Origin of the sequence: Schaalia sp. 19OD2882 (genome assembly GCF_018986735.1) — a bacterium.
In the GTDB taxonomy this organism is placed as follows: Bacteria; Actinomycetota; Actinomycetes; order Actinomycetales; family Actinomycetaceae; genus Pauljensenia.
The window spans coordinates 1,147,970-1,263,312 of the sequence record NZ_CP065521.1 but is presented as its reverse complement, the minus strand read 5'-3'; the positions used below and the strand labels follow the sequence as shown (position 1 = coordinate 1,263,312).

Here is a 115,343-nt window from a genome sequence, read left to right as displayed (position 1 = left end):
GCGCGAACCCCGCGGGAACGGTCGGCCTGGTCCTGCCCGGCAACAGGCTGCGCATCTCGCGCGACGGAGAAATCCTCGTCAAAGGCGTCTCCGTCATGCAGGGCTACTGGAACCTTCCCTCGGAGACCGCCCAGGCCATCGAGGACGGGTGGTTCCACACCGGCGACCTCGGCTCCATCTCCCGCAAGGGCCAGTTGACGATCACCGGCCGCAAGAAGGAACTCATCGTCACCGCCGGAGGCAAGAACGTCTCACCGGAAATCCTCGAAGACTCCCTTGCCACACATCCGCTCATCGCCAATGTCATCGTCGTCGGTGAAGCACGCCCCTACATCGGAGCCCTCATCACCCTGGACCAGGAGATGTTGCCGACCTGGCTGCGCAACCACGGGCTCGCCCCGGTCGACGCAGCCCACGCGGCCGACCTGCCGGCCGTGCGCGAATCACTGGACAAGGCGATCGCGCGCGCCAACAGCGCGGTCTCACGAGCAGAGTCGATCCGCCGCTTCCGCATCGTCGACGCGGTCTTCACCGTCGAGAACGGGTACATGACCCCGTCCTTGAAACTCCGCAGATCCGCGGTGCTCAAGGACTACGCCCACGAAGTCGACGCCCTCTACGCCGAAGGCGCCCGCGAAGGAGATCGATGATGCCCCTGCTCCGCCAGCTCGACGAGACCACCTGGGAGATCCCTCCTTTCCGCAAGGCCGACCCCTCGTGGAACCTGCCCACCATGATGCGCAAGCGGGCCAAGGAACACCCCGGGCGGGTGGCGATCGAAAAGCGCAGCGGCGTCGGAGGATGGCGTGAGGTCACCATCGACGAATTCGTCCGCCACGTCGAAGACATCGCCAGGGGTCTCGCCGGCTCCGGTCTGCGCCCCGGCGACCACTTGGCGATCCTCGCCCCGACCTCGTACGAATGGGCACTGATCGATCTGGCGGCCCTGTCCTGCGGCGCCGTGACCGTCCCCATCTACGAGACGGACTCGGCGGCGCAGATCGAACACATCCTCGTCGACGCGGACGTCAGCATCGTCGTCACCGCCACCTCGCAGCAGGCCGACCTTGTCCGCTCCGTGGCCACCGAACGCGTGCGCATGATCCTGTCCTTCGACACAGGCGCCGAGAGGACCTTGGCAACCGCGGCCCGTGAGGTCTCCCCTGAGGAGATCGACAGGCGGGTGGAGGCCCAGTGCCTTGCCGACCCGGCCACCATCATCTACACCTCGGGCACGACGGGTCAGCCGAAGGGCATCGTCCTGACCCATGGGAACTTCATCGAGTCCTTCATCCAGGCCTTCGACTTCCTTCCGGAGCTCGTCGACTCCACGAAGGCCCGGACCCTGTTGTTCCTGCCCGTGGCGCACTCCCTGGCGCGCTTCGTCATGTACGCGATGCTCGCTGGCAAGGGCCGTGTGGCCTTCGTGCCGGACACCTCTAACCTGCTCTCCGACATCGCGACCTTCAAGCCGACCATGCTCCTGGTGGTCCCGCGTGTCCTGGAAAAGGTCTTCAACTCCGCCACCGCCAAGGCGGGAGGGGGCTTCAAGGGCCGGGTCTTCTCGTGGGCGGCGCGCCAGGCCCGGCAGATGTCCCACGCCACCGCCTACGCGGGTGCGAAGGAGATCGAAAGGGTCGGCACCACCGGGTCGACCTCGTCGGACACCACCCGTGTCCAGGACCCCGCGCTGCAGGCCTCCCCCGGCCCGAATTTCGCTCTTCGCGTGCGCATGCGTGCCGCCGACGCCGTCGCCTTGGGCAAGGTGAAGGCCGCACTGGGGCCGAATCTGCACACGATCATCTGCGGCGGTGCGCCCCTGGCGGCCGACCTCGCCCACTTCTACAGGGGCCTTGGCCTCACCCTGCTTCAGGGCTACGGCCTGTCGGAGACCACCGGCCCCATCACCGTCGAGTGGCCCGACGACTTCCCTCCGGACTCCGTCGGTTTCCCATGGCCCGGCAACCAGATCCGCATCGCCGAGGACGGGGAGATCCTCATGAAGGGCGTGTGCGTGACCCGCGGCTACCACAACCTGCCCGAAGAGACCGAAGCGGCCTTCGTCGACGGCTGGTTCCGCTCCGGCGACCTGGGGGCCTTCGACGACTCGGGCCACCTGCGCATCACCGGTCGCAAGAAGGAACTCATCGTCACCGCCGGCGGAAAGAACGTCTCACCTGAGGTGCTGGAGGACTCCCTGCAGACCCATCCGCTGATCTCCCACGTCATCGCGGTCGGTGACCAACGGCCCTACATCGGAGCCCTCATCACCTTGGACCCGGAGATGTTGCCCTTGTGGCTCAAGGCGAAGGGGATCGAGGGCGCGGAGGGCCTGGATCCGGAGCGCGCCGCCGACCTGCCGATCGTACGCGAGTCCCTGGAAAAGGCCATCGCCAAGGCGAATCGGAAGGTGTCACGGGCCGAGTCGATCCGTCGCTACCGGATCATCAATGCGGCGTTCACGGTCGAGAACGGCTATCTGACTCCCTCGCTCAAGCTCAAGCGTAGTCTGGTCCTGTGGGACTTCGAAGACGAGGTCGACGCCCTCTACGCCGACGGCGCCGCCGAACAGGGGCGGTGAGGTGGCTGAGGTGACCACATCTGCTCGCGGGGCGCCGCCCGTGGCTCTCGTCACCGGCGCCACTCGAGGGCTGAGGCTGGCGATCGCCCGGGAACTCGGCCGGGACCATCACGTCCTCGTCGGCGGGCGTGAGCTGTCGGCAGTGGCGCGGGTCGTTGCGGAGTTGCCCAGTGCATCCCCTTTCGTTGCGGACCTCGCCGACGAGGAGGCCCTCGCCAGAGCTTTTGCCGAAGCGGCGGCCCGGGTCGGCAGGATGGACGTCCTCGTCCACAACGCAGGGGTGGCCACGCATGCCGACATCGAGGCCTCCGACCGGTCCCTGTGGCGTTCCACCTTCGAGGTCAATGTCGTTGCGGTCGCCGACCTCACGCGACTGGCCCTGCCCGTGCTGCGGGCGTCCGCGGGCACGTTGATCCTGGTCAACTCGGGGGCCGGAGTGCGGATCTACCCGGGCCAGGTCGCCTACACGGCGTCGAAGTGGGCACTGCGCGCCCTCACCGAATGCGTCAGGGAACAGGAACGAGGCCGCATCCGCGTCACCGCCGTCCACCCGGGCCGCATCGACACCGACATGCAAGTCGCCCTGCAGACCCAAGCAGGTCGAGGCTACGACCCTGCGGACCACATGTCGCCGCTGGACGTGGCACGCGCGGTGCGTGCTGCCGTCGACATGCCTGCGGGTGCGAGCATCGACGAGATCCACATGAGGACCACGGAAGCCAAGTCCTGACCCACGCGTGACACCCGGGCAGGACTCGTCCTCACGTCTCAGGACGCCGCGTCGCGGGCTGCATCGCGCGCAAAGGTGTGCGCCAAGTACTGGCCGGTGAAGGAACCTTCCACGGCGGCCACCTGCTCGGGAGTCCCTTCGGCCACCACCCGGCCGCCGCCGGAACCGCCCTCGGGCCCCATGTCGACGATCCAGTCCGCGCACTTGATGACATCCAGGTTGTGTTCGATGACGATCACCGTGTTGCCCTTGCCCACCAGGGACTGCAGGACCAGCAGCAACTTCCTGATGTCCTCCGAGTGCAAGCCGGTGGTCGGCTCGTCCAGGACGTAGACGCTGCGCCCGTTCGAACGGCGCTGCAACTCGGAGGCGAGTTTGACGCGCTGAGCCTCGCCACCGGACAAGGTGGTGGCCGACTGGCCCAGACGCACGTAACCCAGACCCACTTCGACCAGTGTGTTCAGGTGGCGGGCAATGCGCTGCACGGGGGCGAAGAACTCGGCCGCCTCGGCGATCGGCATGTCGAGGACGTCAGCCACGGACTTGCCCTTGTAGAGGATCTCCAGCGTTTCCCGGTTGTAGCGGGCGCCGTGGCACACCTCGCAGGGCACGTAGACGTCCGGCAGGAAGTTCATCTCGATGCGCAAGGTGCCATCGCCCTTGCAGGATTCGCAGCGCCCGCCCTTGACGTTGAAGCTGAAGCGCCCGGGACCGTAGCCACGTACCTTCGCCTCGGGGACCTCGGCGAAAAGAGTACGGATCTGGTCCCACACCCCCGTGTAGGTGGCGGGGTTGGAGCGCGGCGTACGCCCGATCGGCGACTGGTCGACGTGGACGACCTTGTCCAGTTCCTCGGCACCCGTCACCGTGCGGTGACGGCCCGGGACCACTCGGGCACCGTTGAGCCTGGCGGCCAGGGAACGGTAGAGGATGTGGTTGACCAGTGTCGATTTCCCTGAGCCGGAGACGCCTGTGACCGCAGTGAAACAGGACAGGGGGAAGGACACGGTGACGTCGTCCAGGTTGTGCTCCCTGGCCCCCTTGACGGTGAGTTTGCGCCGGGGATCGACCGGCCGGCGCGAAGCCGGTGCCACGATGCGACGACGCCCGGACAGGTAGTCGCCGGTGACCGAGCGGTGGTTCTCCTTGAGTTCGGCCAGCGTTCCCGAGTGCACGACCCAGCCGCCGTGTTCGCCGGCTCCCGGTCCGATGTCGACGATCCAGTCGGCCGCCTCCATGGTCTCCTCGTCGTGTTCGACCACGATGAGGGTGTTGCCCAAGTCCCTCAACCGCTGCAGGGTCTTGATGAGCCGCGCGTTGTCCCTCTGATGCAAGCCGATGGAGGGCTCGTCCAGGACGTAGAGGACCCCCACCAGGCCCGACCCGATCTGGGTGGCCAAGCGGATGCGTTGGGCCTCGCCTCCCGACAGGGTCCCCGCCGAACGCGACAGGGTGAGGTAGGCCAAGCCCACGTCGAGGAGGAAGTCCAGGCGCGCGTGGATCTCCTGCAGGATGGGACGGGCGATCGCCGCCGCCCTCGCGTCCAGGTCCAGGTCCTCCAGGTGCGCACGCGCATCGGCAATCGACAGGTCGGAGAGCTGGGCGATGGACAGGCCCGCGATGTGCACGGCCAGGACCTCTGGGCGCAGACGCGCCCCCTTGCACGAGGGGCAGGGCACTTCACGCATGTATGCGTCCAACTTGCCCAAGGTCCACGCGGACTCGGTCTCGGTGCGCTTGCGTTCGATGTAGGTGACGGCGCCCTCGAATCCCGTGGTGTAGGAACGTTCCCTGCCCCAACGGTTGCGGAACTTGACCTTGACCTCGTAGTCGCGGCCGAAGAGGATCGCGTCGCGCACCTCCTGGGACAGGTCCTTCCACGGGGTGTGCACGTCGAAGCCCATCTCCTTGCCCAAGGCTTCGAGCAACTTCACGTGGTACTTGAGATTCGAGGACCAGGGGGTCACCGCCCCATCGGCCAGCGTGAGTTCCTCGTCAGGGACGACCAGGTCGGCGTCGACCTCGGTGCGGATTCCCAGACCCGTGCACTCGGGGCAGGCACCGTAGGGGGCGTTGAAGGAGAAGGTCCGCGGTTCGATCTCCTCCAGGGCAAGCGGGTGGTCGTTCGGACAGGAGCGCTTCTCGGAGTAACGGCGTGAACGCTCCGGATCATCCTGCGGAAGGTCCACGCAGTCGATGGTCACCAGCCCGTCGGACAGACGCAGTGCGGTTTCCACCGAGTCCGCAAGGCGCTGACGCATTCCCGGGCGCACGACCAGACGGTCGACGACCACGTCTATGTCGTGCTTGAGCTTCTTCTCCAATGTGGGCGCTTGGTCCAGGCGTACCGCCTGTCCGTCGACGACGGCCCGAGAAAATCCCTGTTGGCGCAGTTCCTCGAAGAGGTCCTGGTACTCGCCCTTTCGGCCACGCACCACCGGGGAGAGCACCTGGAATCGGGTGCCTTCGTCCATGGATCGCACTCGGTCCACGATCTGCTGGGCGGTCTGGGCCTGGATGCGTGCCCCGCAGGTCGGGCAGTGGGCGATGCCGGCACGCGCATAGAGCAGACGCAGGTAGTCGTGGATCTCGGTGATGGTGCCCACGGTGGATCGAGGGTTCTTCGAGGTCGACTTCTGGTCGATGGAGACCGCGGGTGACAGCCCCTCGATGAAGTCGACGTCCGGCTTGTCCATCTGCCCGAGGAACTGCCTGGCGTAGGAGGACAGCGACTCGACGTAGCGACGCTGCCCCTCGGCGAAGATCGTGTCGAATGCCAAGGAGGACTTGCCCGATCCCGACAGTCCGGAAAAAACGATCATCGAGTCCCTGGGCAGGTCCAGGTCGACTCCCTTGAGATTGTGTTCCCGGGCGCCCCGGACGATGAGAGTGTCGTGCACCCAGCGATCCTACCTCTGCCGGCGCCTCCCCAATCGCACACCTGTTCCATCGCCGGGGAGAAGTCGCTCAGGTCATAATGTGCCCATGGCCCTCTACGTGATCGAGTACACCTACGACCATTCCCTCGCCTCCCTGCTGCAGACCTTCCGCCCCGCACACCGTCAATTCCTTCGCGACCTCAATGCGAAGGGCGTCCTGGTGGCCTCCGGGTGGCTCCGCGAGGGCAGCGAGGAAGGGGCGCTCATCATCCTTCACGCCGACTCGGCCGCCGCTGCCGCGGCACACCTGGAGGAGGACCCGTTCAACGTCCAGGGCTTCATCGTCCAGCGTCGTGTCCGTGAGTGGATCCCCACCATCGGCGAGGGCGCCGAGGGTTTCGACACCGACTTCCCGATTTCCTGAGCCCCGTCCCGTCCGGCGTGCAATGGCGCACCCGGCCGGGCCGGTCCCCTCACATGGCCTCGGTCCTGCGCACGAGGTCGACCAGGGCTCCCGCGACCAAGTGGGGAGCCTCCATGGCGCTCATGTGGCGGGCGCTGGACACGGGGAGGAATTGCACGAGTGGGCTCGCGCCGCCTCGCAGGGCCTCCACGGTGCGCGCCCCGTCCTCGAAGGCGCATCCTGCGTCGAACTCTGCGGCCACGACAAGGGCGGGGCACGAGATTTCTCCCAGCCGTTGCGTCAGGTCCGTCTTGGCCAGGATCTCGCAGGCCTGCGCGTAGCCGTGCGGATCGCAGTGCGCGTAGGCGGAGGCGATCCCTGCAACCGCTTGCTGTCCGGGGCCTTTGGTGTACTCGGGGGTGAACCAGCGCTGCATCACCGGTGCGACCAAGTGCTCCACCCCGTGGGCGCGCACGTCGTCGATGCGTTCACGCCAGGCGTGGGGCGTCCCCGCGCGCGGGCCGGAACTCATGCACGCCAGAGAGCGGACCCTGTCCCCCAGGTGCAGTGGAGCCGCCAGGGCCAGCAGGCCGCCGATGGACAGGCCCCCGACATGCACCTTTCCGATGCCCGACCGATCCAGACTGCGCCCCAAGGCCGCGAAGAGCTGTTCGGTGTCCATCTCGGAGTCGATGGGAGCCACAGGGGCGCCTCCGTGTCCGGGCAGGTCGAAGCGGACGAGCGTGACCCACGGGGTGAGCAGTGGGACCAGCTGGTCCCACATGATGTGGCTCGATCCCAGCGAGTGTCCCAGAACCAAAGTCGGCGCATCCGCCTGCTCCGTACAGGGGTCGATGGTGAGTTGCAGCGTCCAGTCCTGTGTCATGGCCCTTCCTTCCCTCCTCGTGGATAGGGCGTCCAGTCGGTGGTGGTGCCCGGAGTCGATTGTGCCAAACCGCGTGCCCATGCGGAACCGGTGTTTGCGTGGCACCGCCGTGGCGCACGCCCGCGCATTAGGGTGGGGCCATGGCAGTCTTCGCAGTCGAATACGTGTACGATCCTTCCGCCTCCGAGACGATGGAGCGGATCCGCCCCGACCACCGCGCCTACCTCGGCAGCCTTGCCGAACGGGGTGTGAACGTCGCTTCGGGCCCGTGGGTGGGCTCAGGGCCGGGTGCCCTCGTCATCATGAGGGCCGACAGCGCCGAGCAGGTGGAAGCCCTCTTGGACAAGGACCCCTTCAAGGTCGCCGGGGTCATCACCGGGCGCATCGTGCGCGAATGGAACCCGGTCATCGGCTCCATCTGAGTCGGGGCCCCGCCCGTGGCGCTCAGTGCTTGCGGATCAGCCGCCACCAGTGAACGGCCTCGATGAGGGTGCACACGACGACGGCCGCCACGGCGATGACGACCCACGAGTGAACACTGGGCCAGGTCAAGGCGAAGAACGTCCTCGTCAAGGGGATGAGGACTCCGAGTACGGCTGCGCCGGTGACGCACACCAGCAGGGCCACCCGCCAGGGAACCAGTGGCCGTGCCGTGACCCCGAGCAGCCACACTCCGCCGGCCGCCATCGTCAGTGTGGCCGCACTCTGTCCTTCGACAGTGCCCACCCCCACCAGCCAGTAGACGACCAGTGCCGTCACTGACATGACGATGCCCGCCGGGACGGCCAGCGACAACGTGCGCCCGAGGAAGCCGGGCAGGTAGCGCCGGGTGTTCGGCCCCAGGGCGATGAAGAAGGCGGGGATGCCGATGGTCAGGGACCCGATGTACGTGTAGTGGCGCGGCAGGAAGGGGAAGGGCCAGGCAAGCAGCGCCGTGGCCAGCACGAAGACGCTCGCGTAGGTGGTCTTGGACAGGAAGAGGGAGGAGACCCTCTCCATGTTGGCAATGATGCGGCGTCCGCGGGCGACCACCTCCGGCAGCTGCGAGAAGCGTCCGTCCAGCAGCACGACCTGGGCGACGGCCTTGGTGGCTCTGGCCGCATTGCCCATGGCGATGCCCAGGTCCGCGTCCTTGAGCGCCAAGGCGTCGTTCACGCCGTCCCCGGTCATGGCCACGCAGTGCCCGCGTGACTGCAGGGCACGCACCATGGCCCGCTTCTGTTCGGGGCTCACGCGCCCGAAGACCTCGGCCGAGCAGATCGCGTCGGCGAATTCCGGGGAGGCAAGGTCCTGCGGCAGCGTGCGGGCGTCGACGGAGCGGGCCGCTCCCCCGTCCGGGTTCCGCAATCCCAGCCGGGTGGCCAGGGCGCCGACGGTCCTCGAGTTGTCGCCGGAGATCACCCTGACGGCCACACCCTGTTCACAGAACCAGTCGAGGGTCTGCGAGGCGTCCGGGCGCAGTTCCTCGTCCAGGACGACAAGGGCGGCGGGGGTGCGCCCGGCAGGCAGGTGCCCGTCCTCGACGAGGACGTCAAGGGCGGCCGCCCCCTCCACGTGGGCGCGTACGAGAGCGACCACTCGTCGCCCCTGGTCGGCGATGGCACTGACTTGTTCGAGTACCTCGTCTGCGCCCTCGACTGCTTCCAGGAGGATCTCGGGAGCACCGAAGAGCCACGTCCCGTGCTCCGGGCTGACCCATGCCGCCCATTTCCGGGCCGACGAGAAGGGCACCTCGGTGGCTGCCGTGTCACTCCACACCGGCACACCCTCCAAGGCGGTGCACACCGCCTCCGCAGTCGGGTTCGTTGCCGAGGAGTTCATCGTGGCCAAGGCGGATTCGACATCGGCGCGCGGGACGCCCACGCTCGGGAGGATCTGCCCGACGGAGATCCCTCCGGTGGTCAGTGTCCCCGTCTTGTCCAGGCACAGGGCGTCCACGCGGGCCAGGACCTCGACCGCCGGGAGCTCCTGGACCAGGACGTTCCTGCGTGCCAGGGCCGCCGAACCGATGGCGAAGTTCATGGAGGTGAGCAGCACCAGGCCTTGGGGGATCATGCCGACCACGGCTGCCACGGCCAGGACCAGTGCGTGCTTCCATGCGTCGGGCCCCAGGTCGGCGCTGATGCGGTACTGGGACCACACGGTCAAGGCCACGACGGGCAGGAGGGCGAAGGAGATCACCCGCAGAACCTTGTCGACTCCCTGCTGGATCTCCGAGGTGGCCAGCGAGAAGGTTCGCGCCTGGCGGGCAATGCCCTGCGCCCACAGGTCTGCGCCCACGCGGTCGGCACGGACCAGTCCTGAGCCGGCGACCACCGACGTACCCGCAAGGACCTCGTCGCCGACGTCCTTGCGTACGGGGCGGGACTCGCCGGTGAGCATGGATTCGTCGACCTCGAGTCCGTCGGCTTCGACGAGGGCGCCGTCCACGCAGACCTGGTCGCCGAGCGCCAGCTCCACCAGGTCGTCCTGGACGACCTCGCCGACGAGCATTTCGAGCGTGCCCTCCGCGCGACGCACATGGGCTCGCGGCGCATCGACGATCGCCAGGGCGTCAAGGGTGCGCTTGGCACGCCACTCCGAGACGATGCCGATGGCGGAGTTGAGGATCATCACCCCACCGAAGACGACATCCTGCCAATGTCCGAAGAGCAGGACGACAACCATGGCCACCAGCAGGATCGCATTGAAGAGCGTGAGCAGGTTGGCGCGGGCGATCGACGCGAGGGAGCGTGAGCTCGGTAACTCGACGCTGTTCGTCCGGCCATCGCGAACTCGCTGGGCGACCTCGTCCGAACCCAGTGGGCGGGCAGTTTCGATCTTGGCCACGCGAATTCCTCTCTCCGGCCATGGCATCCACACCGGACCTTACCGTCAGAGAAGGACTTGCGGGCGCCTGAAGGACTTGACGTCCGCTTCGACCTCGCCCTCAGCGGGCCTTGGTGACCTGCGCTTGGGACTCCCCCGCCTCCGTGTCGGCGCTTGTGTCACGCCACGTCTTCCACAGCGAGGCGCCGACCGTGATGACGATGGTCACGAGAATGAACACCAGGGAAGGCACGATGCCGATCTCAGGCGCCCACTCCAGACCCTGCCCGCCGTTGATGAAGGCGAGGTTGTTCTCGTGCATGGCGTGGAGGATGAGTTTGGCACCGATGAAAGCCAGGATCGCGGCCAGTCCGTAGTGCAGGTAGACGAGCTTCTCCAGCAGGCCGTCCACGAGGAAGTACAGCTGACGCAGACCCAGAAGCGCGAATGTGTTCGCCGCGAAGACCAGGTACGGCTCCTTCGTCAGTCCGAAGATCGCGGGGATCGAGTCGAAGGCGAACATGAGGTCGGCCGAACCCAGGGCGAAGACCACGAGGACCATGGGCGTGACGAAGGTGCGCCCACCGTGGCGGTGGAGGAACTTCTGTCCGATGAACCCGTCGGTCATCGGAAGCACCCGACGCATCGTGCGCACGAAGCCGTTCTCGTGGTACTCGTCGTCGATGCCGTCGTCCTCGACCCCCTCCTTGGCCTGGGTCCACGCGGTCCACAGGAGCCACGCACCGAAGATGTAGAACACCCAGGAGAAGCTGCTGATCAGGGCCGCGCCCAGAAGGATGAAGACCAGGCGCAGCACCAAGGCGATGAGGATTCCGAACAGCAGCGCCTTCTGCTGGAACTGCCTGGGCACCCTGAACGAGTTCATGATGATGATGAAGACGAAGAGGTTGTCCAGGGACAGGGCCTTCTCAGTGAGGAAGCCGGCCAAGTACTCCCCGGCGTACACCCCGCCGTAGAAGAACCAGATGAGGAGGGAAAAACCCAAGCCCAACAACACGTACCCGGCCGACCACCACGCCGCCTCCTTGAGCCCGGGGGCATGGGGGGTTCGCACGTGACCGATGACGTCGATCGTCACCAGGGCAAGGACGACGGCGGCAAGGCCGAGCCAACCGAAAAGATGGACGTCCACAGGGAAGCCTCTCGGGTAGGGGAAACCGATGAGGTCTCTTCCCACCCCTGGATCCGAGGTGGTGACACCGGGAACCCGGCCCGCTGCTCGCAGAAGGCTCCGTACTGACGGCGTCACACTTTGCGGGATTACTCCCCTCGCCCTCGATCCTATCCGCGAGGGCGTCGGCTCTGCCAGCGCGTCCGCGTGCAACCGCACACGCCGAAGGGGGCTGGAAGGCCCGCTGATCGGGGCTTGCGCGTGGATCACGGGTACGATCGGAACTCATGGAAGACGTCGAACAGGCCCCCACTTCCAGTGGGTTCACCGCAGTGGTGGAACTGTTCTTCGGTTCTCCCTACGCGCCACTGGACCTTGCCGCCGCACGTTTCCCCTTGGACCCGGAAGCGGTCTGCGCCGCCGCCGGGGTTTCGCGCCTGGCAGAACTGGGGCGCAGCGAAGTCTTCGCCGTCAAACCCGAGGTCCTGCTGGACCGTGACCGGCGCGCGCACCTGCTTCGCTTGAGCGTGGAGAACCGCTGCCTCCTGTGGATCGTCGAGGAGGACGACCCGGCGGCACTTGGACTGATCGAGTCGGCCCTGCCGGGCATGCTCCACCGAATCGATGCCACCGAGACCCCGCGCGTGTGGGGGCTCGGCGTGCACGCGATGGTCACCCACTCACTGTCCTCCGACGAGGTCATGCGCCGCAAGCTTGCCAGCATGGACGTCTCGTCACTTCCCCGCCGCCTGCGCAACCAGTTCCAGCAGTGGGGGGTTCCCTCATGGAAGGCCGGATGGTTCGTGCGACGGTGGAGGGACCCCCGCACGTGGGTGTACCTCGCAGTGTTCGCCTACTCGTCGCTGCGCGCCCTGCCGGCCGTGTACGTCCCGCAGTTCCACGGGAGCGTGTGGATCCTGTGGGCGATCGACATCATCACCGCCGCCCCCTACACATGGGGAGTCCTCGCGATGATCACGGAGGCCCGCCCGGCTGTCCGGGCCGTGGGCACCGCCACGGCCCTGGTCACCTTCATCGCTCCCTACGTGTACTTCTGGATCCACGGGTCGGGATACCCTCCCCTGGTGGTGGCAGTGGTGGCGCTGATGATCCTCGGTTCAGTGGCCGTGGAAGTCCTCAGGTACTGGCAGGATCGCCGTCTGGGCGCCGCATACCGCGCCGGTTCGGACCGGTCACTGAGCGCCACACGCTGATCCCGATCAGCCAGGCTGCGGCTGTCCACCACACGACCAGCAGAGCCGTGGGAGCATCGACTGTGCTCGGCACCGGTGGACCGGTCAACTGGCAGCAGCCCTGCCTGTGCAGTGCCACCAGCCAGCCGGTGGCCACGACCCACACGAAGGTGGCCACGATGTTCGCCCACCGCAGTGTGCCCACCCGGAAGGGGTGGACGAAGGTCAGCGGCGACAGGGTGAGCGCTGCCAGGACCACCGTGACGACCACGTTGACGACCGGGCCCGTGCCGAGGACCCACAGGACCACGGCCACGAGGTTCCATGCGGCGGGGAACCCGACGAAGTAGTAGTCCTCCGACTTCATGCCGACATTGCAGTAGCAGAACATGGACGAGGTGCACACCAGGACGAACATGAGCATTGCGAGGCATTGCGACCCCATGGGGATGTGCAGGTACATGAAGACCGCAGGAAGGAAGGTCCACGTCAGGAAGTCGACGATGAGATCCAGAGCAGCTCCGTCGAAGGAGGGCGCCCAGCGTGCGACGTCGGCCTTGCGGGCCAAGGTGCCGTCGACACCGTCGACGACCAATGCGACTCCGAGCCACAGCCACATCATCTGCAGGTCCTGGTCGATGAGTGCCAGGGTTGCCAGCCCCGCCCAGATGACCCCCGTCATGGTGAAGAGGTGGACTCCCCACGCGGCGCCCTTGCGGCGAATGGGTTTTCCTGACGTCTGCGAGGCTTCGTGGTCGGCCGGAGTCAACGGGTACGAAGAGGGCACGGGTCTTACTCGGATCTTCTCGGGTATGGGACTGAGGACATGCTAACCCGGCACCACAGCACTGGAGGAAGCGGCGCCGGCCCGCACGTCCTTCGAGCAGCTCGCCTCATTGCGCGGCCTTCATCTGCCTCAGTTCCTTCTTCAGGTCCGCAACCTCGTCTCGCAGGCGAGCAGCGATCTCGAATTGGAGGTCCTGCGCGGCGGTCATCATCTGCGCGGAGAGTTCCTCGATGAGCTCCTCCAACTCGGCGCGAGCCGAACCCGCCAGGGACGCCCTCGTCCGTGGGCCTCCCGCACCCGGGCCCGTCGCCGGCCGCGCCGACTGGGCGCCCTTTTCCCGGCGGTACCCGCCTGCCAGCAGCTCCTCGGTGTCGACCTGTTCGCGGGCGAGCATGTCGGTGACGTCGGCGATCTTCTTGCGCAGCGGCTGCGGGTCGATGCCGTGGTCCTTGTTGAATGCCAGCTGGATCGCGCGCCGCCGTTCGGTTTCGTCGATGGCGGCCTTCATGGAATCGGTGAGGGTGTCGGCGTACATGTGGACCTCACCGGAGACATTGCGGGCAGCTCGTCCGATCGTCTGGATGAGGGACCTGGTCGACCGCAGGAACCCTTCCTTGTCCGCATCGAGGATCGACACCAGGGAAACCTCCGGAAGGTCCAGACCCTCACGCAGCAAGTTGATGCCGACCAGGACGTCGAATGCACCTTGACGCAACTCCCGCAGCAGCTCGACGCGCCGCAGGGTGTCCACGTCCGAGTGCAGGTACTCCACGCGGATGCCGCGCTGTGCCAAGTAGGTCGTGAGGTCCTCCGCCATCTTCTTCGTCAAGGTGGTCACCAGGACGCGTTCATCCTTCTCGACACGCAGGCGGACCTGCTCCAGCAGGTCGTCGATCTGCCCCCGGGTGGGTTTGACGACGACCTTCGGGTCGACCAGCCCGGTGGGACGGATGATCTGCTCGACCACTCCGTCGGAGCGGTCCAGCTCATAGGGGCCCGGGGTCGCCGACAGGTACACGGTCTGGCCGATGCGTTGGGTGAACTCGTCCCACGTGAGCGGCCGGTTGTCCAAGGCCGAGGGCAGGCGGAATCCGTGGTCGACCAGAGTGCGTTTGCGCGAGGCGTCGCCTTCGAACATGGCGCCGATCTGGGGAACCGTCACATGGGATTCGTCAATGACCAGCAGGAAGTCCTCCGGGAAGTAGTCGAGCAGTGTGTGCGGCGCCGTACCCGCATCTCGGCCGTCGATGTGACGCGAGTAGTTCTCGACCCCGGCGCAGGACCCGATCTCTCGGAGCATCTCCAGGTCGAAGGTCGTGCGCATGCGGAGACGCTGGGCCTCCAGGAGTTTGCCCTGGGACTCGAACCACTCCAGGCGCTCGGCCAGTTCCTCCTCGATCCCGGCCAGTGCTCGGGCCATGCGTTCCTCCCCGGCCACGTAGTGGGAGGCCGGGAAGAGGAAGACGTGGTCGACCTCGGAGATGACGTCGCCGGTCAACGGGTGAAGCAGGGCAAGCGCTTCGACCTCGTCACCGAAGAACTCGATGCGGATCGCCAGTTCCTCGTACACGGGGATGATCTCCACCGTGTCCCCGCGCACCCTGAAGGTGCCGCGGGTGAAGGACAGGTCATTGCGTGTGTACTGCATGGCGACGAATCCTCGGAGCAGGTCATCGCGGTCGATGGTCATGCCCCGTTCCAGCTCGACCATGCGTGCGACGTACTCCTCCGGTGTGCCCAAGCCGTAGATGCACGACACCGAGGAGACCACCACGGTGTCACGTCGGGTGAGCAGGGAGTTCGTGGCGCTGTGCCGCAGGCGTTCGACCTCGTCGTTGATGGAGGAGTCCTTCTCGATGTACGTGTCCGTCTGGGGCACGTAGGCCTCGGGTTGGTAGTAGTCGTAGTAGGACACGAAGTACTCCACCGCATTGTGGGGCAGCAGTTCACGGAATTCGGCGGCCAACTGGGCGGTCAGCGTCTTGTTCGGTTCCATCACCAGCGCGGGGCGCTGCAGCTCCTCGATGAGCCACGCGGTGGTGGCCGACTTGCCGGTTCCGGTGGCTCCCAGAAGGACCACATCCTGTTCGCCGTCGCGAATGCGTGCCGCAAGTTCCTTGATGGCCTTCGGCTGATCGCCGGAAGGCGAGTACTCGGAGATGACCTGGAAGGGGTGTTCTGCCCGGAGGATGCGTTGGCTGCTCACCCCTCCACGCTAGCTGTCAGCAGGTGCGCTCCGCGCCGCCACCCCCTGTCGATTCGCACACGTGTTCGACGAAGGGCGTTTTCCCGACACACAGTGGCCCTCCCCTCCCCCAGTGCCACAAGCAGCACGATGCCGACCGACCTGCCGCAATGTCACCCGGCCACGGCTCGGTCCCCAAGCTTGACGTCTCCCACTGTGTGTCCACAGGCCACGCGAGGCCATGCTCCCTCCTCCACAGGCATCATGGGCGCCTGTGGTGCCGCAGTGAATGCACCGTTGAAGTGTCTTCATGGACGCTGAAACCTTCTTGCAACGCTCGGCCGGTGCGGTGCCCGTGCTCACATTGCGACAGTTCTGCGACGACGCCCGACAATTCCTCCGGCGCCCCGACGTCCACCTGCGGGCAGGGTGGGTGGTCGCCGACTTCACTCCCGAACCTGTGCGTGCCGCCGTCATGTCCCAAGGCCTGCTCACCTTGTCCCACGCAGCACTGGCACATGGTCTGCCGCAGTTGGAGCGGCCCGCCCGCGTCCACCTTGCCGTCCCCCACTCGCGCTCCCACCGACCGCCTCATGCGGGTGGTGCCGTCATCCACCGTGACCGGCAAGCGCTGGGGCACGACCCTTGTCGTCCTTGGCTCGCCTCCGTGGCCACGACGGTCCGGCACCTGCTGCGCTGGGGTACGCGTGTGGACGCAGTGGCGGCATTGGATGCCGCCTTGTGCAAAGGCCTCCTGGAGGTGACGGATCTTCGCCTGCCGACTCATGGCCCGGGCGCCGCGCGTATGCACGACTGGGCGGCCCTGGCCGCTCCCGGAGTCCGATCGATCCTGGAGACCATGTTGAGGCTGCAACTCGTGGATGAGGGAATGTCGGTGGAAACCGCTGTCCTCGTCGACGGCGTCGGCGAGGTGGACATCCTGGTCGACGGGTGGTTGGTCCTGGAGGCCGACGGGGACACGCACTCCACGCGGGCACAGATGCTCCACGACCGTGAGCGGGACCTGCGCCTGTGGGACAGAGGATTCGTCGTCATGCGAGTGACATGGGAACAGGTCAGGCACGAGCGGGTGACCCCGATCGTCAGAGCGGTCCTCGGGCGACTCGGACCGCTGCCGCCGCCTGAACGACCGCAGTTCCGTCGTTGGCTCGAGCGCCCTGCGGGCGTCCTTTCCACCTGATGCCACGAACCGGTCCGGGCCCGGGGAGCCCTCGTGCCGTGGACCACGTACCATCGACTTCGACATCCATCCCTCCGGCCAGCGACACGACAGGAGTTCCCGATGAGCACCCTTTCGGCACCAGGGCGACCGTGGTGGCGCACCGCGACCGCCTACCAGGTCTACCCGCGCTCATTCCAGGACTCCGACGGTGACGGAATCGGCGACATCCCCGGCATCACCAGCCGGATCCCCTACTTGGCGACCCTGGGGGTCGACGTCCTGTGGCTCTCACCCGTGTACCGCTCCCCCATGGAGGACAACGGTTACGACATTTCCGACTACGAAGACGTCGACCCTGTCTTCGGCTCACTCGCGGACCTGGAGCGTCTCATCGAGACGGCGCACGAGGCGGGGATCCGCATCGTCATGGATCTGGTGGTCAACCACACCTCCGACCAGCACCCGTGGTTCCAGGCATCCCGCAACCCGGCGGACCCCAAGCGTGACTGGTACGTGTGGCGCCGCCCGCGTGAACTGCCCGAAGGTGCTCCGGTCGACACCGACGCCGCCCCGGGCCAGTGGCGCGGGGACGAACCGAATGGGTGGGTGAGCGCCTTCTCAGGGCCGGTGTGGACACTGGACGAAGCCTCGGGCGAGTACTACCTGCACTTCTTCGCTCCCGGCCAACCGGACCTCAACTGGGAGAACCCCGAGGTCCGGCACGCAGTGCACGCCATGATGCGCCGGTGGATCGACCGCGGAGTCGACGGCTTCCGCATGGATGTCATCAACTGCATTTCCAAGCCGGAAGACCTCTACCAGGACTCCTCGGGCGGCCTGGACAAGGCCTTCTTCGGCCCGCGCTTCCACGAGTGGATGCAGGAGATGCACCGGGAGGTCTTCGACCGCTACCCCGACACGGTGTTCCTCACGGTCGGTGAGTGCCCGGGCGCCACCATCGACCAGGCGCGCCTGACCACCGACCCGGTCCGGCGAGAGCTCGACATGGTCTTCCAATTCGAGCACGTCGAGTTGGACGCGACCGACGGGGACAAGTTCCGCCCCCGCCCCATGCCTCTGCAGGAGATGAAGCGATCCTTGGCCTCGTGGACAAAGGGCCTTGCCGGCCGGGGCTGGAACTCCCTGTACCTGTCCAACCACGATCGCCCGCGCCCTGTGAGCCGTTTCGGCTCACCCGAGCACCACCGCCACGCCTCGGCGACCGCTTGGGGTGGGATGCTCCACGCCCACCAGGGCACACCCTTCGTCTACCAGGGTGAGGAACTCGGCATGGCGGACTACCCGTGGACCTCCATCGACCAATTCGACGACGTGGAGACGAAGGGGGTGTGGCGTGAGCGGGTCGAGCTCGGCGGCCAGGACCCCTCCATCGTGTGGCCGGGCATCGTCCATGCCAGCCGCGACAACGCCCGTACACCCGTCCACTGGGATGCCGGCGAACATGCCGGATTCACCACGGGAACCCCGTGGCTTCCCGTGAACCCCGACCACACATGGCTCAACGCAGCCGCCCAGGTGGGGGTGGCCGGTTCGACCTTCGAGTTCTACCGTCGCATGATCGCCCTGCGCAAGGAACTGCCCGTCCTCGTCGACGGCTCCTTCGAGCTGCTCCACGCCGACGACCCGAAGCTGTGGTGGGTGCGCCGCGAGTTCGACGGGGTGCGCCTGGATGCCGTGGGCAACATGTCGGATGCCCCCCTCACCTGCGACCTGCCCTCCGGCGAGGTCGTCCTGTCCAATGCATGCGAAGCAGGGGAGGGAGGCAAAGCCCCTGCCTGCCGAATGGATCAGTTGGCTCCGTGGGAGATTCGGTGGGTCCTGTCGTGACTCTTCTGGCCGCGCCGAACGCACCGTCGACGACCGGCCCGCCTCCGCAGTTGCTCCTCATGCACATGGCCGCATGGATGGTGTGCGCAGGGTTCGTCCTCATGGTGGCCCTGTGGTGGTGGCGGTGGAGGGGCCTCAAGCGCCTGCGCGACCAGTCGCAGGAGGCTCCACAGCCCCTGCGCGGGTGGGTGGTGCTGGCCGTCCCCGGGTTCCTCTTCGTCGGATCAGGACTGTTGGCGGCCACCTGCCTGCCCATGGTCCTCACCGGCGAAGTGGGGGCCAGTCGAGCCGCCGACGTGCTCACGCTCTTCCTCGGGGGTGTCCTGTGGGGCTCCCTCTGCTTGTTCTTCGCCCACCTCTCGTGGAAGGTCCTGCGCAGGCGCAACGCGGTCGAGACTCCCCAGACCTTGGAGGAGGACCGGCAAGCGTGGAAGGCCTTCCAACCCCTGTTCCACTCCCACCTGTGGCGACAGGTGAAGATCTGGGCGGGTATGAGCGCCATCTGGGGGATCGCCATGGCGCTGGTGGTCTTGGTCGTCGTGATCGCCCTGCTGGCCGGCGGGTGACCGGTCGGGTCACAGGCGCAGCCACTGCTTGGCGATCGCATCGACGAGGGCGGCCAGGTCCTCCTCGGTACCGCTGTTGTCCACCCACACATCGGCGACCGCCCGCCTCCGCTCCGCGTCGGCCTGGGCCGCCATGCGCGCCCGGGCGTCCTCGGCCGGGACTCCCCGCCTGCGCAGGCGCTCCAGGCGCGCCTCCACCGCAGCGTCGACCATGAGCACGAGATCCACTTCGCCTTCCATGCCGGTCTCCACCAGCAGCGGCACGTCGTGAACCGCCAGGCCCCCTGCGGGGGCCGCCCCGAGGATCTCTTCGGCGGCCATCCCGATGAGCGGATGGGTGATGGCTTCCAGGTCCCGGCGGGCCGCAGGATCCGCAAAGACGATTGCGCCCAGCGCACCGCGGTCCAGGGAGCCGTCCTCGCCGAGGACGGCCGGCCCGAAACGCTCGACGACCTTGCGGAGGCCGAGCGAGCCGGGGGCAACGACCTCGCGCGCCAGCGCGTCGGCGTCGGCGACCACTGCTCCATGGGCGGCAAGGGCACACGACACCGAGGACTTCCCGGAGCCAATGCCTCCGGAGACTCCGATGCGCAGGGCTCTTCCGCCCGGCCGGGTCAAGGGCCGGAGCACTTCGGCGCGGGCACCGCCAGCCACCAGCACATCACCTGTCCTGGGCGTCGCATCCCTGCCCGCATCCTCATCCTCATCGCACTGGGAGGCGGCAGCGTCGTGGGCCCTGACGAGAGCGACAATGCGTCGGGCCAGTTCGGCGTCAGTGCCGCCCTGCTCACGCGGGCACCGCATGTGGACCTCCGGGGCGCCACTGGCGCGCAGGACCTCCACCACATTTGCCTCGCGCACACCGCCCGAAGCGATGACGCCGAGTCGCCCGGCGGCCCGGCGCGTGAGTTCGGCGAGGGTCGCCGTGTCTGCCGCGCTCGGATGCCCGCCCGTGGTCAGCACGCGGTCGAAGCCCAGGCCGACCAGGGTCTCCAATGCTTCAGCGGGGTCACAGACCACGTCGAAGGCGCGATGGAAGGTCAACGGAGCCGCCCCCGCTGCCTCGCGAAGACGCGCAGCCTGGGCGGAGTCGATTCGCCCGTCGGGGGTGAGCACACCGATGACGAACCCCAGGGGCGGCAGCTGCGCACCCCGGGCGCGAGCCTCGCGAAGCGCGTCGCCCTCCACTTCCTTCAGGCGATGGATGGAGGCGAGCATCTCACGTACTTCCGCTTCCGAGTGGACGAAGTCGCCTCCCCTGGGGCGCACGATCACCTGGAGCCCCCCCGCAGGCGCCACTTCCAATGCGCGCCGGACCTGTTCGAGGGGCGGCGTGGTGCCGCCGACCTCGAGGTCGGCGCACAGCTCTGCACGATCAGCGCCCGCGTCCCGGGCCGCGCGCACGCCCTTGACGTCGTCCACACAGATCTCGAGGAGGGTCATCTGCTCCACCTTTCGTGGTCAGTGGATCCTGCGGCCATGGAGGCCAGTGCCAGTGCCCCCCAGCGTCCTGCTTCCTCACCGAGTTGCGCGGCAGTCACACTCGGCGCGTCGCGCCATGCGAGCAGCGCGTCGAGTTCGCTCCGAACGGGGGCCAGCAGCGTGTCCCCTGCCCGCGAAAGCCCGCCTCCGATGACGAAACGCTCCGGGTCGACGGACAGGGTCAGGTGGGCCAACTCCAGGGCGAGGGCCTTCGCCGCCGTCGCCCAGACCTCGTCGGCCAGCGGGTCGGCACCCAGGAGCCGCTCGACCCCCCGCGCCCCCACGTCCTGGCCGGTGGCGGCCGCGTAGCGCCGGGCGATCCCCTTGGCGGAGGCGTAGACCTCCAGGCATCCGCGCTGTCCGCAGGCGCAGGGTTCACCGTCGGGGAACACGGGGGTGTGGCCGATCTCCCCCGCGCAGAACGTGGCGCCACCCCACATGCCGCCCGCCAGGTGCAGTGCGGCGGAAATGCCGGTACCGATGGGGATCATGACGAAGCTGCGGGCGCCACGGCCGGCCCCGAGCAGCCCTTCGGCCAGTCCCGCAGCGCGCCCGTCGTGTCCCACGCGCACGGGGATCCCACTGTCGCCGGCAAGCAGCTCACCAGGACGCAGCCCCGCCAATTCGAGGTTCGCAGCATAGACGACACGGCCCTGGACCTCGTCGATCACCCCCGGGCACACCACTCCGATTCCCCGGACCTCACCGTGGCGGGACCGGATGAAGTCGCCCAGGCACCGCAGCTGCTCGCCGACACTGGCCGGATGTGAGGCGACACGCCCCTCGTCCACCGTCGCGCCGTCAGCGCTGGCAGCCCGCCACTTGATGCTCGTGCCTCCGACGTCGACACCGACCCAGCGGGCGCAGGTGCGCGAGGCCGCCTCCTGCGCCTTCACGGCACGACGACGCGCACCTGCATCGGACCGGGATGCATGTCGGCGTCGAAGGGGAACATCGGGCGGTCGATCCTGTGGTGGCCGAGGCGCACGAGGTCCTGGTCGACCCCACCGGGCGTGAGCGCCATCTTCCAGTCCGCCTGCGCGTCGAAGAGGTCGGGTTCCAGGTACCCGATTTTCACCACGACGACGTCCGCGGTGCGTACGTCCAGCCCGAGGCGTTCGAATTGGACGTGCTCCGTGTACTGGTTGCGTGAGGTGGTCAGGATGACGGTGAGTCCACCGATCGTCAAGGCCGCGGTGTGTCCGCCCCTGGGGTCGTCCGTCAGGGCGCGGACCCTTCCGGTGACCTGTTGGGGCCCGGGCGCTCGGGTGTCGATGTGCCCGCCGATCTCCACGGTGACCTCGGCGCCGACTCCCGCCTCCCAGCACACGCCGGCCGCCACGGGGTCGACGATGGAAGCGTGGATGACGTCAAGGGTTGCGTCGATGACGGGTTGCCAGGCGAGCAGGTGTGCGAGGGCGACGGTGACGTCGTCGGCTCCGCCGGCTCCGGGGTTGTCGCCGGAGTCGGAGATGAAGGTGGGACGTTTGGCGGTCTCGGCCCATTGGAGGCATTCGGCCATGGAGGCCACAGGGGCCACGAACTCGAACTGCTCGTGGACGTCCCAGAAGGCTTGTCCGAGGGCGCGCGCTTCGAGTTCGACCGCCCTCGGGTCGTCCCCGTAGACGACGACGGCTCCCTTGCAGCGGGGTTGGTCGGCCCAAGCGAATCCGATCCAGATGGCGGCGTCGGTCACTCCGTCGACTTTCTCGGCCACGGGGACCAGGGCGTAGAGGCACTTCCCGGGTTCGATCCGCGTGGAGGTCTTCTCCCCCGGTAGCAGCACAGGGACGTGGACGAGTGCCTTGGCGGGTTTGCCCTGGCCCTGTCGCAGTCGATCGACGAGGTTGCGTGCTGCCCGTTCGCGTGACTCCAGGGCGTCCTCGTGGGGGGCCATGCGGTAGCAGGTCATGAGGTCGCAGGCGTCGAAGAGCACGTCGGAGACGTTGCCGTGCAGGTCCATGGAGGCTGAGAGCATCGGCTCGGGACCGACCGCGTCACGTACGGCGGTGACCAGGTCGCCTTCGGCGTCGTCGTAGCCGTGGACGCTCATCGCCCCGTGGATGTCGAAGAAGACTCCGTCCAGGGGCGCCTCCGCGTGGGCAGCGGCAAGGCCCGCGCGGATCTCTTCGCGCCATCTTTCGTAGATGTCGCGTTCGACGACGCCTCCGGGCAGGGCGCCGGCGTGCAGGACGGGCACCCAGTCGACGGCCCGCGCCCATTCGGTGTCGAGCCAGTCGTAGCGTGCCAGGAGAGCATCTCCTCGGGTGACGACGAAGTCCTGTTCCACCGAGGTGTACGGGGTGAAGGTCGAGGACTCGATGTGGATGCCGCACACGGCGATGCGGGGCCGACGTGTCATGTGGTTTCCTCCGTTGGGGTGGTGGGTCAGCGTCCGCCCATGCCGGACATTGCGATGCCTTTGATGAGGTGCTTTTGCAGGGCAAGGACGAGGACGGTGGTGGGCACCATCGAGACCATGGATGCGGCGATCTGCAGGTCGGTGCGGGTGCCCTCCTGGGTGGAGAAGGAGGCCAGTCCGATGGGCAGGGTGCCCAGGCTCTCGTAGTCGACGGTGACGATGAGAGGCCACAGGTAAGAGTTCCAGAATCCCATGAATGTGAACACCGCGAGGACGGCGATGGCGGACTTGGTCAGGGGAAGGATGATCTGGACGAAGGTGCGGATGGGGCCTGCGCCGTCCACCCTGGCGGCCTCTTCGAGTTCGAAGGGGATGCCGCGCATGAACTGGCGCATGAGGAAGGTCCCGAATGCGCCGAAGGCGAAGGGCAGGATGAGAGCCTGGTAGGTGTTCACCCATCCGAAGTACTGCATGAGGATGAACATCGGGATGACCAGGACTTCGGCCGGGACCATGATCGTGCCGAGGAAGAACACGAAGACGGTGTCGCGCCCCTTCCACCGCAGTCGTGAAAAGGCGTATCCCGCGGTGGTTGACACGGCCAGGACGACCAGGGTGCCCAGGATCGCCACGAGGAAGCTGTTGAGGATGTACGTGATGAAGGGGCCGTAGGTGAAGACTTCGAGGTAGTTGCCCCAGCGCAGTTCCTTTCCGAAGAGGGTGGGCGGAATCTGGTAGATCTCGTCCTTCGACTTCAGTGAGGCGAAGAAGGCGTAGATGAGGGGCGAGGCGAAGAGGAAGGCCCCGATCCACACGACGAGGTGGGCGACGGCGTCCTTGAGGCGCGAAGGTTCTCCACCGAGCAGTCCGGCATTGGACAGCGGTGCTCCTCCCCCGCCTTTGTGCGTCAACACGTGAGTGGTGGTTTCAGACCTCATAGTGGACCCACCTCTTTTGCACTTGGAACTGGAATGCCGTGACGAGGATGACCAGGGCGAAGAGGATCCACGCCGCAGCTGCCGCCATTCCGAGCTGTTGGAACTTGAAACCTGTCGTGTAGATGAACATGACCAGCGGCAGGGTCGAGTTGCCGGGGCCACCGCCGGTGAGCATCTGCGGCTGGACGAAGACCTGCAGTGAGGAGATGACGGTCATGACGGCCGCGAAGAAGATCGAGGGCGAGAGCATCGGCAGGATGACGCGCACGAGCATCGTCCATCCCTTCGCCCCGTCGATGCGCGCGGCCTCCATGACGGATTCGGGCAGTTGTTCGAGGGCGGCGGAGAAGATGAGCATGTTGTAGCCGCTGCCCTGCCACACGCTCATGACGACGATCATGATCATCGCCCAGTTCGGGTCTGCGAGGAAGGTCGGCAGGGTCACTCCGAACCAGCTGGAGGCGATTCCGTTGAACACGCCTTGAGGATTCAGGAGCATCTTCCACACGAGGACATTGGCCACCATCGGGGTGACGACGGGGATGAAGAAGAGGACGCGGAAGATGTTGCGTCCCCTGATCCGGGGGCCGATGAGCATCGCCAGCGCCAAGGAGATGACGATGTTCACCGGCACGTAGAGAACCGTGAAGACGATCGAGTTGCGCACTGCCGGCCAGAAGTCGGGACTCTGGGTGAGCAGGAACACGTAGTTGTCCGGGCCGACGAACCTGCGCTCGCCGAAGGCGGGCCAGTCGAAGGTGCTCATGACGATGGACAGGACGACGGGCAGGGCGGTGAACAGGGCCAGGCCCACAAGGGCCGGGCTCGCAAAGCCCAACGCCTGCAGGGACTCGGCTCTGGCCAGGGCGCTGCGCCGCTTCCTGGGTGCCGGTGCGGTGGTCATGACTGTGGTGTCTCTTCCGAATCAGGGGACGCCGGGCTCACTTGGCGAATTGCTTCTGCCCCTGGGTGAGCATGTCCGTCATGCTCATCTGGCCCGTGTACACCGAGACGAGATTCGGGGTGAAGTACTCGTTGGCCTGGGCCCAGGTGCTGGTGGAACGCTGTCCGACCACTCCGGTGAAGGTGGCGTCGAAGGCCGTCTTGACGTCCGCACGGGTCTTCTCCGGCAGGGCTTCGAAGTAGAGGGGCTGGGATTCGGTGCGCGCCGGGTAGGAGCGACCCGAGGAGGCGAGCAGGTCCTGGGCCTTCTTGGAGACCAAGGCTCCGAGGACCTTCAGTGCCGCCTCACGCTGGGCGCCCTGGCAGTTGGCCGCGATGCCGAAGCCGGATCCGAGGACCAGTCCGGTCGACCCCTTGTCCCCCTTGGGCAGGCGGGTGGCGCCGGCGGTGAATCCGGCTTCGTTGGTGAAGTAGCTCTTGGCGTTCCACGTGCCGTCGACGGCCATGGCGACATTGCCGTTGGAGTACTGGTCCTCTCCCCAGCCCGCCTCGGAGGCGGAGGGGACGACGTCGGCGACCTTTTCCTTGGTGACAAGGCCCGCGTACCACTCGGCAGCGGCGACGAAGTCGGGGTTGGTCAGATCCAGTTCGTTCTTGTCGTTGACGGGCTGTACGCCGGCCTTGGCGATGGGTAGGGCCATCCACTGGAATTCACCCATGCCGACGGCGAATCCCTTGTGCTTGTCGGTGGTGGCGCCCTTGGCGGTGGCGACGAAGTCGTCGAAGGTCCAGTCGGCCTTCGGCTCGGGAGTCTTGGTCTCGGCCAGCATGTCCTTGTTGTAGTAGACCATCATGGCGGCCACGTCGTAGGGGATGCCGTAGAGCTTGCCGTCGTAGGTGAGGATGTCGAGGGCACCTTCCTGGAAGGCGGCCTTGTCGATGCCCGCGGTCTTGAGGTCTTCGTCGCTCAGGGGCGAGAGCACCTGGTAGAAGCCGTTGAGGCGCTGGCCGTTCATCGAAGTCACGCATGCGAGGTTGCCGGAGGAGGCATTCGCGGTGAGCTTGGTGAAGTAGTCTCCCCAGGCGGCGGTCTGGCTCTCGATGACGATGTCGGGGTTGGCTTCCTGGGCGATGGCCAGGGTGTCGGCCACCCACTTCTTGTCGTCCTCGCTGCCGGCCCACATGTCCCAGGTGATCGTGGTCTTGTCGCTTGCGCCGGCGGAGCCGGACTGGGTGGTGCCGGTTCCGCCTGCGCCGCATGCGGTCACGGCCAGTGTGGCGGTGACGGTCATCGCGGCCAGGACGGCCCGAGTGGTGCGTGGGTTCATCATGAGCTCCTCCATGTGTCGGTGGTCGGGTGTGTCACATCGGTGTGGTGGTTGCGCGGATCAGTCGATCCCGTCCTCGAGGAGGACCTCGATGACGGGCAGCATGGGCGAGGGCGGGCGGGTGGGCAGTACGAGGGTGAGTGTGCCCGCCGGCTGCCCTCCGACCTCGGTGGTGAGTGCTTCCTTGTCGGGGTCGTGGACCTCGGTGCGGATCTCGGAGCCGTCGGCCAGGAAGCGGACGAAGCGGACCTTGCCGGCCAGGTCGGGCAGGTGGAGGTGTCCGAAGGGCCAGGCCATGACGTGGATGTAGAGCCTGTTGCCGGCCCGCGTGTACACGACGCCGTCCGGTGCGCGCAGATTCGCCGGTCCGGCGCCGATGACGGAGGTGGAGTTCAGGCGCATCCACTCGGCGATCTCGTCGAGAACCCGCCCGTCGTGGGCGGTGACGGCGCCACGGCCGTCCGGGCCGATGTTGAGCAGCAGGTTCCCGCCTTTGGAGACCGTGTCGACGAGCATGCGCAGCACCAGGTCGACGCTCTTGAAGTCGGTGTTGTCCCGGTCGTATCCCCAGGATCCGTTGAGGGTCTGGCAAGCCTCCCAGCGCACGGGCACTCCGCCGACCTCCATGGGCGCGCAGGGTTGGTACTGCTCGGGGGTGACGAGGTCGCCGGGGATGTCGAGTCGGTCGTTGATGATGATGCCGGGTTGGAGGCTGCGGCACATGGCTTCCAGTTCGATCGATCCCCAGTCGTCCTTGCCCTTGCCCGTCCAGCCGTCGACGGTCCACGGGTAGGAGAAGTCGAAGAAGAGGTAGTCGATGGTCCCGTAGTTGGTGAGCAGTTCACGCACCTGGTTGTGCAGGTAGGTCCTGTAGCGGGAGAAGTCCTTGCCCTCGTTCTGGCTGCGTGCGTCCGGGTCGTCCCTTCGCGGGTGGTGGAAGTCGAGGGTGAAGTCCTCGTGGTGCCAGTCGAGCAGGGAGTGGTACAGGCCCACTTTGAGCCCTTCGGCGCGCAGCGCCCGGCACCACTCGGCCACGAAGTCACGGCCCTGGTGGACCATCGAGGTGTAGGTCGTGTGGGCGCTGTCGAAGAGGCAGAACCCGTCATGGTGCTTCGTGGTGAGCACTGCGTAGCCCATGCCTGCCCGCTTTGCGCGACGCGCGATGTCGCGCGCGTCGAAGAGGTCAGGGTCGAAGACCTCCGCGTAGCGTTCGTAGTCGGCGACGGTGCGACGCTCACGGGTCATCACCCATTCGTGGCGGGCGGCCACCGAGTACAGGCCGAAGTGGACGAAGAGGCCGAGTCGGCTGTGGTCGAACCACCGGGTGGAGGTGTCGTCGCGAGTTGCTGCGGGCAGGTTGCTCATCTGAGGCTCCTCGTCGAGTCGAATGAAGTATGCGCACTTCCTGCGCCTGGTGCAGACGGTAGTGCAGGCCACAATCGCGCCGCAAGCGTTTGAGACCGGTTTCGACATCAGTAACCAAAACGCGACATTCTTTGAGCCGACATGCGACACTGTCGAATCAAGTAGCGCTGATCGAACGAAGGTGTGGTCATGAGCGTCACCGAAGGCCCCACTCCGGAGGGCGTCCATCGCGAGATCCTCGCACTGGTCACCTCCGGGCAGGCGCGGACCAGGGCGGACCTGTCTCGCGCACTGCATCTGGCTCCCTCGACGGTCTCACTGCGCGTGAGCGAACTCCTGGCCCGCGGACATCTCGAGGAGACCGGCAACGCGGACTCGACGGGCGGCAGGCGGGCACGCCTGCTCGACACCTGCGCCACTTCGAGCTTCTTCCTGGCTGCGGAGTTGGGCAGCACCCACGCCCGTTGCGCCTTGGCGGACGCCTCCGGCGCCCTGGTCGAGGTGCGGACCCACGAGGTCGGGGTCCAGGACGGGCCCCAGTCCACTCTGGAGACCCTGGTCGGACACTTCCGCGACCTGGCGGACGCCCATGGTGCGACCGAGCACGTCGAGGCCCTCTGCGTGGCCCTGCCCGCGCCCATCGACCCACGGACGGGTCTGGTGGACTCGGCCTCGCGCATGCCCGGCTGGAACGGTTTTCCGGTGGGCCAGTGGCTCCAGGAACACCTCGGGGTCCCCGCACGTGTGGAGAACGATGCGGACATGGTGGCCCTGGGCGAGCACCACGCCCACCCGGAACTGCGACACTCCCTCACGGTGAAGGCCGGGACCGGCCTCGGGGTGGGAATGGTGGTCGACGGACTGCTGCACCGCGGGTCCACAGGGGCCGCCGGTGACATCTCGCACGTGCGTCGCCCCACGGGGCCGCACCTTGTCTGCGCGTGCGGGAACACCGGCTGCCTCGCCACCGTGGCCTCCGGGGAGGCCCTGCTTCGCAGATGGATCGACGAGGGCGGTGCCGGAGCGGACCTGGGGGCGATGACCGAGGCCGCGGCGAACGGGGACCCGAGCGCCACGAACATCCTGCGCGAGGCCGGGGAGGTACTCGGTGACGTCCTGTGTGCGGTGACCTCCTTCCTCAACCCCGACGCGGTCCTGCTCGGTGGCCTGCTGTCCAGCGTCGACGTGTACGTGGCCTCGGTGCGCGCCTCGCTGTACCGCGGGTGCCACCCTCTGGTCACACGGGATCTCGTCATCGAACGCGCCGTCTCGGGCGCCGATGCCGGGGTCCTCGGCGCAGTCCGAGTGGCCCGTTCCCTCCACGACCTGCGCCCCGTGTGAGCACCGCCACGCCCCGGCCACCCGCCATCCGAGGGCGCCCCGACCTCGTTCCCGGCAGGCGGGGGACGCAGGCCCGCCTCCCCCGTCCCGCCGCAGGTCCACCCCCGGAACAGGCACTTTTTCCAGAATCGAAGAAAGCTCTTCGTAACAAGTTCGCAAACCGCCCACGCAGAGCATGTGACCCTCGTAACATCGATCTCACTGGACATGCCCCGGCCCCCAGATCCACCCCAACCAAGGAGCACCCATGACCCGAACCACCGCACGCCTGGGCCGTGCGCTGATCGGCGCAGGACTGGCCTGCGCACTCGGACTCTCACTGGCGGCATGCGGCCCGTCAGGCGGACAGAGCGGCGACTCCGGAGCCTCGGGCTCCACAGGCGGGGACAAAGTCGTCTCCATGGCCTTCCGCACGCCGAACTGGATCCTGCCGATCTCCGCACCCGGCTTCACCCAAGGTGAGAACGCCATCTTCGGCACCGCCCTGTACCGACCCCTGTACAACTACAAGCTGGCCTCCGAGTCCAACCACCACATCGACCTGGACAAGTCCCTGGGCGAGGCACCGACCTTCTCCGAGGACGGTCTGACCATGACCATCAAGTTGCGCGATGCCACATGGTCCGACGGCAAGCCCATCACCACCCGGGACGTCGAGTTCTGGTGGAACCTGGTGACCAACAACAAGGACAAGTGGGCCTCGTACCGCAAGGGCGCCTTCCCCGACAACATCGCGAAGTTCGCCGTCGTCGACGAACACACCTTCACGCTGACCACCACACAGAAGTACTCCCCCGGCTGGTTCGTCGGCAACCAGCTGAACAAGATCTCCATCCTGCCCCAGCACGTGTGGGACAAGACCTCCGCCGACTCGCAGGTGGGCGACCACGACAGGACCCCGGCCGAAGCCGTCAAGGTCTTCGACTTCCTGACCGAACAGTCCAAGGACTTGTCGACCTACGCCACCAACCCCCTGTGGAAGGTGACTTCCGGCCCGTGGCAGATCGCCTCCTACGTGCCCAACGGCCAAGTGGAACTGGTCCCCTCCCCCACCTACTGGGGCGCGGACAAGGCGAAGGTCTCCAAGCTGGTCCTGCGGCCCTTCACCGGTGACGACGCCGAGTTCAACGTCCTGCGCGCCGGCGAATTGGACTACGGCTACATCCCCGCCTCCAACGTCTCGCAGGTGTCCTACATGGAGGGCAAGGGCTACACGGTCGACCCCTGGTACGGCCTGTCCATCACCTACATTCCCTTCAACTTCGCCAACCCGAAGACCGGGCCGATCTTCAAGCAGAAGTACGTCCGTCAGGCCATGCAGCAGCTCATCGACCAGCCGACGATCTCCGAGAAGATCTGGGGCAAGATGGCCGCGCCCACCTGTGGGCCCGTCCCCCAGCCGGCCGACAAGATGGGCACCATGGACGGCTGCGCCTACTCCTTCGACCCGGCTGCAGCCAAGAAGTTGCTGGAGGACAACGGATGGACGGTCGTTCCCGACGGCCAGACGACCTGCACCAAACCCGGCACGGGAGCGGGCCAGTGCGGCGCTGACATCGCCCAAGGGACACCGCTGACCTTCAAGCTCATCTCCCAGTCCGGGTTCTCCGCCACCTCGAAGATGATGGCCGAGATCAAGTCGCAGATGGCCAAGGTCGGCATCACCCTGGAGATCCAGGAGGTCCCCGACTCGGTCTCCGTCTCCCAGAAGTGCGAGGCCGGAGCCGAATGCGCCTGGGACCTGTCCTTCTTCGGATCGCAGGGCTCCTGGTACTTCCCGGTCTACGCCTCCGGCGAGCGTCTCTTCGCCACCGACGCCCCCGTCAACCTCGGCCTCTACTCCGACGCCAAGGCCGACCAGCTCATCGAAGCCAGTCAGTTCTCCGACGACGCGGCAGCCCTCAAGGCGTACAACGACTACCTGGCCGAGGACCTGCCGGTGCTGTGGATGCCGAATCCCGTGTACCAGATCTCCGCGTACAAGAAGGTCCTGCAGGGCGTTGCCCCGCAGGACCCGTTGAACCTCATGTACCCCGAGGACTGGTCCTGGAAGTGACCTCGTCCCTGTGAGTGTGCCGGGGGCTCCCCCCCCGGCACACTCACCCCGTCCACACGGAGCAATCCATGGTCTCCTTCATGCTCAGACGACTCGGGCAGGCCTTCGTCGTCGTCGTCCTCGTGACGATCATTGCCTTCGCCCTGCTGCACGCTCTGCCCGGCGGCGCCGCACGTGCCACCCTTGGCAAGGAAGCCACCCAGGAGCAGATTGACCAGTTCAACCACGAGAACGGCTTCGACCAGCCCGTGCACGTCCAGTACGTGCACTACGTCGGGCGGATCCTGCACGGAGACTTCGGCTATTCCTACAAGCTCAACCAGAGTGTCTCCGACGCCATCTCCCAGCGCCTGCCGAAGACGATGATCCTCTCGCTCATGTCGACGATCCTCGCCATCGTCCTGGCGATCCCCCTGGGTGTGTGGCAGGCGGTGCGGCGCAACAGGGGTCCGGACTACGTCATCACCATCGCCGCCCTGCTCGCCTATTCGACCCCCATCTTCTTCATGGGGCTCCTGCTCATCATCCTCTTCTCGCAGGTTCTGCCGATCCTTCCTCCGGAGGCGCCACAGGGCTACGAGGTGTGGGAGATGTTCGCCGACCCCACGGCCCTCGTTCTGCCGGTCGTCACCCTGTCGATCGTGACCATCGCCTCCTACTCGCGCTACGTGCGCTCATCGATGGTCGACAACCTCAACGAGCAGTACGTGCGCACCGCGCGGGCCAAGGGCCTGTCGGAGTTCCGGGTCGTCTTCGTCCACACCCTGCGCAATGCCCTCTTCCCCGTCATCACCCTGCTGGGCCTGTACATCCCGGCACTGTTCTCCGGGGCGTTGGTCATCGAGACCCTCTTCAACTTCAACGGCATGGGGCTGCTCTTTTGGCAGTCGGCCCAAAATCGCGACTACCCGGTGCTCCTGGGAGTCACCCTCATCCTCGCGGTGGCCACCGTCATCGGCGCTGTCCTGGCCGACTTCCTCTACGCCGTGGCGGACCCCCGGATCAGATTGGCGGCACGCGCATGACCGCACCGACACACACGCCACCATTGGCCGCTTCCCCTGTGCTGGGCGGCGGCAGGCCGCGCACTTCGACACGCACCACGGTGGCACTGCAGGGCCTGCAGGTCTTCACGCAGAACCGCCTGGCGGTCCTGGGGCTCCTGGTCCTCGTCGGCCTCGCCGTCTTCAGTTTCCTCGGCCCGCACGTGTGGGTCACCGACCAGATCCACACGGACCTGTCGAACTCTTCACTGCCGCCGGACGCCTTGCACCCCCTGGGCACCGACGGTGTCGGTTACGACCAGCTCGGACGCCTCATGGTGGGCGGCCAGACGTCGATCACCGTCGGCGTTCTCGCCGGCCTCTTCGCCACTGTCATCGGCACCCTGTGGGGCGCCGTGGCCGGCTTCGTCGGCGGGTGGGTGGACTCCCTCATGATGCGCGTCGTCGACGCCCTCATGTCGATCCCCTCCCTGTTCCTCTTCATGCTCATGGCGACCATCATCACTCCCAGCGTGCCGCTGCTCATCGTCATCATCGGCGTCTTCGCATGGCTGGGTCCGGCGCGCCTCATCCGCGGCGAGACTCTGTCGCTGCGTGCACGCGAATACGTCATGGCAATGCGGGGCATGGGCGGGTCCACGGCCCGCGCCATCGGCTCCCACGTGGTGCGCAATGCCATCGGCACCGTCATCGTCAACGCCACATTCCAGGTGGCCGACGCGGTCCTGTACGTCGCCTACCTGTCCTTCCTGGGACTGGGTGTGCCGCCGCCCGAGGCCAACTGGGGCGGGATGCTCTCCACCGGTCTCCAGGACACCTACTCCGGCAACTGGTGGCTGATCTTCCCGCCGGGCCTGGCGATCATCGCCCTGGTACTGTCCTTCAACTTCATTGGCGACGGCCTGCGCGACGCCTTCGAAGTCCGTCTGCGCAAGAGGTGACCATGATCCCGAAACAGCCGCTGCTGCGCATCCACGACCTGCACACGGACATCACCGTGCGCTCCGGTGTCGTCCACGCGTTGGCCGGCGTGAACCTCACGGTCGAGGCCGGCCAGACGCTCGGCATCGTCGGCGAGTCAGGCTCCGGCAAAACGATGACGGCCCTGTCCGTCATGGGTCTGCTGCCTCAGGGCGGCGCCGTGACCTCGGGCGCCATCCTGCTCGGTGGGCAGGACCTCACAGCCCTTCCGCGTGTGGATGTGCGCAGGTTGCGTGGTACTCGCATCGGCATGATCTTCCAGGACCCACTCACCTCCTTGAACCCCACGATGCGCATCGGGGTGCAGGTGGCCGAATCCTTGCGGATCCACGAGGGCATGGCCCCCGCCGCCGCTCGGGCCCGGACCGTGGAGATCCTCGAGCGCGTCGGGATGCCCAGGCCCGAGGCCGTGGCCGACTCCTATCCGCACCAGCTCTCGGGTGGGATGCGGCAACGGGTGATGATCGCCATGGCCCTGGTGTGCAGGCCGGACCTGCTCATTGCCGACGAGCCGACCACGGCGCTGGACGTCACCACGCAGATGCAGATCCTCGACCTCATCGACGACCTGCGCGACGAGTACGGCATGGGCGTCATCCTCATCACCCACGACTTGGGAGTGGTGGCCGGGCACACGGACCGGGTGGCGGTCATGTACGGGGGCCGCATCATGGAGGACGCTCCCACGGCCGAGCTCTTCTCCTTCCCCCGCCACCGCTACACGACCTCGCTCCTGCAGGCCCTGCCCGAACGGGCGCTGGCCACCGGAGCGCCACTCTTCTCCATCCCGGGCTCACCTCCCAATCTCACGGCTCCTCCGGCCGGTTGTCGTTTCGCCCCCCGCTGTCTGTGGGCCAGCGCGCAGTGTCACCGGCAGTCCCCGCCGATGGTGAGTGAGGACGCCCATTCGCATGCGTGTCTGCATCCGATGACCCCCGGCGAGGTCCTTGCCGACCCGCGTGGGGACGACTCGCCTTCCGACGTGCGGGCGGGGGAACTCGCCCCGGTCCCGGGCGAGGGTGGGCCGGCCGACCCTCCCCGGACGCCGCACGAGGGTGAAGGCGAGGTCACGGCGGACCTGGTCCTCGACCTTGCGGAGGTGTCGAAACAGTACGACGCCTCCACCGGGTCGTTCCTGCGTCGCCGACGGGCCCGGGTCTCCGCAGTGGACCGCGTCTCCTTGAAGGTCGGGCGCGGGCAGACCTACGGTCTGGTGGGAGAGTCGGGCTGCGGGAAGTCGACCTTGGGCAGGCTCATTGCAGGCCTGGAGCGGGCCGACGGCGGCAGCATCCATGTGCTCGACACGGACCTGGTGTCCGCCCGACGCAGCGAATTGAGGGCCGTCCACCGGGACGTCCAGATGATGTTCCAGGACTCCTACGCCGCCATGGACCCGCGCATGCGCATCGACGAGATCCTTGCCGAGCCGATGCTCATCCAACGCAGCGTCCCCCGATCCGAGATCCCCGAGCGGGTCGCACTCCTGCTCGAACAGGTGGGGCTGGACGAGGACGCCTTGGCCCGCTACCCCCACGAATTCTCAGGCGGTCAGCTGCAACGCATCGGCTTCGCGCGTTCCCTCGCCCTGGAGCCGGACCTCGTCGTCGCGGACGAGCCCGTTTCGGCCCTGGACGTGTCGGTGCAGGCCCAAGTCCTCAACCTCATGAAGCGCCTGCAGGCCGAACTGGGGCTGTCCTACGTGTTCATCTCCCACGACCTCGCAGTCGTCCAGTACATGGCGGACAAGATCGGGGTCATGTACCTCGGCAGGATCGTCGAGGAAGGACCGGCCCGTGAGGTGGTCAGTTCCCCGAAACACCCGTACACGAGGGCGCTCATCGAGTCCATTCCCGTACCGGACCCGACCCACGAGCCGCCGCCGGAGTCGGCACGACTGTCCGGAGAACCCCCGTCGGCCATCGATCCGCCCGAAGGGTGCCGCTTCCGGCCACGTTGCCCCTTCGCCACCGATGCGTGCCTCACCCAGCCGATGCTGGTGGGCGACGAACACACGGTGGCCTGCCATCATCCCCTGGAGCCGGTGGCCGCCCCCGTGGAGGTCGCATCCTGAGTTGACCTGCCGGACCGGCACGGTCGGCATGAGGGGCGACACACGGGAAGGCCCCGACCACTCCTTCCGGAGGGTCGGGGCCTTCCCACTGTCAGTGGCAGCCCGGGCCGCACTCAGTTTGCGGAGGTGAGCTTCTCGCGCAGTGCCGCAAGTGCCTCGTCGGAGGCCAAGGTGCCGGCGTTGTCCACGGGGGTGGAGTAGGACGCCTGCTCCTCGATGGACGGGGCGGCCTCGGAATCCTCCTCGGCGGCGCGCTGGACCTGGGCCTTGTGGGCCTCCCAACGGGCCTGAGCCTCGGCGTACTGGGCCTCCCACGCCTCGCGCTGGGCGTCGTAGCCTTCCATCCACTCCTGGGTCTCCGGATCGAAGCCCTCGGGGTACTTGTAGTTGCCGTCCTCGTCGTACTCGGCGGCCATGCCGTACAGCGACGGGTCGAATTCGTCGGAGGCCGGGTCGACACCCTCGTTGGCCTGCTTGAGGGACAAGGAGATGCGACGACGCTCCAGGTCGATGTCGATGACCTTGACGAAGACCTCGTCACCGACCTTGACGACCTGCTCGGGCAGCTCGACGTGGCGCTGGGCCAGCTCGGAGATGTGGACCAGACCCTCGATGCCGTCCTCGACGCGCACGAATGCACCGAAGGGGACCAGCTTGGTGACCTTGCCGGGGACGACCTGTCCGATGGCGTGCGTGCGGGCGAAGGCCTGCCACGGGTCCTCCTGGGTCGCCTTGAGTGACAGGGAGACACGCTCACGGTCCATGTCGACGTCAAGGACCTCGACGGTGACCTCCATGCCGACCTCGACCACCTCGGAGGGGTGGTCGATGTGCTTCCAGGACAGTTCGGAGACGTGCACCAGGCCGTCGACACCGCCTAGGTCGACGAAGGCGCCGAAGTTGACGATCGAGGACACATGGCCCTTGCGGACCTGGCCCTTGCCCAAGGTGTGCAGGAAGTTCGTGCGAACCTCGGACTGGGTCTGCTCGAGGAAGGCGCGGCGGGACAGGACCACGTTGTTGCGGTTCTTGTCCAGCTCGATGATCTTCGCCTCGAGCTCGCGGCCGATGTAGGGCTGCAGGTCGCGGACGCGACGCATCTCCACAAGGGAGGCGGGCAGGAAGCCGCGCAGGCCGATGTCGACGATCAGACCACCCTTGACGACCTCGATGACGGTGCCGGTGACGACGCCGTCCTCTTCCTTGACCTTCTCGATCTGGCCCCAGGCGCGCTCGTACTGTGCGCGCTTCTTGGACAGCAGGAGACGGCCTTCCTTGTCCTCCTTCTGCAGGACGAGCGCCTCGATCTGGTCACCGACGGCGACGACGTCCTCAGGGTTGACATCGTGCTTGATGGAGAGCTCGCGAGAGAGGATGACACCCTCGGTCTTGTAGCCGATGTCGAGGAGGACCTCATCGTGGTCGACCTTGACGACAGTGCCCTCGACGATGTCACCATCGTTGAAGTACTTGATGGTCTCGTCGATGGCGGCGAGCAGGTCCTCGGTGGACCCGATGTCGTTGACCGCGACCTGCGGCGTGTTGGTGGTCATGTAGTTGTGATCTCCGAAACGGACTGGACAGTTGGCAAATGCTGCAAGCGTCGAAGGACCACTCGCCGAATGGGGAGACGCCTTCTACGCCTCGATCATCCTAGCAGGCCGACCACCGAAGTCCAGCCCCTTTTCAGTGGGCGGCCGCCATCCAGTCCCCGCCCACGCCCACGGCGACCTCAAGAGGCACCGACATCGCCACCGGCGAAGCCATGGCCTCCCGCACGATGGACTCCAACTGCTCACGCTCCCCCGGGGCGACGTCGAGCAGCAGTTCGTCGTGGATCTGCAAGAGGAGGCGCGAGCCCAGGCCGGCCTCGCGGATGCGTCTGTCGACTTCGACCATCGCCATCTTGATGATGTCGGCGGCGCTGCCCTGGATGGGGGCGTTGAGCGCCGCGCGCTCGGCCATTTCACGCCTCTGGCGGTTCTCCGAGGTCAGATCGGGCAGGTAACGGCGCCTGCCGAACATCGTCTGCGTCCACCCGTTCCGGCGCGCCTGCTCGACGACTCGGGCAAGGTAGTCCCTGACTCCACCGAAGCGTTCGAAGTAGCGTTCCCGAAGGGTGGCGGCCTCCCCCACGGGAATGCGCAATTGGGCGGACAGGCCGTACGAGCTGAGCCCGTACGCCAAGCCGTAGGAGGTGGCCTTGATGCGCGAACGCTGCTCGGAGCTCACCTCATCCACGGGCACGCCGAAGACCATGGCGGCCATCGTACGGTGCAGGTCCTCGCCCGAGTTGAAGGCCTCGACCAGACCCGCGTCCTCGGACAGGTGAGCCATGATCCTCATCTCGATCTGGCTGTAGTCGGCGCTCATGAGCGCCTCGAAGCCGTCACCGGCCACGAAGCCACTGCGGATCCGCAGGCCGTCGGGGGTGCGTGCGGGGATGTTCTGCAGATTCGGGTCCGCCGAGGCCAGACGACCGGTGGCTGCGACCACCTGGGAGAAGGTCGTGTGGATGCGGCCGTCCTCGGCCACGCAGGACAGCAGGGAGTCAACCATCTGCTTGAGTTTCGTGCGCTCCCGGTGGGCCAACAGGTGCGAGAGGAACTCGTTCCCGGTGCGCTCGAACAGGTCCTGCAGGGCCTCTGCGTTCGTCGTCCACCCCGTCTTCGTCTTCTTCGTCTTCGGCAGGGCCAGGACGTCGAAGAGAACGTGCTGGAGCTGCTTGGGACTGGCCAGGTTGACGTCGGTGCCCTCTGGCAGTGCGGCCACTGCCGCCTGCCGGGCACTTTCCATGTCCTGGCCCAGTCCCGTCGATTGTGCGGCCAGTTCCTCCGAATCGGCGGCGATGCCCAGGGCTTCCATCCGGGCAAGGACCAGGGAAACGGGAATCTCCATGCCCGTCACCAGGTCGGTGGCGCCGGTTGCGGCCAGTTCGCTCTCCAGGCGCATGCGCAGGGCCAGCAGGGAGGCGGCCAGCAGGGCGCTGCGTTTCTGGGAGGAATCGGGCCCCTCGGAGGCGGCCCCGCTCCCGTCGCCCTCGAAGAGGGCGTCAGTGGCGCCCTCCTGCCCGCCCGGGTCCGTGCCGAGAATGCGCGAGACGAGGTCGGGTGCCTCGTAGCTGCGCTGTTCAGGCCGCAGGACGTAGGCGGCCAAGGAGACGTCGAAGGCCGGGGCGGGCAGGTCCCAGCCGAGGCTGCGGCATGCGTGCCAGGCACCCTTCCAGTCGGCGCACGTGAGGTCGGTGGATCCGGTGACGAGGTCGTGCAGTGCGCGCTCGGCCGCAGAGTCCAAAAGTGCCGGGTCCTCCACCACGAGGGCGCGCGTGCGGGTGGCCAGGACGATGCGGTCCACCCGCCCGGCGGCGGGTGCACTCCTGCCTTCGACCCACAGGGCCAGGGGCTCGTCGGCGCCCACCTGCTCGGCCCACGACTCGATGTCGGCGGCGTCGCTTCCCAGGACCACCACGGGCTCCTCGACTGGACCCGGCATCTCCTGGGCAACAGTCGGCTCCGCTGCCTCGGTGGGCCCGGCGACGGCCACCTGCATGACCCTCTTGCGCAGGCCCCCGAATTCGAGGGTGTCGAAGAGCCCTTCGAGAGCCCCCCTGTCCGTGCCCCCTCGCCGCAGGTCCTGCGGCCCGACCTCCAGGTCCAGGTCTGTGAGCAGGCGGTTGAGACGGCGATTGCGACGCACGTCCTCCATGTGGTCACGCAGGGCCTGGCCACGCTTTCCGCCGATCTGGTCGGCTCGGGCAAGGAGGTTTTCCAGCCCGTCGAATTGTTGGATCCACTGGGCCGCGGTCTTCGGGCCGACTCCCGGCACACCCGGCAGGTTGTCGGAGGTTTCGCCGACCAGAGCGGCGAGCTCCGGGTAGCGCTGCGGCGGGACCCCGTACTTGGCCTCGATCGCCTCGGGGGTCATGGGGCGCAGGTCGCCGGCGCCCTGACCCGGATAGAGGACGGTGACCCGGTCGGTCACCGTCTGGAAGGTGTCACGGTCCCCCGATGCCACCAGGACCCGCATCCCCTCGTCGGCCGCTCGGCGGGCCAGGGTCGCCAGGATGTCGTCGGCCTCGTACCCCTCCTTCGACAGTGAGACGATGCCCATCATCCCCAGGATCTGGCGGATGAGGCCGACCTGGCCCTTGAACTCTTCAGGTGTGGCGTCACGGGTCCCCTTGTACTCCGGGTACTCCTCCGTGCGGAAGGAGTGGCGCGACACGTCGAAGGCCACAGCCACGTATTCGGGTTTCTCCTGTTCGAGAAGGCGCACGAGCATCGAGACGAAGCCGTAGACGGCATTCGTGTGCTGCCCGGTGGATGTGCGGAATCCGTCCGCGGGCAGGGCGTAGAAGGCGCGGAACGCCATGGAATGGCCGTCGATGATGAGCAGAGTGTCCTTCACACATGACACCCTAGAGCCCATGACCCACGACATCGACCCCACATCCGCGCCCCGCGTCCCCGATCCCTCTCGCGAGGGCGGCTTCGTCGGCGCGCAGTGGCCCGCGTCCCTCATGGAACGCATGGGCATCGAGGTGCTCGAACACTCTGCGGCCCGAACGGTCGTCACAATGCCGGTGGCCGGAAACACTCAGAGTGCGGGGATTCTCCATGGGGGTGCCAGCGCCGTCCTCGTCGAGACGGCCGCAAGTTTTTCCGCCCAGATCCACGCCCGCGACGTCTTCGGGGCGGACCAGGGTTTTGCCGTGGGCACCGAGATCAATGTCTCGCACCTGCGTTCGACCAGTTCCGGGACGGTGACGGCCACCTCCAGAGCCCTCCAGTTGGGCGGCTCGCAGACGGTCCACGTGGTCGACGTCCTTGACGAGGGCGGCAAACTCGTGGCCACCGGGCGCGTGACCAACCGGATCCTCCGGCGCCGCTGAACCCCCTCCCACCGACCGGGCTCGACGGCACGTCGACCAGGCCACCAATGCCGCACCGGGCGCAGGGGCGGACCCTTCCGGTCCTGTTTGCCCGACGTGCCCAGCAGGGCTTCCCCGGCCACTCGGGGCTCCGACGCCGGTCGTCCAACTCGGCACAGCGACGCCGGCCAGGAAGATGGGCGCGGACTCAGTCCTCCACCTGGTCGATGACCGCGTCGGCGACCTCGCGCATGGACAGGCGACGGTCCATGGAGGTCTTCTGGATCCACCGGAAGGCCTCGGGCTCGGTCATGCCCATGTTCTTCTGCAGCAGACCCTTTGCGCGGTCCACACGCTTGCGGGTCTCGAAACGATCCTGGAGATCGGCGATCTCCTCCTCCAGCGACTCGATCTCCCGGTGGCGCGAGAAGGCGATCTCCACTGCGGGTATGAGGTCGGCAGGGCTGAAGGGTTTGACCACGTAGGCCATTGCTCCGGCGTCACGTGCGCGTTCCACCAGCTCCGTCTGGCTGAAGGCAGTGAGCATGACGACTGCGCAGGACAGCTCCGACAGGATCTTCTCGGCTGCCGAGATGCCGTCCATCTTCGGCATCTTCACGTCCATGACGCACAGGTCCGGTTCGAGTTCCAGGGCCAACTGCACGGCCTCCTCACCGTCAGCCGCCTCTGCGATGACGTCGAAACCGGCGCCCGTCAGGGTCTCGACGATGTCGAGACGAATGAGTCCCTCGTCCTCCGCGACGAGCACCCTACGCTTGTGTGTGGTCTCTTCACTCATGGCTGTGTCCTCGTTTGGTCTGATGACAGGGGCTATCCTATTCTGGTCACACGCCTTGGCGCACGCCCCGATAGCCCAACTGGCAGAGGCGGTCGGCTCAAACCCGGCTTGTTGTGGGTTCGAATCCCACTCGGGGTACTTCTCGCGTTCCCCCGGAACGCGGTCCCTCCTTCGGCGTGTCGCATCCTGCGCTGACACTGTCACCGCAGGTTCGAGCACCTGGTCGGCGAAGCACGGGCCCGTGAGCGCTTGCCCCGCCGGCGTGTTCCACCCGGTGACGCCGGCCGGCAGTGTCGGAACCCGCGACCTCGTTTGAAGGCGTGCGGCGCGACTTCACTTCGATGCCCACGCCATCGGCGCAGTGGACGCCGTCGGCTGCCGTGCGCCCAGTCTCACTCCGCCGGGACGTTGACCAGCGGGGCTGAGCCCTCGGGCACGACGATCGTCTTCCCGGTCTTCTCAATGGCCTCGATCCATCGTGCACGCAACACCTCGGGGGTCAATGACTTGGCGATCGTCGCATTCGCATCGGCTTCGGCCTGGGCCTCGATGCGCCGGGCGTCCGCGGCGGCGGTTGCTTCGACGACCTTTTGCTGTGCTTCGACCTGCTTTGCCGCCAGATTCGCCTTCGCGGTCTCCTCGGCGGCCTTGGCGGTCTGAACCTGTTCGAGGGAGGACTCGACCTCGGGCGTGTACTTGATGTTCTGCAGGGCGACCGTGGTGACCTCGACACCGTAGCGCTTGAGACCCGCCTGGAGCTTCTTGAGCATCTCTTCCTGGGCTTCAATGGACTTGGCGCCACGGAAGTCGACCGCCGAGTACGACGAGGGCACCTTGCGCACGATCGACAACGCCTGCTTCGAGACGATCTGTTCGACGAAACGCTCCTGGGTGCGGTACTTGACGTACACATCCGCCACGGAGGTGCCAGTGAGGTTGTAGGTGATGGTGACGTCGAAGTTCGCAGCCGCTCCGCCCAGCACATATGCCGTGATCTGCTGGCCCTGGACGTTTCCACCCGTGTACGCGGGGCCGCCCTCGCTTCCTCCCGCGTAGTTGAGCGTCTGGGAGAAGGTGTCGAAGACGACTCGCGTCTCCCACGGGGCCTTCAAGGCCACGCCGGTGCCCTCATGCGTCCGGTTCACAGTGCCATCCCAATTGACCAGGACGGAGGCGGCACCCACCTGCTGGGTGTAGATGCTGGAGAATCCAAGGACACCCAGCGCCACGACGATCATCGCAGCGGCGGTCACCCGCAGCGTCGTGGCCGGTCGACGCTTCGACGAGTCCTCACCGGATGCGGGCAGACGCGACGCACGCACCAGCGCGACGCCGGCGAGGAGGACGAGAATGATCGAAAATGCGAGGGGAAGCACAACCATCTCCAGTGGGAACGAATGCTGACAGGGCCGTCCCGACAATCTTGTCAGGACGGCCCTGTTCTCGCATGTCGGTCAGGCGACGCTGACCAGCTCCAACCCGAGGAATCGGGCTGCGGCCTCGCGCCGCTCGGGGCTGGAGAGCCCGTCGATGGCCTCGGCCACCTCACGAGACCCGCTCCAGTCGGCGAACCACGGGCGAACGGCTTCAGCGAGCACATCCACGCGCAGGTTGTTCGCCTGGCGGTCGCGCACCAGGTCCCGCACGTTGACGGTCTCCGGCGGGGAGATCACAGTGTTCAGTTCCTTCATCATCTTCTCTTCTTCCTCTTCCGAACTCCGCCGCAGGTATGTACGCGAGTCGTACAGGCAACCCGGGCGAAGGGGGTCCAAGGTGGTGGGAATGCGCCGCCTCGTAGGGGCAGCGCCTCATCCACGACATCATCGCGGTGGATGACGGTCAAGTCTCACACGACATCGATGATTTCGCAACAGATGTGCGTAAACACACGAAGGCGGCACTCCACGGAGTGCCGCCCCACATGTGACGATCTCAGGCCTGGGAACCGCCGATCGAGTAGTCCAACTCGTCTCCCACTTTGTGGACCCGGATCGAGTTCGACGAACCTGCGGTTCCCGGCGGCATGCCGGCCACGATGACCAGCTCGTCACCGAACTCGGCCAGGTGTGCGGACTGGGCGACTTGGTCGACCTGCCAGACCATGTCATCGGTGTGCCGCACCTCCGGCACACGATAGGTCTGCACACCCCATGTGAGGGCCAGGCGGCGGCGGGTCGACTCCAGGGGCGTGAAGGCGAGCATCGGGATGGGGCTGCGAAGGCGCGCCATGCGGCGGGCCGAGGATCCGGTCTGGGTGAAGGTGACGACATATCGCGCGTCGAGACGCTCGGCCAAGGCACCTGCCGCCTGGCAGATGAGCGCCGGACGGTCCACGGCGAAGGCTCCGAGCGGCGCGATCCGTTCCCCGCCGAGTTCCTCGGTGGACTCGATGATCTTGGCGACCGTGCGCACTGCCTCGATCGGGTAGGCACCCACGGAGGTCTCACCGGAGAGCATGACGGCGTCCGCACCGTCCAGGATGGCGTTGGCGCAGTCGGAAGCCTCGGCGCGGGTGGGTCGAGGATTCTTGATCATCGTCTCCATGACCTGGGTGGCCACGATGACGGGCTTGGAGGCGAGCCGGGCAAGCTCGATCGCACGCTTTTGGACCAAGGGCACGCGCTCCAGGGGCATCTCGACGCCCAGGTCACCGCGGGCCACCATGATGCCGCCGAAGGCGTCGACGATCTCGGAGAGCGCCTCCACGGCCTGCGGCTTCTCGATCTTGGCAATGACCGGGCAGCGCCTGCCGCACTCGTCCATGACCTCGTGCACGTCCTCGATGTCCTTCGCATTGCGCACGAAGGACAGGGCGATGAAGTCGGCGCCGACGTCCATCGCCCACCGCAGGTCCTCACGGTCCTTGTCGGAAAGAGCGGGCACGGACACCGCCACGCCGGGCAGGTTGAGGCCCTTGTGGTCGGAGACCGTTCCGCCGACCTCCACCCGGGTGACCACGTCGGTGTCGCTGACCTCCACTACGCGGACCTGGACGTTGCCGTCGTCGATGAGCAGTCGGTCTCCGGGGGCGCAGTCGCCGGGCAGGCCCTTGAAGGTCGTTCCGACGAGGTCCTTGGTTCCCGGGACGTCACGGGTGGTGATGGTGAAGGTTTCCCCGACCTCGAGCACCTGGGGCCCCTCGGCGAAGGTCTCCAGCCGGATCTTCGGTCCCTGGAGATCCACGAGGATGGCCACCGCCCGACCTGAGGTGGCAGAAGCGCGTCGAACTCTTTCGATCATCACCTCGTGTTCGGCGGCGGTTCCGTGGGAGCGGTTGATCCGGGCGACGTCCATGCCCGCGTCGACAAGGGCCTGGATCTGTTCCGGGGAGCTCGTCGCTGGCCCGATGGTGCATACAATCTTTGCTCGGCGCATGGCGTCAGTCTACAGGTGCCTACGCTCCCTGCACCTCTCACTTCCTGCCGTTGGAGGCGCCTCGAAGTGACCTGTGAAGTGCTTCACCGACCTTCGGGGATGATCTTCTCCTTCGACTCCTCGGCGGACCCGTCCTGGTCACCCACTCCCCCGGGCTCATCCGGCACACAGGCTCCACCCTCGGCCATCTGCCCATGCCCGCCGACGGGCTCATCCTCCTCCAGGGGCCCACCGACCTTCGCACCATCGGCCTCGTCCTCGTCGGCCTCGTCCCCCTCGGCGGCTTCCTCGTCGGTGGCAGTGGAGGACAGGTCCGACCGCTCCTCGGCAAGCACCTCACGAGGCGCCCCGAAGGCACCCAAGTACCATGTGAGCACCACCCCGACCGCGAAGATCCCCAGTGCCGCCCACGCATTGGCGCGCAGCCCGAAGAAAACGTAGGCCTCGTCCAGACGAATGTTCTCGATGAAGAAGCGCCCCAAGGGGTAGACCACCAGGTACAGGGCGAAGAGTTGCCCCGACTTCGTCCGGAAACGCTTCTCCACCCACAGCAGCACGCAGATCATCGCGACGTTCCACAGCGACTCGTAGAGGAAGGTCGGATGGAACAGGGTCCCGGAGGGGTAGCCGGCAGGCAGGTGGGCGTCGTCGATCTCCAGGCCCCAGGGAAGGGTTGTCGGGCCTCCGAAGAGCTCCTGGTTGAACCAGTTTCCCCAGCGGCCCATCGCTTGGGCGAGCAGCAGGGCAGGGGCCACGGAGTCCGCCACCGGCCCCATGCGTGCCCCCGCACGTCGAAGAGCGATCCACACGCCCAGCGCACCGCCGGTGACGGCACCCATGATGGCGATGCCCCCCTCCCACACGTACAGGGCGTGGATCGGGTCCAGCCCAGGCCCGAAGTAGTCCTGGAGGTGGGTGAGCACATGCCAGATGCGCGCTCCGACGATGCCGAAGGGGATCGCCCACAGTGCGGCGTCGACCAGGACGTCGGGATTGCCTCCGCGCGCCCTGTAGCGACGCGAGGCCCACCACACGCCGATGACCATGCCGACCATGATGATGATGCCGTAGGCGCGGATCGGGACAGGGCCGAGCCACCAGACTCCCTGCGAAGGTGAGGGGATCGAGGCGGGCAGGACGGAGGTGAGCAGGTCGGAAGTCATGGACTCCATCATGCACGCGATCCGCGCACACCGCTGACGAGGTCGGCGGCCACCGCCTCCAGACGCCGCAGGCCACGGTCCAGATCCGACTCGAAGAGGGTGCGCACAAGGGCGGAGCCGACAATGACCCCGTCCGCGTAGGATCCGATTTCACGGGCCTGCTGTCCCGTCGACACGCCCAGCCCCACGCACACCCGCTGGGCGCCCGCCTGGCGGGTGCGGGCCACGAGTTCACGCACATTGGTGTCCACGCTGGCGCGGGCACCCGTGACTCCCATCGTCGAGGCCGCATACACCCAACCGCGCGAGTGGGCGCTGATGAGTTCGAGGCGGCGTCCGGGCGAGGAGGGAGCCACGAGGTACACGCATTCGAGGTCGTGCCTGGCGGCTGCGGCCTCCCACTGGGCGCCCTCTTCCGGCGGCAGGTCGGGAGTGATGAGGCCCGCTCCGCCGACCTCGGCGAAGTCGGCCGCGAAGCGTTCCACGCCGTACCATTCGACGGGGTTCCAGTAGGTCATCACCAGTGTCGCCACCCCGTGGTCGGTGAGTTCTCCCACCGCCCGCAAGAGGTCCTCGAGGTGGGTGCCGCGTTCGAGGGCGGCGGTGGTGGCCTTCTGGATGGTCGGTCCGTCCATACCTGGATCCGAGTAGGGGAAGCCCAGCTCGATGGCGTCCACACCTGCGTCGGCCAGGACCTTGCCGGCCCTGATGGAGGCGTCCACGTCGGGAAAGCCGACGGGAAGGTAGGCGATGAGTGCACTGTCGCCCCTGGCCAGGGCGGCGTCGATGGCTGCGCCGCTGGAACGTCCGGTCACCGTGACCCCTCCTCGACGACTGCCACTCCGGCGGGTCCAGCACTCGGGTCGATCACCTGGACACGTGCACGCCCCAGGTCGAACCACTTCGATGCCGTGTCCACGTCCTTGTCGCCGCGCCCCGACAGGCACACGAGCACGATCGGTTCCTCCCCGGCCGCCCATGGCCCGTGTCCGGCAGCCTTGTCGCGCGCCCAGCGCCTGACCCCGGCCAAGGCGTGCGCCGATTCGATGGCGGGGATGATTCCTTCCGTTCGCGACAGGCGCAGGAAAGCGTCCATGGCCTCCACGTCCGGGACGGGTACGTAGGAGGCGCGCCCGGTGCTCGCCAACCACGCGTGCTCGGGCCCCACACCCGGGTAGTCCAGGCCCGCGGAGATCGAGTGGGAGGCCCTGGTCTGTCCGTCCCGGTCCTGCAGGACGTAGGTGCGGGCACCGTGCAGGACACCGACCTGGTCGGCGGAAATCGAGGAGGCGTGACGTCCCGTCTCGAATCCGTCCCCTCCGGCCTCGCATCCGAGGATCTCGACGCCCTCGTCCTCGATGAACGCCGTGAAGGTGCCAATCGCGTTCGACCCTCCGCCGATGCACGCGCACACGAGGTCCGGCAGCCGACCCACGCGCTCGAGCAGCTCGGCCCTGGCCTCGTCACCGATGACCCGTTGCAGGTCACGCACGAGCGTCGGAAAGGGGTGCGGGCCCGCCGCAGTGCCGAAGACGTAATTCGTCGTCTCCACATTCGTCACCCAGTCACGGAAGGCCTCGTTGATGGCGTCCTTGAGGGTCTGGGAGCCCTGGGTGACGGCAATGACCTCGGCTCCGAGCATCTGCATGCGGGCGACGTTCAGGGCCTGACGCCGGGTGTCTTCGCGTCCCATGTACACGGTGCACTCCAGTCCGAGCAGGGCTGCCGCCGTGGCCGTGGCCACCCCGTGCTGTCCGGCGCCGGTCTCGGCGATGACGCGGGTCTTGCCCAGCTCCTTGGTCAGCAGCGCCTGACCGAGGACGTTGTTGATCTTGTGCGAGCCCGTGTGGTTGAGATCCTCCCTCTTGAGGAAGATCCGCACCCCGCCCAGGTCCTCGGCGAAACGCGGAACCTCCGTCAGAAGTGACGGACGTCCCGCATACCCGGTGAGCAGTGCGTCCAGGCGCGAGCGGAACCCAGGGTCGCATCTGAGTCGATCCCACGCCTTGTCGATCTCCTCCAAGGGTCCCATGAGGGACTCTGCGACGAAGCGTCCGCCGAAGCGTCCGAAGTAGGGCCCCTCGGCCCCGGCCTCCACCATGCTCAATCCTCCCGTCGCGCGGCACGCACTCGTGCCTTGCGGTCCGTGGACAGGGCCGGATGTTGTCCGGCGCTGACCATGTCCGCCACCGCCTCTGCAGGTCGTCCCGCCTTGACCAGGGCTTCTCCGACCAGGACGGCGTCAGCACCGACCTTGGCGTACTCGAAGACGTCGTGGGGGCCACGCACGCCGGACTCGGCGACTGCGACCACATCGGTCGGGATGACGTCGATCACCTGGTCGATGACGCCCCGGTCCACGTCGAGGGTCTTGAGGTTACGGGCATTGACCCCGATGAAGCGTGCTCCCGCGTCCAGGGCACGCAGCGCCTCCAGACGCGAGTGGGTCTCCACCAGGGCGGTCATGCCCAGGGAGTGGACTCGCTCGAGCAGCGAGACCAAGGCGTTCTGGTCCAGTGCGGCGACGATCAGCAGGACGAGGTCGGCCCCGTGGGCCCGCGCCTCATGCACCTGGTAGGGGGTGACGATGAAGTCCTTGCGCAGGACGGGCACGTCGACCCGTGCACGCACCGCGTCCAGGTCCGCCAGTGAGCCGCCGAAACGACGGTGCTCGGTGAGCACGGAGATGGCGGTTGCTCCCCCGGCCTCGTACATGGCGGCAAGGCTGGCGGGGTCCGGGATGTCGGCCAAGGCGCCCTTGGAGGGCGACCGGCGCTTGACCTCGGCGATGATCGAGACCGCACCCGGGTTCGCACGGAAGCTGGCCAGGGCATCGATCGCGTCCGGTGCCCTGCGGGCCCTCTCCTTGATCTGGTCCATTGGCACAGCGGCCTCCCGCACCTTCAGGTCTTCGAGAACCCCGGCAATGATCTGGTCAAGAACGCTCATGCACCGTTCCTTCCTGCGAGAGCAGTTCGCATGCTATCGCCACGTGACCTGTCCCACGAAAACGAGCCGTCATGCGGTCACCCGCGACATTCAGGCCTTTGCCAGGTCCACTGGTCCGAGCTGTGAGGCCGTGACGATGGCCCGGACCACGGCGGCCGCCTTGTTCCGGGCCTCCTCGTATTCGGTGGCAGGGACCGAGTCCGCCACCAGGCCCGCACCGGCCTGGACCGAGGCCACTGTTCCGGCCATGATTGCCGTGCGGATGGCGATGGCCAGGTCGGCGTCCCCGGCGAAGTCCACGTACCCGACCACCCCTCCGTACAAACCCCTGGCAGCCGGTTCCATCTCGTCGATCAGCCTGATCGCCCGAGGTTTGGGCGCCCCGGACAAGGTGCCGGCGGGGAAAGTCGCCACCAACGCGTCCAGGGCGTCCACGTCCTCGCGGAGTCTGCCGGTGACCGTTGAGGAGATGTGCTGGATGTGCGAGTAGCGCTTGATCTCCATCAAGGTGGCGACCTCGACAGTGGCGGGCTCGCACACCTTCGACAAGTCGTTGCGGGCAAGGTCGACCAGCATGACGTGCTCGGAGAGTTCCTTCGGGTCCTCCAGCAGCTCCGCCGCCAATTGTCGGTCCGAGGCGGCGTCGGCTCCACGTGGCCGGGAGCCCGCAATCGGATGGGTCCACACATCGCGCCCCTGCGTGCGCACAAGGGTCTCCGGTGACGAACCGACGACCTCGAAGGTCTGACCCTTCCCGTCCGGCAGACGCAGGTAGTACATGTAGGGCGAAGGGTTGACGGTGCGGAGCACACGGTAGACGTCCAGACCCCCCACATCCGTGGTCACGTCGGCGCGTTGGGAGAGCACCACCTGGAAGACCTCGCCGTCGCGAATCGCCTCCTTGGCGGCCACCACACTGGATTCGAAGTCCGCACGCGCCGTCCGGTGACGCACCTGCACAGGTGCGCTCTCGCGCGGGGACAGTCCCAGCACCGACGGGCTCAGGGGGCGCGCCAGGTCCCGGGTCATCGCGTCGAGGCGCTGGAGGGCCTGCGCGTGGGCCTCGTCCACGCCTTCATCGGATCCGTCCATGTTCAAAGCGGTGGCCACCAGCCACACGGACCCGTCCGAATGGTCGATGGCCGCCACATCCGTCGTCAGACACATCACCGCGTCAGGCAGGTCGTGTTCGCGCGGGGCGTGGGGGGTCAGTGTGGGCTCCCATTCGGGAATGATCCCCCACCCCAAAGCGCCGACGAGGGCGCCGGTCAGCGGCGGCAGTCCCGCAATGTGCTCGGTCCGCAGGGTGGAAAGGGCCCGGTGCAGCACATCCAGGACAGGGCCCTCCTCCAACGCACCGGACGGCACGGCTCCTTCCCAGCGGGCCCGCCCGCCCTCGGCGATGATCGCCCCCACCGAACGCACCCCGACGAAGGACCACCGTCCCCATGACCCGTCATGCTCGGCGGATTCGAGGATGAAGCTCCCTACGCGCCCGTCGGCCAACTGCCGGTGGACACCCACCGCGGAAACCTCGTCAGCCAGGACCCTGCGTACGACCGGCACGACCCTGCGGGTGCGCGCCAGTTCGCGGAACTCCTCCAGTGAGGGCCACACCTGTCCCCAGGCGGGCGTGTGTGACGCGGCGCCGCTCACTTCTCGGACCTCTCCCCCACCACGGCCTCCAAGGATCCGCCCTGGTCGAAACACGTTCGCGCCCCCGTGTGGCATGCCGCTCCCACCTGGTCGACCTCGACCAGCAGGGCGTCTCCGTCGCAGTCGATGCGTACGGACTTGACCCACTGGGAGTGGCCCGAAGTGTCGCCTTTGCGCCAGTACTCCTGACGGGAGCGCGACCAGAAGGTGACGCGGCCGCTGGTGAGGGTCCGGTGCAACGCCTCATCGTCCATCCATCCGACCATGAGGACTTCACGGGTGTCCCACTGCTGGATGACGGCGGCCACAAGGCCGTTGGGGTCGCGTTTGAGACGACATGCAATTCCAGGTGACAGACTCACCGGCCCATCGTCGCACCTGCGCCGCAGCCCCCGCCCACGGGTCCGAAGGGCGGGCTCACAGCCAGTCCGGGACCACACCCCACAGCATGTGCGCAGCCAAGGCCCCACCGATGAGCCAAGGGCCCATGGGGATGCGCGACTCGGTGCCCGCCGACCCCACGACGATGGTCCACAGGGCGGCAAGGCCCGCCGCGACGAAGGACAGGACCAGTCCGCCCAGCGCGGCGTCCACACCCACCACGCCGACCAACCCGCCCAGGACCGGCGCGAGCTTCACGTCTCCGCGCCCGAGGCCCCCGGGGAGCCGGTGCACGATGTACAGGGGCACGAACCACACCATGGCACCGATGGCGGCACGCACCAGCGTCCAGCCCGGCGACGAGTTCATGGCTGCGGCAAGCACCAGCCCGGAAAGCACCCCCAGTCCCATCATCCGCGTGTAGGCGTCGGGCAGACGGTGCGTCCTGGCGTCGACGATCGCCTGGAGGATGCCGATCATCGCGACTGTGACCACTGCAGGTGATGCGGGACGCTGCTGCGCGACGAGGACCACGAGGAATCCGGGGATGACGACCAACCACCACAGGAAGGTGCGCCGCATGGGGGTCAGGCCGGCTTCGATGAGGTAGCGCCGCTGGATGCGCCAGCCGACCCTCCACGTCCACCAGCCCACCACCATCCACGTGACGAAACCGGCGAGCAACTCGGTCTCGTCACGGGCGTTGAGGTGGGCGCGGATGATGTCGAGGATCAGCACGTCGGGCCGACCGCCTCGTCCAACGACTCCCGCATCACCGTAGGGTCGGCGTCGCGGCCGGTCATGAGTTTGACCTGCATGAGCGCCTGGTGGGTGAGCATGTCGAGCCCGTGGGAGAAGGCCCCGCCGTGGCTCTTCCACGCGCGCAGCAACGCCGTTTCGCGTGGCGAGTAGACGACGTCGAGGAGCACCTGGGTGGGGCGGGGCCGCACCCGGGCCGCCAGCGGGTCGCACACGTGCGCAGGCACGGTGGACACGACGACATCGGCCCTGTCGATGGCTGCCACGACGCCGTCGACGTCCATGAAGGACACGGGGGTGAATTCGAGGCCCAGGCGCGTGGCCGCGGCCACGACCGAATCCGGTCCGCCGAAGCGCCGCGCCGCCACCGTCAGGTCGTGAATGCCCATTCCTCCCAGGGCTGCCAAGGCCGAAGAGGCGGTGGCTCCTGCTCCGATGACGAGTGCCCTTTGCGGGGGCGCACCGGAGCGCACCGACACCGCCTCCAGGCTCCGTTGGATTCCCGCGACATCCGTGTTGAAGCCGGTGAGCACCCCCGCGGTGGGGATGACGGTGTTCACGGCGCCGACTGCCTGGGCCAAGGGGTCGACGGCGTCAAGCAGCGGGATGACCGCCTGCTTGCACGGCATCGTCACGGACAGACCCCGACACTCCTGGTCCAAGCAGGACAGCAGGTGGCCGACCTGCGACTGTTCGCAGGTGATCCTCCTGTAGGTCCAACCGTCGAGTCCCAGGCTGCGCCACGCCGCCGTGTGCAGGACCGGCGAGAGCGAGTGGTCGATCGGCGAGCCGATGACCGCGGCCCACGGCATCAGCACTTCCCCGACTGGGCGGCACAGTAGGTTTCGAGCTTCTTCGTGTTCTCCGCCTGCTCGGCAACTGTCGTCGCGAAAAGCGTTTCACCCGTGTCGAGGTTGACGGTGACGAAGTAGAGCCACGTGCCGTCGGCGGGTTTGAGGGTCGCCTCGATGGCGCTGCGGTTCGGTTGGGCGATCGGTGAGGGCGGCAGCCCCGCATGCAGGTAGGTGTTGTACGGGTTGTCGTTGGCCAGGTCCTCGGCAGTGGGAATACCGCCGCTCTTGCCGACGCCGTACAGGACCGTCGAATCCATCTGCAGCTTCCCGAGGGTTTCGCCTTGCGGGCTGGCCAGACGGTTCTCGATGACCCGCGCGACCTTGGGCAGGTACTGGTCGATGTTGACCTCGCGTTCCAAGATGCTCGCCTTGGTCAGGACGGTCTCCCTCTGGGCGGCGGGCACCTTGAGTTCGTCCAAGGTCTGGATCGTCGCGGCGATCATCTCCTGGAAGATCGTTTCGGGCGTGTCCGCCTTCTCGACCTCGTAGGTGCCGGGGGCAAGCCATCCTTCGACCTTGCCCTTGGCCTCTGCGGGAAGCCCCAGCGCGGTGGGATTGGACAAGGCCTTGTCCAGGTCCTCCTTGGAGAACTCGGTGACCTGGCTCATCCTCTCCACGACCTGCGCAACCGTCTCACCGGGGTTGACGGTCACGGTGTTGTCCGTGCGTCGAGCCGGGTCCAGCAGCGCGGCAATGGCGTCGGAGGCGCTCATCTGTTTCATGAGGGAGTAGGTGCCTGGCCGGATCGACTGGGCGGCCTTGTTGGCTTCCCAAGCGCGCGTGAAGGCGGCCACCGATTTCACGACTCCGGCGTCGACGAGCTTTTGTCCGATGTCCGCTCCGGATTCGCCCTGGCTGACGACCACGGACACCTGTCCGCTGCCCGGTCCGGTGAAATCGTCCGCCTCTTGCACACTCGTCTGGTCCTTCAAGACGAAACGCATGGCGTACCAGCCCGCTCCGGCAACCAGTCCCAGGACGAGGAGCAGGACGAAGAAGGCACGCACTCTGCGCCACCTGCGACGCCGACGCGCCTCCCGGCGCTCGTGCTCCAGTCGGCGTGAGCGCATTCCCGTCGACTCGTCCTCCTCGGAGGCCGCTGCCAGCGGAGCGACGACGTCGAAGACATCGGGCTCGGCCGGGGCTTCCCCCGCATCAGTCCCACCACGGTTGACGCCGGGCTCCTCGCTTGGTGGCGCCACGGTGACCAGGTCCACCGTGGGTGGCGGCGTCGTGGCGCGAGGCTGGGAGCGTCTCCCGGTCGTGCCGGGGAAGAGCTCGTCATTGACCTCGTCGGTGTGGTGACGAGGACGCCTGGGCGGCATGGGCTTGGTCTCCCCGAGACCGGAGGCCCACGCGGCAGGGGTCTGGAATGCCCCAGTGGTCGCTTCGGTCGCGTTGGTGTCCCCGGTGCTCGAGGCCCCCGTGGGCCGCCAACGTCGCCCCGAGGACCCCGAAGGCGTGGGTGAAGCGGTGTCGGACGGGTCGGGGGCGAAGGCCTTCACCTCGGGCGCTTCACCCCTTGAGGTCGAGGAGGTGCCCGGGGTGACGGGCCGGGGAATCGTCGTCGACGAGGTCGTCAGCGGGTCCAGGTCCGAGATGGAGGCCGAGGGCGCGCTCGATGCGCGCGACGACGGCTGCGTCGAGGAGGACGAGGGCACCGTCCAAGGCGTCGACCTCGCAGGTCGAGAAATGGGCGAGGTCGACAAGGGTGTGGACCCGGCTGCTGGTGACGCGGCCGGAGAGGGGGTGGCGGAGGCGATCGGAGTCGACCCGGTGGTCACTGGCGATGAGGTGCGAGGCGGTCCGACAGGCGTGGATCCGCTCGTCCTGGGCAGTGTGGTGCGAGGCGGCACGACCGGGGTGGCCCCCGTCGAAGAAGTCGGGGTGCGCCGGGGAACGGCCGGAGTCGACCCGGTGGTCACCGATGGTGTCGTGGGCGAAAGCGCTGCGGGCGGTGTGGCGGTGCTGCGCGCCGAGCGGGTGGGCGGAACCGGCGTCGCTGGCGGGGGGCTTCCGGCGGAGGGCCCGGTGCTGGAAGGGGAGGGGACACGGGCGTCCAGACCCGTGTCGCCCCTGGGCTGGTCGCTTCGAGCAGCGGCATTGCGGGCCGCGCGCGAAGGCAGCCGCGTCTCCGATTCGGGCGCCCGCGCGTGGCGACCAGCGCGGCGGGTGGGCACGACTGGAGGCGTCGATGCCGCAGGTCGAACCTGAGTGGTCGGTGCCTCGCGCACCGGTGGCGTGGCCGCGCCGGCGGTTCGCGGCCCGGTACCCGTTGTCCCTGCGGAGGGCGCCGAGGCGTCCGAAGGCGGGATGACCGGCAGCTGGCCGGTCTCTCGCAGGAACTCCACGTGAGCGCGCTCATGCGCCTCGGCGTGGATCTCGCTGCGTGAACGGAAACGTGGGCGCTCAGCGCCGTTGTCGGTCACGAGGTCGCCTTCCGGTCGGGACCCTCGACCTGGACGCCGGGTGGGCGTCCACCCATCCGTTCCATGTCGAGAGCCTGCTCGAGGATGATCTGCGCGGCCACCTGATCCACGACGTCTCGGTGGTCACGTTCGGCCACACCTGACTCGCGGAGCCTGGAGTGGGCCTGGTTGGAGCTTAGCCGTTCGTCCACCATGGTCACACGTGCCTCAGGCAACTCACCTTTGATGCGACGGGCGTAACGTCGAGCTCCCTTGGCGGAAACGCCCTCGCCCCCACGCAGGTGACGCGGCAGGCCAACGACGACTTCGATCGCGTCGAAGCGGCGGGCGATCTCCACCAGGCGGTGGATCTCGCTGCCGTCGTCGGCGCGCCGCAGGGTCTCCACGGGCACCGTGAGGATGCCCTCCGGGTCACTGCGAGCCACACCGATGCGCACGGTGCCCACGTCCACGCCCAGGCGCACTCCTCGTCGCAAGCTCACCTGGGCAGCGCCTCCGTCTCGACCGCCGCCAGCGCCGCATCGACGGCGGAAGCGTCCTGTCCGCCGCCTTGGGCGACGTCGTCCCTGCCTCCTCCACCTCCGCCGAGGATCTTGGCGGCCACGCGCACGATCGGCCCGGCCTTGACCAAGGCCTCGCGTGCAGCGGCATTCGTCGCGGCCACCACGCTCGGCTTGCCGTCGACCACGCCGATGAGGACCACCACTGCCGGCTCTGCCTCTCCCAGACGTTCACGCACGTCCAGGGCAAGAGCCCGGACCGCGTCGGCAGAGGGCATCTCCCCCACGTAGGCGCGCACCACGCGCAGATTCCCGAGCTTCCTCGCGCCGGCCGCCAGCTCGGCACCGCGGGCCAGGGCCTGGGAGGTGCGGACCTTGTCCAGTTCCTTCTCGGCCTCGCGCAGGCGGGTGAGCAGGGATTCGAGTCGGCCGGGAACGTCCTCGGGCCGCCCACCCAGCATGGTGGTCACCTGCGAGACGAGGGCGTGTTCCTTCGCCTGGAAGTCGTAGGCTCCGGCGCCGACCAGCGCGTCGATGCGACGCACTCCCGAGCCGATGGAGCCCTCACCCAGGACCGCAATGCGCCCGATGTGTCCGGTTGAGGGCACATGCGTCCCGGCGCAGAGCTCCCTGGACCAGTCCCCTCCAATGGAGACCACACGGACCTCGGCGCCGTACTTCTCGCCGAAGAGGGCCATGGCGCCCATGCTGCGCGCCCGTTCGATGGGCATGACCTCGTCGGTGACCGGAAGGTTCTCCGCCAGCTTCTCGTTGACCAGGGATTCGATGTCGTCCATCTGGGAGCTGGCCAAGGCACTGGAGTGGCGGAAGTCGAAGCGCAGGCGCGAGGGCGAGTTCTCCGAACCGGCCTGGTTGGCCTGGTCGGAGACGATCTGGTGCAGCGCCTTGTGGACCATGTGGGTGGCGGTGTGTGCGCGCGCGATCGCCAGACGCCGGGTGATGTCGATCTGCGCCCACGCCCTGTCCCCCACGGCCAAGGTGCCTTCGGTCAAGGTACCGCGGTGGACGGCCAGGCCCTTGATGGGGGCCTGCACGTCATCGACCTCGACATTGCCGCCCTCGCCGGTGCGGATGGTGCCGTGATCGGCCAGCTGGCCGCCCATCTCGGCCCAGAATGGGGTGCGGTCCAGGACCACTTCGACGCTCGCGGGCGCGGTGGCCACAGGCGCCGGAACGCCTTCGACGAGGATTGCGGTGACCTTCGCCTCGGCAGCGTTGTCCAAGTAGCCGAGGAACTGCGAGCCGCCACCCATCTGCTTCTCGATGTCCTGGAACACCCGCACATCCGTGTGCCCGGCCTTCTTGGCGCGCGCGTCCGCGCGGGCGCGGTCCTTCTGCTCCTGCATGAGGGTGCGGAAAGCGTCCTCGTCGACGGACAGGCCCTGTTCGGCAGCCATCTCCAAGGTCAAGTCGATGGGGAACCCGTAGGTGTCGTGCAGGGCGAAGGCCGACGAGCCGGGCAGAACCTTCTGCCCTGCCTCCTTGGCCTTGGCCACCGCCGTGTCGAGGATCGTCGTACCCGCACTCAGGGTGCGCCGAAAGGCTTCCTCCTCGGCGTAGGCGACGTCCTGGATGGCGGCCCAGTTCGCCTCCAGGTCCGGGTAGGACAGCTTCATGACCTCCTTGGAGGCGGTCAGCAGAGTCGGCAAGGTGGCCTCCTCCACTCCCAGAAGGCGCATCGAGCGCACGGCACGACGGATGAGGCGGCGCAGCACGTAGCCCCGACCGTCATTGCCGGGACGCACGCCGTCGTTGATGAGCATGAGGGCGCTGCGCACGTGGTCGGCGACGACACGCATGCGCACGTCATCGGCCCAGGCTGCACCGGCTGTCGGGCCGGCAGCTCCCCGACCGTAGGTGCGTCCGGACATTTCCTGGGCTGCGGCGATGACCGGGTAGACCTCGTCGATCTCGTACATGTTCGCCTTGTCCTGCAGCAGGTAGGCGATGCGCTCCAAACCTGCGCCGGTGTCGATCGCCGTCTTGTCCAGTTTGCCGACAAGCTCGAAGTCGTGCCCCTCGCCCTCGCCCCGTACGAACTCGTCGAAGACCAGGTTCCAGATCTCCAGGAAGCGGTCTCCGGCGGTGTCGACCTTGGGGCCGCCGTCGGGGCCGAACTCGGGACCGCGGTCGTAGTGGATCTCGCAGCAGGACCCTGCGGGGCCGGGCTGGCCGGTGGACCAGGAGATCTCTTCGAAGGGCAGCTTCTGGATGCGTTCGGCGGGCAGGCCGATGGTGCGGGTCCAGTGGTCGAAGGAGACCTCGTCCTCCTCCCAGATGGTCATCCACAGGCGATCCGGGTCCAAGCCGTATCCGCCATCGTCCTGGGAGGTGGTCAGCAGTTCCCACGCGAAGTCGATGGCGCCTTCCTTGAAGTAGTCGCCGAAGGAGAAGTTCCCGTTCATCTGGAAGAACGTGCCGTGTCGGGTGGTCTTGCCGACATTGTCGATGTCGTTGGTGCGGATGCACTTCTGCACCGAGGCGACCCGCGCCCACGGCGCCGGCTCGGTTCCCAGGATGTACGGGATGAAGGGGACCATGCCCGCCACGGTGAAGAGGATCGAGGGCTCCGGCGAGATGAGCGAGACCGAAGGAGCGATGTGGTGGTCCTTCGAGGCGAAGTATTCGAGCCAGCGGGAGCGGATCTCAGAAGTGCGCATGGTGCCTCATCCTAGTGGCGACCCTCCTGCCCGGGCACATCGCCCTGGGCACGAGGGTGGATGACTTCCGGCACGTCCGGGCATGACAAAGGACCCCGGGGGCCTGCGGCCCCGGGGTCCCTCGGTGCTCGCGCGTCAGCGCGAGTAGTGCTCGACGACCATCTGCACGTCGCAGGTCACGGGAACCTCGGCGCGCTTCGGGCGGCGCACCAGAGTGGCCTTGAGACGCTCCAGCTCCACGTCCAGGTAGTCCGGGACGGCGGGCAGGACGTCACGGTGGATGCCCTGGGCGGCGATCTCGAAGGGGACGGTGGTCTGCGACTTCGGCTTGACCTGGATGGTCTGGCCGGGGGTCACGCGGAAGGAGGGGCGGTCGACGATCTTGCCGTCGACGAGGATGTGGCGGTGGACGACGACCTGGCGGGCCTGCTGGATCGTGCGAGCGAAGCCGGCGCGCAGAACCAAGGCGTCCAAGCGCATCTCGAGCAGCTCGACGAGGTTCTCACCGGTCAGGCCGGCGGTGCGGCGGGCCTCTTCGAAGGCGTGGCGCATCTGGGCCTCACGGATGCCGTACTGGGCGCGCAGACGCTGCTTCTCCTTCAGACGCACCGCGTAGTCGGATTCCTGGCGGCGGCGGCTGCGGCCGTGCTCACCGGGGCCGTAGGGGCGCTTCTCGAAGTAGCGGACGGCCTTCGGGGTCAGCGCCAAGCCGAGGGCACGCGACTCGCGCACCTGCTTGCGGGAACGGTTTCCTGCCATTGACGGATCTCCTTGTCCTGTCTCAGTCATGTCATGTCACGAACCTTCTGTCCGCGACACGGGGTCCACTCCCGGACATTCGTCCTTCGGCCAAGACCCCAGGCGGAATGCCACCCACTGGCGGTGGGCAACCCGGACAGTCTAACGCAGGTCCAACAATGCCCTGAGCACCTGGAGGCGCTTGGTGAGCATTGCCTCAGTCCCGTTGTCGGTGGGTTCGTAGTAGCGGGTACCGACCAGGTCGTCCGGAAGGTACTGCTGGGCCGCCACGTGGTGGGGAGCCTCGTGTGCGTAGACGTAGCCCTGTCCGCGCCCCAAGGCCTGGGCCCCCGCGTAGTGGGCGTCGCACAGGTGGGCGGGCACCGGTCCCCCTTTGCCGGCCCTCAGGTCCGCCAATGCGGTGTCGATGGCCACAAGGGCGCGATTCGACTTGGGTGCCGTTGCCACGGCGATGACGGCCTCGGCCAGGACGATCCGCGCCTCCGGCATGCCGATCATCGCCACGGCCTGGGCCGCAGCAACGGTTGTCGCCAGGACCTCCGGGGCGGCCATGCCCACGTCCTCGGCCGCGCAGATCATCACGCGTCTGGCGATGAAGCGAGGGTCCTCCCCCGCCTCGACCATCCGCGCCAGGTAGTGGACGGCGGCATCCACGTCGGACCCGCGCATCGACTTGATGAAGGCGGAGGCCACGTCGTAGTGCTGGTCCCTGTCCCACCGCACCAACGCGTGGTTGGCCGCGGCTTCGACATGGGCGACGTCGATGGCCTCCGATCCGGCGTCGGCTGCGGCCCCGGCGGCGGCCTCGAGCAGGGTCAAGGACTTGCGGGCGTCGGATCCGGCAAGTCGGACGAGGGCGGCGCGGGCGTCCTCGTCCATCGTCCAACGTCCGTCGAGTCCGCGTTCGTCGGCCAGGGCACGCTGCACGAGCTCCTCGACATCCTTGTCACCCAAGGGTTTGAGGGTCAGCAGGAGTGAGCGTGACAGCAGAGGCGAGATGACGGAGAAGGACGGGTTCTCCGTCGTGGCGGCCACCAAGGTCACCCACCGGTTCTCGACCGCCGGCAGCAGTGCGTCCTGCTGGGACTTGGAGAAGCGGTGGACCTCGTCGACGAAAAGGATGGTGTCCTCTCCCGATGCCACAGTGCGCCGTTTGGCCGAGGCCACGACCTCGCGAACGTCCTTGACCCCGGCGCTGACGGCGGACAGTTCCGCGAAGTGCCGCCCGGAGGACCTCGCCACCAGGTAGGCGAAGGTCGTCTTTCCTGTTCCCGGTGGCCCCCACAAGATGACCGAGGACACCGCAGGGCGTCCGGCGACGGCCGGTTCGAGGAGGCGACGCAAAGGAGCGCCCTCTCCCAAGAGGTGGGACTGGCCGAGGACCTCGTCCACAGTCCTGGGACGCATGCGGACCGCAAGTGGCGCGGCCGGGTCGTAGGCGGGAACGCCGACGTCCTCCAGCCCTTGGGTCTCGAAGAGGTCCACCGGGAGGCCTCAGTAGTGGCTGATGACGGGTGTGCCGAGGCCGGCCCAGTCGTAGAACCACTTGGCCTGCTCGACCGGCATGTTCACGCACCCGTGTGAGCCGCCGTATCCGGACCACCCGAACTCGGAGCGCCAGTAGGCGCCGTGCAGGGCGTAGCCACCGGTGAAGTACATGACCCACGGGACATCGGGGGTCTCGTACTTGGATCCGTCGAGGTTCTCGCCGCGCATGGTCTGGGCGTCGTACTTGAGGTACACGGCGTAGGTGCCGGTGATCGTCTCCGTGCCCGGAGCGCCCGGCACCATGTAGACCGGCCCCTGGACCAGGACGCGCCCCTCATATGCCGAGACCGTGTTCTGGGTGAGATCCACGTCGATCCACCGCTGGCCTGCGGCCGGGGAGTAGACGTCGTCCTTGTTCCAGTCCGGGACGTTGACCGTCACCAGTTCCGGGTCGACCTGCTGGTAGTCGAAGTCTCCGGCGTAGGCGGCTCCGCCCTGGACCGCCTGGAGCACTCCCTTGGCGACCTCGGCCTGGTTGCTGGCGCGAAGGCTCTTGCCTCCGGCGTACTGGACGCCGACGACCTCGCCGCGGGAGTTGATGCTCTTCTGGCCGGGGCGCGCCTCCTCGTTGGTGGAGGCTGCGACCTTGTCCACCCACTCGCGCACCTTGGTGGCATCGACGGCAGGCTCGCCCAGCACGCCGCCGGACTGCGGGATGGACACCCAAGCGGCCTTGTCGGCCGCACTGGCCACGAAGTTGTCGACTCCGTCCGTGAGTTTGACCTCCGGCGCGAGCAGCGCATTGGCCTTGGCAGCCACCGCATTCGCCTGCTCGGTGGTCACCCGCGGCGTCGTGTGTTCGACGGACAGTGACACCGAGGAGGGGCGCAAGGTGGTCAGGGCCTGGTCGACCGCCTGGGCGAAACCCTCCGTCGAGACCGCAACCCCTTCGGAGGCGGGCGAGACCACGTACGTGGCGCCGTCGGCGGAGCGTTTGACCGCGGCGTCGACCACAGGGGCTCCGGCGCTGCGCACCAAGGTCTCCAGGACGCCCGACTGCGCGCTCTGGTCGCGCTCCGCCACGAGATCGACCGAGTGCGCCTGGTGGGGCAGGACTCGTGTGAGCAGATCAGCGTTGGCGGCGAGCGCGTTTTCGGCACTGGCCTTCGCATCGACCTGCACCCCCAGGTCGGCGAGGGTGTACTCGGCGCTGGACTGGCCGACTTCGACCGAAAGGGTCGTGGTGTCCACACGGGACTGGATGGCGGCAGCCGCCTCGTCCAGCGTCATGCCGGAAACGTCCACTCCGGCGACGGTGGTTCCTTCAAGGGCGCGGTCGGCATAGCGGTTCGCACGCACGGCTGCGGTCGCGCCGCCGGCGACGAGCGCTCCGACGAGGCAGAGCGTGAGGACCTTGGTCGTGGGATTCATCAGAACCAATACTAGGTGAGCCTCCGACATGGTTCTCGTCGTGTTCGTCCCACTACGTCGCGGGATGTGTCACAGGTGGTGGGCCGTCCTCGTCAATCGAAGAGGGAGGTGTCCCCCGCCCCCTTGCGAACCACCTCCGGCGCCCCGGAGGTGAAGTCGACGACGGTGGTCGGGTCGGTGCTTCCCACGGGGCCGACGAGGACGAGGCCGACCATGCGGCCGATCCTCTCGTCAACCTCGAAACCGTCACTGAGCGGTTCGCTCTCCCCCGGCATGATGAGGGTCGAGCACAGCAGAGGTTCACCGAGTTCAGCCAGGACCGCCTGGGTGATGACGTGGTCGGGCAGACGCACACCCACGGTGTGCTTCTTCTTGTTGAGGGTCATCCGAGGCACGTCCTTGGTTCCTTTGAGGATGAAGGTGTACGCGCCGGGGGTCAGGGCCTTGATCGTGCGGAACTCGGAGTTGCCGACGATGACCAGTTCCCCGAATTGGGCGAAGGAGTGGCACAGCAGCGAGAAGTTGTGCTTGTCGTCCAGGCGGCGGATCTCGCGGATGACGTCCATGCCTTCCTTGTTGCCGAGCAGGCACGCAATTGCGTAGCCGGAATCGGTGGGCAGGGCGATGGTTCCGCCCTCGCGCAGGACGTCCACCGCCTTCTTGACGAATCGTGCCTGCGGGTTTTCAGGGTGCATCTCGACGTAGGACATGCCTCAATTGTGCCCCAGCCCACCCCCGTTCTCCGTGAGATTCGTCTGTCATCCCACGAGATTCGTCCGTCCTGGCAAGGAACTCGCAACCGAGGGGACTCCCGGCTCGGGCCGACGGGAGGACGGGGAAGCAGTTGTCCACAGGGGGTGCAGCCGGACGGTGATTGTCCGCAGGCAGCATTCGAGCGTCTTCCGCCGCATCGTGCGACCGACCAAGGTGTGGACATGGACCCCGCACAGCCATTCATTTCGCCGCGCGGCGACCATGTACCCGGACACCTTCCCGTCAGGCTGCGCCGCTCAACCTTCCTTCACATGCCCGCCTCGCTTCCATGGTGGACACAGGAATCGCTCATTCACCGCGCACGACTGCGGGACCTCATGCTCGCCTGCCCCGATGGGGTGGCGGTCCTGGAATCCGCGGTCGTGACGCATGGTGGCGTCGTGAAGCCATCAGCCCGCAGGTTCACCTGAAGTACGAGGGTCCCGACGGTGCGCAGGTGGCTGCGAAAGAGGAGCGTCGAAGGATGGCTCTGGAGGCAGTCGGGTACACGGTGGTGCCGTTGGCCACTGAGCAGTGCTTCGACACGCCGGCGCTCAGCGAGTCATTCCGCATCCATGCCGGTCCCACACGTGGCCAGGACCTCCCGCGTCTCTTGACGAAGTTCGAGCGAGAGTTCTGATCCTGTCTCCTGATTCGGTACGTCGCCCGGACGGACGAATCTCGCCACGCGACGGACGAATCTCACGCAGAGGGGGTGGGGGTTGCGGTGAGGATTTCGACCAGGGCGATGCGCAGGTCCTCGGGGATGTCGGAGCAGACGATCTGCCCCAGGGCCACCAGCGGACTCTGTCGGGACACGAGGTGGAGCACCTCCTCCTTGCGCCCCACGTCCGCGCGTGCCCGTTCCAGCATTCGACGCACCCGACCGGGAATGCTCGCCGCTTCGGGAAGCGCCGAGTCCGTCTCGATGCGCACCGGCGCACCCACCATCGAGGGCGGGATCATCGCACACAGGGCGCCGGTCGAAGCCTCCCACCGGGCCTGAACCGAGGCGTCGCCGACCGCGGATTCAGCGGCGCAGGGCGACAACGGCTCGGGCCCGCGGACTCCGAGGACCCGCACTGCCCAGCGGCGTCCGGCCGGGATCAGTTCCGCCTGTCCCTCTGGTTCGTGGATGGTGAGTTCCCGCTCGGCTTCGGACCAGGTGATGCGTGTGCGCACCTGCGCTCCGCCCTCGCCCCCGTCGTCCTCGACGAGGATGTAGTGCCCATCGGCCCCGGCAACGACCACGACCTCGACGGCTTCGGGAAGGTCGACCGAGAGCCGACCGCACTCCCCTCGGTGCAGCGCCTGGGAGGGCGAAGCAATCCCTGCCAGGGGCAGGACGGCTCCGGCACGGGCCAGAACCGGCACCTCCTCCAGAGGGCGCTGGAAGGCGATGCGGCGCCCACCCTCGTATGACAGGCCGGTGAGCAGGTCGGTCCAGCACCCCTCGGGCAGCCAGGCGTCCATTCGCGCCATGTCCGTGACCGAGGACGCGGGGGTGGTCACCGGGGCGACGGTGAGCAGGCGGCCGAACATGAACTGGTTCGGCACCTCCCAGGCTTGGTGGTGAGTCGGGTCCTCCCAGTACATGGGCTGGACCAGCGGCTGCAGCGACTCGTGGCCCCACAACTGCTCGCTGTGCAGGTAGGGCACCAAGCGGTGCCGCAGACGCAGGAAGTCCTCCTGCACGTGCTGTTCACGCTCCCCGAAGCGCCACGGTTCCTTGGCGGTGAAGGGGTTGGTCGTCGAGTGCAGGCGCAAAATGGGGCTGAACACTCCGAGCTGCACCCAGCGGGTGGACAGCTCCCCGTCGCGCGTACCACCCATGTGTCCGCCGATGTCGTGACTCCACCAGCCGTAGCCGATGTTCGAGGCGGTGGCGGTGAACTCGGCCTGGAAGTCCAGTGAGTCCCACGTGATGATCGTGTCCCCGGAAAAGCCCACCGGATAACGGTGGGATCCGGGGCCCGCGTAACGCGACAGGGTGAGTCCACGTCCACCACGGCGATGAGCGTTGTCGAGGACGTGCAGGTGGTTGAGGACCCACAGGGGGTCCAGGCCGGGGAGGCGGGTGTGGGTTCCCTGCTGCCAGTCGATCCACCAGAAGTCGACGCCCCGGTCCTCCAGGGGGTGCAGGACCTCTTCCAGATAGACCTGGAGGAACTCCGGGTCGGCGGCGTCGAAGGGCACGGGTCTGCCTTGGGCGGGGTCCAGACCCAGACGCCGTGAGACTCGCTCGTGGGCGTCTTCGAAGGGACGGATGCCGTCGGCGGGATGCAGGTTGAGGGACAGGGCCAGTCCCCGGGCGTGGATCTCGTCGGCCAGGGCTGCCGGATCGGGGAAGAGCTCCCGGTTCCATGTGAATCCGGTCCATCCGGAGCCCTGCCCTTCGGGCACGTCGGTGATGTGCCAGTCCATGTCGATGACGGCGACCGACAGGGGGACGTTCCGAGCCTTGAAAGCCTCCAGGACCTGCAGGTACTCCTCCTGCGTGTAGCGGTGGAAGCGGCTCCACCAGTTGCCGAGCGCATGTCGGGGCAAAACGGGTTGGGCGCCGGTCAGCCGGTAGAAGTCGGCCATGGCGCCGCGGAAGTCGTGGCCGTGGGCGAACACGTAGACGTCCTTGGCGCCTTCTTCGCGCGCCTCCAGCCACCCGTCCTGGGTGAGGATCATGGTCGGGTCCTCAAGAGCGGTGATCCCACGGCCGTCCATGATCCCGTCGTCGAGGGCGACCCGCCCGTCGACATTGTCCAGGGTGCGTGCAGTTCCCCGGAGGTTGCGCAGGTGGATCCATTCGGAGTCGGTGTGTTCCCCCCACCTCCACATGCCTTCCCAGCCGGCCGATCGCAGCACTGTGGCCACCAGGCCGCGTGAGGAGAACTCCTGCCCGTCGTAGTCCAGGGTCATGTGTCGGGTGCGCACCTGGGCACCGGCTCCCGCGCGTTCCACGACGACACCGGCGGGCGCCGGGAAGCCCCTGTCCACCACCATCTGCGTGGGCCCGTCGACGAATCGGCCCGAGGGCGACCACTCGATGCGCATGAGGCGTTCGGTCAGGACCTGCACGCGCCAGGTCGGCCCGGAAAGAACCATGTGGGCCTGCGGGAGACCTGCGGGGCGAGGACGGAAGTGTTCGGGCAGGCTCACATGTGCTCCTCGGAGACGATTCGGGTCCGTGGTGTCCTCGGGGCGCCGGGGACGAGGGCGGCCTCGGCGAGGACGCCGAGGCGGGGCTCCGGTGGATCATTTCACTGACACCCCCGTCCTCGTCAATCGGGACACGCGGCTCCCACCGGGTACGTGCTCCTGCCCCCTCCGGGACGCCTCGTGTGGGTCAGTGCCCCGGCCCGTCGGTCTGTTCGCCACGGTTCTGCCCGGGGGCTCCGAGCGCGGGTCTCACGGTCCACACGCGCACGATGAGGACCACTGCCGCCAAGGGCGCGAAGAACCACGGGGTGCCGAAGAGGACGATGAGGCCCGACAGCGTCCACGCGCAGGCGACGAAGACGGCGACGGGCAGACGCACGGGCCAGCGGCGTGGAAGGTGACGGTCGACCAGCCACACGACGCCCGGCAGGGTGAGGACGACAAGCATGGTGACCAGCACGTCGAAGCCCTTGGGGTCGGTGAACAGGTGTGTGGCCTCTGCGACTCGGCGTACGGTTTGCCCCACTGTGTCGGAGACGATGGTCAGGGACGCCAGTGCCCATCCGGTCCACAGGAACCCGATCGGCCCCCAGATGCTCAGGTGCGAGTGCCTCGCGATCGCCGATTCGCAGATTCCCCACATCGGCAGCAGGACGAGTGGAGCAAGGAAGGCCATTTGCTGACCGTCCAGGCCGAAGACGGTGACGGGCACCCCGGACCCCGGCGCGAGACTTTCACCCAGTTGGGCGATCCCGGGCAAGAAGCCGAAGATCGTGTCCCACGAGGCCGCAACCAGGCCTGTGAGTGCGCCTACGGAGACGGTCAGGCTCACCGCGAGAGGTACGGCCTTTCGCACGGGCCGTCCTCGACCTGGTCGGGAGATGACCGCGCCGGTGTCTTCGTCTGACACACCCTTTCCGCGTGAAAGGGCCAGGATGATCGCTCCTCCCAGTGCGAGCAGGTCGATGGCCAGCCAGGCCACGGGTACTCCGGTGAGCGCGGCTGCCACGCATCCGAGCGGGACTCCGACGGCCGTGCCCAGAAGGATCCTCACGAGCCGGTTGGCCACGGAGGCTCGCAGGATCTCCTCGGACAGGTGAGCGGCCAAGCTCGTGATGACCAGGACGGGCGCCCACCATTGCACGGAGTCGACCAGGCCCGTCCAGGCGCCGATTCCTTGTGGGTTTCCTGCCCAGAGGAAGACCCGTGCCACCTGTGCGAGCCATGCGGCACCGAAGGCGGCTGTCCCGCCGGCCACGACGAGGAGGCGCGAGGCGGCAGCAGCCGGCCTCCGACCCGCACGAGCGAGGCGATGGCGATGAGGGACAGGAGGGGGATGAGGATGAGGGCGATGGTGCTCTCTCCGATCGACAGGGCGATGCGCAGGGGGTGGTCCGCGTCGAGGGAGTGGACCTGAGCGACATCGATCCACACCGTCATGAAGATCCACTGGTGGGCCAAGGCGAGCAACGCTCCCGCAGGCGCCGCCACGAGGGCGCTTCGCAGGCCCAGGCGGGTACCCCAGCCGTGGGTGAGGGCGGACAGGCGCAGCGCGGCGTCGGGGCGTTCCCGGCCGCGCACTCGGGCCTCTTCGATGGCGGTGGCGAGGAAGACCTCTCCATTCGTCTCACGCCACCGTTTGGGGTAGAAGGTCAAAAGTCTCTCGAATGCCTTGTCGTCGACGGCCATGTCGCTCCTCTTCTCATGGAGTTCGTGCCTTGCCCGGGCTCATCCGGCCAAGCCGGAACGGGGCAATGCGTTTTTCCGACGTGGAAGGGCACCGCGCAGTCTCTTCAGCGCGTCCAGGCGGGCGCGCGCGATGGCGACTCTGGACTCCAGGGCTCGTGTCTCTGCGTCGAGGACGTCGCCGCCGTCGTCGGTGAGGCGGTAGTAGCGGCGGGCACGACCGTCGACGATCTCCTCACCGTCTCGGGCAACCAGGCCCTCTGCTTCGAGGCGTTCCAGTGCTGCGTACAGGGAGGTCGTCTTCAGGGTGGCGCTGCCCCGGGACAGGTGGGCCACTTCGCGGATGATGTCGTAGCCGTGCCGTCGGCCCTTGGCCAGGACGGTGAGGATCCAGAAGGAGTTCGGCGTCAGTGAAGTGCCCATGGCATATTCTAACCATCCGAATACTCCATGCATAGGCATATGCCAAGAAGTCTGAGACACAAGGCGGTGGGGCGGCACGCCCTGCGCGCCGCCCCACCGGGCAAGACCTCAGCGGCCGTTCACACGGCCGAGCGGTGAATCACAGGTCCTGCGTGGCAGCCTCCTCACCGCGCTTCTTCGGTGTGGCGTCCACACCGGCCTCCTTGCGCTGCTCCGGGGCGATGGGCGCCGGAGCCTCGGTCAAGGGGTCGAAACCGCCGCCTGACTTCGGGAAGGCGATGACGTCGCGGATCGAGTCGGCCTTGGTGAGCAGGGCGACAATGCGGTCCCAGCCGAAGGCGATGCCGCCGTGCGGCGGGGCTCCGTACTTGAAGGCACCCAACAGGAAGCCGAACTTCTCCTGGGCGGCCTCCTCGTCGATGCCCATGACCTTGAAGACCCGTTCCTGCACATCGGCGCGGTGGATACGGATCGAGCCGCCACCGATCTCATTGCCGTTGCACACGATGTCGTAGGCGTAGGCCAGCGCGTTGCCAGGATCCTCGTCGAAGCGGTCCAGCCACTCCGGCTTGGGTGAGGTGAAGGCGTGGTGCACGGCCGTCCACGCTGAGTTGCCCAGCGCCACGTCCCCCTCTGCCACGGCCTCGCCCGCAGGCTTGAACAGGGGCGCGTCGACCACCCAGGTGAAAGCCCATGCGTCCTCGTCGATGAGTCCGCAGCGCTTGCCGATCTCCAGTCGGGCAGCGCCCAGGAGCTCGCGGGCGGGGGTGGGGGCACCGGCTCCGAAGAAGATGCAGTCGCCGGGCTCGGCACCGGTGGCCGCCGCCAGACCCTCACGCTCGACCTCGGTGATGTTCTTGGCCACGGGCCCACCCAGCGTCCCGTCCTCGCCGATGGTGACGTAGGCCAAGCCCTTGGCGCCGCGCGCCTTGGCCCACTCCTGCCACTTGTCGAAGGTGCGGCGCGGCTGCGAACCGCCCCCGGGCATGACCACCGCGCCCACGTACGGGGCCTGGAAGACGCGGAAGGGCGTGTCGGCGAAGTACTCGGTGAGATCCACCAGCTCCAGACCGAAACGCAGGTCCGGCTTGTCGGAGCCGTACTTCTCCATCGCATCCTTGAAGGTGATGCGTGGAAGCGGGGTGGGCAGGTCAACGCCGATGAGAGCCCACACGTTCTTCAGCACGTCCTCGGCCACCGCGATGACATCGTCCTGTTCGACGAAGCTCATCTCGATGTCCAGCTGGGTGAACTCCGGCTGACGGTCGGCGCGGAAGTCCTCGTCACGGTAGCAGCGGGCGATCTGGAAGTAGCGTTCCATGCCGCCGACCATGAGCAGCTGCTTGAAGAGCTGCGGCGACTGCGGCAGCGCGTACCAGCATCCGGGCGACAGGCGTGCCGGGACGATGAAGTCGCGGGCGCCTTCGGGGGTGGAACGGGTCAGAGTCGGGGTCTCGACCTCCACGAAGGAGTGCGTGTACAGGGTGTCGCGGGCCGCCCGGGAGACCTCGGAGCGCAAGCGCATGGCCTTCTGGGCCTTTTCCCGGCGAAGGTCCAGGTAGCGGTGACGAAGACGCGTCTCCTCACCGACGTTGCCGGCGTCCTCGGCGTGGCTGGAGATCTGGAAGGGCAGGGGCGCGCAGGTGTTGAGGACGGTGATGTCATCACCCATGACCTCCACGGCACCGGTCGCCAGGTTGACGTTCTCGTTGCCCTCGGGGCGGGCGCAGACCTCACCGGTGACCTGGAGGACGAATTCGCTGCGCAGCTCGTGGGCCACGGACTCGTCCCGGACGACGACCTGGACGATGCCGCCGGCGTCGCGCAGGTCCACGAAGGCCACCCCTCCGTGGTCCCGTCGACGATCCACCCATCCGGTCAGGGTGACGCTCTGTCCGACAGTGTCGAGTCCCAAGGACCCGATCTCATGTGTACGCAGCACGGAGGTATTCCTTTCGTCGTTCACCATCCGCGAGACAGGCGGCGGCAGGGACGATCCTACGCCTGTGCCGCGCAGGTCCTCGCCCGGGGCCGACCTTGCCGGGTGGGTGACACGTCACCATGGGGCGCTCCGAGAACGAGGGCGGGGCTCTGGCGTGGAAGAATCGACCCCATGCCCGACCACGATGCCACCGCGACGAAGTGGAGTCCCACCGAAATCTCCCTCATGGTCGGCTCGGTCCTGCTCATCACGATCCTCGCCTTCGAAGCCCTGGCCACGACCACGGTCATGCCCAATGTCGTGGCCGACCTGGGCGCCGAGTCATGGTTCTCCGTGGCCAGTGGGGCGGCCTTGGCCGCCCAGTTGGTCACCACCGTCGTCGCCGGAGCCCTGTGCGACTGGCGCGGGGCGCGAGGAGTGCTCCTGGCGGGCACCGCCCTGTTCCTGGCGGGCATGATCGTGTGCGCAAGCGCCCCACACGTGGCCCTCTTCGTCCTGGGACGAATGCTCCAGGGCATCGGTGCGGGCCTGGGTGTGGTGCCCCTGTACGTGCTGGTGGGCCAAGTGGTCTGCGACGCCCATCGGCCGAGTTTCTTCGCGGCCTTCTCCATGGCTTGGGTCGGCCCTTCCCTCGTGGGGCCCGCACTGGCGGGATGGGTGGCCACCCACTTGAGTTGGCGTTGGCTCTTCGGCGCCGTTCCGCTGGTGGCGACCCTCGCCGTGGTGCCGCTGGTGCGCGTCCTTGCCCTCGTGTCCCGCAAGCAGGGTGAACGCCCGAGGAATCTCATGCGTCTGGCCCTGTTGGCGATGGGCGCCGGAGCCGGGGTCCTGGCACTGCAGCTCTCCGGTGCCCTCGACGGATGGGGGGCATGGGCGAGCCTGGGAGCTGCGCTGCTCCTCATCCCCTTGACCTTGCCGTCCCTGCTGCCCCGCGGCGCACTGCGCTTGGCACCCGGGGTGCCCTCCCTCATCGCCGCGCGCCTGCTCCTGTCCGGAGCCTTCACCGGAGCCAATGCCGCCCTGCCCTTGTTGCTCCAACGTATCCATTCGTGGAGCGCCGAAGGCGCGTCCCTCGCGGTGACCATAGCTTCGGTCGGATGGGCCGTGGGCGCCTGGGTGCAGGCACGTGTGAAGGACCCGGTACGCCGCGAGCAGCTTCCGGTCGTGGGAACGGCGCTCATGGCGATCGGCTACGCCCCCCTGTTCCTCCTCGTGTGGCCCCAGTTGCCGGTGTGGCCGCACCTCCTGAGCGTGGGCATCGCCACCGGCGGCCTGGGCATGGCGCACTCGACCTTCTCCGTGCGCATCCTCGCAGCACTGCCCCAGGCCGAGCACGGCAAAGGCTCCTCGTGGCTGCAGGTGGCCGACGCCTCGGGCTCCGCCCTCGAACTGGCCCTCGCCTCGATCCTCCTTGCCGCCTGGGCCCATCTGCCCGTCTCACAGGGCAGCCTCGCCTACCTTCCGGCGCCCGTGATCGCCGCCGTGGTCGGCGCACTGGCGATCCTTGCCGCCTCACGCGCAAGGACCGCCCCCGCCCAACCGAATGGGGCCGGGCATCACCAGTGGTGACGGCCTCCCGGATGACGTTCCCCCCTTGCGCCGCGAATCGGGCGCGCGCTGCGTTCCTTCGACGAACGTCCACCCGAGCGATCACGCCTGGCCTCCTCGCGACGCACGCGCCAGTCGGAGCCCCCATCTTCCTGGCGGTCACGGCGCTCACCCGGGTCGCCTCCACGCGAACGGTCCTCGCGTCCGCGATCCGAGTCCCATCCTGCGCGCCCACGGTCCCACCCGTCGCGCTCGCGGCCACCGCTCCAGGAGTCCTGTTCGCGCCCCTGACGTCGGCCACGACGATCGGGGCGCCCACCGTGCTCCTCTCGGACGTCCGGCCCCGAGTCCTCACGGATCCGCAGGGCACGCCCTGACACCCTCGCCTTGCCGATACGGCCCAAGGCCTGCGCAGACACGTCACCGACGATCTCCACCAGCGAGAAGGTCGGGTAGATCTCGATGTTTCCGATGTCGGAGCCGGCGAGACCGCCCTCGCCCGTCATGGCACCGACGATGGCCCCGGGCTTGACCCGGTCCTTCCTGCCGACCTCGACACGGTAGCGTCGCCCCGACCCCGGGGTGATGTGCGGGCGGGAGCGACGCTTTCCTCCCTCGCGCTCGGCCCGCCCGGGCCGCAGCGGCCGGTCCTTGTCGCGGCCGCCCTCGAAACTGGCGCCGACGAACTCGCCGGACTCGTCCAGCTCCTCCTCGCGGCGGATGCGACCGCCTCCCCTGCGATCCTTGAGGACACGCGGCTCGGGTCCTTCGTCGCCGACTGCGCGCGCGAGCAGGGCCGCAGCGATGTCGGCCAACTCCAAAGCAGTGGTGTCATGGATCTCGTCAAGCAGCGTGTGGTACATGTCCAACCTGCCGCGCTCGACCCGCTGTCCGATCGAGTCGAGGGTACGGCGGGCGCGGAACTCGGACACGGCCGCCGGTGACGGGATCTGCACCTCCTCCATGGGCGTGCCGGTCAGACGCTCGATCCGGCGCAGACGCTGGTGTTCGCGCGGGGTGAAGAAGGTCAGGGAACGCCCCTCACGCCCGGCGCGGCCGGTGCGGCCGATTCGGTGCACATAGGCCTCGGGTTCGCGGGGCACGTCGAAGTTGACGACCAGTCCAATGCGCTCCACGTCCAGTCCTCGGGCGGCCACATCGGTGGCCACCAGCACGTCCAGGCTGCCGTTCTTCAGGCGCTCCACCATGCGTTCACGTTCGGTCTGCGCCACGTCACCGCTGATGCCTGCGGCCCGGAACCCGCGTCCAGCCAGGTCCAAGGAGATCTCCTCCACGTCGGCGCGGGTGCGCACGAAGACGATGGCCGCGTCGGCCGCCTCCGAGGCGGCATGTTGGGCGCGGGTGGCCAGGACGCGGGCAAGTGCCCCCATCTTGTGTTTGAAGGGCACCACAGCGAAGGTCTGGTGGATGGTGTCGACCGTCGAGGACTCCTCGGACACGGCGATGCGCACCGGGTCGCTCATGTGGGTCTTCGCGATGCGTTCGATGGTGGCGGGCATGGTCGCGGAGAAGAGTGCGGTCAGACGCTGGTCGGGAACCGTCTCGGTGATGGTCTCGACGTCCTCGGCGAATCCCATGCGCAGCATCTCGTCGGCTTCGTCCAGGACGAGCATGCGTACGCCGGTCAGGTCCAGGGCCCCCTTGTCGATGAGGTCGATGACGCGTCCGGGGGTGCCGACGACCACCTGCGCTCCACGCTTGAGGGCTCCGAGCTGTGGCCCGTAGGCGGAGCCACCGTAGACGGGGACGACGACAAGTCCCTTGGTGCGTGCCGCGAAGTTCTCGATGGCTTGGGCGGACTGCATGGCCAGTTCGCGGGTGGGGGCCAGGACCAGGGCCTGGACGCTGAACTCCTGGGCGTCGACGATGCTGAGCAGGGGCAGGCCGAAGGCTGCGGTCTTGCCGGTGCCGGTCTGGGCGATGCCGACCACGTCGCGCAGGTCGAGCAGCGCGGGAATGGCTTCGGCCTGGATCGGGGTGGGGGTGACGAATCCCATTTCGGTGACGGCCCGCAGGACGTCCTCGGGCAGTCCGAGGTCGGCGAAGGTCGGGCCCTCCGGGGTCTCCTCGGTGGCGGGATCGTCCTGGTCGGTCTCCTCGACGAGGGCGGGGTCGCGCTCGGCGTCCTCAGCGGGCAGGGTGAAGGTGTCAGTGGGCACAGTGGTCCTCAGGTGTCTCGTCAGCGTCTCGAAGCCTGGCGGGTGCCGGGCCGGGCCGGTCGTCGGCCTTCGGCGCGGCTCCACTCATCCACAACACTCACCGTCCAACGGTGCACATCACAACAGGAAGGCGCGCCTCATCGCAGGTCCCACCCTATCCGTCGCAGCCTCTGCCTCCACCACCACGCCCCGGTGAATTCCCTCACCGACGAGCTCCCCCTTGACATCTCCACGGCCCACCGGTGACGAATGTCAGGTGAAAACAGGGGAAACCCCCACTGGGCGCGGATCTGGCACACCCATAGTGTGGAGACATGAACACACACACCGATTCCCGCCCGTCCCCCGCCTCTCCCCTGCCGCCCACCCCCACTCGTCCAGGGCGAGGAAGGAAGATCCTCATGGCCGTCCTCCTCGTCCTCGCCCTGGTCGTCGGAGGTGTCCTGGCCGGCGGCGCATGGCTGGTGAGCTCCTACGGACACACCATCGGCATCTGGTGGCCGGCCCCCTCCGTCCAGGGCTACGGAGACAAGGTCCTGAGTCTGATGGACCAGGGCCTGCACGCCAAGAGTCAGGAATGGTCCGACGCCCGTGCCGACGCCACCGCCCGCATCGCCAAGGCCACCAGTCACGAGGAGGTCGACGCCATCCTCACCGACGTCGTCAAGGTCGCCGGAGGCAAGCACTCCTTCATGATCTCGGCTGAAACGGCGCAATCCGTCTTCGATGAGTACGAGGCCCCGACCACCACGCGTGACGGCTGCGTGGTCACCCTGACCCTGCCCGCCTACATGGGCACCGCCGACAAGGGCGCCGAGTACGCGACCACGCTTGCAGACGCACTGACCGGCGACACCTGTGGAGTCATCGTCGACCTGCGCTCCAACGGTGGAGGGGACATGGGGCCGATGATTGCGGGCCTGTCCCCCCTTCTGCCCGACGGGCGTGTCGCCTCATTCAAGTCGACCGATGGGATGACCACTGATGTCACGCTCAATGGCGGCGCCATCCAGGGCGGAGGCAGCCCGACCGACGTGGGCCGGCGAAGCAAGTTGAAGGTGCCCGTGGCCGTCCTGGTCTCGGAGCGGACCGCCTCCTCCGGAGAACAGGCCCTGCTGGCCTTCCGCGGACTGGACGGCGTGAAGGTCTTCGGCCGACCGACTGCCGGCTACACCTCCGTCAACCAGGTCTTCCCCCTGTACACGGGAAGCCTCTTGGCCATGACCGTGGGCACCACGGTGGCTCGCACCGGAGAGGAGTTCGCCGAGGAACCCATCGCCCCCGACCAAGTCGTGGACCTGGAGGCAGCCCCGCAGGCCGCCGCCGACTGGATCGCCTCCCAGCGTCAGTGAGGCCGACACTCCTGGTGACACCCGAGGGGCGGGAGGACCGATGGTCCTCCCGCCCCTCGTCGTCGGAAGCGCCCTCGCCAAAAGGGTGTGACGAGGCGTGCCCGGTCCGGCCTCGCCCTGCCCTCAGCGGGCGCTGAGGACGTCCAGGACGTGCTGCTGTCTGGCGTCCTCTTCAAGAAGGGGCTGGACGAGGTGGGCATCCATGGCAGCCGCGAGCTCGTCACGGATCCTCCTGCGCGCACGAGCGGCCAGGCCCTTGGCTCCGGCGGAACACGCGAGCGCACTGAGGCCTGCGACAAGGATCGTCACCACGAGCCCCAGGAGAAGCATCCACGTGGGCACGGGCAGCGCCTGCCAGTACGGCAGCGGCAAGGGCAGCAACAGGTACTCGGCGCTGGCCCACCTGGCGCCCAGCCAGAGCGCACCGACCAGGGCCACCACCCAGGCGAGGACCTGCACCGTGTTCGACCACGCCCACCAGCGGGGCCGCCGTCCCATGTCCAGGTCCGTGCCTGACAGGGCCCGGTCCAGGGTGTCGGGCAGGTTCTCGCTGGCCACGTGCGCCACCTCTGCCAGGCGGGTCCGCCATGCCTGGGGGCGTCCCTGTCCGATGGCCGATCCCACCCGGCGCACGGCGGTGGACAGGCGTGCGCGCTCGACGGCGTTCATCGGCTCCACCGACAGGACCGAGGGAGTCGCGACATCGACCCGTGATCCGTGGTGGCGCTTGTGGGCGCCCAAGTGTCGACGTGTGAGCGGATCGGCGCGCAGGTGCGACATCCACCGGAGGGGGATCCACCCGGTGGCTTGGGCTCCACGGTGCTTGTGGGCCTTGGCGACGTCGTCGACGAGGTCCTGGGAAGCGACCGCGGCCTCGGCCTCGTCGGTGAGGGCGTTGAGCATGCCCGCATGGGACAGGCCGGGCAACTCCTCGTCGACCTCCAAGTGGTCCAGGACCACGCGGCTGACCCGGGCCAATTCACCGGCCACACGTGCCGCCGTCTCGCGGACCGCCCGGGCGCGTTCGGCAATGGTCAGCCGCAGATCCGCCAGGCCCTCACCGCTCTTGGCCGAGACGCCCAGAAGAGGCACCGAGCCGACGCCGTCGCGCACGAGGACCTTTCGCAGGTCCTCCAGGACCACACGACGGATCCCCGGGGTCAGCCGGTCGACCTGGTTGAGGACGACCACCATGGCTCCCGCACTGTCCGCCATGGGAGCGATCCACTGGTTGTGGATGACGTCATCGGCGTACTTCTGCGGGTCGACGACCCACACGACCAGGTCGGCGCGGTCGGACACGTGGCGTGCGATGTCGCGGTTCTCACGCGACTCGGAGTCGATGTCGGGAAGGTCCAGCAGTATCACGCCGGCCGGCAGGGCGTCCGAGGTGGGAGCCGGTACCCGCGAGAGCACTCCCATGCGGTCCAGCAGGGCGGCGGCCTGGAGCCCCGACGGGGTGACCGCCAGCGGGACGCTGGTGGTGGGCCGCAGGATGTCCGCGTGGGCGACCTCGGCTCCGACCAGAGCGTTGACCAGGGAGGATTTCCCGGACCCCGTCGAACCCACCAGGGCGACGACGACGGTCTCAGGGTCCAGGACGGCGCGTTCATCGGCCAGGCGCAGGGCGGCGGCGACGTCGTCCTGCAGGCTGACGGGAGCGTCTTGGCCGAGGAGGTCCATCGCCTCGGCCAGGGCGTTCACTCGTTCGAGGATCCGTTGGGGCGCTCGGAGTGCGTCTCCCATCGCTGGCTCACCTCCTTGACGGCTGAGTCGAGTGCTGCGGTGTCGGGTGTGGGAGGAAGGGCCTCCTCCATGGGTGCCAGCGTGTCGTCGATGACGGTGCCGACACGCTCCATGAGTCGCGCCTTGGCGGTGGTGGTCATCGAACGCACTGCCTGGTCACCGAAGATCGTCTCCAGCAGTTTCTGGGCGAGCACCGCCGAGCCGGCCGAGACACCGACCTCGACACCGGTCAGACCGCCAGTGGAGGCGAAGAGGACGATGATGAGCGCCACCGCGACCACGTTGACGCCGATGGCGGCGATGCGGGCGGCTGCGCGCTTCGATTCGCCGACGGTGCGCACCAGTGCCAACAGGTCCTTCTGCCACTCCCGGGTCACGTACCCGGCCAGGCGTTCGACACGTGCCTCGTCGACCTTTTCGAGTGTGCCGACGAGGTCGCGGGTGGCCGGGGATCCGCGCCACGCGCGTTCGGCGTCCTCGCGCACGCGCAGGAGCTCCTCGTGGATGAGGGCGGCCAGACCGGCTTCGAGTGCGTCCTCGACCGGTGCGACGGGCGTCGGGCGCCCAAGGACGAAAGCGGTGACCCGGTCGCGAAGACCCGCGAAGGTCCGACTCAGGCTCCGGGTCAAGTCGGCGGCTCCGACGACGTCCTGCCAGCGGGCCATGACCTCACCTCGCAGCAGCGTGCCGTCGGCCGTGGCCTGGCGCAGGCGGTCCAGGCATGCTGCCCGCTGGGAGTCGAGCAGGTCCCGTGCGGCCTGCAGTTCCTCGGTGATCTCCGCGGCGGCAGTGCTCACCTTGGAGCACGCGGCCAGGACTTCGGTCAGCGACCCGGTCAGGGCGCGACGCGCGACTTCGGTGCGGGCGTGCGAGTCGGCCACGAGCTCGCGCAACCAGGTCGCCAGGGGCGCCAAGGCGTCTGCGGGAAGCAGGCCGTCCCGGAGCCGCTGTTCCTCGACGGTGAACAGGGGCGCCGAGCCGAGACCCTTGTCAGCCATCATGCGCCGCAGGTCCTGTCCAACGGCCTCGGCGGCCTCGCCCGGCACACGGTTGAGGACGACGGCCACGGCGATGCCGCTGCGGCCGGCCGCCGACAGGAGTTCCCACGGCACCGCGTCCGCGTAGCGGGCGGCAGTGGTGACGAAGACCCACAGGTCCGCAGCATCCAGCAGCTGGCGGGCCAAGTCCCTGTTCTCCTCCGACACTGAGTCCACGTCCGGGGAGTCGAGCAGCGCCAAGCCGGCGGGCAGCCACTGGTGTTCACGCACCTCCAGTTCCCGAGTGCTCCCGTGACCCGCTGGAGTCGGGGCCGAACCTGCCCGGATGCGTACGCGCGCCAGCTCGGGCAGCACGCGGATGCCTTCGAAGAGTGGGGCGTCCGCGCCGTGGTGCAAGAGGACAGGTCTGCGCGTGGTCGGGCGGATCGGCGAGGAGGAGGACACGACCTCTCCGACCAGAGAGTTGAACATCGTCGACTTTCCGGACCCGGTCGAGCCTCCCACGACGCACAGCAGTGGAGCGTCAAGGGACTGCGCGCGCGGCAGCACGTGGTCGTCCAGGCGGCGAATCGCCCTGCGACGGGCCGAATCCGCCGCCGCCGAGGTCGGCGTGGGCAGGGTCAGGTCGGCGTCGGCCAAGGCGCGTCGAAGTGCATGCAGAGCGGCGATGCCGTCCACGTCAGTCCACCCTCTCCACACGCGGGCGCAGGTCCACCCGGGCCGGGGCCCACGAGGCCGCGTCGGCCTCGACCTGTTCGCCCGTCCGAATGTCCTTGACCGTGTCGCACGCTCCGTCCTCGCCGGGGAACCACACGTAGGGGATGCCTCGCTTGTCGGCGTACTTGATCTGTTTGCCGAACTTCGCGGCGCTCGGGGCCACGTCGGTGCAGATTCCGCGCGAACGCAGGGCCGCGGCCACAAGGTCACTGTGTGCGCGGGCGCCCTCGTCGGACACGGCCACGAGGACCGCAGTGGGCACCTTCCTGCTGGCACGCACCATGGGGGCAGCAAGCATGCGGGAGACCAAGCGGGACACACCGACGGACAAACCCACGCCCGGATACGCGCGTTTGCCGTCCTTGACCAGGGAGTCGTAGCGGCCGCCCGAGCAGATCGACCCGAGGTCCTCGTGGCCCTCGATGACGGTTTCGTAGACGGTGCCCGTGTAGTAGTCGAGTCCCCGCGCGATCTTCAGGTCCGCGACCACGACACCCGGCAGGTGGCGTCGGGCCTGGTCCAGAAGGGCGCACAGTTCATCGAGCCCCTGCGTCAGGAGCTCACCGGCCACGCCCAGGGCGGCCACGGCCGCCCGGATCTGTTCGGTGTCGCTTCCCCGGATTCCGGCCATCTCCAGCAGGGTGTCGGCGGCAGCGGCGTCGATGCCGGAGCGGGCGAGTTCTTCACGGACTCCGTCGGCACCGATCTTGTCGAGCTTGTCCAGGCCGCGCAGCGCCGCCTCGACATCGACCACTCCCAGCGACTCGCACACTCCCTGGACCACTTTGCGGTTGTTCACCAGGACGTGGATGGGCGGGATCGGCAGGGTGGACAGGGCCTCGGCCATGATCAGGGCGACCTCGACCTCGTGGTGGAAGGCGAGGGTTCCCAGGCCGACCACGTCGATGTCTGCCTGCGTGAATTCGCGGAAGCGACCGTCCTGGGGGCGCTCACCGCGCCACACCTTCTGGATCTGGTAGCGCTTGAAGGGGAAGTCAAGGTCATTGGCGTTCTCGACGATGTACCGGGCGAAGGGGACGGTCAGGTCGAAGTGCAGTCCCATGCGCCGTTCCTTCGAAGAGGCGCCCCGTCCCCCCTCCTCGGCTGCCTTGAGCGCCTGGAGACGGTCCAGGACGTAGATCTCCTTGGAGGTCTCGCCCTTGGCCTCGAGCTGCTCGAGGGTCTCCACCGCGCGGGTCTCGATGCCGACGAAGCCGTGCAGCTCGAAGACTTCTCGCAGGTGGTCCAGGACCTGCTGTTCGATGATGCGACCTTCAGGCAACCATTCGGGGAAACCGGACAGGGATGTGCGTGCCATGCGTTCATCCTCCCATGTGCGTGGCGACCACCGCCGTCCGGCCGGCGGTCGGTGGTGTGGGGACTGTGGTGGTCTGGGTTCAGCCGATGCGGCGAGCTCTGGCGATGTAGGGGTTGGTGGCCAGTTCCTCCGCCATGGTCGTCAGTGGGCCGTGTCCGGGGACCAGGACGGTGGCCGGATCCAAGGCGTTGGCCAAGGTGCGCAGGCTGTGGCGCATCTGGGTCTCGTCCCCACCGGGCAGGTCCGTGCGTCCGACGGATCCGGCGAAGATCACGTCGGCGGACAGCGCCCACGGCTCCGGCACCGGGCTGGCGTGGACGACACGCGGGCCCTTGGGCTCCTCAAGGGTCACGGTCAGCGGAGTGTGGGCGATGAACAGCGCGGATCCTTCGGTGTGGCCGGGGGCCGGGACCATCTTCGTCCACAGTCCGGGAACCAGTTCGACCGAGCCGGCCGGGAAGGGGCGCAATGAGGTCGGCTTGACCCATTCGGGCAGTCCCAGGTCGGGCGGCGGGATCTGGACGAGGCCCAGTGGCGCATCCATCCGGTACATGTCGGGGCCCGGCAGCCACACGGGCACAGGGCCGCCCAAGTCGGCCTCGGTGCCCCAGGAGGCCACCTCGGCGGCCTCCCACACGTGGTCGGGATGCCCGTGGGTCAGGAGCACCCCCGCCAAGGCGCAGCCCGAGTCGTCGAGGATTCGACGGATCTCGGAGGTGACCCCGTAGGAGGGGTCGACGACCAAGGCAGGGCCCTCGCCCTCCTCGGGCAGGACGACGACACAATTTGCCCCGTAGAAGGGGGTGGGGACGACGTGCAGGCGCATGTCAGTCCATCGAGGAGCGGATCTGCTCCAGCCACGCCTTCTTCGTGGCGAGGGTGTCCGCCAGTTCCTTGGTCTTCTTCGCATTTCCCGCAGCCTCGGCGGCGGCGAGGTCCGCTTCGAACCTGGCGACCTGGGCTTCGAGCTGGCCGAGCATACCTTCGGCGCGGGCGCGCGTCTCCGGATTGGTGCGGCGCCATTCCCTGTCCTCAGCGGCCCGCACAGCGCCTTCGACGGCGCGCAGCCGCTGGTCCAGACGCGGGTGGTCGGCCGAGGGGACACGTCCGATCTCGTCCCAGCGTTCCTGGACCGAACGCAGAGCGGTCTTGGCGGCGTCCAAGTCACCGACAGGGACGATGGCCTCTGCCTCCACGAGGAGGGCCTCCTTGGCCACGAGATTCTCACGGTACTCGGCGTCGGTGGCCTGGTCCTTTGCGCGACGGGCATCGAAGAAGACCTGCTGGGCGGCGCGGAAACGCGCCCACAGTGCGTCATCCTCCTTGCGGGAGGCGCGTGGGGCCACCTTCCACCGGTCCATGAGGGCCCTGTAGGCGGCCGAGGTGGCTCCCCAGTCGGTGGAGGTCTGCAGCGCCTCGGCCTCCGCAATGAGCTGCTCCTTGATGCGCTTGGCCTCGCTCTGCGCCTGGTCGAGGGCGCTGAAGTACTGGCGACGGTGACGGTCGAAGAGGGTGCGCGCCGCCGAGAAGCGCTTCCACAGGCCGTCCTCGACGGACTTGTCGAGGCGCGGCCCCCTGCGCTGCTGGGCCTTCCACTCCTCCAGGAGGTCACGAAGGGCCTGGCCCGACTGCTTCCAGTGGGTGCGTTCCGGGTCCTGGGCGACAACCTCTTCGGCCCTCTCCACAAGCGCGGTGCGCTCTGCCAAGGCGTTCTCCTTGGCGATGCGGCGTTCCTCGCGTGCCTGTTCCTTGCGTTCCTGTGCGCGGGCCGTCACGGCTTCGACGCGGGCGCGCAGGCCGGGCAGGTCGCCGATGGCGTTGGGTTGCACGACGGCTGCGGTGATGGTGGCGAGCGTCTGGTCGATGTCCTTGGGGGACATGGTGGCCAGGCGGTCCTCGAAGAGTTTCACCGTGGCCTGGAGATCCTCGAAGCGGCGCACGTAAAGGGCCAAGGGGTCCGCGGGCAGGCCCTCCGGGTAGGCACCGACGATGCGTTCGCCCCCCTCGTCGATGACGTAGACGTTGCCGACCTCGTCGATGCGGGCGAACTCGGAGGTGGTCAGCTCGGTCGGGGAAGCGGCCTCGACGACTTCCTCCGGAGCCGGGGCCGCAGTCTCCTCGACGGGAGCAGGGGCCGCCTCCGAGGCGGGTGTCTGCGTGGCTTGGGGCTCCGGTGCCGGTGAAGTGGTCTCGGCAGGGTCGGTGGTGGCCTGCGGTTCGGTGGCGGGAGTCTCGGTCACGATGGTCCTTCGTTCGACGAGGGCGCAGGGCGCCCGGGCGCGGTCGCGCACACCAGTGCGCACGTGCCAAGGTGTGGCACAGGTCCCATCCTATGCACTGAGAAGCCCCTGTTACGAAATGAAGACCGTCACATGGGATTTCGTCATCCGTTCGAGACCTCGTGGCGCCGCGAGGCATTGCCCATGAGTCGCACGGCCTCGAAGACGCCGTCGACCCGACGCAGGGCAGCCAACACCGCGTTGAGGTGGGCCATGTCGGCCAGCTCGAAGGAGAAGCGTGCGGTTGCGATCTGGTCCCCGGACAGGCCCGTCGTTGCCGTGAGAATGTTGACGCGGTAGTCGGAGAGCACCCGGGTCAGGTCCGAGAGCAGCCCCGGACGGTCCAGGGCCCGGGTTTCGATCTGCACCAGGTACTGGACCCCCGCCTGCGTGGAGTTCCAGTGGACCTCCGCGAAGCGTTCGGGCTGCACCTCCGAAAGGCGCATCGCGTTCTGGCAGTCCTTGCGGTGCACGGAAACCCCCTGGCCCCTGGTGATGAAACCGACGATCTCGTCGCCGGGCACGGGAGTGCAGCACCTGGCCAGCTTCACCCAGATCTCATTGGAGTTCATCCCCGTCACCGAGATTCCGGAGTCGGAGGTGGCCGCAGCGCGTCCCCGCGTGAGCGAACCGGGGGTGACCGCCTCTGAGAGTGTCTCCTCCGTGCCGTCGCCCCCGCCAAGGTTCTCCACGAGTTTCGACACGACGTTTTGTGCGGACACGTGGTTCTCGCCCACGGCCGCGTACAGGGCGGACACGTCCGGATGCCCCAGGGCATTGGCCACCGCCATGAGGGACTCGTGGTTCATGAGACGCTGCAGAGGCAGGTTCTGCTTGCGCATGGCGCGAGCCAGATGCTCCTTGCCGGTCTCTATGGCCTCCTCGCGGCGCTCCTTGGAGAACCACGCCTTGATCTTCGAACGGGCCCTGGGGGAGGCGACGAAGGCCAGCCAGTCCCGCGAAGGTCCTGCCTTGTCGGACTTCGAGGTCACCACCTCGACGGTTTCACCTGAGTCGAGTTTCGTGTCCAAGGAGACCAAGCGCCCGTTGACCTTGGCTCCCACCATGTGGTGGCCGACCTCGGTGTGCACGGCGTAGGCGAAGTCGACAGGTGTGCCGCCCGCGGGAAGGACGATCACCTCACCGCGCGGAGTGAAGACGTAGACCTCGTCGCCGGCGATCTCGTAGCGCAGGGCGTCGAGGAACTCCTCGGGGTCCCCGGTCTCCCGTTCCATCTCGACCAGGGACCGCAGCCAGTTGAGTTGCTCGTCCGAACTCATCTTGTCGGAGTCGGCGGAGGTGGCGTTCGGGTTCTGCTTGTACTTCCAGTGGGCGGCCACACCGTGTTCGGCGCGTTCATGCATCTCGAAGGTGCGGATCTGGATCTCCACCGGCCGACCGCCCGGGCCCACCACCGTCGTGTGCAGCGACTGGTAGAGGTTGAACTTCGGCATGGCGATGTAGTCCTTGAAGCGGCCCGGAATCGGGTTCCACCTGCCGTGCAGGGCCCCAAGGACCGCGTAGCAGTCCTTGACGGACTCCACCAGGACGCGCACTGCGACCAGGTCGAAGATCTCGTCGAAGGCCTTTCCACGCACGATCATCTTCTGGTAGATCGAGTAGTGGTTCTTCGGGCGTCCGCTGACGGTCCCCTTGGTTCCGGAGCGACGCAGGTCCTCCTCGATGCGTCCGATGACCTCACGCAGGTAGGTCTCCCGCTCAGGAGCCCTCTCCCCCACGAGGCGGTCTATCTCCGCGTAGATCTCCGGGTAGAGGGTCTTGAAGGAGAGTTCCTCCAACTCCCACTTGATCATGTTCATGCCCAGGCGGTGCGCCAGGGGGGCGTAGATCTCCAGGGTCTCCTGGGCCTTGCGTTTGGCGGATTCCGCGGGCACGAAGCGCCAGGTGCGCGCATTGTGCAGCCGGTCACCCAGCTTGATGAGGAGCACGCGGATGTCGCGGCTCATGGCCACGATCATCTTGCGCAGGGTCTCCGACTGGGCGGAGGCCCCGTAGCGCACCTTGTCGAGTTTGGTCACGCCGTCGACCAGCTGGGCGATGGGTTCGCCGAAGTCCGCGGTGAGCTGCTCGACCGTGTAGTCGGTGTCCTCGACGGTGTCGTGCAGCAGAGCAGCCACCAATGTCGGGGTGGTCATGCCCATTTCGGCGAGGATCGTCGCCACTGCCACCGGATGGGTGATGTAGGGCTCTCCGGACTTGCGGACCTGGCCGCGGTGGGCTCGCTCCGCGGTGGCGTAGGCCCGTTCGATCACCGACACGTCGGCTTTGGGGTGGTTGGCGCGAAGGGCGCGCACCAGCGGTTCGATCTCCGGAGCGGTGGTGCGTGAACGCGCCCCGACCCACACGAGTCCTGAGCGCACCAGTGAACCGGCCGCAGGGGCCTTCGGGGTCTGAGGAGTCGTCTGGTCTGCCATTGCCCCATGATATGCGCGTGAGGCACCCGTGCAGGTCACACGGGTGCCTCGACGAGACCGGCCGGTCAGAAGACGACGGCGGACTCCACGGTTTCGCCAGCCAGGCGCGCACGACCGCCCAGCGCTTCGAGCTCCAGCAGGACGGCGATGGCAACCACCTCGGCCCCGGCCTGACGCAGGAGCTGGGCCGATGCCGCTGCCGTGCCGCCGGTGGCCAGCACGTCGTCCAGGACGAGCACACGAGAGCCCACTTCGACCGAGTCGGGGCGCAGTTCCATGCGAGCCGTCCCGTACTCCAGGCAGTAGTCCACGCCGATCACGGGGCCGGGAAGCTTTCCCGCCTTGCGGATGGTGAGCATGCCGATGCCAAGTGTGGTGGCAAGGGGCGCCGCCAGGACGAAGCCCCGCGACTCCAGACCGGCGACGGCGTCGATGCGACCCTCGTAGTGCTCGGCAAGCAGGTCGACAAGCTCCTTGAAGGCGGGTCCATTGGCCAACAGGGGCGTGATGTCGCGGAAGAGGACGCCCGGCTCCGGGAAGTCCTGGATCTCACGCAGGTTCGAGGTGACCAGGTGCGCAATGCGGTCACCGAACTCGTGTGCCATCAGCGATGCCCCTTCCGCTTGGGCTGGTTCTCGTTGCCGAGGCGCCGTCCCGGCACCACTGGTGCCACCCGGACGGGCTCGTCCGTGGTGTGGCCGTGGCGGGTGCGTTCGGCGGCGACCAGTTCGTCATGGGCCCTCCGCCTGCCGCGCATTTCCTCGAAGATGACGAGCAGCGGGGAGGCGATGAAGATCGAGGAATAGGTTCCCGCGATCATGCCGATGAACAGGGCAAGTGAGATGTCGGTGAGAGTGCCGGCTCCCAGAAGGAGGGACCCGATGACGAGGATCGCGCCCACGGGCAGCAGAGCCACCACGGAGGTGTTGATGGAGCGCACCATCGTCTGGTTGACGGCCAGGTTGACCAGTTCGGCGAAGGTGTAGCGCTTCTGCTCGTCGATGTCCCTGGTCAGCTCACGCACCTTGTCGAAGACGACGACGGTGTCGTAGAGGGAGTACCCGAGGATCGTCAGGAAGCCGATGACGGTGGCCGGTGAGATCTCCACGTGGAGCAGCGAGAAGAAGCCGACGGTGACGACGATGTCGTGCACGAGGGCGATGATCGCCGAGGCGGCCATGGTCCACGAACGGAAGTACACCGCCATGAGGGCCGCCACCAGCGTGAGGAAGATGACCAGCGATTGGGCGGCCTTCCATGTCACGTCCTTGCCCCAGGACGGTCCGATGGAGGAGGACTGGATGTCGGTGGCAGGCACCTCGTAGGCCTTGGCCAGTGCGTCGCGCACGGTCGCCGTGTCGGCAGAACTCAGGGACTCGGTCTGGACACGGATGCCGTCGGTACCGACGTTGGAGACCTTGACTTCGGAGGCCAGGCCCGTGCCCTTGACGGCGTCGACCGCGATCTGCTGGGTGGTCACTGCGGAACCGACGACCGTGAACTGCGAGCCCCCGGTGAACTCGATGGAGCGCTGGATGCCCAGTACGGCCATGAGGACGAAGGACAGCAGGACGATCGCTCCGGAGACACCGACGAAGATCTTGCGGTTGGGGACGATGGGGTACGACTTGTCCCCCGCGTACAGGGCATTGCCCCACTGGGCGAAGCTCATCATCGTTGCTCGTCCTCCTTCTGGACCTGCTCGGAATCCTCGACGCCTCCAAGTGTCTCCTCGGTGGCGACGGAGGCGGCCGCGGTGGAGGCGGTGGCGGCCTCACGTTCGGCGCGGCGGCGCTCCGCCAAGGACATGGGGCGGTCCTCGACCGACAGGGCATCCTCGACCGAGGCACCCTTCTCGCGGGCAGCGGCCCGGACTCCTGCCGTGGTGAAGCGGCCACGTCCGGCGTAGACGAGGGCGTTCTTGGCTCCCAAGTGCTCCGGGTCGAGGCCGGAGAGTTTGTGCCCTCCACCGAAGAACTCCGTACGGATGAGGAGTTCCATGACGGGGTGGGTGAAGAGGAAGATGACGAAGAGGTCGACCACGGTGGTCACACCCAGGGTGAATGCGAAGCCCTGCACGCCGCCCACCGCGAGCACGTAGAGCACGACTGCGGCGACCAGGTTCACTGCGTCGGAGACGATGATCGTCCGTTTGGCACGGTCCCAGCCCTCTGAGACTGCGGCGAGCAGCGGGCGTCCGTCGCGCACTTCGTCACGGATGCGTTCGAAGTAGACGATGAAGGAGTCCGCCGTCACACCCACGGCGACGATCAGGCCCGCGATACCCGCAAGCGACAGCCGGTACCCCATGGTCCACGACAGCAGTGTGATGACGAGGTAGGTGAGGAAGGCCGCCACGAGCAGCGACCCGGTGGCCACGATCGACAGACCGCGGTACTGCCACAGCAGGTAGGCGACCACCAGGATGAGGCCGATGAGGCCGGCCCACAGGCCCTTTTCCAGGTGCTCCGAGCCCAGAGTTGCCGAGATCTGCTGTTCGGACTGGACCTCGAAGTTCAACGGCAGGGAGCCGAAACTCAGCTGGTTGGCCAGGGCCGTCGCCGAGGCCGCCGTGAAGGACCCGGAGATCTCCGCCATGCCGGTGGAGATGATGGCGTTCATGGACGGCGCCGTGATGACCTTTCCGTCCAGGACCACGGCGAAGTGGTTGCGGTCGGGACTGCCGAAGGCCGCTCCCCCTTCGGGATCGCTCTTCTGGAATCCGAAGAGGGTCTGTGAGGACGCGGCGAAGGCCTTGGTTCCCTCGGCGTCGAATTGCAGGCTGACCACCCACTCACCGGTGGGCTGGCCCTGGCTGTTGGTGCCCAGTCCCGCCGCAGCCTTGTCGAGGTTCGCGCCCGAGACGTCCACGGGACCGAGCAGGTACTTGATCTGACCGGAGTCGTCACAGGCGGCGTAGGGCTTGTCAGCGGCACCTTCGACCCGGCCGGGCTTGGTGCAGTCCAGTGTGTACAGGTCGAAGAGGGCCTTCTCGGTCACCCACGACATGTCGGAGTTGTTCGCAGGGGTCGACTGGGGCGCATCGGCCAGTGTGCCGTCCTGGTTCCTGTCGGCCAGCTTGGTGGCCTGGTCTTCGGGAAGGACGTTCTGGACGACGCGGAACGACTGGGCGGTGTCGCCGCTCTGGGCGCCGGCACCGGACTGCTCAGCGGCAGCGGACTGTCCGGACTGCTCGGTGGTGTTGGCAGCTGCGGACTGGGGGGCCTGGCCCGACTGGGCTCCGGAGGCGTTGACGGAGGGTGTGGCGGTCACGGGCACCTGGGTGGTGGCCTGGACGATCTGGAGGACCGGACGGAAGTTCATCTGCGAGGAGGAGCGGATGAGGTCCAGGGTCTCCTGCGAGGGTCTACCCGGGATGGCCACGACGATGTTCTCCTGGCCCAATGAGGTGATTTCCGCCTCGGCCACGCCCGAGGCGTCGACGCGCGAGCGGATGATGTTGATCGCCTCGGCGATGTCGGCCTCGGTGACCGCCCGACCACTCTGCTCGGTCGACACGGGGGTCAGGATGAGTTGGGTGCCGCCTTCGAGGTCGAGCGCGAGTTTGGGGGTGTATGACGCCCCGTTGCCGGTGACGTTCCCGATGACGAGGGCACCCACTCCGATGACGGAGAGGACGACCAGTGTCAGGAGCGCGCGCAGGGGGTGTCGTCTGTTGCTAGCCACGTGTCTGTCCGCTTTCGTTCGTCCCGCAGGGACGTGTCAGTTCTTCAGGTCGTTCTCGGGCTTGTCGAGGCCGAGAACGGTTTCCTCGTCCTCGTCCTCGTCGGCGGCCTCGACGGAGGCGTCCTCGTGCGAGTCGGATGCGAAGGGGGGTGTGCCGACTTCCTGGATGGTCTTCTTCTCCCAGTAGGTCTCGGTGCCGTCGGCCGTTTCGAGGATGACGATGTCACCGTCGGTGTCGACGTAGCGTCCCCAGAAACCGAAAACGGTCTTCACCCAGGCGCCGGGCGTGAGGTCGGCGAGCATCTTCGCCTCACGTTCGGCCCGCTGGGCCTCCATGCGCTTGCGACTGTTGCTCGACCACCACATGAGGCCGAGGAGCACGGCTCCCAGGACGATGTACGTGCCGTACGTTTGGAAGAACTGTGCCACCTGAGCCTCTTTCGTCAACGGGACGTGCGCACGCACGCCCATCGCATTCTAGTGCCCGAGACGCGGTGCGACGCAAAGCCGCTCCAGCGGGTCCACCCATCCGAGAACCCGTGTCAGTTGAACAGCGTCGATTCGGCCGGTGGGGTCAGACCCAAGTGGGACCAGGCTGCCGGAGTCGCCGCACGCCCCCTGGTGGTGCGCACGAGGAATCCCTCGCGCACGAGGTACGGTTCGGCGACCGTCTCGACGGTCTCGGCCTCTTCACCGACGGTCACGGCAAGGGTGGTCAGGCCCACAGGTCCTCCCCCGAAGCGGGTGCACACGGCTTCGAGCACCGCACGGTCCAGGCGGTCCAAACCGCGGGCGTCGACCTCGAACAGGGTGAGGGCCCCGCGGGCGGCCTCCAAGGACAGTGAACCGTCTCCCCTGACCTGGGCGAAATCGACGACACGGCGCAGCAGGCGGTTCGCGATGCGTGGAGTACCGCGAGAGCGTGAGGCGATCTCGTGGGCCGCGGGGGCGGCGATCTCGGCGCCGAGAAGCTCCGCCGACCTGCGGACGACGGATTCGAGTTCCTCGGTCTCGTAGAACTCCAGATGCGCCGTGAAACCGAATCGGTCACGAAGGGGTGCGGGCAGCAGGCCAGAGCGCGTCGTCGCCCCGACCACCGTGAAGGGCGGCAGGGTCAGGGGGATCGATGTGGCCCCGGGCCCCTTGCCGATGACCACGTCCACGCGGAAGTCCTCCATCGCCAGGTAGAGCATCTCCTCGGCGGTGCGGGCCAGACGGTGGATCTCGTCGATGAAGAGGACATCGCCTTCCTGCAGACCCGACAGGATCGCGGCCAGGTCTCCGGCGTGCTGGATCGCAGGCCCGGAAGTCAAGCGAAGCGAGGTGCCCATCTCAGCGGCGATGATCATGGCCAAGGTGGTCTTGCCCAGACCCGGCGGGCCCGCGAGCAGGACGTGGTCGGAGGGCACCGCCCTGCCGCGCGCGGCGTCCAGGACCAGTTGCAACTGGTCACGCACCTTGGCCTGTCCGACGAACTCGGCCAGGCGTTTGGGCCGCAGCGCCGCTTCGGCGGCACGTTCGAGTTCGCCCGCGTCGGGGGCGACGATGCGCATGTCCTCCGCCAGGTCGTCAGCGTCCACGGTTTCCTCCCAGGGCCACCAGGGCGGCACGCAGCAGTTGCGAGGCGTTCATCGCCCCGGTGTCCATCGACTCCAGGGTCTTGGAGACCACACCCTCGGTCCATCCGAGCTGGATGAGGGCGGCACGGACCTCTGCCTCCACGGCGCCGGGGGCGGGGGCGCCTGCGGTGGCACCGGTGGCCTGGCCGGAGGCAAGAGATGCGGCAACCCCCAGTTTGTCGCCGATCTCCAGGACCATGCGCTGGGCCGACTTCTTGCCGACTCCGGGAATCCTCTGCAGGGCGGCCACGTCCGAAGTGGACACCGCGCGGCGCAGGTCGTCGGGGATCAGGACTGCGAGGGCAGCCAACGCGATCCGCGGGCCGATGCCGCTGACCGTCTGGAGCTTTTCGAAGACCAGGCGCTCGTCCGCACTGCGGAAGGCGAACAGGGTCATGGAGTCTTCGCGCACGACCAGGCAGGTGTGCACGGTGACCTCACTGCCGACCTGCACCTCGGCGGCGTGCGCGGGGGTGACCAGGACACGGAAGCCCATGCCTCCCACGAGCAGGACGACCTCGTCCAGACCCACGTGCTCGACGGTGCCCTTGAGTTGCGCGATCACGCCGTCCTCCGCTCTGCACAGTGCGTCCCGGTCGTGTCGAGTCCGCCCGGGACGCAAGGGCGAACACCTGTACTACCCTACCCGCGTCTGCGGCGCGGATCGACGGCGCCGGTGCGGCGTTGCGCGGCTTGCGCCCGGGTCCAAGCGAGCTGCGCCGGGGTCATCTCGCCCCGGGCGTTGACCCGCCCGGACAGGGACACGCTCACGCTGGAGTCGTCGCCCGAACCGAGCAACCCGGTTCCCCGCCATGCATGGCAGATGGCGATGGCCAGTGCGTCCGCGGCATCGGCCGGTCGCGGGACGTCGGCAAGTCCGAGGATGCGTGCCACCATGTGTTGGACCTGGGCCTTCTCGGCTCGGCCGTTGCCGGTGACGGCGGTCTTGACCTCGGAGGGGGTGTGGACGGCCAGCGGAAGCCCTGCACGCCCCACGCAGGTCATGGCCGCGCCCATGACCTGCATGGTGGTGGTCACCGACTGGAGGTTGTCCTGGGCGAAGACCCTTTCGATGGCGACCACTTCCGGCCGGTGGCCGGCGATGACGCGATCAATGGCGTCGGCGACTCCACGCAGGCGGAAGTGGGTGGCCAGGTCCTTGTCCGTGCGGGCCACCTCGACGTGGACCAGGTGCGCCTTCCTGGACAGGTCCACGTCCACCACGGCCAGACCGCATCGGGTCAGACCCGGGTCGATTCCCATGACGCGCAAAGCCGTGCCTCACTGCCCTCGGACCAGGTCCACGAAGAGACGGTGCAGCCGGTCGTCCCCACCGACCTCGGGGTGGAAGGAGGTGGCCATGACCGAGCCGGATCTCACGGCCACCACCGGCCCGTCCTTGCGGTTTGCCGCCCTGGCCAGCACCTGGACGCCCTCGCCGACCCTCTCGACCCACGGGGCGCGGATGAAGACGGCGTGGAAAGGGGCTTCCAATCCGACGACATCCAGGTCCTCCTCGTAGGAGTCGACCTGCCGGCCGAAGGCGTTGCGGCGCACGGTCACGTCCAACGCCGCGAAGGAGCGCTGGTCCTCGCGCCCGTCGAGGACCTCGCGGGCCAGCATGATCATGCCCGCGCAGGTGCCCCACACGGGCATGCCCGAGTGGATCCTCCTCGCCACCGGGTCGAACATGTCGAAGGCGAGCAGCAGCTTCGAGATGGTCGTCGACTCTCCGCCGGGGATGACCAGGGCGTCGACCTCGTCCAATTCGCTCCTGCGGCGCACCGACACGGCGCGGGCGCCGGAATCCTCCAGCGCCCGCACGTGTTCGGTCACGTCACCCTGCAGGGCGAGGACCCCGATGGTCACCATCCGCGCTCCGCAAGTCGGTGTGAGACGGGCACCTCGTCGACGTTGATGCCGACCATGGCCTCGCCCAGGCCGCGAGAGACCTCCGCGATGACCTTGGGGTCGTCGTGGAAGGCAGTGGCCTTGACGATGGCCGCAGCGCGCTTTGCGGGATCGCCCGACTTGAAGATGCCCGAGCCGACGAAGACGCCTTCGGCGCCCAGCTGCATCATCATGGCGGCGTCGGCAGGAGTGGCGATGCCGCCTGCGGTGAACAGGACGACGGGCAGGCGGCCTTCGCGGGCGACCTCGGCGACCAGGTCGTAGGGGGCCTGGAGTTCCTTGGCGGCCACGTAGAGCTCGTCCTCGGGAAGGGATGTCAGGCGACGGATCTCGTCGCGGATCCTGCGCATGTGGGTGGTGGCGTTGGAGACGTCCCCGGTGCCGGCCTCACCCTTGGAGCGGATCATTGCCGCACCTTCGGTGATGCGGCGCAGGGCCTCACCCAGGTTGGTGGCGCCGCACACGAAGGGGACGGTGAATGCCCACTTGTCGATGTGGTTGGCGTAGTCGGCGGGGGTGAGGACCTCGGACTCGTCGATGTAGTCGACTCCCAGGGACTGGAGGACCTGGGCCTCGACGAAGTGGCCGATGCGGGCCTTGGCCATGACGGGGATGGACACTGCGTCGATGATGCCTTCGATGAGGTCCGGGTCCGACATGCGGGCCACACCGCCCTGGGCGCGGATGTCGGCCGGGACGCGTTCCAGAGCCATGACGGCCACCGCGCCCGCGTCCTCGGCGATCTTCGCCTGGTCGGGCGTGACGACGTCCATGATGACGCCGCCCTTGAGCATCTGCGCCATGCCGCGCTTGACGCGGGAGGTGCCGACCTCGGGTGCAGTGGTTTCGGCCATGGTCACTCCTCTTCCTCGAATGCCGCACGGACCTCGTCCGACATGGTCATGTTGTGGTAGACGTTCTGCACGTCGTCGGAGTCGTCCAGGGCGTCGATGAGCTTGTTGACCTTGGTGACACCGTCCAGGTCCAGCTCCACCTCGGTGGCGGCCACGAACTGGACTTCGGCGGAGTCGTAGTCGATGCCGACGGCCTGCAGGGCGCTGCGCACGGGGACCAGGTCGGTGGGTGCGCATTCGATGACGAAGCCTTCGCCCAGGTCCTCGACCTCTTCGGCGCCGGCCTCCAGGACGGCCTCCATGATGGCGTCCTCGTCCACTCCCTCACCGGCGGGCACCTCGATGACGCCGCGGCGCGAGAAGAGGAAGGCGACGGAGCCGGGGTCGGCCATGGAGCCACCGGAGCGTGTGAAGGCCAGGCGCACGTCGGAGGCGGCGCGGTTGCGGTTGTCGGTGAGGCACTCGACGTAGAAGGCGACGCCGCCGGGCCCGTAGCCCTCGTACATGATCGTCTCGTAGTTGGCTCCGCCGGCCTCGGCGCCGGAGCCACGCTTGACGGCACGGTCGATGTTGTCTGCGGGGACCGAGTTCTTCTTGGCCTTCTGGATGGCGTCGAAGAGGGTCGGGTTTCCTGCGGGGTCACCGCCTCCGGTTCGTGCCGCCACCTCGATGTTCTTGATGAGTCGCGCGAAGAGCTTGCCGCGCTTGGCGTCGATGGCAGCCTTCTTGTGCTTGGTGGTGGCCCACTTGGAGTGTCCCGACATCAGTTCTCCCTGTCACGGGGTGGATTGGTACTGGCACAGTCTAGCGAGTGCGTCCTCGGCTCTGCGTCGCAGGTTCGCAGCGTGTGGAAGTGAAGCGCCACGCAGGGCCGCCGGTCAGCGTCGCTCCTCGTGGATGACACGTAGGGAGCACATTCCCGGAGCGAGGTCCTGCCACGCTCCGTCGAAGTCGAGCAGCAGTGCGGTGGCGGTGCCCACTCCCCCACGGACGAGGTCGACGTCCTCGTCCCTGGCCAGGAGCCGCCCGACGCCGGAAATGGTGGGTTCGTGGCCGACGACCATGGCGACCTCGCCCTCGAAGGCGCGGGCCAGACGCAGGACGTGGCGCGGGCCCGCGTCGTAGAGTTCCCGGTCCGCCCACCCCCGGCGCACGCGCAGCGTCCGGGTGAGCCCCTCGTAGGTCTGCACGGCCCGCACGGCGTCGGAGACCGCCGCCTGGTCGACGACAGGCAGTTCTGCGGCCAGGCGCAGCCCGAGTCCGGCCGCCTGGTCGCGGCCGGCGGGGCTCAGGGCCCTGGCGTGGTCACCGCCGTGGCTGTGACCGACGGCGTGGGCGTGGCGGACGACGACAAGGGTGCGGCGGGTCATGGGCTCGAGGATACGCCGCCGACGCATGTGGGGTGTCAGGCCGGGGAGTGCAGGACGAGGTCGAGGAGGCGTTGGCCGGCCAGGGTGATCCACACGGCGGAGAGCATGGAGGTGGAGGTGCCGATGAGGAATCGTTCGGCGAAGGCAGGGTCGTCCCGCAGTTCGGCGAAGCGTCCGAGCCCTTTGACGGCGACGACCACGGCGATGAGGCCCGCCTGCCCGCTGAGCAGGCAAGTGCTCACGGCCAAACGTTCGAGGACGCCCACCCACGTGCCGCCTCCTTTGACGGAGCGGGGCTGGCGCTGGGGGAGGTGGAGCGTGACGTCGGCTCCGCGTCGGGGAGCGGGTTCTGCTTCGGCGGGGACGCGGGCGCACCTGAGGACCAGGACGGTGCACACCCATCCCAGTGCGGCACTGAGCAGCAGGACGAGGCCCCATCCGGCGATGCGGATCCAGTCGTCGGCGCCCATCAGAGCCTCCCTTCGTCGAGTTCGGTGAGCAGGCGCAGCAGGAGTGGGTGGCACGCCAACTCCTGTTTCCGCGCCGAGCGGGCGTAGGCCTGGGAGACGTTTTGGGCGGACACACCCAAGCGTTGGGCGGCCGGCGTGATTCCGCCCGCCGCCTCGACCTCGTCGATGATGGCCCACTGCCGGTCGGTGCGCCCGGCGCGGATGATGTCGAGAAGGCCCAGGAGAGCCTGGGTCTGGGCGGCGGCTTCGGCCCGATCGGCCCTGACGGCGACGCTGGAGGGATTCCGTTTGGCCTCGTCGACGGCTGTGCGGGCGTGGACGAATGCGTCTCCGCGCCCGGATCGGGAGTCGGGGGCGTCTTCGACATCCGGCAGCTCACCCCCTCCGACTCCGAGGCCGCAGTGCCAATGTCCGTCACGCTGTACCCACATGAGGACCTCGAGGACGGCCTGCGGGTTGTCGAAGACGGCCTGCACCTCGTCACCGACGGTGCGCACGAAGGGACGCAGGGCGGGGACGTGGGCCAGGGCTTCCAGCAGTGCGGGTACACGGTCCTCGCCGTGTCGGGAACTCTCCTGGTCGATGGTGAGCACGAACATGAGCACCTGCTTCCCTCAGTCGCCTGCGCTTGAGAAGAGCATATCAAGCGTAATTGCTTGATTCTGCCAAATCAATCTTCAGAGGTTGATTGTCGAGTGGGGTCGAGCCACATGTCGTTCCACGACAGGGGCACGCACGCCCCACCCAGGTCCTGCCCCGGCGCACCGACCAGGTGGACGGGCACATCCACACACGCCGTACCGGTGTTCTCCAACTTCGTGCCGAGCACACGCTCGGCCCCGAGTCCCGGAGCCAGCGAGAAGGCCAGGAAACGCACCAGCGAACCATGGGCGACGATCACCCCAACCTCTCCCCCACCACGCGCGGTCTCGGCCACCACCTCGGCCACGACAGGCAGGGCTCGAGCCAGAACCTCCCGTCCGTCCTCGCCCCCGGGCATACGTCGCGACAGATCGCCTCGCACCCACGCGGCCACCGTCCGGTGGTAGCGCCTGGCCGAAACCTCCCCGAGGTCCATCTCGATGTCTCCCGAGACGACCTCCCGGATGCCGTGACGCACGAAAGCCTTCGCCCCCGAGGCAGCGACCAAGGGCGCCGCCGTCATCCGCGTACGCTCCAAGGCGGACACTGCCACGACCGACGGCAAGGGTCCGACCTCATGGACCCACCTTCGGGCAAGGTGGGCAGCCTGCCCACGCCCGACCTCGTCAAGGGGCAGACCGGGCAGGGCCGTGTCCAGGGCCCCACTCACATTCGCCAACGTCCTGCCGTGCCTGACCAGGACCAGGCGAATCCCCTCAGGTCCAGAAGAGTTCATCCATGACCTCCCTCGAGCGTCGTGCCTGACGCAACCAGTCTTCTTCGAGCACCCCCTGGGCACCCGAGGGCAGGCCCAGCAGCCGTGCCAGCGGGACCAGGTCCTTCCCCTCGCGGGGAAGCACGTCCAGGCGCACCCCGGAGGTGCGACCCGACGCAAGGACGTTGCCGGCGCGGATGCGCGAGGCCAACTCCCACGCGCCTCTGAGGATCTCGGCATGGTCAAAGGCCACCAGGGCGCAGCCCACCAAGGCATCCAGTGCCTCCATGGTCGAGGTGACCCGTAGCTCGGGGAACTCGTGGGCGTGCTGCATCTGCAGCAACTGCACCACCCACTCCACGTCGGTGAGCCCCCCGGGCCCCAGCTTCACGTGGCGGGCGGGCTCCGTGCCGCGCGGCAGGCGTTCGGTCTCCATGCGGGCCTTGAGCAGGCGGATCTCCCGCAGGTCCTCCGACGAAGGCGCCCTGCCCCACCTCACCGGGTCGACCACGGCGAAGAAGTCCTCCAACACCTGGGGGTCCCCCGCAGCGGGCCGGGCGCGCAGCAGAGCCTGACGCTCCCACGGTGAGGCCCAGCGTCCGTAGTACTCGCGGTAGGACTCCACCGTCCGCGACATCGCACCCGATCGCCCTTCCGGCCGCAGGTCCATGTCGACGCTGAGTGCCGGGCCCACACCGGCGCCCGAGAGGAGGGATTTGACGCGGTTGACGATGGCGATGGCCGCTCCGGCGGCTTCGGCCTCGTCCACACCATGAGCCGGGCGGTGCACCGAAAGGACGTCGGCGTCGGAGGCGTAGGAGGATTCGCAGCCCCCATGGCGTCCCATGGCCACCAGAGCCACATGTGCGCGCACCCTGCCGTGCGCACTGGCCTCTTCCCTCTCCGCAAGGGCAAGCGCCCCCTCCAGGGCCACGTCATTGGCTGCGCAGATCGCCGGCCTCCAGGGACTCACCCCACCCAGGGCGTCGGCCAGCGCCGCGCGGGTCACCTCACGTGAACGCACGGAACGCACGCGTCCGATCGCCGAGGCCGTCTCCGGGTGGCGTCCGACCAAGGCGGCGACTTCACTGCGCAGACGCGGCAGCGGCACCGCCTCCAGATGCGCGTCGTCATCCAGCCACTTGACGGCTTCGGGCAGGTCGCACAGGGCCGACTGCACCCATCGGGAATTGGGGAGCAGGGAACACAGGCGCGCTGCGGCCACACCCGAGTCCCGCAGCAGTCCGAGGTACCAGTGGGACTCTCCGATCGTCTCGGAGACGGCGCGGAATCCGAGCAGACCCAAGTCCGGGTCGGCGCCGTCCGCCAACCAGGAGATGATCACGGGAAGCAGGTGACGCTGGATGGCGGCCCGTCGACTGGTGCCCTTGGTGAGGGCCGTGATGTGTCCGAGTGCCCCTTCGGGGTCCACGTAGCCGATGGCGGCCAGCCGGTCCTTGGCCGCCTCGCGGTCGAGGGCCGCCTCGCCCGGGGTGAGGCTGGCGATGGTGGCGACGATCGGCCGGTAGAAGAAGTCCTCGTGCAGGGAGCGCACACGAGTGCGCACCCTGGCAAGTTCCTCCGTGAAGCCTTCGGCGCCCCCCAGCCCGAGAGCACGGCCCATCGCCCGCAATTCCGCCTCGTCGGTGGGCACCAAGTGCGTGCGGCGCATGCGCCGGGCCTGGGCCCGGTGTTCGACGGCGCGCAGGAAGCAGTAGCAGCGGGTGAGTTCAGCGGCGTCCTCGCGGCTCACGTATCCGCCCGAGCCGAGGGCGCCGATGGCCGCCACTGTGTCGCGCACCCGCAGGCTCTCATCGGTGCGGCCGTGGACGAGTTGGAGCAGTTGCACGGTGAACTCGACATCGCGGAGCCCGCCCCTGCCCAGTTTGAGTTCGCGTTCGACCTCCTTGCGCGCAATGCTCTGTTCGACGCGCACCCGCATGGCGCGGGTGTCCTCGACGAAACCCGGGCGCCCGGCCGCCGTCCACACGTGGGGCACGGCTGCCTCCTCGAAGCGTCTTCCGAGGTCGCCATCGCCCGCGCAGTGGCGGGCCTTGAGAAGCGCCTGGAACTCCCAGGTCTGGGCCCACTTCTCCCAGTAGGCGCGGTAGGAGTCGAGGGTCCTGACCAGAGCCCCGTTCCGGCCCTCGGGGCGCAGATTCGCATCCACCGTCCACAGGGGCTGCTCGCTGCCCGCACCGGAGCACGCCTGGGCGGTCATTGCCGCCAGCCTCGTGCCCACTTCGACGACCTCCCTGTCCGAGGTCACCTCCGGGTTCGCGGCCTCGACCACGTGCATGACGTCCACGTCGGACAGGTAGTTGAGTTCCCGGGCTCCCGTCTTGCCCATGGCGATGACCGCCAGTCGCACCCTCCCCTGCGGATCGACCTCGCGCCGCGCCAGGGCAAGACCCGCCTCGAGGGCCGCATCCGCAAGGTCCGACATTGCGCGGGCGATGGTCGTCATGTGGGCCACCGGGTCCGTGCTGCACAGGTCTTCGGCGACGTGGGCGAGCATGAGCCGTCGGTAGGCGCGTCGCAAGTCGTCGGCGCCGGTCCCGGGCCCTGCCACCGGAAGCGGGGAGCTCGGATCCGCGTGGACCGCACTGAGCATCTGTGCGCGCAGGTCGGCCCGCGCCTGCCACAGGGCGGGGATGCGGGAGGCGTCGGCCACCACATGGTCACCGAACCACCGGGAGGCGCCCAGCACTCCCACGAGGACACGCAGCTGCTCCACATCGCCCTCGGCCACACCGTGGAGCGCAGTGGGGGCGGCCTCGCCGAGGCGGGTCAATTGGAGCAGGGCGAGGTCCGGGTCTGCGGATGCCGCCAAGGCGCCCAGCCACGTGTGGGCGTCGCCGGGCAGAGTGGCAAGGTCGGCCTCGGCGCGCGCAGCATCGGCCAAGCCAGCTGCCCGCAGGTCGGAGCGCGTGGGGCCCATCAGTGCAACCTGATGAACTGGGCGATCTCCCGTGGGGTGATCTGCTCGCGGTAGCGCCTCCATTCGCGCTCCTTGTCGCGCAGGACGTGGTCGAACATCTCCTCGCCCAGAGTCGCGGCCACCAATTCGGAGCCGCGCATGTCCTTGACCGCCTCGTGCAGGGAGGAGGGCAGCGCTTCAATGCCGAGAACCTGCCGTTCCCGGTCCGACAGGGCCCACACGTTGTCCTCGGCCTCCGGCATGAGTTCCATGCGTTTGTCGATGCCGTCCAGGCCTGCACCCAACAACAGGGCCAAGGCCAGGTAGGGGTTGGCGGCCGGGTCCAGGGCACGGTACTCCAGGCGGGCGGCGCTGCGTTTGGTCGGCTTGTACCGGGGAACACGAACCAGGGCCGAGGCATTGTTGTGCCCCCAGGACACGTGGGCGGGGGCTTCTCCCCCACCCCACAGGCGTTTGTAGGAGTTCACGTGCTGGTTGGTCACCGCGCAGATGGCGCGCGCATGCGTGAGCAGTCCGGCGATGAAATGGCGTCCCGTGGCGGAGAGCTGGTGCTCACCGGCAGGGTCGTAGAAAGCGTTCTGGTCGCCCTCGAACAAGGAAATGTGGGTGTGCATGCCCGAGCCGGGGTGTTCGATGAAGGGTTTGGGCATGAAAGTGGCGACGATGTCCTCGCGCAGGGCCGCTTCTTCGATGACGACCCGGGCCGTCATGATGTTGTCGGCGGCCGTCAGCGCATCAGTGGCCCGCAGGTCGATCTCGTTCTGTCCGGGGCCGCCCTCGTGGTGGGAGAACTCGACGGCGATTCCCATGTCCTCCAGCATCCGTACCGCCTTGCGGCGGAAGTCGTTGTCGTCGCCACGGGCGACATGGTCGAAGTAGCCCGCCTGGTCGACAGGGACCAGGCGTTCGAAGGTCACGGGCTTGGACAGGAGGTAGAACTCGATCTCGGGGTGGACCATCGCCGTGAAACCCATGTCCTTGGCCCGTTGGATGACGCGCTCCAATGCGGCGCGCGGATCCGAGCGCGACTCGATGCCGTCGGGAGTGAGCACGTCGCAGAACATGCGGCCCACAGGGTCCTGGTCTCCCCGCCAAGGAAGCAGCCCGAAGGTCGAGGCGTCAGGTTTGAGCAGCATGTCGGATTCGTGCACGCGGGTCAGGCCCTCGATGGCCGACCCGTCGAAGCCGATGCCTTCGGTGAAGGCCTCCTCCAGTTGTCCCGGGTCCATGGCCACTGCCTTGAGAACTCCGGCCACGTCCGTGAACCACAGACGAAGGAAGCGGATGTTGCGTTCGGCGACCTCTCGCATGACGCGCTCTTGCTGACGGTCCATCCTCCGGCTCCTTCCCTGGGGCGTTCGACCCGTTCAGGATACGGTGGCGCCCCGCCTCGACGGGAGGCGGGGCGCTCGCGAGGGGTCACTTCGACGGGTTGAAGCCCTTGGCCACGGCATCCAGGGCCGCAGTGAGCTCGGTGGGCACGACCCACACCTTCGAGGCCTCGCCCCGAGCGATCTGCGGAAGCATCTGCAGGTACTGGTAGCTCAGAAGCTCCGGGGTCGGGTTGCCGTCGTGGATGGCGTTGAAGACCGTCTGGATCGCCTGGGCGTCACCGGTGGCCCGGGTGACCGCGGCTTGGGCCTGACCTTCGGCCTTGAGGATCGCGGACTGCTTCTCGCCCTCGGCCTGGAGGATCTGGGACTGGCGGACACCTTCGGCAGTCAGGATCGCCGCGCGCTTGTCACGTTCGGCGCGCAGCTGCTGTTCCATGGCCTGCTGGATCGAGGGCGGTGGGTCGATGGCCTTGAGTTCGACGCGGTTCACGCGGATGCCCCAACGGCCGGTCGCCTCGTCGAGGACGCCGCGCAGTTGACCGTTGATCTGGTCACGGCTGGTCAGGGTCTGCTCGAGGTCCAGAGAGCCGATGACGTTCCTCAGGGTCGTGATGGTCAGCTGTTCGATGGCCTGGATGTAGTTCGCGATCTCGTAGGTGGCGCGCATCGGGTCGGTCACCTGGTAGTAGATGACCGAGTCGATGGACACCACGACGTTGTCGGCGGTGATGACGGGCTGCGGCGGGAAGCTCGTCACCTGTTCACGCAGGTCGACTCGACTTGCAATGCGGTCGACGAAGGGCACGACCAAGTGCAGGCCCGCGTACATGACCGAGTGGAACTTGCCCAGTCGCTCGATGACGAGGGCACGCCCCTGAGGCACGACACGCACCGCACGGGCAATGACGACAACGACGAAGAAGGCGATGGCAATGCCCACCAAGGCAGCGATCGCCGGTCCGAGTTCCATGGATTTCCTTTCCTCGGGCGCCTTGGCGGATGCGCCCGGTGGTTGTGTCGAAGACGGGTGTCAGGAGCGGTCCGCGGGCAGTTCGACAGGGGTGTCCACAGGCCCCACGACTGCCGTCGCACCATCGATGGCGAGGACCCTGACACGGGTCCCCACGGGGATCTCCCAGTTCTGGTCGGCTCGCGCGCTCCACTCCTCACCTGCCAGCAGGACACGGCCCTCCAAAGAGGTCACGCGGTCGCGCACGACGGCGACCTCACCCACCAGGCCCTGGGAGTTCGTGCGCACATTGGGCACCGACCTGGCCAGATGGGACTTCGCCCACGGACGCACGAGGAACAGGAGCAGCAGTGAGACCACTGCGAAGACTCCGACCTGCACCCACAAAGGGGCACCGAGGGCCGAGGCCAGGGCCGCAGCCAAGGCACCGATGCCGAACATGAGGAAGATGAGGTCGACGCTGAGCACCTCGATGACGCCCAGGGCCACGGCGGCCAGGACCCACCAGAACCATGCCATTGTCTCTGCTCCTGCTCTGCTTGTGTCGTCTTCAGTTCCGGGGCACGTCCACTGCTCTGGCCCACCAGCGCCCGTCGGTGCTCCCGGCGGACAAGGGCAGGTCGAAGGCAGCGGACAGGTTGACGCCGGTGACGACCTCGTCGAGGGGCCCGGCGGCGTGGACCCGCCCCTGGGTCATGACCAGGGCGTGGGTGAATCCGGGTGGGATCTCCTCGATCTGGTGGGTGACGAGAACGACCTGGGGGGCCGTTGGCCCAGCGACGATCTCCGACAGGGCGCGCACGAGGACCTCGCGCGCCCCGAGATCCAGCCCCGAAGTGGGCTCGTCCAGGACGAGGACCTCCGGATCGGTCATCAGGGCGCGCGCCAGGAGAACCCGCTGACGCTCCCCCTCCGACAGGCTCGAGAAGCGACGCTGTCCGAACTCGGTGACACCGAAGGCATCGAGCAGGGCCGCTGCACGATCGTCGTCGACGCCCTCGTAGGTCTGGTCCCACGCCTCCGAAGCACCCCAGGCCGCAGTGCGCACCACGTCGAGGACGCGCAGCGAGGGGCGGATCCTCTGTGCCAAGGTGTGGGAGGCGAAGCCGACCACCGAACCCAGCTCTGCACGGTCCGCCGTCTTCGTGTCATTGCCGCACACGCGCACCGAGCCCGTGGTGGGCAGGTCGCGTCCGGTGGCCACTCTGACCAAGGACGACTTGCCGGCACCGTTGGGTCCGAGGACCACCCAGTGCTGCCCCTCATGGGTGTGCCACGAGACGTCGTCGAGGATCCGATGTCCGCCCTTTGCCAAGGTCACGCCGCTGACCTCGAGAACTGTCGTCATGACCACAGTCTAGCCGCACGCCCCGTCAGCGGCGCGCCGTGCAGCGCGGACCCGGCCGCACGACCGCTTCACACGAGGGAGCGGTACAGGTCCGCGGTCCGCGCTCCGATCGCCTCCCACGAGAAGAGCTCGCGAGCCCTGGCAAGGCCCGCCGCTCCCATGCGGGCGGCGGTCTCCGGGTCGTCGAGGACGGCGATGAGGCGCTCGGCCATGTCCTTCTCGAATCGATCCGGGTCCAAGGGGGTGCCGGTGCCGTCCTGGACCTGGTCGATGGGGACCAGGTAGCCGGTCTCGCCGTCGACGATCACGTCCGGGATCCCTCCGGTGGCGGTGCCGACCACCGGCAGGCCGAGTGCCATCGCCTCGAGGTTGACGATGCCGAGGGGCTCGTAGACGGAGGGGGTGATGAACACGTCGGCGGCGTCCAGTACGCAGGTCAGCTCCGCACGCGGAAGCATCCGGGTGATGAGGACGACCCCGGAACGCTCCTCGCGCAGGCGCGCGACCAGGCCGTCCACCTCTTCGGCGATCTCCGGGGTGTCGGGGGCCCCGGCACACAGGACCACCTGCACGTCCTCGGGCAGCATGCGTGCGGCGCGCAGGAAGTGGGGCAGACCCTTCTGGCGGGTGATCCGGCCGACGAAGACGACGGTGCGCCGGTTCGGGTCGATGCCGTTGTCGGCCAGGACCCGAGCCTGAAGCTCGGCGCCCTCCTCACCCTCCGGGGCCCTCCACTGGGACAGGTCGATGCCGTTGTGGATGACGTGGACCCGGTCGGGGTCCACTGCCGGGTAGCAGCGCAGGATGTCCTGCTTCATGCCGTTGGACACGGCGACGATGGCCGAGGCCGCCTCGTAGGCGGTGCGTTCGATCCACGAGGAGACCGCGTAGCCGCCGCCGAGCTGCTCGGCCTTCCAGGGGCGAAGGGGTTCCAGCGAGTGGGCGGAGACGACGTGGGGCACACCGTGCAACAGGGAGGACATGTGTCCGGCGAAGTTCGCGTACCACGTGTGGGAATGGACGAGGTCGGTGCCCTCGGTGGCCGCAGCGATGGACAGGTCCACTCCCATCGTCCGCACGGTGGCGTTGGCGCCGGCCAGTTCGGCCAGGTCGGCGTGGCCCACCACGCCCGGATCGGCGCCCTCCGTGCCCGGCTCTCGCGGGCCGTCGAAGCACTGGACCCGCACCTCCTCGACCAAGGGCCGCAGGACCTTGGCGAGTTCGGTCACGTGGACTCCGGCGCCTCCGTAGACATGTGGCGGGTACTCGCGGGTGAGCAGGTCGATGCGCATGAGGGATCCTTCCGTCGATCGTGCTGCTGAGCCTAGTGTGAACGGCTCTCCACGTCCGGCCTTCGACAGGTTCTGCCCGGTCCTCGTCACCATTCGAGACCCGCGCGACACTCCGAGTGGGCCCCGGTGCGCAATTGCGGGCCGGTGGGGTGCACTTGCGCGTCCATTTCCGTCCGCGCGGGCACTGTCGACACGTACTGTGGACCACATGGCAAAGAACCACGTACTCGCGATCGTGCTCGCTGGCGGAGAGGGCAAGCGGCTCATGCCGCTGACCGTGGACAGGGCCAAGCCCGCAGTGCCCTTCGGAGGGCACTACCGCCTCATCGACTTCGCCCTGTCGAACATCGTCAACTCCGGCTACATGCGGGTGGTCGTCCTCACCCAGTACAAGTCGCACTCGCTGGATCGGCACGTGACCAAGACGTGGTACATGTCGCCGCTGCTGGGCAACTTCGTGGCACCCGTGCCCGCCCAGCAGCGTCGAGGCCCGCACTGGTACCTGGGCAGTGCCGACGCCATCTACCAGTCGTTGAACATCGTCGACGACGAACAGCCCGACTACATCGTCATCATCGGCGCCGACAACATCTACCGCATGGACTTCTCGCAGATGGTCGACCACCACATCGCCTCTGGACTGCCCTGCACGGTGGCGGGCATCCGCCAGCCGATCGAGTTGGCGCCGGCGCTGGGTGTCATCGACGCCGAGAACGGTGTCGTGAAGAACTTCTTCGAAAAGCCCGTCCAGGCCGACGGCCTGGACGACGACCCGACGAAGGTGTTGGCGTCCATGGGCAACTACGTCTTCACGACGAAGGACCTCATTGCGGCCCTGCGCGAAGACGCCGCCGACGAGTCCTCCAAGCACGACATGGGCGGGAACATCGTGCCGTGGTTCGTGGCCCGCGGTGGCTGCGGCGTCTACGACTTCAAGGACAACGACGTTCCCGGATCCACCGAACGCGACAGGAACTACTGGCGTGACGTCGGCAGCTTGGACGCCTACTACGAGGCGAACATGGACCTGATCAGCGTCCACCCGGTGTTCAACCTGTACAACACGAAGTGGCCGACGATGACCCAGTTGGAGGGGTCGCTGCCTCCCGCCAAGTTCGTCTACGGATCCGAACACTCGCGCATGGGACATGCCGTCGACTCCTTCGTCTCTCCTGGCGCAATCGTCTCTGGCGGTGAGGTCTACCACTCGATCATCTCCCCGTGGGCATACATCCACTCCTGGGCGCGGGTGACCGACTCGGTGGTCATGCACGGGACCAGGGTCGGACGAAATGCGACCGTGGCCAAGGCGATCCTCGACAAGAGTGTCGTCGTGGAGGAAGGCGCCTCGGTGGGTGTCGACCTCGAGCACGATCTCGCGCGCGGGTACACGGTCACCGAGTCCGGCATCACCGTCGTGCCCAAGAGCGCGATCGTGACGAAGTGAGCCCCCGCCGCTTCGTCCTCGTCACCGATGGTTCCCCCATTCCGGCCCTCGTGGCCCCGGGATGGGGGATCCGTCGCATCGACGGACCCCACCTGCCCTCCTGCCCGTCGTGGACGGCGCTCGTGTGCGAGCCCCGCCCTGCTGCGGGCCGAGCCGTCGAGCAGCAGGTCCTCGCGGACGCCTTCGCGAAGGTCGGACTCGACGCCCCCGCGGCTGTGCCCGCCGACCTGGAAGGCGGGCCCGCCCTGGTCGTCACTGACGTGGACTCGACCCTGATCCAGGAAGAGGTCATCGAGGAACTTGCCGAGCACGCAGGCACCCGCGCCGAGGTCGCTGCACTCACTGTGCGGGCGATGAACGGGGAGCTCGACTTCGCCCAGTCACTGCGGCGCAGGGTCGCCACCCTGGCAGGGGTTCCGAGCACGGTCTTCACCGAGGTCCTGGAGCAGATCCGCCCGAGTCCGGGCGCTCAGCGTCTGGTCGACCTGGTCCACTCCCTGGGCGGACACTTCGGGGTGGTCTCCGGAGGTTTCGAAGAGGTGGTCGCTCCACTGTGCGAGCGGATGGGCATCGACCACCATGTGGCCAACCGACTGGAGGTCGCAGGCGGCGTCCTCACCGGTCGCCTCCTCGGTGAGATCGTCACCTCGGACACGAAGGTCGCCAAGCTGCGCGAGTGGGCCGCAATGCATGGCGTGGGACCCGAGCGGGTCATCGCCGTGGGCGACGGCGCGAATGACGTGCCCATGCTGCACAGTGCGGGATTGGGAGTCGCCTTCATGGCCAAGCCCGCCGTGAGCGCGCAGGTGCCCTTCCGCCTGGCGGTGCAGCGGCTGGACGCGGTGAGCGCCGCCTGGCTGTGACGGGCTCGCGCCTCGGAGGCGCATGTGGACGCAGCCCGATTCAGATCGACGTTTCCTCGACGACGTCCAGGACCCCGTCCCACCCACGGCTCCATTGGCGGGCCATGGCGACCAGGCCACGGGGGTAGACCTCGGCCCGGGCGGACAATGCGGCCAAGTCGTCGAGGTCCCACCACCGCTGTTCGTCGATGACGTCCCGTTCGAGGTCCGTCCACCCCTCGTCATGGGTGTCGGGTGCCCAAGTGTCAAGGCGCGCCACGAAGAACCACTCCTCCTGGCGGGCGGTCACCGTGAGGAAGTCGAAGGTGGCCTTGCGGAAGAGGACCGGCCCCTCCAGCTCTTCGGGAGGCACGTGCAGGCCGGTTTCCTCCTGGAGTTCGCGCACTGCGCCTGCGCGGGGGTCCTCTCCGGGGACGAGACCGCCTCCGATGGTGAACCACCAGGAGCGTCCGGGTTGGGCGGCGTCGTGTCCGCGGGCGAGCAGCAGGCGGCCGGCCCGGTCGAAGAGGACGACCCTGGCGGCTTCCCTGTGCGGGTAACCGTCCTGGTCGAGGGGCCATTCGGGTCCGAGGGCGCTGAGGGCTTCCTCGATTTCCCGCCCGGCGGTTTCGTCGTGTGGGCTCACCGGAAGACCGTTCCATTCGCGTCGATCCTCGTGCCGGTGGCGCGCAGGTAGGTCTGGCGTGCCAGGCACAATTCGACCAGGGCGGCCTGATTCGACTCGATGCGCTTGGCATCGGGCCCCAGGCGCGACATGACGACCTGGTCGAGGCCCAGCCCGCAGGCGATGTTGAGGAAGCTCGCCATGGCCTTGCGCGCGGCGGGTCCGCCGGTGCGGGCCCAGCGCAGGGCGCCTCGGCGCTGGGCGCCGTTGGTCGCCATGGCAACTTCGGCGGGCAGCATCCATCCGGAGGCGACATAGGGTCCCAAGCCGACGGCGATGTGTTTGGCCTCCCGGTTGGATGCCATGATGAGTGCCGTCATCCACACGGCGAAGAGGGGCACCTGGACCACCGCGTAGACGATGAACCACACGCCGATGTCGGGAAGGACCGACGCCAGGAGGTTCCACAGGCCGTGGATCGACACTGCGGCGAACCAGCCGATTGGCGCCATCCACACCCATGCGTGTCGTGACGGCATCCGTGTGACGGCCCAGCCCAGGGCCAGCCCGATCATGCTCGTCGCCATGGGGTGCAGGAAGGGGCTCATGACCCCTCGCAGGAACACGGTGACGGCGACTCCTTCCACGCCGCCCTGGCCTGCGGAGTTGACGAAGTAGAGGATGTTCTCGGTGAAGGCGAAGCCTGCGGCGACCAGACCGGCGTGCAGGACGCCGTCCAGGTAGCTCTGGAACTGGTGCCTGCGCACCAGGACGAGGATGAGGACGACAAGGCCCTTGAGGGACTCCTCGGACAGTGGTGCGACGACTGATGCGGTGATGACGGAGGTCAGGGCCTGGTCTCCAGTGGTGACCAAGGTGATGAAGCCACCGATCTGGTTGACGATGAGCGCACCGACGGTCGCCACTCCTGCTCCCCACGCCAGTGAGGCCAAGCGGGTCCACAGGGGCTCGATCTCCCAGCGGTCGATGAAGTGGAAGGTCGCCATGACGATCAGGAGGGAGGGCAGCGCGAGGATCGCCATGATCGGGGTGCCGAAAAGGCCCCCGCCCGAGACGAAGATGAGACCGACCATGAGCAGGAAGCCGATCGTCGAGACGATGAGGACGACGATCTCGAATGCGGCGATCCGCGAGCGGCTCCGTGGCACCGCGTAGGAGGGCGCCGTCCGGGCGGGCGGTGCCTGCTGCACCGTCGCGTACCGAGGGGCGTGTGCAGCCCCTTGGCGCGCCATGTGGTGGGGCTGTTGGAGGGGCTGGCCAACCTGCACATGATGCGGGTGTGGGACCGCAGGTTGGGTGTGGCCGGGTTGCCCGCCCCCCATGTGGCCACGCCCGCCGTACTGGGCTCCGGCTGCACCGGCGCCCGCATGTGGCTGGACGGTGTGTGACGGGTACTGGAACCCGCGCGGATCCGCCTGCCCCTGCGGGGACATGTAGCCGGGGTGTTGCGGCTGCTGGGGGGCGGGACCCGTTGGGTACATTCTCGACCTTCCTGCGTCGACGAAGCGGAGCGCCTGCGCGGCATTGGGGTGCACCCGCCTGGCGGGTGTGCGGCTTCCCGAGTCCGGGAAGCCGTATCAGTGTCTCACCGATGGGGCCAGGCTGCCCACAGGCGCTGTCTGGCGTCCTCGAGCAGCTCGGGAACGGCCTTGGTGCGGGCGATGATCGGCAGGAAATTGGCGTCCCCCGCCCACCGGGGAACGATGTGTTGGTGCAGGTGGGCGGCAATACCTGCGCCTGCGACCTCGCCCTGGTTCATACCGAGGTTGAAACCGTGGGGTTGGGCGACCTCGCGCAGGACCCGCATGGCGGTGGCGGTCAGTTCCCCCACCTCGATGCGCTCTGCCTGGGTCAGTTCCGTCCAGTCACTCACGTGCCGGTAGGGGCACACCAGAAGATGTCCCGAGTTGTAGGGGAAGAGATTCATGAGGACGAATGCGGTGGTTCCCCGGTGGACCAGCAGACCGTCCTGGTCACCCCGACCGGGCGCCGCGCAGAAGGGGCACTGTTCCACGCTGGCGTCACCGGGTTTGGCCTCCCCGTGGATGTAGACCATCCGGTACGGGGTCCAGAAGCGCCCGAAGGCGTCGGGGACCCCCGCAATGGTGCGGGAGTCCTCGACGGGCAGGGCGTCCTGGGTCATGTCAGTCATCCGCCTCGGCGGCCTGAGCGAAGTGGTCCTCGTTCACGCGATCGGCCACGTGGCGGGCGATGCGCTCCACGGCCCGGTCGACGGGGACCCCGTTGAGCTGCGAGCCGTCACGGAAGCGGAAGGAGACCGCGCCGGCCTCGGCGTCCTCGCCGCCGGCAATGAGGGTGAAGGGGATCTTGTCCTTGGAGGCGTTGCGAATCTTCTTGCCGAAACGATCATCCGACAGGTCGACCTCGACGCGCAGACCCTTTGCGCGCAGCTTGGCGGCCACGTCCTCGCAGTAGGAGTCGAAGGCCTCCGCCACCGGCACCAGACGCACCTGGACGGGGGCGAGCCACGCGGGGAAGGCTCCCGCATAGTGCTCCGTGAGGACTCCGATGAAGCGCTCGACGGAGCCGAGTTTCGCGGAGTGGATCATGACCGGACGCTTGTGGGTTCCGTCGGTCGCCGTGTACTCCAGGTCGAAACGCTCCGGCTGGTTGAAGTCGTACTGGACGGTCGACATCTGCCACGTGCGTCCGATCGCGTCCTTGACCTGCACCGACACCTTGGGACCGTAGAAGGCTGCGCCGCCCGGGTCTGGAACCAGGTCCAGTCCGGTGGCCGCGCAGGCCTCCTCCAACGCCTTGGTGGCACTGCTCCAGTCCTCGTCGGAGCCGATGAACTTGTCCTTCTTCTTCCCGTCCTCGTCGCGGGTGGACAGCTCCAGGTGGAAGTCCTTGAGGCCGAATGCGGACAGGATCGACAAGAAGAAGTCGATCTGCTTGCGGATCTCCTCGCCCGCCTGCTCGGGGGTGCAGTACGTGTGCGAGTCGTCCTGGGTGAATCCACGCATGCGGGTCAGGCCGTGGACCACTCCCGACTTCTCGTAGCGGTAGTCGTGGCCCATCTCGAAGTAGCGGGCCGGAAGCTCCCGGTAGGAGCGTCCGCGTGAGCGGAAGATGAGGTTGTGCATCGGGCAGTTCATGGCCTTGAGGTAGTACTCCTGGCCGGCCTTGGTGATGTTGCCGTCCTCGTCACGTTCCTCGTCGGCAAGCATCGGCGGGAACATCGTGTCCGCGTAGTAGGGCAGGTGACCCGAGGTGTGGAAGAGTCCGCCCTTGGAGATCTCGGGCGTGTGGACGAAGTCGAAGCCGTATTCCAGGTGGCGTTCGATGACGTACTTCTCGATCTCGTGGCGCACGATCGCGCCCTTGGGGTGGAAGAGGACGAGGCCGGGGCCGATCTCCTCGGGAAAGCTGAACAGATCCAGTTCGGTTCCCAGGCGTCGGTGGTCGCGGCGTTCGGCCTCCTTGATGCGGTTCTGGTGGGCGACGAGGTCGTCCTTGGTGGCCCATGCGGTGCCGTAGATGCGCTGCAACTGGTCGCCCGCCTGATCGCCCTTCCAGTAGGCGGCCGAGGACTTCGTCAGGGCGAAACCGTTGCCGATGAGGCGGGTGCTGGGCAGGTGCGGGCCGCGGCAAAGGTCGGACCACGCAATGGTGCCGTCCTTGCGGACATTGTCGTAGACGGTCAGGCCCCCGGCGCCGACCTCGACCGAGGCGCCTTCGGCTCCCTTGCCCTTGGAGAGGACCAGTTCGAGCTTGTAGGGCTGGTCGGCCAGTTCGGCGCGGGCCTCCTCCTCGCTGACCGCGCGGCGACGGAAGGTCTGTCCCTCCTTGACGATGCGCTTCATGCGTTTTTCGATCTCACGCAGCATCTGCGGGGTGACGGCGTCGATGTTGCCGAAGTCGTAGTAGAAGCCGTCGGTGATGAAGGGGCCGATGCCCAGGTTGACCTCCGGGTAGAGCTCTTGGACGGCCTGGGCCATGACATGTGTGGTCGAGTGGCGCAGGATCTGCAGCCCCTCCTCACTGTCCAGGGTGATGGCCTCGACCTGGGCGCCTGCGGGGATCTCACGGAAGAGGTCCCATGGGGCGCCGTCCACCTTCATGGCAACGACGTCCTTGGCGCCCTCGTACACCGTCTGGCCAGTGGTGCCCGCCTCCAGGGTCCGTGGGCTCTGGTCGATGGTGACGTCAATGGTGGGCACGTCGGGCTCCTCTGGTCGCTCGGACACGGTCGCCCCAATGCTACCGCCCGCACGCGGGGCCCCGACAATGCGGCCCGAGAGGGCTCGGCCGTCGAATAGCGGCCTCTGTCCTCGCTCCGAGAGCTCTTCGAGGTCGCCGACGCGAGCCGCCTTGAGGTCACGCCACCGCCGTCGGGGGCCCGGGGTTCCCGGAGGAGTCAGCGCCCGATTCTCTTCTTCAACTCAGCGGCTGCGCGCAAGGCACTGTAGGTCGCCCCACGCACGGCCATCTCCCAGCCTCCGGGAACATCCGTGTGGTGCTGCGCGAAGCGCGACTTGTACTTGCCCACGCTGTACAACTCCGGCACGCGCGGCGAATGGGCGCCCATGAGGTCCAGCCCGTCGACCTTCTCCGCCCCCAACAGGGCAGCCACCTTGAAGTCGAGGACGATGGGAGCGGCCATGCGCCGCGCCGCCTCCGTCGAGGCCCCGTACTCGGCCTGTGCCCGCCGGTCATTGACCAGGACCAGGTCCCAACACAACAGGGTTCCGTCCTCGTCCCGCACGGAGAAGACCCGGGCGTGGGCCGGACCCATCGTGCGCAGCAACTCCTCGTAGACCCGCTGCTCATGCGGATGGAAGCCGTCCCGCTCGGCGGTCTCGGCCAGGACCGCCCAGTGCTCGGAGAAGTCCGCGGCGGCGGCCTCGGTCTCCTCCAGGACGCGGGCCCCGACCTTGTCCATGTTCTTCAGGCCCTTGCGCACCGTACGTCGTCCGTCATTGGTCATGGCCGCCAGGACGGCGCCCTCGTCGCCCTTGCCGGTGTCGATGACGTAGGTGCGGTCATAGGTGATGGTCTGCAGGACGTCGTGCAGGTCGGGGGCGGAGTACCACGCGTGCAGGCGCACGAATGCGATCGAGGAGTCCGTGGCTCGCACGTGGGCCAGCAGGTCGGCGCGCAGCGCCGCCTCGCGTTGAGGGGAGGCTTCCTTGAGCCACACCGGTCCCCACTTGGCCCACAGGTACTTCACTCCCCTGACCCGGTGGACGTACAAGGCGATGAGAGCCAGTCGTTTGCCGTCCTCCACCCATTCGAAGCGTCCCCACAGGGGGTTGCCTCGTGAGGCTTCGAAGGCCTCCCACGGGGCGGACTGTTCGACGGGAAGGGGCACGACGCCGGCGGCGGCGATGCGCATGGCTTCGGCGTCGATGGCGACGAGTCGCGTCTCGGTCATGGGGTCCTCTCAGCGGGGTCCTGGTCAGTAGGACCGGTCGGTGGGCTCGGGGTAGTAGCGGCGGAACTTTCGCACGTGGTTGAGTCGTTGCAGGCGCACGGTGAGTTCACGCAGGGGGTCCTTGTCCTCACGGTACATGAGGGGATCGAAACGTCGACCCGTGGACACCAAGGAGCGCACACGCTGAGCAAGCCCTGGTTCGCGCAGGTAGTGGAGCAGCAGCGAGTCGGGGACCATCGAGTACAGGACCTCTTCGCGCACCTCCTGCGGGGCGATCCGCCGCCCGTCGACCAGGTCCGCCATCATCGGCACCACGGGGTTGTGTCCGGCGGCGCTCATGTACCAGTTGTTCCGGCCGATGCGGGGGTTGACCTCGAAGAAGACGGCACGTCCGTCGCGCGGGTCGACCTTGACGTCGAAGTTGGCGAAGCCCCGGTACCCGGAGCTGGTGAGCAGACGGCGGGCATCGTCCCACAGCGCGGGGAAGGCTTCGGTGATCATTGCCACGGGGTTGCCGATCATCGTGGGGGCGTGGTCCTCCAGCAGGACGCGGGCCGAACCGATGAGGGTCACTTCTCCGGCGGAGTCGACGTAGGCGGTCAGCGAGCGCATCGCCGTGTTGTCCCCGGGGATGAGCTCCTGGACGAGGAAGGAGTCACGGAATCCGGCTTGGCGCAGGTCCTTCCAGAGTCGGTCGAGTTCGTCGCGGGACTCGATGAACCAGATCTTGCGTTTGCCCTCGAACTCCACCTGGTCGTAGGCGTCACCTCTGGAGGCCTTTGCGACGACGGGGAAGTCGAAGGGGACCTCGGGCGCCGTCCAGTCGGCCTGGTCCGCCCCGCGCATGTCGACGACGACAGTGGCGGGGGTGGCGATGCCCTGTTCCTTGCAGGCCCGGGCGAATCCGGCCTTGTCGGTCAGGGTTTCGATGACTTCCATGGAGGGGAAGGGCAGGGCGTAGTGGGCCTCCAACGCCTGCCGGTTTCGTGCGACGAACACGGAGTGCAGGTCGTGGTTGGCCATGAGCACGAGACGCCTGTCGGGGTGTGCGGCGGCGATTCCCAGGAGCTCGGCGAGCAGCTGGTCGTCGGTGGCCCTGTCCGCAATCCTGTGGACGTCGAAGATCGCCGAGCGTTCGATGATTCTCACCGGCGCGGAGGACAGGCACAGGGACCGTCCGCCGAGGGCTTCGTGGAAGCACCTGCCGATGCCGTACACGCCTGCGTCACCACCGAGGACGACGGGAAGCACGCTCTGGGAGCTCGAAGTCATGGGTCACCACCTGTCTGTGTTCGCTGGACAAGCCTAGCGGCAGGTGGCGACCCGGGCTCGGGTCACAGGGGCCGTCGCCCTGTGGCGGCGCCTCTCAACTGTTCCCGACTCGCCGCAGTGAGTCCAGGGCGATGGCCAGGACGATGACGACACCCTTGATGACCAGCTGGTAGAAGAAGGGAACGTTCATGAGCACCAGGCCGTTGGTGAGCACCCCGATGATGAGAGCACCGACCAGGGTTCCGAGGATCCGCCCTCGTCCCCCGGCAAGCGATGTGCCGCCCAGGACGACGGCCGCAATGGCGTCCAACTCGTAGCCTTCACCCGCCCTGGGTTGGGCGGAAAGGACGCGGGCGGAGAAGATCAGTCCGGCAAGTCCTGTGGTCACTCCCGCGATCGAGTAGACCTTCACGAGGACGGACTTGACATTGATGCCGGCCAGACGCGCCGCCTCAGGGTTCCCGCCCACGGCGTAGACGTGTCTGCTGAAGGTCGTGCGTTCGAGAAGGAACCACATGAACGCGTAGACCAGGACCATGAGGACCACCGGGGTCGGGATCGCGGCCACGGCACCGTTGCCCATCCCCCGGTAGCTGAGGTCGTTGGCGATGAGTGGCTGACCGTTGAGCAGCGAGTACGCGGTGCCACGCAGGTAGGTCATCGACCCGAGGGTGACGATGAAGGCCGGCAGCGCCAACCACGCGATCAGTGCCCCGTTGACGAACCCGGCCAGGGCTCCTGCCGCAAGTCCCGCCAGGACGGAGACCAGGACCGGCATTCCCGCGGTGTGGGCCAGGACGCCCGCCACCCCGGCCACGGCCAGGATCGAGCCGACGGACAGGTCGATGCCGGCGGTGATGATGATCATCGTCATGCCGGCGGCCAGGATCGCGTTGATGGAGACCGACCTGGCGACATTGAGTCCGTTGTCGAAGGTGAGGAAGTTGTCGGCAAGGAAGGACATGACCAGGACGAGGACCAGGAGGACCGCGAAGATGCCGATCTTGTCCCACCAGTAGACGAATCCCCTGGCCCCGCCCCCACCTGACGAGGTCGGTGCGGGTGCTGTGGCTGCGCTCATCGTGAATCCTCTCATTGGCTGTCGTGCACGCCGGTGGCGTGTTCCATGACCCGTTCTTCGCTGGCCTCGGCGCCGTCCAGCTCGGCGACGATGCGCCCTTCCCGCATGACGAGGAGTCGGTCGCTGATCCCCAGGGCCTCCGGCAGGTCCGAGGAGATGACGAGGACGGCAGTGCCGGCCGCCGCCGCCTCGAAGATGATCCGGTAGATCTCGCTCTTTGCCCCGATGTCGACCCCTCGGGTGGGTTCGTCGAGGATCATGAGGCTGGGGCGTTCCAGGAGAAGCCTGGCAAGGACGAGCTTTTGCTGGTTTCCGCCCGACAGGGAGCGGGCCTTGGCGTGCTGGGAGGCGGTGCGCACATTGAGTTCGGCGAACTTGTCCCCCACGACCTTTCGGATGCATCCCAGGTCGAGGACGCCCATGTGCGAGTTCTCCCGCAGGGTCGAGATCACGGTGTTGTCACGCACGCTCATCTCAAGGAACAGGGCCTGGTCCTTGCGTGACTCGGGCAACATGCCCATGCCGTGGCGGATGCCGTCGCGAGGGTTTGCGCACTCGACCTCGCCCCCGTCGATCCGCACCGTGCCGCCGGCCTTGCGGTCGGCTCCCATGATCAGGCGGCCGACCTCCGTGCGGCCGGCCCCGATGAGGCCCACCATCGAAACGACCTCACCGGAGCGGATCTCGAAGGACACCGGACCGATTCCTGCCCCGTCGGTCAGGTTCTCGACCTCGGCCCGAACCCGGCCGATGCTGCGCCTTGAGCGCACGTACAGGTCCTCGACTTCGCGGCCCACCATCATCCGGACGATCTCGCCGGGGGTCGCGCCTTCGGGTGCGTCCGGCGACATGTCCCGGGTACCCACGTACTTGCCGTCGCGCAGGACGGTGACGCGGTCGGAGAGTTCCCACACCTCCTCCATGCGGTGGGAGATGTAGATGAGTCCCATTCCGCTGGCCCGCATCTCGCGTACGAGGGCGAAGAGGTGTTCTGATTCCTGGGCCGACAGGGCCGCGGTGGGCTCGTCGAGGACGAGGACCTTGACGTCTTCGGCCACTGCCCGGGCGATCTCGACCATCTGCTGCATGCCGACGCTGAGCGCACCGACGCGTTCGCGCGGGTCGATGTCCGCGCCGACACGCTCAAGTTTCTCGGCGGCCTCGCGTAGGAGTCGCCTGCGGTCGAGGACTCCCAGGCGCGAGGGCTCGCGCCCGATGGCGAGGTTCTCGGCCACCGTCATTTCCGGGAAGGTGTTGAGTTCCTGGTGGATGATGCCGATGCCGGCGGTCATGGCGTCGCGAGGCGACGCCATGACCAGGGGACGGCCTTCCAGGAGGATCTCGCCGGCGTCGGGAGGGTAGTTTCCCGACACGATCTTCATGAGGGTGGACTTGCCTGCGCCGTTCTCGCCCATGAGCGCATGGACCTCACCCGATCTCAGCTCGAAGTCGACACGGTCGAGCGCCTGGGTGGCGCCGAATCTCTTGCTCAGACCGTGTGCGGCCAGCAGTGGACGCCTCTCGCCCATCGCGTGCCCCCCTTGGTGTCGCCGGGCTCACCAGCCCTTGTAGTCGTTGACGGTGTCCCTGGTGACGAGCTTCGGCTCCAACAGGGTGACCCGGTCCTTGGGCGGGTTGCCCTGGACGATCTGGGTCCCGACCTCGAAGGCCTTGACGGCCATGCCGCCCGGGTCCTGGGCGGGGGTGGCCCACAGATTCGACTTGGCGTCCTTCAGGGCGATGACCGCCTCGGGTGAGGCGTCCACTCCGGTGATGGTGATGCCGGTGCGTCCGGCCTGCTGCACCGCCAGGTCGGCGCCCAGGGCTTCAGGGTCGTTGATGGCGAAGATGCCGACGACGTCCTTGTT

Annotated in this window: 97 protein-coding genes and 1 tRNA gene (2 of these 98 running past the window's edge); 23 read left to right on the top strand and 75 right to left on the bottom strand. The window is 67.7% G+C overall.

What is annotated here, in order from left to right; genetic code table 11:
* The 3 genes in view from I6B53_RS05590 to I6B53_RS05580 are tightly spaced (at most 10 nt apart) and all read left to right on the top strand, a layout consistent with a single transcriptional unit that may run on beyond the window.
* Positions 1-650, top strand: the end of a protein-coding gene (locus tag I6B53_RS05590) for a long-chain fatty acid--CoA ligase (protein WP_216765230.1). Its footprint begins 1,177 nt before the window's first position; 650 of the gene's 1,827 nt are visible here — the last part of the coding sequence; the start codon falls outside the window, past its left edge; it ends in the stop codon at positions 648-650.
* Positions 650-2,581 carry a long-chain fatty acid--CoA ligase gene (locus I6B53_RS05585; RefSeq protein ID WP_216765359.1) on the top strand — a complete coding sequence of 644 codons (1,932 nt, stop codon included), beginning with the start codon at positions 650-652 and terminating at the stop codon, positions 2,579-2,581. Before I6B53_RS05590 ends, I6B53_RS05585 begins: the two co-directional genes overlap by 1 nt.
* Positions 2,582-2,591: 10 nt before the next feature.
* On the top strand, positions 2,592-3,311 hold the full coding sequence (locus I6B53_RS05580; protein WP_216765229.1) for an SDR family oxidoreductase: 720 nt from the start codon (positions 2,592-2,594) through the stop codon (positions 3,309-3,311).
* A 38-nt stretch (positions 3,312-3,349) separates the two neighbouring features.
* On the opposite strand, the gene uvrA is transcribed toward I6B53_RS05580, so the two are convergent.
* Entirely contained in the window at positions 3,350-6,211 is a 2,862-nt protein-coding gene (gene uvrA / locus I6B53_RS05575; RefSeq protein ID WP_216765228.1) for an excinuclease ABC subunit UvrA, read from the bottom strand.
* Between the two features lie 85 nt (positions 6,212-6,296).
* Between uvrA and I6B53_RS05570 the strand changes: the two genes are divergently transcribed.
* A complete protein-coding gene (locus I6B53_RS05570; RefSeq protein WP_216765227.1) occupies positions 6,297-6,614 on the top strand; it encodes a YciI family protein in 318 nt (105 codons plus the stop codon).
* 49 nt (positions 6,615-6,663) lie between these two features.
* On the opposite strand, the gene I6B53_RS05565 is transcribed toward I6B53_RS05570, so the two are convergent.
* Entirely contained in the window at positions 6,664-7,479 is an 816-nt protein-coding gene (locus I6B53_RS05565) for an alpha/beta fold hydrolase (RefSeq protein WP_216765226.1), read from the bottom strand.
* Positions 7,480-7,619: 140 nt separating this feature from the next.
* Between I6B53_RS05565 and I6B53_RS05560 the strand changes: the two genes are divergently transcribed.
* Positions 7,620-7,901 (top strand): YciI family protein, encoded by a 282-nt coding sequence (locus I6B53_RS05560; RefSeq protein ID WP_216765225.1) that lies wholly within the window; start codon positions 7,620-7,622, stop codon positions 7,899-7,901.
* Positions 7,902-7,923: 22 nt separating this feature from the next.
* Here the strand turns inward: I6B53_RS05560 and I6B53_RS05555 are convergent, their stop codons facing one another.
* Together I6B53_RS05555 and I6B53_RS05550 are read right to left on the bottom strand one after the other, a co-directional pair.
* Positions 7,924-10,308 carry an HAD-IC family P-type ATPase gene (locus I6B53_RS05555; protein ID WP_253953989.1) on the bottom strand — a complete coding sequence of 795 codons (2,385 nt, stop codon included), beginning with the start codon at positions 10,306-10,308 and terminating at the stop codon, positions 7,924-7,926.
* Between the two features lie 100 nt (positions 10,309-10,408).
* Positions 10,409-11,440 carry a TerC family protein gene (locus tag I6B53_RS05550; RefSeq protein ID WP_216765358.1) on the bottom strand — a complete coding sequence of 344 codons (1,032 nt, stop codon included), beginning with the start codon at positions 11,438-11,440 and terminating at the stop codon, positions 10,409-10,411.
* A 266-nt stretch (positions 11,441-11,706) separates the two neighbouring features.
* Here I6B53_RS05550 and I6B53_RS05545 point away from each other — a divergent pair, with 266 nt between their 5' ends.
* Positions 11,707-12,633, top strand: a complete 927-nt coding sequence (locus I6B53_RS05545; protein ID WP_216765223.1) for a hypothetical protein — start codon at positions 11,707-11,709, stop codon at positions 12,631-12,633.
* Here the strand turns inward: I6B53_RS05545 and I6B53_RS05540 are convergent.
* Positions 12,557-13,399, bottom strand: coding sequence for a phosphatidylcholine/phosphatidylserine synthase (locus I6B53_RS05540; protein WP_253953988.1), 843 nt, complete (start codon positions 13,397-13,399; stop codon positions 12,557-12,559). The two genes, I6B53_RS05545 and I6B53_RS05540, sit on opposite strands and share 77 nt — an antisense overlap.
* 106 nt (positions 13,400-13,505) lie before the next feature.
* Positions 13,506-15,605: an excinuclease ABC subunit UvrB gene (uvrB, locus tag I6B53_RS05535; RefSeq protein ID WP_216765222.1), complete on the bottom strand. Its 2,100-nt coding sequence runs from the start codon at positions 15,603-15,605 to the stop codon at positions 13,506-13,508.
* A gap of 289 nt (positions 15,606-15,894) precedes the next feature.
* Between uvrB and I6B53_RS05530 the strand changes: the two genes are divergently transcribed.
* The 3 genes from I6B53_RS05530 (at position 15,895) to I6B53_RS05520 (ending at position 19,181) form a co-directional block, all read left to right on the top strand.
* Entirely contained in the window at positions 15,895-16,785 is an 891-nt protein-coding gene (locus tag I6B53_RS05530; RefSeq protein ID WP_216765221.1) for an endonuclease domain-containing protein, read from the top strand.
* Positions 16,786-16,887: 102 nt separating this feature from the next.
* Positions 16,888-18,615, top strand: coding sequence for an alpha-glucosidase (locus I6B53_RS05525; RefSeq protein WP_216765220.1), 1,728 nt, complete (start codon positions 16,888-16,890; stop codon positions 18,613-18,615).
* Positions 18,612-19,181, top strand: coding sequence for a hypothetical protein (locus tag I6B53_RS05520; protein ID WP_216765219.1), 570 nt, complete (start codon positions 18,612-18,614; stop codon positions 19,179-19,181). Before I6B53_RS05525 ends, I6B53_RS05520 begins: the two co-directional genes overlap by 4 nt.
* A gap of 9 nt (positions 19,182-19,190) precedes the next feature.
* Here I6B53_RS05520 and coaE read toward each other — a convergent pair whose 3' ends face one another.
* Genes coaE through I6B53_RS05480 form a run of 7 tightly spaced genes read right to left on the bottom strand, consistent with a single transcriptional unit; the run spans position 19,191 to position 27,559 of the window.
* On the bottom strand, positions 19,191-20,624 hold the full coding sequence (coaE, locus tag I6B53_RS11305) for a dephospho-CoA kinase (protein WP_367880401.1): 1,434 nt from the start codon (positions 20,622-20,624) through the stop codon (positions 19,191-19,193).
* Complete coding sequence (locus I6B53_RS05505; protein ID WP_216765218.1) at positions 20,621-21,559, bottom strand: ROK family protein; 939 nt, start codon at positions 21,557-21,559, stop codon at positions 20,621-20,623. Before I6B53_RS05505 ends, coaE begins: the two co-directional genes overlap by 4 nt.
* Entirely contained in the window at positions 21,556-23,025 is a 1,470-nt protein-coding gene (locus tag I6B53_RS05500; protein WP_216765217.1) for a M81 family metallopeptidase, read from the bottom strand. Before I6B53_RS05500 ends, I6B53_RS05505 begins: the two co-directional genes overlap by 4 nt.
* 26 nt (positions 23,026-23,051) lie before the next feature.
* Positions 23,052-23,963 carry a carbohydrate ABC transporter permease gene (locus tag I6B53_RS05495; RefSeq protein ID WP_216765216.1) on the bottom strand — a complete coding sequence of 304 codons (912 nt, stop codon included), beginning with the start codon at positions 23,961-23,963 and terminating at the stop codon, positions 23,052-23,054.
* Complete coding sequence (locus tag I6B53_RS05490) at positions 23,953-24,867, bottom strand: carbohydrate ABC transporter permease (RefSeq protein ID WP_216765215.1); 915 nt, start codon at positions 24,865-24,867, stop codon at positions 23,953-23,955. Before I6B53_RS05490 ends, I6B53_RS05495 begins: the two co-directional genes overlap by 11 nt.
* 37 nt (positions 24,868-24,904) lie before the next feature.
* On the bottom strand, positions 24,905-26,197 hold the full coding sequence (locus tag I6B53_RS05485; RefSeq protein ID WP_216765214.1) for an ABC transporter substrate-binding protein: 1,293 nt from the start codon (positions 26,195-26,197) through the stop codon (positions 24,905-24,907).
* Positions 26,198-26,254: 57 nt separating this feature from the next.
* Positions 26,255-27,559: an alpha-L-fucosidase gene (locus tag I6B53_RS05480; RefSeq protein WP_216765213.1), complete on the bottom strand. Its 1,305-nt coding sequence runs from the start codon at positions 27,557-27,559 to the stop codon at positions 26,255-26,257.
* Positions 27,560-27,748: 189 nt separating this feature from the next.
* On the opposite strand from I6B53_RS05480, the gene I6B53_RS05475 reads away from it, so the two are divergent.
* From I6B53_RS05475 to I6B53_RS05455, 5 genes are all read left to right on the top strand, one after another.
* Complete coding sequence (locus I6B53_RS05475; RefSeq protein WP_216765212.1) at positions 27,749-28,900, top strand: ROK family transcriptional regulator; 1,152 nt, start codon at positions 27,749-27,751, stop codon at positions 28,898-28,900.
* 247 nt (positions 28,901-29,147) lie between these two features.
* Positions 29,148-30,956: a peptide ABC transporter substrate-binding protein gene (locus I6B53_RS05470; protein WP_216765211.1), complete on the top strand. Its 1,809-nt coding sequence runs from the start codon at positions 29,148-29,150 to the stop codon at positions 30,954-30,956.
* A 68-nt stretch (positions 30,957-31,024) separates the two neighbouring features.
* Positions 31,025-31,981 carry an ABC transporter permease gene (locus tag I6B53_RS05465; RefSeq protein ID WP_216765210.1) on the top strand — a complete coding sequence of 319 codons (957 nt, stop codon included), beginning with the start codon at positions 31,025-31,027 and terminating at the stop codon, positions 31,979-31,981.
* The gene (locus tag I6B53_RS05460) at positions 31,978-32,901 is read left to right on the top strand and encodes an ABC transporter permease (protein ID WP_216765209.1); all 924 of its coding nucleotides are present in this window, start codon (positions 31,978-31,980) and stop codon (positions 32,899-32,901) included. Before I6B53_RS05465 ends, I6B53_RS05460 begins: the two co-directional genes overlap by 4 nt.
* A gap of 2 nt (positions 32,902-32,903) precedes the next feature.
* Complete coding sequence (locus I6B53_RS05455) at positions 32,904-35,012, top strand: ABC transporter ATP-binding protein (RefSeq protein ID WP_216765208.1); 2,109 nt, start codon at positions 32,904-32,906, stop codon at positions 35,010-35,012.
* A gap of 113 nt (positions 35,013-35,125) precedes the next feature.
* On the opposite strand, the gene rpsA is transcribed toward I6B53_RS05455, so the two are convergent.
* Positions 35,126-36,565, bottom strand: a complete 1,440-nt coding sequence (rpsA, locus tag I6B53_RS05450) for a 30S ribosomal protein S1 (RefSeq protein ID WP_216765207.1) — start codon at positions 36,563-36,565, stop codon at positions 35,126-35,128.
* 133 nt (positions 36,566-36,698) lie between these two features.
* A complete protein-coding gene (polA, locus tag I6B53_RS05445) occupies positions 36,699-39,440 on the bottom strand; it encodes a DNA polymerase I (protein WP_253953987.1) in 2,742 nt (913 codons plus the stop codon).
* On the opposite strand from polA, the gene I6B53_RS05440 reads away from it, so the two are divergent.
* The gene (locus tag I6B53_RS05440; protein WP_216765205.1) at positions 39,439-39,903 is read left to right on the top strand and encodes a PaaI family thioesterase; all 465 of its coding nucleotides are present in this window, start codon (positions 39,439-39,441) and stop codon (positions 39,901-39,903) included. The two genes, polA and I6B53_RS05440, sit on opposite strands and share 2 nt — an antisense overlap.
* 187 nt (positions 39,904-40,090) lie before the next feature.
* Here I6B53_RS05440 and I6B53_RS05435 read toward each other — a convergent pair whose 3' ends face one another.
* The gene (locus tag I6B53_RS05435; RefSeq protein WP_216765204.1) at positions 40,091-40,681 is read right to left on the bottom strand and encodes an ANTAR domain-containing response regulator; all 591 of its coding nucleotides are present in this window, start codon (positions 40,679-40,681) and stop codon (positions 40,091-40,093) included.
* A 64-nt stretch (positions 40,682-40,745) separates the two neighbouring features.
* Between I6B53_RS05435 and I6B53_RS05430 the strand changes: the two genes are divergently transcribed.
* A tRNA-Leu gene (locus I6B53_RS05430) sits at positions 40,746-40,819 on the top strand.
* 254 nt (positions 40,820-41,073) lie between these two features.
* On the opposite strand, the gene I6B53_RS05425 is transcribed toward I6B53_RS05430, so the two are convergent.
* The 12 genes from I6B53_RS05425 to mltG form a co-directional block, all read right to left on the bottom strand.
* Complete coding sequence (locus I6B53_RS05425) at positions 41,074-42,063, bottom strand: SPFH domain-containing protein (protein WP_216765203.1); 990 nt, start codon at positions 42,061-42,063, stop codon at positions 41,074-41,076.
* A gap of 72 nt (positions 42,064-42,135) precedes the next feature.
* Positions 42,136-42,375: a hypothetical protein gene (locus I6B53_RS05420; protein ID WP_216765202.1), complete on the bottom strand. Its 240-nt coding sequence runs from the start codon at positions 42,373-42,375 to the stop codon at positions 42,136-42,138.
* A gap of 238 nt (positions 42,376-42,613) precedes the next feature.
* Positions 42,614-44,056 carry a pyruvate kinase gene (pyk, locus tag I6B53_RS05415; RefSeq protein ID WP_216765201.1) on the bottom strand — a complete coding sequence of 481 codons (1,443 nt, stop codon included), beginning with the start codon at positions 44,054-44,056 and terminating at the stop codon, positions 42,614-42,616.
* Positions 44,057-44,139: 83 nt separating this feature from the next.
* Positions 44,140-45,219, bottom strand: a complete 1,080-nt coding sequence (gene lgt / locus I6B53_RS05410) for a prolipoprotein diacylglyceryl transferase (protein WP_216765200.1) — start codon at positions 45,217-45,219, stop codon at positions 44,140-44,142.
* An 8-nt stretch (positions 45,220-45,227) separates the two neighbouring features.
* Positions 45,228-46,034, bottom strand: a complete 807-nt coding sequence (gene trpA, locus I6B53_RS05405) for a tryptophan synthase subunit alpha (protein WP_216765199.1) — start codon at positions 46,032-46,034, stop codon at positions 45,228-45,230.
* Positions 46,031-47,320 (bottom strand): tryptophan synthase subunit beta, encoded by a 1,290-nt coding sequence (gene trpB / locus I6B53_RS05400; RefSeq protein WP_216765198.1) that lies wholly within the window; start codon positions 47,318-47,320, stop codon positions 46,031-46,033. The genes trpA and trpB overlap by 4 nt, the downstream gene beginning before the upstream one ends.
* 2 nt (positions 47,321-47,322) lie before the next feature.
* A complete protein-coding gene (gene trpC / locus I6B53_RS05395; protein WP_216765197.1) occupies positions 47,323-48,168 on the bottom strand; it encodes an indole-3-glycerol phosphate synthase TrpC in 846 nt (281 codons plus the stop codon).
* 90 nt (positions 48,169-48,258) lie between these two features.
* Positions 48,259-49,824, bottom strand: coding sequence for a chorismate-binding protein (locus I6B53_RS05390; RefSeq protein ID WP_253953986.1), 1,566 nt, complete (start codon positions 49,822-49,824; stop codon positions 48,259-48,261).
* Complete coding sequence (hisI, locus tag I6B53_RS05385; RefSeq protein WP_216765195.1) at positions 49,821-50,186, bottom strand: phosphoribosyl-AMP cyclohydrolase; 366 nt, start codon at positions 50,184-50,186, stop codon at positions 49,821-49,823. The genes I6B53_RS05390 and hisI overlap by 4 nt, the downstream gene beginning before the upstream one ends.
* 55 nt (positions 50,187-50,241) lie before the next feature.
* Positions 50,242-50,943 carry a prepilin peptidase gene (locus I6B53_RS05380; protein WP_367880400.1) on the bottom strand — a complete coding sequence of 234 codons (702 nt, stop codon included), beginning with the start codon at positions 50,941-50,943 and terminating at the stop codon, positions 50,242-50,244.
* Positions 50,937-51,776 carry a shikimate dehydrogenase gene (locus I6B53_RS05375; RefSeq protein WP_216765194.1) on the bottom strand — a complete coding sequence of 280 codons (840 nt, stop codon included), beginning with the start codon at positions 51,774-51,776 and terminating at the stop codon, positions 50,937-50,939. The genes I6B53_RS05380 and I6B53_RS05375 overlap by 7 nt, the downstream gene beginning before the upstream one ends.
* Positions 51,776-53,143 (bottom strand): endolytic transglycosylase MltG, encoded by a 1,368-nt coding sequence (gene mltG, locus I6B53_RS05370; protein ID WP_253953985.1) that lies wholly within the window; start codon positions 53,141-53,143, stop codon positions 51,776-51,778. The genes I6B53_RS05375 and mltG overlap by 1 nt, the downstream gene beginning before the upstream one ends.
* Before the next feature lie 55 nt (positions 53,144-53,198).
* Here mltG and I6B53_RS05365 point away from each other — a divergent pair, with 55 nt between their 5' ends.
* Positions 53,199-54,032 carry a hypothetical protein gene (locus I6B53_RS05365; protein WP_216765193.1) on the top strand — a complete coding sequence of 278 codons (834 nt, stop codon included), beginning with the start codon at positions 53,199-53,201 and terminating at the stop codon, positions 54,030-54,032.
* A gap of 211 nt (positions 54,033-54,243) precedes the next feature.
* On the opposite strand, the gene ruvX is transcribed toward I6B53_RS05365, so the two are convergent.
* The 6 genes from ruvX to I6B53_RS05335 form a co-directional block, all read right to left on the bottom strand.
* A complete protein-coding gene (gene ruvX, locus I6B53_RS05360) occupies positions 54,244-54,729 on the bottom strand; it encodes a Holliday junction resolvase RuvX (protein WP_216765192.1) in 486 nt (161 codons plus the stop codon).
* Positions 54,726-57,428, bottom strand: coding sequence for an alanine--tRNA ligase (alaS, locus tag I6B53_RS05355; protein ID WP_216765191.1), 2,703 nt, complete (start codon positions 57,426-57,428; stop codon positions 54,726-54,728). The genes ruvX and alaS overlap by 4 nt, the downstream gene beginning before the upstream one ends.
* A gap of 135 nt (positions 57,429-57,563) precedes the next feature.
* Positions 57,564-58,187: a 30S ribosomal protein S4 gene (gene rpsD / locus I6B53_RS05350; protein ID WP_216765190.1), complete on the bottom strand. Its 624-nt coding sequence runs from the start codon at positions 58,185-58,187 to the stop codon at positions 57,564-57,566.
* Between the two features lie 141 nt (positions 58,188-58,328).
* Entirely contained in the window at positions 58,329-59,672 is a 1,344-nt protein-coding gene (locus I6B53_RS05345; RefSeq protein WP_216765189.1) for a replication-associated recombination protein A, read from the bottom strand.
* A 9-nt stretch (positions 59,673-59,681) separates the two neighbouring features.
* Positions 59,682-61,106, bottom strand: coding sequence for a L,D-transpeptidase (locus I6B53_RS05340; RefSeq protein ID WP_216765188.1), 1,425 nt, complete (start codon positions 61,104-61,106; stop codon positions 59,682-59,684).
* Positions 61,107-61,198: 92 nt separating this feature from the next.
* A complete protein-coding gene (locus tag I6B53_RS05335; RefSeq protein ID WP_216765187.1) occupies positions 61,199-61,816 on the bottom strand; it encodes an L-threonylcarbamoyladenylate synthase in 618 nt (205 codons plus the stop codon).
* Between the two features lie 527 nt (positions 61,817-62,343).
* Here I6B53_RS05335 and I6B53_RS05330 point away from each other — a divergent pair.
* Positions 62,344-62,499, top strand: a complete 156-nt coding sequence (locus I6B53_RS05330; protein ID WP_216765186.1) for a hypothetical protein — start codon at positions 62,344-62,346, stop codon at positions 62,497-62,499.
* 62 nt (positions 62,500-62,561) lie between these two features.
* Here I6B53_RS05330 and I6B53_RS05325 read toward each other — a convergent pair whose 3' ends face one another.
* The 5 genes from I6B53_RS05325 to aspS form a co-directional block, all read right to left on the bottom strand.
* On the bottom strand, positions 62,562-65,012 hold the full coding sequence (locus I6B53_RS05325) for a TIM-barrel domain-containing protein (protein ID WP_216765185.1): 2,451 nt from the start codon (positions 65,010-65,012) through the stop codon (positions 62,562-62,564).
* A gap of 187 nt (positions 65,013-65,199) precedes the next feature.
* On the bottom strand, positions 65,200-66,156 hold the full coding sequence (locus I6B53_RS05320) for a hypothetical protein (protein WP_216765184.1): 957 nt from the start codon (positions 66,154-66,156) through the stop codon (positions 65,200-65,202).
* Positions 66,063-66,701: a hypothetical protein gene (locus I6B53_RS05315; RefSeq protein ID WP_216765183.1), complete on the bottom strand. Its 639-nt coding sequence runs from the start codon at positions 66,699-66,701 to the stop codon at positions 66,063-66,065. The genes I6B53_RS05320 and I6B53_RS05315 overlap by 94 nt, the downstream gene beginning before the upstream one ends.
* 39 nt (positions 66,702-66,740) lie before the next feature.
* Complete coding sequence (locus I6B53_RS05310) at positions 66,741-67,121, bottom strand: PadR family transcriptional regulator (RefSeq protein WP_216765182.1); 381 nt, start codon at positions 67,119-67,121, stop codon at positions 66,741-66,743.
* Positions 67,122-67,260: 139 nt separating this feature from the next.
* Complete coding sequence (gene aspS / locus I6B53_RS05305; RefSeq protein WP_216765181.1) at positions 67,261-69,063, bottom strand: aspartate--tRNA ligase; 1,803 nt, start codon at positions 69,061-69,063, stop codon at positions 67,261-67,263.
* A 171-nt stretch (positions 69,064-69,234) separates the two neighbouring features.
* Between aspS and I6B53_RS05300 the strand changes: the two genes are divergently transcribed.
* The gene (locus I6B53_RS05300; protein WP_253953984.1) at positions 69,235-70,632 is read left to right on the top strand and encodes an MFS transporter; all 1,398 of its coding nucleotides are present in this window, start codon (positions 69,235-69,237) and stop codon (positions 70,630-70,632) included.
* Here the strand turns inward: I6B53_RS05300 and I6B53_RS05295 are convergent.
* Entirely contained in the window at positions 70,620-72,791 is a 2,172-nt protein-coding gene (locus I6B53_RS05295; RefSeq protein WP_253953983.1) for a DEAD/DEAH box helicase, read from the bottom strand. The genes I6B53_RS05300 and I6B53_RS05295 overlap by 13 nt on opposite strands.
* A 314-nt stretch (positions 72,792-73,105) precedes the next feature.
* Between I6B53_RS05295 and I6B53_RS05290 the strand changes: the two genes are divergently transcribed.
* Complete coding sequence (locus tag I6B53_RS05290; RefSeq protein WP_253953982.1) at positions 73,106-74,143, top strand: S41 family peptidase; 1,038 nt, start codon at positions 73,106-73,108, stop codon at positions 74,141-74,143.
* Positions 74,144-74,266: 123 nt separating this feature from the next.
* Here the strand turns inward: I6B53_RS05290 and I6B53_RS05285 are convergent, their stop codons facing one another.
* The 26 genes from I6B53_RS05285 to glgA form a co-directional block, all read right to left on the bottom strand.
* Positions 74,267-75,889 (bottom strand): GTPase family protein, encoded by a 1,623-nt coding sequence (locus I6B53_RS05285; RefSeq protein WP_216765180.1) that lies wholly within the window; start codon positions 75,887-75,889, stop codon positions 74,267-74,269.
* The gene (locus I6B53_RS05280; RefSeq protein WP_216765179.1) at positions 75,844-77,565 is read right to left on the bottom strand and encodes a dynamin family protein; all 1,722 of its coding nucleotides are present in this window, start codon (positions 77,563-77,565) and stop codon (positions 75,844-75,846) included. Before I6B53_RS05280 ends, I6B53_RS05285 begins: the two co-directional genes overlap by 46 nt.
* A 1-nt stretch (position 77,566) precedes the next feature.
* Positions 77,567-78,922 (bottom strand): histidine--tRNA ligase, encoded by a 1,356-nt coding sequence (hisS, locus tag I6B53_RS05275; protein WP_216765178.1) that lies wholly within the window; start codon positions 78,920-78,922, stop codon positions 77,567-77,569.
* Positions 78,923-79,001: 79 nt separating this feature from the next.
* Entirely contained in the window at positions 79,002-79,748 is a 747-nt protein-coding gene (locus I6B53_RS05270) for an MBL fold metallo-hydrolase (protein WP_216765177.1), read from the bottom strand.
* Position 79,749: 1 nt separating this feature from the next.
* Entirely contained in the window at positions 79,750-81,162 is a 1,413-nt protein-coding gene (locus I6B53_RS05265; protein WP_216765176.1) for a DUF349 domain-containing protein, read from the bottom strand.
* 143 nt (positions 81,163-81,305) lie between these two features.
* The gene (locus I6B53_RS05260) at positions 81,306-83,636 is read right to left on the bottom strand and encodes a bifunctional (p)ppGpp synthetase/guanosine-3',5'-bis(diphosphate) 3'-pyrophosphohydrolase (RefSeq protein ID WP_216765175.1); all 2,331 of its coding nucleotides are present in this window, start codon (positions 83,634-83,636) and stop codon (positions 81,306-81,308) included.
* A gap of 65 nt (positions 83,637-83,701) precedes the next feature.
* Positions 83,702-84,241 (bottom strand): adenine phosphoribosyltransferase, encoded by a 540-nt coding sequence (locus I6B53_RS05255; RefSeq protein WP_216765174.1) that lies wholly within the window; start codon positions 84,239-84,241, stop codon positions 83,702-83,704.
* Positions 84,241-85,311, bottom strand: a complete 1,071-nt coding sequence (gene secF, locus I6B53_RS05250; protein ID WP_216765173.1) for a protein translocase subunit SecF — start codon at positions 85,309-85,311, stop codon at positions 84,241-84,243. The genes I6B53_RS05255 and secF overlap by 1 nt, the downstream gene beginning before the upstream one ends.
* Entirely contained in the window at positions 85,308-87,323 is a 2,016-nt protein-coding gene (gene secD / locus I6B53_RS05245; protein WP_216765172.1) for a protein translocase subunit SecD, read from the bottom strand. The genes secF and secD overlap by 4 nt, the downstream gene beginning before the upstream one ends.
* Before the next feature lie 36 nt (positions 87,324-87,359).
* A complete protein-coding gene (gene yajC / locus I6B53_RS05240) occupies positions 87,360-87,752 on the bottom strand; it encodes a preprotein translocase subunit YajC (RefSeq protein ID WP_253953981.1) in 393 nt (130 codons plus the stop codon).
* A 113-nt stretch (positions 87,753-87,865) separates the two neighbouring features.
* Positions 87,866-88,876, bottom strand: a complete 1,011-nt coding sequence (ruvB, locus tag I6B53_RS05235) for a Holliday junction branch migration DNA helicase RuvB (RefSeq protein ID WP_216765350.1) — start codon at positions 88,874-88,876, stop codon at positions 87,866-87,868.
* 16 nt (positions 88,877-88,892) lie between these two features.
* On the bottom strand, positions 88,893-89,507 hold the full coding sequence (gene ruvA, locus I6B53_RS05230) for a Holliday junction branch migration protein RuvA (protein ID WP_216765170.1): 615 nt from the start codon (positions 89,505-89,507) through the stop codon (positions 88,893-88,895).
* Positions 89,508-89,584: 77 nt separating this feature from the next.
* Positions 89,585-90,214 carry a crossover junction endodeoxyribonuclease RuvC gene (gene ruvC, locus I6B53_RS05225; RefSeq protein ID WP_216765169.1) on the bottom strand — a complete coding sequence of 210 codons (630 nt, stop codon included), beginning with the start codon at positions 90,212-90,214 and terminating at the stop codon, positions 89,585-89,587.
* A gap of 9 nt (positions 90,215-90,223) precedes the next feature.
* Complete coding sequence (gene pdxT, locus I6B53_RS05220; protein ID WP_216765168.1) at positions 90,224-90,814, bottom strand: pyridoxal 5'-phosphate synthase glutaminase subunit PdxT; 591 nt, start codon at positions 90,812-90,814, stop codon at positions 90,224-90,226.
* Entirely contained in the window at positions 90,808-91,707 is a 900-nt protein-coding gene (gene pdxS / locus I6B53_RS05215; RefSeq protein ID WP_216765167.1) for a pyridoxal 5'-phosphate synthase lyase subunit PdxS, read from the bottom strand. Before pdxS ends, pdxT begins: the two co-directional genes overlap by 7 nt.
* Before the next feature lie 2 nt (positions 91,708-91,709).
* On the bottom strand, positions 91,710-92,471 hold the full coding sequence (locus I6B53_RS05210) for a YebC/PmpR family DNA-binding transcriptional regulator (RefSeq protein ID WP_216765166.1): 762 nt from the start codon (positions 92,469-92,471) through the stop codon (positions 91,710-91,712).
* Positions 92,472-92,585: 114 nt separating this feature from the next.
* Positions 92,586-93,077, bottom strand: coding sequence for a histidine phosphatase family protein (locus I6B53_RS05205; protein ID WP_216765165.1), 492 nt, complete (start codon positions 93,075-93,077; stop codon positions 92,586-92,588).
* A gap of 35 nt (positions 93,078-93,112) precedes the next feature.
* Positions 93,113-93,547 (bottom strand): hypothetical protein, encoded by a 435-nt coding sequence (locus I6B53_RS05200; protein ID WP_216765164.1) that lies wholly within the window; start codon positions 93,545-93,547, stop codon positions 93,113-93,115.
* Positions 93,547-94,146, bottom strand: a complete 600-nt coding sequence (locus I6B53_RS05195) for a SatD family protein (RefSeq protein WP_216765163.1) — start codon at positions 94,144-94,146, stop codon at positions 93,547-93,549. Before I6B53_RS05195 ends, I6B53_RS05200 begins: the two co-directional genes overlap by 1 nt.
* A 71-nt stretch (positions 94,147-94,217) precedes the next feature.
* A complete protein-coding gene (locus I6B53_RS05190) occupies positions 94,218-94,925 on the bottom strand; it encodes a histidine phosphatase family protein (protein WP_216765162.1) in 708 nt (235 codons plus the stop codon).
* Positions 94,906-97,845, bottom strand: coding sequence for a bifunctional [glutamine synthetase] adenylyltransferase/[glutamine synthetase]-adenylyl-L-tyrosine phosphorylase (locus tag I6B53_RS05185; protein WP_216765161.1), 2,940 nt, complete (start codon positions 97,843-97,845; stop codon positions 94,906-94,908). Before I6B53_RS05185 ends, I6B53_RS05190 begins: the two co-directional genes overlap by 20 nt.
* Positions 97,845-99,179 carry a glutamine synthetase family protein gene (locus tag I6B53_RS05180; protein ID WP_216765160.1) on the bottom strand — a complete coding sequence of 445 codons (1,335 nt, stop codon included), beginning with the start codon at positions 99,177-99,179 and terminating at the stop codon, positions 97,845-97,847. Before I6B53_RS05180 ends, I6B53_RS05185 begins: the two co-directional genes overlap by 1 nt.
* Positions 99,180-99,264: 85 nt before the next feature.
* Positions 99,265-100,149, bottom strand: coding sequence for an SPFH domain-containing protein (locus tag I6B53_RS05175; protein ID WP_216765159.1), 885 nt, complete (start codon positions 100,147-100,149; stop codon positions 99,265-99,267).
* Between the two features lie 60 nt (positions 100,150-100,209).
* Entirely contained in the window at positions 100,210-100,668 is a 459-nt protein-coding gene (locus I6B53_RS05170) for an NfeD family protein (protein ID WP_216765158.1), read from the bottom strand.
* A 31-nt stretch (positions 100,669-100,699) separates the two neighbouring features.
* The gene (locus I6B53_RS05165) at positions 100,700-101,497 is read right to left on the bottom strand and encodes an ABC transporter ATP-binding protein (protein WP_216765157.1); all 798 of its coding nucleotides are present in this window, start codon (positions 101,495-101,497) and stop codon (positions 100,700-100,702) included.
* Positions 101,498-101,565: 68 nt separating this feature from the next.
* Complete coding sequence (gene glgA, locus I6B53_RS05160; protein ID WP_216765156.1) at positions 101,566-102,789, bottom strand: glycogen synthase; 1,224 nt, start codon at positions 102,787-102,789, stop codon at positions 101,566-101,568.
* 208 nt (positions 102,790-102,997) lie between these two features.
* Between glgA and I6B53_RS05155 the strand changes: the two genes are divergently transcribed.
* Both I6B53_RS05155 and serB read left to right on the top strand, forming a co-directional pair.
* The gene (locus I6B53_RS05155) at positions 102,998-104,236 is read left to right on the top strand and encodes a glucose-1-phosphate adenylyltransferase (protein ID WP_216765155.1); all 1,239 of its coding nucleotides are present in this window, start codon (positions 102,998-103,000) and stop codon (positions 104,234-104,236) included.
* A gap of 215 nt (positions 104,237-104,451) precedes the next feature.
* A complete protein-coding gene (gene serB, locus I6B53_RS05150; protein ID WP_216765349.1) occupies positions 104,452-105,099 on the top strand; it encodes a phosphoserine phosphatase SerB in 648 nt (215 codons plus the stop codon).
* 40 nt (positions 105,100-105,139) lie between these two features.
* Here the strand turns inward: serB and I6B53_RS05145 are convergent, their stop codons facing one another.
* Positions 105,140-105,724 (bottom strand): NUDIX hydrolase, encoded by a 585-nt coding sequence (locus I6B53_RS05145; protein WP_253953980.1) that lies wholly within the window; start codon positions 105,722-105,724, stop codon positions 105,140-105,142.
* Positions 105,721-106,914 (bottom strand): PrsW family intramembrane metalloprotease, encoded by a 1,194-nt coding sequence (locus I6B53_RS11080; RefSeq protein WP_253953979.1) that lies wholly within the window; start codon positions 106,912-106,914, stop codon positions 105,721-105,723. The genes I6B53_RS05145 and I6B53_RS11080 overlap by 4 nt, the downstream gene beginning before the upstream one ends.
* 18 nt (positions 106,915-106,932) lie before the next feature.
* Between I6B53_RS11080 and I6B53_RS05140 the strand changes: the two genes are divergently transcribed.
* Complete coding sequence (locus tag I6B53_RS05140; protein WP_216765153.1) at positions 106,933-107,112, top strand: hypothetical protein; 180 nt, start codon at positions 106,933-106,935, stop codon at positions 107,110-107,112.
* 197 nt (positions 107,113-107,309) lie between these two features.
* Here I6B53_RS05140 and I6B53_RS05135 read toward each other — a convergent pair whose 3' ends face one another.
* From I6B53_RS05135 to I6B53_RS05105, 7 genes are all read right to left on the bottom strand, one after another.
* A complete protein-coding gene (locus I6B53_RS05135) occupies positions 107,310-107,876 on the bottom strand; it encodes an HIT domain-containing protein (RefSeq protein ID WP_216765152.1) in 567 nt (188 codons plus the stop codon).
* Positions 107,869-109,908, bottom strand: a complete 2,040-nt coding sequence (gene thrS, locus I6B53_RS05130; protein ID WP_216765151.1) for a threonine--tRNA ligase — start codon at positions 109,906-109,908, stop codon at positions 107,869-107,871. The genes I6B53_RS05135 and thrS overlap by 8 nt, the downstream gene beginning before the upstream one ends.
* A 197-nt stretch (positions 109,909-110,105) precedes the next feature.
* The gene (locus tag I6B53_RS05125; RefSeq protein ID WP_216765150.1) at positions 110,106-111,122 is read right to left on the bottom strand and encodes a GNAT family N-acetyltransferase; all 1,017 of its coding nucleotides are present in this window, start codon (positions 111,120-111,122) and stop codon (positions 110,106-110,108) included.
* A gap of 24 nt (positions 111,123-111,146) precedes the next feature.
* Complete coding sequence (locus tag I6B53_RS05120) at positions 111,147-112,394, bottom strand: carboxylate--amine ligase (RefSeq protein ID WP_216765149.1); 1,248 nt, start codon at positions 112,392-112,394, stop codon at positions 111,147-111,149.
* A gap of 94 nt (positions 112,395-112,488) precedes the next feature.
* Positions 112,489-113,475, bottom strand: coding sequence for a ribose ABC transporter permease (locus tag I6B53_RS05115; RefSeq protein WP_216765148.1), 987 nt, complete (start codon positions 113,473-113,475; stop codon positions 112,489-112,491).
* A gap of 11 nt (positions 113,476-113,486) precedes the next feature.
* Positions 113,487-115,004 (bottom strand): sugar ABC transporter ATP-binding protein, encoded by a 1,518-nt coding sequence (locus I6B53_RS05110; RefSeq protein WP_216765147.1) that lies wholly within the window; start codon positions 115,002-115,004, stop codon positions 113,487-113,489.
* 27 nt (positions 115,005-115,031) lie between these two features.
* Positions 115,032-115,343: the 3' end of a substrate-binding domain-containing protein gene (locus I6B53_RS05105; protein WP_216765146.1), read on the bottom strand. The gene runs 651 nt beyond the window's last position; 312 of the gene's 963 nt are visible here — the last part of the coding sequence; its start codon lies beyond the right edge, outside the window; the stop codon is at positions 115,032-115,034.

Bases quoted from the DNA above. Each gene is read 5' to 3' on its own strand.
- I6B53_RS05585 (WP_216765359.1), top strand. From the start codon at position 650: ATGCCCCTGCTCCGCCAGCTCGACGAGACCACCTGGGAGATCCCTCCT.
- I6B53_RS05570 (WP_216765227.1), top strand. From the start codon at position 6,297: ATGGCCCTCTACGTGATCGAGTACACCTACGACCATTCCCTCGCCTCC.
- I6B53_RS05565 (WP_216765226.1), bottom strand. From the start codon at position 7,479: ATGACACAGGACTGGACGCTGCAACTCACCATCGACCCCTGTACGGAG.
- I6B53_RS05560 (WP_216765225.1), top strand. From the start codon at position 7,620: ATGGCAGTCTTCGCAGTCGAATACGTGTACGATCCTTCCGCCTCCGAG.
- I6B53_RS05545 (WP_216765223.1), top strand. From the start codon at position 11,707: ATGGAAGACGTCGAACAGGCCCCCACTTCCAGTGGGTTCACCGCAGTG.
- I6B53_RS05530 (WP_216765221.1), top strand. From the start codon at position 15,895: ATGGACGCTGAAACCTTCTTGCAACGCTCGGCCGGTGCGGTGCCCGTG.
- I6B53_RS05525 (WP_216765220.1), top strand. From the start codon at position 16,888: ATGAGCACCCTTTCGGCACCAGGGCGACCGTGGTGGCGCACCGCGACC.
- coaE (WP_367880401.1), bottom strand. From the start codon at position 20,624: ATGACCCTCCTCGAGATCTGTGTGGACGACGTCAAGGGCGTGCGCGCG.
- I6B53_RS05500 (WP_216765217.1), bottom strand. From the start codon at position 23,025: ATGACACGTCGGCCCCGCATCGCCGTGTGCGGCATCCACATCGAGTCC.
- I6B53_RS05495 (WP_216765216.1), bottom strand. From the start codon at position 23,963: ATGAGGTCTGAAACCACCACTCACGTGTTGACGCACAAAGGCGGGGGA.
- I6B53_RS05490 (WP_216765215.1), bottom strand. From the start codon at position 24,867: ATGACCACCGCACCGGCACCCAGGAAGCGGCGCAGCGCCCTGGCCAGA.
- I6B53_RS05485 (WP_216765214.1), bottom strand. From the start codon at position 26,197: ATGATGAACCCACGCACCACTCGGGCCGTCCTGGCCGCGATGACCGTC.
- I6B53_RS05480 (WP_216765213.1), bottom strand. From the start codon at position 27,559: ATGAGCAACCTGCCCGCAGCAACTCGCGACGACACCTCCACCCGGTGG.
- I6B53_RS05475 (WP_216765212.1), top strand. From the start codon at position 27,749: ATGAGCGTCACCGAAGGCCCCACTCCGGAGGGCGTCCATCGCGAGATC.
- I6B53_RS05470 (WP_216765211.1), top strand. From the start codon at position 29,148: ATGACCCGAACCACCGCACGCCTGGGCCGTGCGCTGATCGGCGCAGGA.
- I6B53_RS05465 (WP_216765210.1), top strand. From the start codon at position 31,025: ATGGTCTCCTTCATGCTCAGACGACTCGGGCAGGCCTTCGTCGTCGTC.
- I6B53_RS05460 (WP_216765209.1), top strand. From the start codon at position 31,978: ATGACCGCACCGACACACACGCCACCATTGGCCGCTTCCCCTGTGCTG.
- I6B53_RS05455 (WP_216765208.1), top strand. From the start codon at position 32,904: ATGATCCCGAAACAGCCGCTGCTGCGCATCCACGACCTGCACACGGAC.
- rpsA (WP_216765207.1), bottom strand. From the start codon at position 36,565: ATGACCACCAACACGCCGCAGGTCGCGGTCAACGACATCGGGTCCACC.
- I6B53_RS05440 (WP_216765205.1), top strand. From the start codon at position 39,439: ATGACCCACGACATCGACCCCACATCCGCGCCCCGCGTCCCCGATCCC.
- polA (WP_253953987.1), bottom strand. From the start codon at position 39,440: ATGGGCTCTAGGGTGTCATGTGTGAAGGACACTCTGCTCATCATCGAC.
- I6B53_RS05435 (WP_216765204.1), bottom strand. From the start codon at position 40,681: ATGAGTGAAGAGACCACACACAAGCGTAGGGTGCTCGTCGCGGAGGAC.
- I6B53_RS05425 (WP_216765203.1), bottom strand. From the start codon at position 42,063: ATGGTTGTGCTTCCCCTCGCATTTTCGATCATTCTCGTCCTCCTCGCC.
- I6B53_RS05420 (WP_216765202.1), bottom strand. From the start codon at position 42,375: ATGATGAAGGAACTGAACACTGTGATCTCCCCGCCGGAGACCGTCAAC.
- pyk (WP_216765201.1), bottom strand. From the start codon at position 44,056: ATGCGCCGAGCAAAGATTGTATGCACCATCGGGCCAGCGACGAGCTCC.
- lgt (WP_216765200.1), bottom strand. From the start codon at position 45,219: ATGACTTCCGACCTGCTCACCTCCGTCCTGCCCGCCTCGATCCCCTCA.
- trpB (WP_216765198.1), bottom strand. From the start codon at position 47,320: ATGGTGGAGGCCGGGGCCGAGGGGCCCTACTTCGGACGCTTCGGCGGA.
- trpC (WP_216765197.1), bottom strand. From the start codon at position 48,168: ATGAGCGTTCTTGACCAGATCATTGCCGGGGTTCTCGAAGACCTGAAG.
- I6B53_RS05375 (WP_216765194.1), bottom strand. From the start codon at position 51,776: ATGCCGTGGGCCGCGGTCATCGGCTCGCCGATCGACCACTCGCTCTCG.
- mltG (WP_253953985.1), bottom strand. From the start codon at position 53,143: ATGCCGCCCAGGCGTCCTCGTCACCACACCGACGAGGTCAATGACGAG.
- alaS (WP_216765191.1), bottom strand. From the start codon at position 57,428: ATGCGCACTTCTGAGATCCGCTCCCGCTGGCTCGAATACTTCGCCTCG.
- rpsD (WP_216765190.1), bottom strand. From the start codon at position 58,187: ATGGCAGGAAACCGTTCCCGCAAGCAGGTGCGCGAGTCGCGTGCCCTC.
- I6B53_RS05340 (WP_216765188.1), bottom strand. From the start codon at position 61,106: ATGAATCCCACGACCAAGGTCCTCACGCTCTGCCTCGTCGGAGCGCTC.
- I6B53_RS05335 (WP_216765187.1), bottom strand. From the start codon at position 61,816: ATGTCCTACGTCGAGATGCACCCTGAAAACCCGCAGGCACGATTCGTC.
- I6B53_RS05330 (WP_216765186.1), top strand. From the start codon at position 62,344: ATGGCTCTGGAGGCAGTCGGGTACACGGTGGTGCCGTTGGCCACTGAG.
- I6B53_RS05315 (WP_216765183.1), bottom strand. From the start codon at position 66,701: ATGGCCGTCGACGACAAGGCATTCGAGAGACTTTTGACCTTCTACCCC.
- I6B53_RS05310 (WP_216765182.1), bottom strand. From the start codon at position 67,121: ATGGGCACTTCACTGACGCCGAACTCCTTCTGGATCCTCACCGTCCTG.
- I6B53_RS05300 (WP_253953984.1), top strand. From the start codon at position 69,235: ATGCCCGACCACGATGCCACCGCGACGAAGTGGAGTCCCACCGAAATC.
- I6B53_RS05290 (WP_253953982.1), top strand. From the start codon at position 73,106: ATGAACACACACACCGATTCCCGCCCGTCCCCCGCCTCTCCCCTGCCG.
- I6B53_RS05285 (WP_216765180.1), bottom strand. From the start codon at position 75,889: ATGGGAGACGCACTCCGAGCGCCCCAACGGATCCTCGAACGAGTGAAC.
- hisS (WP_216765178.1), bottom strand. From the start codon at position 78,922: ATGGCACGCACATCCCTGTCCGGTTTCCCCGAATGGTTGCCTGAAGGT.
- I6B53_RS05270 (WP_216765177.1), bottom strand. From the start codon at position 79,748: ATGCGCCTGCACGTCGTCCCCACCCCCTTCTACGGGGCAAATTGTGTC.
- I6B53_RS05260 (WP_216765175.1), bottom strand. From the start codon at position 83,636: ATGGCAGACCAGACGACTCCTCAGACCCCGAAGGCCCCTGCGGCCGGT.
- I6B53_RS05255 (WP_216765174.1), bottom strand. From the start codon at position 84,241: ATGGCACACGAGTTCGGTGACCGCATTGCGCACCTGGTCACCTCGAAC.
- secF (WP_216765173.1), bottom strand. From the start codon at position 85,311: ATGATGAGCTTCGCCCAGTGGGGCAATGCCCTGTACGCGGGGGACAAG.
- ruvB (WP_216765350.1), bottom strand. From the start codon at position 88,876: ATGCGCATCGTCGCCCCCGACGCGGGCGAACTCGAACGTGCCGCCGAA.
- pdxT (WP_216765168.1), bottom strand. From the start codon at position 90,814: ATGGTGACCATCGGGGTCCTCGCCCTGCAGGGTGACGTGACCGAACAC.
- pdxS (WP_216765167.1), bottom strand. From the start codon at position 91,707: ATGGCCGAAACCACTGCACCCGAGGTCGGCACCTCCCGCGTCAAGCGC.
- I6B53_RS05210 (WP_216765166.1), bottom strand. From the start codon at position 92,471: ATGTCGGGACACTCCAAGTGGGCCACCACCAAGCACAAGAAGGCTGCC.
- I6B53_RS05205 (WP_216765165.1), bottom strand. From the start codon at position 93,077: ATGACCCGCCGCACCCTTGTCGTCGTCCGCCACGCCCACGCCGTCGGT.
- I6B53_RS05200 (WP_216765164.1), bottom strand. From the start codon at position 93,547: ATGGGCGCCGACGACTGGATCCGCATCGCCGGATGGGGCCTCGTCCTG.
- I6B53_RS05195 (WP_216765163.1), bottom strand. From the start codon at position 94,146: ATGTTCGTGCTCACCATCGACCAGGAGAGTTCCCGACACGGCGAGGAC.
- I6B53_RS05190 (WP_216765162.1), bottom strand. From the start codon at position 94,925: ATGAACTCTTCTGGACCTGAGGGGATTCGCCTGGTCCTGGTCAGGCAC.
- I6B53_RS05185 (WP_216765161.1), bottom strand. From the start codon at position 97,845: ATGGGCCCCACGCGCTCCGACCTGCGGGCAGCTGGCTTGGCCGATGCT.
- I6B53_RS05180 (WP_216765160.1), bottom strand. From the start codon at position 99,179: ATGGACCGTCAGCAAGAGCGCGTCATGCGAGAGGTCGCCGAACGCAAC.
- I6B53_RS05175 (WP_216765159.1), bottom strand. From the start codon at position 100,149: ATGGAACTCGGACCGGCGATCGCTGCCTTGGTGGGCATTGCCATCGCC.
- I6B53_RS05170 (WP_216765158.1), bottom strand. From the start codon at position 100,668: ATGGCATGGTTCTGGTGGGTCCTGGCCGCCGTGGCCCTGGGCGTCATC.
- I6B53_RS05165 (WP_216765157.1), bottom strand. From the start codon at position 101,497: ATGACGACAGTTCTCGAGGTCAGCGGCGTGACCTTGGCAAAGGGCGGA.
- glgA (WP_216765156.1), bottom strand. From the start codon at position 102,789: ATGCGCATCGACCTGCTCACCCGCGAGTACCCGCCACATGTCTACGGA.
- I6B53_RS05155 (WP_216765155.1), top strand. From the start codon at position 102,998: ATGGCAAAGAACCACGTACTCGCGATCGTGCTCGCTGGCGGAGAGGGC.
- I6B53_RS05135 (WP_216765152.1), bottom strand. From the start codon at position 107,876: ATGACTGACATGACCCAGGACGCCCTGCCCGTCGAGGACTCCCGCACC.
- I6B53_RS05125 (WP_216765150.1), bottom strand. From the start codon at position 111,122: ATGACCGAGACGCGACTCGTCGCCATCGACGCCGAAGCCATGCGCATC.
- I6B53_RS05120 (WP_216765149.1), bottom strand. From the start codon at position 112,394: ATGACTTCGAGCTCCCAGAGCGTGCTTCCCGTCGTCCTCGGTGGTGAC.
- I6B53_RS05115 (WP_216765148.1), bottom strand. From the start codon at position 113,475: ATGAGCGCAGCCACAGCACCCGCACCGACCTCGTCAGGTGGGGGCGGG.
- I6B53_RS05110 (WP_216765147.1), bottom strand. From the start codon at position 115,004: ATGGGCGAGAGGCGTCCACTGCTGGCCGCACACGGTCTGAGCAAGAGA.